The following is a 113257-nucleotide window of genomic DNA, read 5'->3' on the forward strand; positions in this document are numbered from 1 at the left end:
TTGATTATGGCTATGCTATGGCGAGTCCAAATACCTTAACGATTTGGGAAGCACAATTTGGAGATTTTAGTAATGGCGCTCAAATTATGTTAGACCAATACATCTCTTCTGGAGAAGATAAGTGGAAGACTCAAAATGGACTGGTTATGTTATTACCTCATGGTTATGAAGGCCAAGGTGCGGAACATTCTTCTGGTCGTATGGAGCGCTACTTACAAATGTGTGCAAAGGACAATATGTTTGTTGCAGATTGTACTACACCTGCTAATATGTTTCATTTGTTACGTAAACAAATGAAGGCTAACTATAGAAAACCATTAATTGTTTTTACACCAAAGAGTTTATTGCGTCACCCTAAAGTGGTCTCAACAGTAGATGAATTTGTTAATGGAAGTTTCCAAATGCTAATTGATGACGCTACTGCAAAAGCAGAACAAGTAAAAACATTGGTGTTTGTAACAGGTAAATTTTATTACGATTTATTAGAAGAGCAAGAGCAATTAGGAAGAAACGATGTTGCTTTGGTACGAATAGAACAATTATTCCCGTTACCTGTAAAAGAGATTAGAGCAATATTATCTAAATATACCAATGCAAAAGATATTGTATGGGCTCAAGAAGAACCACGTAATATGGGAGCTTATAGTCATATATTAATGCATTTAGAAGAAGCAAAACAATTTAGAGCTGCGAGTAGAAGACCTTATGGCGCACCAGCAGCAGGTAGTTCTACGCGTTCTAAAATAAGACATAAAGAAGTTATAGATTACGTTTTTGATAAAACCAAAAACAACCAGAGATAATAAATAAACAACTCAAATTAGAGCTTAATAAAACAACAAAGCATGATTTTAGAAATGAAAGTGCCTTCACCAGGCGAATCGATTACTGAGGTAGAAATTGCAGAATGGTTAGTAGAAGATGGTGATTATGTAGAAAAAGACCAAGCTATTGCAGAAGTAGATAGTGATAAAGCAACTTTAGAATTGCCAGCGGAAGCTAGTGGAATTATTACTTTAGCCGATAGTGATGGTAATAGATACGAAGAAGGAGATGCTGTTGTAGTAGGTGCAGTAGTGTGTTTAATTGATACAAGTGCAGCAAAACCAGAAGGAGGTGAAGCAGCAGCAACAGACACCAAAAAAGAGGAGGCTCCTAAAAAAGAAGCACCTAAAACTGAGGTTACAACATCAAAGACGTATGCCACTGGTACGGCGAGTCCGGCTGCAAAGAAGGTATTGGCCGAGAAAGGCATAGATGCTAGCGCTGTTTCTGGAACAGGGAAAGATGGTAGAATCACTAAGGACGATGCCGTAAATGCTGTACCTTCAATGGGAACGCCTACAGGCGGTAATAGAGGAACTTCACGAACTAAAATGTCTATGCTACGTCGTAAAGTAGCTGAGCGTTTAGTTGAAGCAAAAAATACAACAGCAATGTTAACCACATTTAATGAGGTTAATATGACACCTATATTTAATTTGCGTAAAGTCTATAAAGAAGATTTTAAAGCAAAACACGGTGTTAGTCTTGGCTTTATGAGTTTTTTCTCTTTAGCAGTAGTAAGAGCATTAAAAATGTATCCTGCAGTAAATTCTATGATAGATGGTAAGGAGATGCTAACCTATGATTTTGTAGATATTAGTATCGCTGTTTCTGGACCTAAAGGATTAATGGTGCCAGTGATACGCAATGCAGAAAATTTATCATTTAGAGGAATTGAGTCTGAAGTAAAAAGATTAGCCTTAAGAGCTAGAGATGGTCAAATTACAGTAGATGAAATGACAGGAGGAACATTTACCATAACAAATGGTGGTGTTTTTGGAAGTATGTTGTCTACACCAATCATTAATCCTCCACAAAGTGGAATTTTAGGAATGCATAATATTATTCAACGTCCTATCGCTGTAGATGGCAATGTAGAAATTCACCCGATGATGTATGTTGCACTTTCTTATGACCATAGAATAATTGATGGTAAAGAATCTGTTGGTTTCTTAGTGGCTGTTAAAGAAGCATTAGAAAACCCTGAAGAATTATTAATGGATAATAATGTAAAGAAAGCCTTAGAATTGTAATTTTATTTACAATTAGTAATAGATAAAAAAAGCGTAGCTTAATAAAAGCTGCGCTTTTTTTGTTCCTAACTAACAAGAACTAACTAAAATTAACTAAAGAAATTAACAGCAACATTGGCTGATATAACGATTATAGAACTAATAATTAATAGTAGAATAAATAATTTATCCCGTTTAGATGTTTCATTTTTCATTATTTCCATAGTCTTCTAAATTTATAAAATCTCTAAAAATTTAATTGCTAAACCGTCTTAAAGATTTGTATCTGAGGTATTTATTAATAGCTGATGTAAAGTTGCACATATTTATGATGCAATACCATACGTAGAACTACGTAAATTTTGAAATTTTTAAAAGTAAAAGCCTCGAACATAAGTTCGAGGCTTTGGTAATCCCCTAAGAACTAACTAATAGCTCGTTATTAACCCTTAATTAATAACAATGATTATAATTGTTGCCAATCGTATCACTGTCGTAAAGGTCATAAATAATATAATACAATGCTATACGTAGAACTACGTATATTTAGAGATGTTCCATGTTTTCTTTTGCAAATAAATACAAACTTGCTGATTTTGAGTCTAGTGAAAGTTTGCTTCTTATATGACTTTTATGTTTTTCTACGGTTCTTGATGAAATAAATAGTTCTTTTGCGATTTCTGTGGCAGTTTTATGTTCTCCTACAAGTTTAAGGATCTTCGTTTCTGCTTCCGTTAATGTTTTTATTTTGGCAGGTACTACACTAAACTCTATGTAGGTTAATAATTCTGGACTAAAATATGCTTTATTATTTATGACAGAAGAAATACAATTTTCAATCTCCTCTAAAGCAAACTCCTTTAAAACATAACCGTAAATGTGTAGTGCTTTTGCTTCATTGTAAATTTTTTCATCCTTTTCAAGCGTCATTAAAATGATTTTTGTGCTGAGGTTGTTTTCTCTACATTGTTTAGCGATTTGTAGACCAGTAAAAAATGGCATTTTAATATCTAAAATTGCAATATCAGGAGCGTGTGCTTTTATTAATGCTAAAGCTTCTTTGCCGTTTTTTGCACTCGCTATGACATTAAACTCTTTTTCAACTAAAAAATCATGAAGACCTTTAAGAACTAGAGGATGATCGTCTGCAATGATGATGGTTGGGTTCATTTTGCTAAGAATTCTAAGACTAATGGAGTATTAAATATAGCAATAATATTTTATTATAACTTCAAATAGAGTTGTTTTTTCTCATAGTCAATGATGGCCTTTCCTTTTTTTAATATGTCCGCACCAATAATACCATCTACTGGTTCTGCATTATGGTTAATTAACCCAGTGTTTACATGAGATAGATTAAATAAGATCAAAGCAACACGGTTTTTCTTCCATTTTCCGACTTGAATCGTATTCGATGTAGAGATTTGAGTAAACATGTCTGAAGCACCTGCGCCAACCGCTTTTATATCAGACGCCTTAACTTTGAGGTTAAAGCGCTCAATGGCTTCAAAACCGACACAGCTATTAGACGCTCCAGTGTCTAAAATAAACTGCCCTTTAATTCCATTTATAGAAACCTTAATTTCAAAATGATTGGTTTTCGTAAATTTTAGTTTAATCTTAGAATACCCCTTTTTTAATAAGAAGTCTTTTAGCGAATCCATGTTTTAATTTTTGTAAATATAATATCTATTTCGAAGAATGTATGTTTAATTTGGTATGACTATTTTTGCAAAATGATAATTACTGATACACATACACATTTATATAGTGATGCTTTTGATGATGATCGCTCGGCAATGGTAAAAAGAGCAATAGACTTGGGTGTAACTCGTTTTTTTGTGCCTGCTATAGATTCAAGTTATACCAATGCAATGTTTCAGCTTCAAAAAGATTTTCCTGAACATATGTTTTTAATGATGGGTTTGCATCCTACATCTGTAAAAGAAAACTATAAAGAAGAGCTTTTACACGTAGAGGAGCAATTGAAAAATAAGACGTTCTATGCTGTAGGTGAAATTGGTATTGATTTATACTGGGATACATCTACGTTAGGGATTCAGGTAGAGGCGTTTAAGCATCAAATTAAATTAGCAAAACAGTATAAATTACCAATAGTCATTCACTGTAGAGAAGCCTTTAATGAAATATTTGAAGTGTTAGAACAGGAGCAATCAGATGATCTCTTTGGAATTTTTCATTGTTTTACAGGAAATTTAGAACAAGCAAAAAAGGCTATATCTTATAATATGAAATTAGGTATAGGAGGTGTTGTCACTTTTAAGAATGGTAAAATAGATCAGTTTATTAATCAAATTGATTTAAAACATATAGTGTTAGAAACAGATGCACCATATCTAGCACCTAAGCCGTATAGAGGTAAGAGAAATGAAAGCTCTTATATTTATAAAGTGTTAGAAAAATTATCTGAACTTTACCAGATACCAAAAGAAGATATCGCTAAAATTACGACGGAAAACTCACAAGCTATATTTAGTGTTTAAATGAAAAACCAACCCAACATATTATTAGTTTATACAGGAGGTACAATAGGCATGGTAAAAGATGTGGCCTCAGGAGCTTTAAAGGCTTTTGATTTTACCAGTCTTTTAGATAAAATCCCAGAATTAAGGTTATTAGATTGCGCCATAGAAACGCTATCATTTTTAGAACCTATAGATTCATCTAACATGAGTCCAAAATACTGGGCAGATATCGCAAATATCATAGCCGATAATTACACTAAATTTGATGGTTTCGTTGTTTTACATGGTAGCGATACAATGAGTTATACTGCATCTGCACTCAGTTTTATGTTAGAGAACTTAGCAAAACCAGTGATACTGACGGGTTCTCAATTACCAATAGGTGATTTAAGAACAGACGCTAAAGAAAATTTAATCACATCAATACAGATGGCGTCATTACATAATGATGGCTTGCCAATAATAAGAGAAGTTTGCTTGTATTTTGAATATAAATTATACCGTGGAAACAGAACGACAAAATTAAATGCAGAACATTTTGAAGCATTTGAATCTTTGAACTATCCTTATTTAGCAGAATCTGGTGTGCATCTCAAAGTAAATCACGAGTATTTATGGAAACCAAAACCTAAAAGCAAGTTAGTGCTGAGAACATCAATGGATGCTGATATAGGTGTGTTAAAATTATTTCCCGGAATTTCTAGACCAATATGCGAAGCCATATTGACTAGTAAATTAATAAAAGGACTAATTATAGAAACTTACGGTTCAGGTAATGCAACCACAGAATCTTGGTTTATAGATTTATTAAAGAACGCGATTCAAAGAGGTCTATATATTGTAAATGTAACCCAATGTGTACGCGGAAGTGTTAATATGGGACAATATGAAACAAGTTCACAATTAAAGACCATAGGTGTAATATCAGGAAAGGACATTACAACCGAAGCCGCAATTGCAAAAATGATGTACCTATTAGGTGTAAAAATAGCGCCTAAGGATTTTCAATTTTATTTTGAAACCTCCCTAAGAGGAGAAATCTCTTAAAAATAACAATATATATTTTAGGGTTTGAAGTTTTTTTTGTTATTTGGCACTATGTAATTTAAAATTAAATTTACAGAGAGGTGGCCGAGTGGTCGAAGGCGCACGCCTGGAAAGTGTGTATACTCCAAAAGGGTATCGAGGGTTCGAATCCCTTCCTCTCTGCTGATATTTTATGCTATAGTTACATATTTTTTTTTATCTTTAACACTTTAACTAATAAAATTAAGATTCAGAACAATGAAAAGATTATTTTCTATCCTTGCCATTACATGTTTAATGGCCATCGGAACTGTTAACGCTAATGCCACAACAGCATTTACAAGCGCAACAGCAACTGTAACTAGTATAACTCAAGATGATGCTGCGGCAGAAGACTTGACGTTTCATCAAAATTTAAAAAAGCGTTTTATTGAAGGTGGTCCTGGGTTTATGGGGATCGTATTGCTTTGTTTAATTCTAGGATTAGCGATAGCTATCGAGAGAATTATCTTTTTAAATCTGTCTACTACGAATACAAAAAAATTAACTCAAAATGTTGAAGATGCACTAAATTCTGGTGGTATAGAAGCAGCAAAAGAAGTTTGTAGAAATACAAAAGGACCTGTTGCATCAATATTCTATCAAGGTTTAGATAGAGCAGACGAAGATATCGATGCCGCTGAAAAAGCAGTAGTAGCATACGGTGGAGTTCAAATGGGACAATTAGAGAAGAATGTATCTTGGATTTCATTATTTATTGCCTTAGCACCAATGCTTGGTTTCATGGGTACGGTAATTGGTATGATTCAAGCCTTTGATAAAATTGAAGCTGCTGGTGATATGCAACCTTCATTAGTTGCAGGTGGTATTAAAGTAGCACTTTTAACAACAGTATTTGGTCTTATTGTAGCGATTATACTTCAGATTTTTTATAATTATATCATTGCTAAAATTGATAGTATTGTAAACGATATGGAAGACGCGTCTATCACATTGATGGATTTATTAGTAAGACACAAAAAATAAAAATTAATTATGCACAAAATATTTAAAATAGTAGCTGCTGTTTTAAGTTTAATCGGGATTATTTCTTTGGTTAGAATTATTTCAGCAGGTGATGAAGCCATTAAAACAGGTGGAGAGGATGGACTCTTTGAACCTATGGCTTGGATAGGTTATATTACGTTAGGAATTACTGTCGCATTTGTATTAATTTTTGTTTTAAAGAATTTATTTACAAATACATCAGGTCTAAAAAACACGTTAATTGGTGTTGGTGCTTTTGTTGCCGTTTTAGTAATTTCTTATGCGGTATCAGGTAGTGATTTGCCAATAGAATATAAAAATGGTGATACTATTGCAACACCAGGTGAATCTACAATGGTTGGAGCTGGCTTAGTTGCGTTCTATATATTATTAGCAGTTGCTGCAATAACAATGATTTTCTCAGGAGTTAAAAAAGTAATTAGTAAATAATATAATATGGCAAAAAGAGCAGCACCCGAAGTGAATGCAGGATCAATGGCTGACATTGCCTTCTTATTACTTATATTCTTCTTAGTTACAACGACTATTGAGAAAGACAAAGGTTTATTAAGAAGTTTGCCACCTATTGATGACTCTGTAGTAGAACCACCAATTATTAAACAAAAGAATTTGTTTACTGTACAAATAGGTCGTGATGGTCGATTATTAGTCGAAGACAATATAATGGAAATGAAGGACCTAAGACAAGCAGCGATTGATTTCTTAGATAATGGTGGAGGAACTAATGCCGCAGGAGAATCATGTACATATTGTAAAGGAAAGCGATTAAGCGATTCGTCTGATCATCCTGACAAGGCAATTATCTCTATGAAACATGATAGAGAAACGCCTTACGAGCAATACATGGACGTACAAAATGAATTAGTTGCGGCTTATAATATCTTAAGAGAGCGTGAAGCAGAAAGACTATACAGAAAGTATTATCCTAATGTAGATAAAGTCTTTACTGCAATGTTAGAAGAGAAGGAGAAGAATCAATTTAGTAAGGATGAAGTGCTTAATGAGCGTATAGACGCCGTTAAAAAACTAATCCCTATGAAATTGTCTGAAGCAGAACCAGATAAAAATTAAAAGAAACAAATATGTCTAAATTTAGAAATAAAGAAAAAGGTGATTTGCCTGCGATTTCAACGGCTTCACTTCCAGATATTGTATTTATGTTGCTTTTCTTTTTTATGGTTGCAACTGTAATGCGTGATAGTTCTTTAATGATTGAAAACAATTTGCCTAGTGCAGATCAGGTTGAAAAATTAAAAAAGGACAGAACTGTATTTATTTATGGTGGAAAACCAAGCGAGCAGTATAAGCAGTTTGAAACAGAACCTAGAATTCAGTTTAACGATGCATTTATAGGCGTATCTGATGTAGGGCCTTCAGTAAGACAAGCAATATATGAGTTAAACGAAGATTTGCAAAGTAAGGTAGTTATTGGTCTAAAAGTAGACAAAGATACCAATGCAGGTTTAGTATCTGATATTAAGCAAGAATTACGTAAGGAAAATGCATTAAAAGTAATGTATATTGCAAATACAAAAACAGAGAATTAATTAGATTCTTAATTTTATATTTTAAAAAAACGTCCTGAAGAATCAGGACGTTTTTTTGTTTAATTAAAATGAAAGATTTTGTAGCTTTATCAACATGAAGGATTATTCATTTTTATTTCTTTTATTAATTAGTACTTTAGGTTTTTCTCAAAATAAAAACGCCGTTGGTTTTGAAAATGATGACAACTATAGAGAAGATCAATTCTATGCATCCATTACTTATAATTTGATAAATGAAAAACCGTCTGGTGTAAAACAAAGTGGTTTTTCATCTGGTTTTCACTTAGGGTTCATTAGAGATATGCCTATTAACAAGATGCGAAATAAGGCCATTGGGATAGGTTTAGGTGTTTCATCAAACTCATACAATCAAAAGAACTTATTAATAAATGAAGACAATAATTTGGTTGACTTTAGTATTATTGATGAAGATGATTTTAATGTATCTAAAAATAAGTTTACGACCTATTTAATAGAATTGCCAATAGAATTTAGATGGCGTACTTCTAATAGTGAAGACTATAATTTCTGGAGGATTTATCCTGGTTTTAAGGTAGGGTATTTGGTGTATAACTCTACAAAGTTTTTAAGCGATGTTACCAATGTTAAAATAAAAAACTTAGATTATTTTAATACGATTCAATACGGTCTAACCTTGAGTGCTGGCTATAGCACTTGGAATTTTCATATGTATTACGGTTTGAATTCTATTTTTAGCTCGGAAGCTCAGTTAAATGACGAGCATGTTAATATGAAGTCGTTTAAAATTGGGATTATGTTTTATATCTTATAACCAATAATTAAGTAAAACTAATTGTGGAGTAAAGCCAATTAAAAGCCCTAAAATTAACTCTTGATTGGTGTGTGCTTTAAGATGTAAACGAGATGTAGCAATAGCTCCTAATATAACCATCATAAGCGCAATTGTTCCATTAATGTTTATATGGTAATACACACCTACGTTTATGGCGAACATAAAAAATCCGGCTGCTGCAATCATATGAATACTTGCCTTTATTTTTAATACCGCCATAAAAAAGCAGATTAAGGTAGAGCAAAAAATACCTAAAAAGAAATAGAATAATTCTATAATTTCACTAGGAGGTAATACTCTGATTAAGATTAAGACTATAATGATACAATTAATAAATAAAGGTATAAGTCTTTCTTTTGTGCTTTTAAGATAAATAGAATTGACTTTATTTATTGTTTTTAATAGAAAGAATAAAAGTATCGGTAATATGATTGTAAGAATGATTATCGAAAAAATCTTCGCATCTTTTACGGGTTCTGGTATGTATCTTCGCGTTTTAGAAAAGTAAAATAACACACCTAATAATGGCATTATTAAGGGATGAAACACAAAAGAGATACTCTTTAAGATAAAATTTTTCATCTAATGGCCTAAAGTTCTTTTCTTAAACGTGCAACAGGAATGTCGAGTTGCTCTCTGTATTTTGCTACAGTACGTCTCGCAATAGGATACCCTTTTTCCTTTAATATTTTAGATAAAGCTTCATCTGTTAATGGTTTCTTTTTACTTTCTTCATCTATAACGGTTTCAAGAATTTTTTTAATTTCTCGTGTAGACACTTCCTCGCCTTGATCATTGGTCATGGACTCAGAGAAGAATTCCTTTATGAGCTTTGTTCCATATGGTGTATCTACATACTTACTGTTGGCAACACGAGATATAGTAGAAACATCCATTTCAATTTCGTCTGCAATATCTTTTAAGATCATAGGACGTAAGTTACGCTCATCACCTGTAAGAAAGTATTCTTTTTGATAATGCATTATTGAGCTCATAGTAATGAATAACGTTTGTTGACGTTGTCTTACCGCTTCAATAAACCATTTAGCAGCATCTAATTTTTGCTTAATGAACATGACTGCATCTTTTTGAGATTTAGACTTTTGTTTCGTCTCTTTATATCCTTTAAGCATATTGTTATACTCTCTAGACACATGTAATTCAGGTGCATTTCTACCATTTAAGGTAAGCTCTAATTCTCCATTAACAATCTTTATAGCAAAATCTGGGACAATGTGTTGTACAATTTTGTTATTGCCAGCATACGATCCGCCAGGTTTAGGATTGAGGTGTTCTATTTGTTCTATGGCATCTTTAAGTTGCTCCTCGTCGATATTAAATTTTTGCAATAATTTTTTATAATGCTTCTTAGTGAATTGCTCAAAAGCTTTATCAATAATTGCTATGGCCATGTCTACATCTGGATGCTGCTCTTTTCTATGTAATTGAATACTTAAACATTCTTGGAGATTACGAGCACCAACACCTGCAGGATCTAATTGATGTACAATTTTTAAAACCTGTTCTACTTCTTCTTCTGTTGTATAGACGTTTTGAGTAAAGGCTAAATCATCCGTAATATCAGATAATGAACGTCTTATATAACCACTTTCATCTACACTTCCTACAAGAAAGTAGGCTATTTCTTGTTCTTGCTCGGAAAGCCTAAAGGTGTTTAATTGGTTGATTAAATGTTGCGTAAATGAGGTGCCTGCTGCATACGGAACCGATTTTTCTTCATCATCTACACTGTAATTATTAGATTGGGTTCTGTATTCTGGGATTTCATCATCACTGAGATATTCATCAATATTGATATCCTCAGCTTCAATAGTTTCATTATCGTTGTAATCGTCTTCTGAATTGTTAAATTCATCGAGTTGATCTTCTGCGTTGTCTGATTCTTTACCTGTATCTAAAGCAGGGTTTTCTTCTAACTCTTGCTTTAAACGTTGTTCAAATGCTTGCGTAGGCAATTGTATCAACTTCATGAGTTGAATCTGCTGTGGAGATAGCTTCTGCGAAAGCTTGAATGATAAAAATTGCTTTAGAGCCATAAAAAAAATTCTGTTGCTTATAAATGTAATAAAAAAAACCTGATGGGTTTCTATAACCTATCAGGTAAATTTTAACAATTAAAATTCTGCGTTTTGAGGTGTTCTAGGGTAAGGAATAACATCTCTAATATTTCCCATTCCGGTGGCGAACATAACTAAACGTTCAAAACCTAATCCAAAGCCAGAGTGTACTGCAGTGCCGTATTTACGTAAGTCTAAATACCACCACAGTTCTTTCTCGTCTATATCTAAAGCTTTCATTTTTTCTTTTAATACATCTAAGCGCTCTTCTCTTTGAGATCCACCAACCATTTCACCAATGCCTGGAAATAATATATCCATAGCTCGTACAGTTTCTCTTCCCTCAGCATCTGGCTCGTTTAAACGCATGTAAAACGCTTTAATGTTTGCAGGATAATCAAATAAAATTACAGGACACTTAAAATGTTTTTCTACAAGGAAACGCTCGTGTTCTGATTGTAAATCTGCTCCCCATTCTTCAATAATATAATTGAATTTCTTCTTCTTGTTTGGCTTACAGTTTCTAAGAATGTCTATAGCTTCTGTATAGCTAACACGTTTAAAATTATTGTCTACAACAAACTTAATTTTTTCAATTAAGCTCATGTCGCTACGTTGTGCTTGTGGTAATTTTTCTTCTTCTTTTTGTAAGCGATTATCTAAGAATTCTAAATCTTCTTTATTGTTTTCTAATACATAACTTAAAACAGATTTCATAAAGTCTTCAGCTAAGTCCATATTACCTGCTAAATCCATAAAAGCCACTTCTGGTTCAATCATCCAGAATTCTGCTAAGTGACGAGTCGTATTTGAGTTTTCTGCCCTAAATGTTGGTCCAAAGGTGTAAACTTTACCCAAAGACATCGCGTAAGTTTCCGCTTCAAGTTGACCAGAAACGGTAAGATTAGTTTCTTTTCCGAAAAAATCTTCTTTATAATTTACAGTGCCATCTTCCTTAAGTGGAGGGTTTTTAGCATCTAAAGACGTTACTTTAAACATCTCTCCAGCACCTTCGGCATCACTACCAGTAATAATAGGTGTGTGCATATAATTAAACCCATTTTCATTAAAATATTTATGCACCGCAAACGATAATGACGAGCGCAAACGCATTACTGCACTAAACGTATTGGTTCTAGTACGTAAATGCGCATTTTCTCTTAAGAATTCAAAAGAGTGTTTTTTAGGTTGAATAGGATATGTTTCTGGGTCAGAGTCGCCTAAAACCTCTAAGGCTTTAACAGCAATTTCAACTGACTGTCCTTTACCTTGGCTTTCTACCAGTTCTCCAGTAACATGTATAGCTGCACCTGTTGTGACACGCTTTAATAAGGCTTCGTCAAAATTTTCAAAATCAACAACACATTGAATATTATTTATAGTTGAACCATCATTTAAGGCGATAAATCGGTTTGCTCTAAATGTTCTTACCCAACCTTTTATAGAAACATCTTGCAATGCACCTTCTTGGGATAATAATTCTGCTACAGTTTTTGAAGTCATTTTTTAATTATTTTGTAAGCTTTTAATTTAATTCGTTTTCGTTGGTTTCGTCTTCATCTTCCGAAGGAATAATATTTATTGATGGCTTTCTTAGCACTTCTTTATTTGCAATATTACGTTCCAAAGATAATAATAGTGACGGTAATAATAATAGATTAGAAAGCATGGCGAAAAGTAATGTGATAGACACTAAGGCGCCTAATGCCACTGTACCACCAAAACTTGATATTGTAAATACTGAAAACCCAAAGAATAATACAATGGATGTATAGATCATACTTACACCTGTTTCTCGTAAGGCAGCATAGACTGATTTTCTTATTTTCCAGTTATTGGCTTGTAATTCTTGTCTGTATTTTGCCAAAAAGTGAATGGTATCATCTACAGAAATTCCAAAGGCAATACTAAACACTAATATCGTAGAAGGCTTAATCGGTACGCCAACATAACCCATTAATCCTGCTGTAACTAGAAGTGGTAATAAATTGGGAATTAAAGAAACAATTATCATTCTAAATGAACGGAATAAGTAAGCCATAAATAAAGCGATTAACACTATGGCTAACGTCAGAGAAATGATTAAGTTTTTAACCAAATACTTTGTGCCCTTCTGAAAAACCAAAGCTTTTCCTGTCATTATTACGTTGTAACGCTCATTAGGAAATACTTTATTTATTTTAGTTTGTAAGTCTTCTTGGATGCGTTCCATTTTTGCCGTACCAATGTCTTTCATAAACGTTGTTATACGTGCATACTGGCCAGTGCTATCTACAAAATTACTCAGTAAGTCAACATCTGACGTTGAGTTTTTAGCATAAGAAAGTATAAAACTGTTTTCTTGACTTGTTGGTAGCTGATAATATTTGGGGTTACCGTTATAATAGGCTTGCTTACTATATTTTACCAAGCTTACTACAGAAATTGGGCGCGATAGTTCTGGCGTTTCATCTATCACTTCTTCCAATTCTTCCATACGTTTTAATGTAGATAATTTCATAACGCCTTTTTTGCGTTTAGTATCTATCATTATTTCTAAAGGCATAATACCATCAAACTCAGATTCAAAAAAACGAATATCTCTAAAGAATTCCGTGTCTTGTGGCATATCTTCAATGAGACTACCCGATATTTTTATTTGGTAAATTCCGATGATACTTCCAATTATTAGAATCAATCCTGTGGCATAAATGGTAATTTTTCTGTCTTTAACCATGCTTACCATCCAGTTTACAAAGGCGCTAATCCAACGTTTATTTAAGTGTTCAAGGTGACGAGCTTTAGGATAGGGTAAAAATGTATAGAGAATAGGTATAATAAGTAAACACAAAATGAATATGGCCACAATACTTAGTGATGCTACGATACCAAATTCTTTAAGTAATTTACTTTCGGTAAGAATAAAGGTAGCAAAACCAGAAGCTGTAGTAATATTTGTCATTAACGTGGCATTACCAACTTTGGTAATTACGCGCTGTAATGATTTTACTTTATTACCATGAGATTTTACTTCGTGTTGGTATTTATTTATTAAAAAGATACAGTTAGGAATACCAATAACTATGATTAGAGGAGGTATTAATGCCGTAAGAACAGTGATTTCATATCCCAATAGTCCTAGGATTCCAAAGGTCCACATTACACCAAAGCACACTACAATTAATGAGATGAAAGTGGCTCTAAACGATCTAAAAAATAAGAAGAATATTAATGAGGTCACAAAGAGTGCGGCACCAATAAAAATTGGAATTTCATCTACAATGTTCTGTGCATTTAATGTTCTTATGTAAGGCATCCCAGAGACTCTAACATCGAGATCTGTTTGGTCTTCAAAAGTTTTAATTTTTGGAAGAAAATCTTTGAGGATAAAATCTTTTCTAGCCGATGTGTTAACAATATCCTTTTTTAAATAAATAGCCGTTCTTATCGTTTTGGATTCTGCATTGAACAAAAAATTATCGTAAAATGGATATTTCTTAAATAATTCGTCTTGAAGAATATCTATTTCATTAAAATTATGTATTGAATCTTTGATGAACGGTTCTAAATCAAATTGTTTTTTTTCGTTATTCTTTACAAGCTTTTGAAGGTCTTTAATAGATAGTACAGATTCTACTTCATCGTACTTTTTAAAGGAATCTGCTAGCTTATTCCAGGCGTTAAATTCTTTAACAGAAAACAGTGATGAATCCTTAACACCTAAAACAATAAGATTGCCTTCTTCACCAAAAACGTTTAAAAAGTCATTGTAAACAAGATTTACCTCGTGATCATCTGGTAAAAGGTTAGCTTCTGTGAATGTAAAACGCATGTGTTTCCATTGCATACTAAAAAACACAGTGGTAAGTATAATAGCTATGAGGATAAAGATTTTGTTACGTAGAATGAGCCTCGCAATAGCTTCCCAAAATCCCGTGGTTAAAAGTTTAAACATGCAGAAATTAAATAAGCGGTAAAGGTAGAAAAATCCTATAGAATTGTAACGGAATTAACAGGATTATAATTCAAATTATAACGAAATATTAAAGGTAAACTTAAAAGCTAGGTTATCTTCAAATTTTGGCAGGTGGTATCCGCCATAGCGATATGCAAAACTTAATCCGAAACCAAAAAATAATTTATTGATTTCGAATCCGGATTCAGAATAGACATTTTCTAGTGTATTAAATTCTATACCTTGATGTCTACTTTTACTAGTCATTTCTCCTATAGCAAATCTAGATATTAATACCAATTGAGGTTTAAAACGCTCGCTTATATTAAAAGGTTTTAAGGAGTGTTTGAGTTGTAAGGTCGAGAATTTATCGCTAAAAAATTCATTGAAATACATCGTTTCAAAACTGTTTAGGCCTGCAACCGAAAAACGTCTCATTACCGTTTCTTTATTTATATTATTAGGGTAGGCGTGATATAAATGTGTCAGTGGCGTATCACCACCTGCAATTCCGGCAACTAAGGTAACTTTACTAATGGCCTCGTTTTTATGGGTAAATTGTTGTACCGTTCTAAAATCGAGTTTTGCAAAATTGAAATCACTTCCAAACACGGATTTAAATCCTTGCGTTACCTGAAACGTAAATTTAGGATAGCCATCCTTGGTCTCTTTAACCATATCATTGTTGACAGAATAATGGCTAAAGGGACTCCACTGAAAACTTATTTTTGCAGTACTTAAATCGTAGGTTTTATAATTTTCTCCATCGAGCACATAAGTATAGTTATACGTTGGTGTTATTTTTGAAATTGCAAATTGGGTTTCAGACAACAGATGATTAGAAACTTTATGTTGCAGTGCTATTGATTTTGTAATGTGTCTATGAAATAAATCGATGTTTAATAAGCGTGGTTCAAAAAACGTAAAAAAGCGTTTGTCTGTAAGAAATTTTGAACTTCCGGTTTCTTGTAAATCATCAATATAGGAAAGATTTACCCATGTGTTAGAGGATTTATTAACTCTAAAACCTCCACCAACTTTATATTTTAATGCCTTATCTCTAAAACCATAAACAAGATAACCATCTATGCGATAGCGATCAGAAAAGCGATCGTTGGTTATACCACCTAAACCTGTTCTAAATCCTTCGTATTGATTAAATTTAATAAGATAGCGTAAATCTATATTGAAATAGTTAAATGGTAGAAAACCATTACCTATGTTTTTTATAAATTCTATTTTTTTGATAGAATCTCTCGCGACTTCTGTGGAGTCTTTATTTATTTGAGGAGATTGTTGGGCAAAACTACATAGCGTAAATGTTAAAATATAAACGAAGAGTAGATGCTTTAACATTAGTAATTTCTAGTTGAGTAAAAGTTAATCATTCCACATAAAAAAGTTGTATTTTTTATGTGGAAGTTTTGTGACTATATAGTCATAATTTCTTTTTCCTTCACATCTAAAATAGAATCTATTTTTTTGACGTAAGTATCCGTTAATTTTTGAATGTCAATTTCAGCATTTTTTTGTAAATCTTCAGAAGCATCAGAAGCCTTTACATCTTGGTTTGCATCTTTACGTGCGTTTCTAATGCCTATTTTAGCATCTTCGGCTTCGGCTTTAGCTTGTTTTGCTAAATCTTTTCTTCGTTCTTCCGTTAATGGTGGTACATTAATAATAATTGTATCGCCATTATTCATTGGGTTAAACCCAAGGTTAGCAATCATAATACCACGCTCTATTTCTTGAAGCATTGATTTTTCCCAAGGCTGTACTGTAATAGTTCTACCGTCTGGCGTATTTACATTTGCAACTTGACTTAATGGAGTTTGAGCACCATAATAATCTACCATAACGCTACCTAACATAGAAGGACTAGCTTTACCTGCTCTAATATTGGTAAGTTGCTTTTCTAAGTGTTTAATGGCAGAACCCATCGCTTCTTTAGCGGAGTCTATAATAAATATAATGTCTTCATTCATAATGTTGTAATTTTAATTTAAAATTATCAATTTTCAAGCCAAAATTTTTAGTTGACTTTAGTACCAATATTTTCTCCAGAAACCACTTTTAATAGATTTCCTTTTTTGTTCATATCGAATACAATGATAGGCAAGTTGTTTTCTTGACTTAAGGTAAACGCTGTCGTGTCCATTACTTTTAGTCCTTTGCTCAATACATCCTTAAATGAAATATTGTCAAATTTTACGGCATTGGTATCCTTTTCTGGATCTGCTGTATAAATTCCATCAACACGAGTCCCTTTTAATATAACATCGGCTTCGATTTCAATAGCACGTAAAACTGCGGCAGAATCTGTAGTAAAATATGGATTTCCTGTGCCACCTCCAAAAATGACAACACGGCCTTTTCTAAGATGACTCATGGCTTTTCTCCTTATAAAAGGTTCTGCTACCTCATTTATTTTAATAGCGGTTTGCAAACGTGTTTTTACCTCTGCATCTTCTAATGCATTTTGCAGAGCTAATCCATTAATTACTGTAGCCAACATGCCCATGTGATCTCCTTGTACACGGTCCATACCGTTCATAGCGCCTGCAACACCTCTAAAAATATTACCACCACCAATGACTATGGCAACTTCTATACCTAAGTCTGTAATTTCTTTAATGTCTTTTGCGTATTCTGATAAACGTTCTGGGTCAATACCATACTGACGATTTCCCATTAAGGCTTCACCAGATAATTTTAGAAGTATTCTTTTATATTTCATTGTATGATTTAAAAGTTGAGCAAAGCTACGTAATTATTAGCTTCTGTAAAAATGAAAAAATCGCAAAAAAAATGCTTCTCTAAAAGGAGAAGCATTTTTATAAAATTTATGTGTTAGATAGGATAAATTATCCTACAGTTGCACGTTTGAAACCTGTAACAGAAACGTCACCATAAGTTTTAACGTACTCAGCAACAGTTTGCTTTTCGTCTTTGATAAACTTTTGATCTAATAAACATTTTTCTTGATCTAAAGTGGTGTTATCAGAGATGAAACGTTCCATTTTACCTGGTAAAATTCTGTCCCAAATTTGTTCTGGTTTTCCTTCAGCTTTTAATTCTGCTTTTGCAGCTTCTTCAGCTTCAGCGATAACTTCAGGCGTTAATTGCGCCATAGAAATATAACTAGGTACATTTTTTAAGGTTTTACCTAAACGTCCTAATTCTATATTGTCCTTTTCAATAACTGCTATACGAGCTTCAGTTTCTGATGCGATAAATTCTGGTTCAAAATCTTTATAAGATAATGTTGTTGCACCCATTGAAGCTACTTGCATAGCGACATCTTTCACTAACGTTTCAACGTTATCTACTTTACTAGATAAACCAACTAGAGCTGCAATTTTATTAATGTGAACATACTGCCCTACGAAAGGTGCGTCTAATTTTTCAAAAGAAGTGATGTCTAATTTTTCACCAATTACACCAGTTTGTTCTATTAATTTTTCAGCAACTGTCATTCCTCCGAAATCGGCAGCTAAAAATGCTTCTTTAGTATCATAGTTTAATGCGATTTCAGCTAATTCGTTTGCTAAGGCTACGAAGTTTTCGTTTTTACCAACGAAATCAGTTTCACAACCTAATACGATAGCAACACCAGATGTGTTATCGGCATTTATTTTTGCGATTGCTGCACCTTCAGAAGATTCTCTGTCAGCTCTTTTTTCAGCAACTTTTTGTCCTTTTTTACGTAAGACTTCAATCGCTTTATCAAAATCACCACCAGCTTCAACTAAAGCTTTTTTACAATCCATCATACCAGCACCAGTTGCTTGTCTTAGCTTGTTTACTTCTGCTGCAGTAACTTTTACAGTGTTTTCCATAATTTTTAAATTTAAAAAGTCATTTAATTAATTTTCAAATTGAAAAGAACCAAATGACTTTTAATATTGTATAAATGTTATTTATTCTTCTTCTTGAGATGCTACAGGAGCTTTTTCAGCTTTTTTAGCTTCTCCTTTTTGAGCTTTTGCGTCTTTTTCTGCACGTTCAGCTTTTCTTTCGTTTAAGCCATCAGCGATTGCAGATGTTACGATAGATAAGATTTTATCTACTGATTTAGAAGCATCATCATTTGCAGGAATTAAATAATCTACTTCACGAGGGTCAGAGTTTGTATCTACCATCGCAAAAATTGGAATATTTAATTTCTGAGCTTCTTTAATTGCAATATGCTCACGTAAAATATCAACAACGAATATAGCACCTGGTAAACGTGTCATATCAGAAATTGAACCTAAGTTCTTTTCTAATTTTGCACGTAAACGATCTACTTGTAAACGTTCTTTTTTAGATAAAGAGTTGAATGTACCATCTTTCTTCATTCTATCAATAGCAGCCATTTTCTTTACGGCTTTTCTAATAGTAACAAAGTTAGTTAACATTCCACCTGGCCAACGCTCTGTAATATAAGGTTGGTTAACAGCACCTGCTTTTTCAGCAACGATGTCTTTAGCTTGTTTTTTAGTAGCAACAAATAAAATTTTCTTTCCTGATGCTGCTATTTTAGCTAATGCTTCAGAAGTTTCTTCAATTTTTGCTGCTGTTTTGTAAAGGTTGATAATATGGATACCGTTACGCTCCATATAAATGTAAGGAGCCATGTTTGGGTTCCACTTACGTGTAAGGTGACCGAAGTGTACACCTGCTTCAAGTAATTCTTTTACTTCTACTTTTGCCATTTTGTAATAGTTTACGTTCTGTTGAATAGCAATGCGCTATTATCGCTTATAGCTTTGCGCTATTAGCTTTAGCTCATTTAGATGCTAAACTAAATCCTGATGTTTCCATCATGGATAACAATAACTGGTTTAATTTTTTGCCGACATATTCGGCGATTTCAATAAAATAAAATAATTCAGAACCTGTATAAACAGATTCTGAATTAAGTGTTGTTTGGATATTAACGTTTCGAGAATTGGAATTTCTTACGCGCTTTCTTCTGTCCGAATTTCTTACGCTCTACCATTCTTGGGTCTCTCGTTAATAGACCTTCTGGCTTTAATACTAGTCTGTTTTCAGGATCTAGTTCGCACATAGCACGACTTAATCCTAAACGTATTGCTTCTGCCTGGCCGGTGATACCACCTCCATATACGTTAACAGTAATATCAAAGTTGCCATCATTGTTAGTCAAGGCTAAAGGTTGGTTTACTTTGTACTGCAATGTTGCTGTACTAAAATAATCCGCCATGTCTTTTTTGTTCACCGTGATTTTGCCACTTCCTTGGGCAACGTACACACGAGCAACAGCCGTCTTTCTACGGCCAATTTTGTGAATTACTTCCATTAGTTAATTTCGTTTAATTTCATTGTTTTTGGTTTTTGAGCTGCATGAGCGTGCTCTGTACCAGTAACAACAGTTAAATTTCTAAAAAGAGTTGCTCCTAATTTGTTTTTAGGTAACATTCCTTTTACTGACTTCTCTACTAATCTACTTGGGTCTTTCCCAAATAATTCAGTAGCCGTCAAACTTCTTTGTCCACCTGGATAACCTGTGTGACGGATATAACTTTTTTCCGTCCATTTGTTACCAGTTAAGTTGATTTTTTCAGCATTAATAACAATTACGTTATCACCGCAATCAACGTGTGGCGTAAAATTAGGCTTGTGCTTACCTCTTAAAAGTATTGCTACTCTTGAAGCTAAGCGACCTAAAGTTTGTCCTTCAGCATCTACTAAAACCCACTCCTTGTTAACGGTAGCTTTGTTAGCTGAAACTGTTTTGTAGCTTAATGTATCCACACTAATTTGATTTATATTTACGCTTCACAGCGCAAAAAGATTAAACATTCCTCTTTAAAAAAGAGTTTGCAAATTTACGATAAACTCTGAGATTACCAAACCTTGTCTAAGGTTTTTTTGTGCTGAAAATCAGGGGATTTAAAAATGTGTAACTAAGATTAACTTTTTGTTGCTCTTAATAATCTATCATTTATAGATTTACCAAGTCCATAATCTGGAAATTTTTCGGCAATAATGAGGTCTAATTGAAAAGTATCTAATTGGTGCAAAGCATCATACAATTTAGAAGCTGCTTCTGTTAAACTTCCATTTTGAGATAATACAATTTGCGCTTTTATCTGCGCATTTTCAATTTCAGCATTAAAAGCTAAAATACCAATTCGTTTATTAGTATACGTATTAAGCGTGTCTTGGAGGTGATCTGTTAAAATTGTTTTGGTTTTTGGGGCATAATGTCGTGCAAGCATACCAGGAGCATTTGGTATGGTGTCCTGTTTGCTGTCTTCAGTAACCGTATTTTTAATTTCAATAGGACCTACAACAGCTTCAATGTCTTCAATAGCTGTAGAACCAAGTCGGTAAATAATAGGTTCGTCGTTCTCAAATCCTATTATGGTAGATTCTATTCCGCTAGTACATGCACCACCATCTAATACCATTTTAATAGCGTCTTTAAAATAAGATTCTACGTGTTGTGCTGTGGTTGGACTTATGCTACTAAACGGATTGGCGCTTGGTGCAGCCAAAGGAAAATCTAATTGTCTTAATAATTCTAAGGTTGTTGGGTGATTTGGTACACGAACAGCAACCGTATCTTTTCCACCTGTAATTAAATCTGGAATTATAGCTTTCTTTTTTAAAACTAAAGTTATTGGTCCTGGCCAAAAGGCTTCGGCTAATAAAGTTGCTTTTTTGGGAACGTAAGCTACAAGATTCGATAGTGTTTCTATAGACGGAATATGGACAATGAGCGGATTAAAAAATGGCCGTTTTTTAGTTTCAAAAATAGCTTTTATGGCTTTTTCGCTGTAGATATTTCCTGCTAATCCATAAACTGTTTCCGTTGGGATTGCCACAACATGGTCTTCTGTTAAGAGCTGTATAGCTTTTGATATGTCTTTTGAAATGATGCTCATAATTCAATTATGAGAACAAAATTACTTTAAATAATTCATTTTAGTAATTCGAAATTAACTATAAATCGTTTTTGATTTTTTTAGTGAAAATAGCTTGAGCTATTAGAATTATATATTGTTTTTTATAAAAGTAGTTATCTTTTCTTGTAAATCCTTGTTCATATTATTAATTGCATCATTGGAGTTAAACCCAACACCTTTAATGTTATCGTATGGAAATTTAATAACCTTCGAATTTTGGGTATTAATAATATAACCTTCAATATTTAAAGTAGATCTGTAGGTATCCATTCCTGAGTTTTTTTGAGGATCCAATCTAGAAATATCACATATAAAATAATAATCTGTATAGTTGTTGACATTATGAGTTTTTAAAAAAGCCATAGAAGGACTCATAAAATCATTAAAGTATTTAAGATTACCATTATTAAACAATGAAGGGAAATTTAAATTTACGCCTTTGGCTGAACTAGAAACTGCTCTTGAAGTTTTAAAATCAATAGTGCCGTTTGTTGTAATAAATAATGAAACATTTTTTTTAGAAGCGTTCTTTAAAGAAGATTCGGAAAACAATCCTGTTTTTTTTGTGCTTTCAGATGTAGTGGGTTTTGATTTTGCGTTAGTGTTAGGTTTTGTAATGTTTGGTGTAGAAATATTAGTTTGTTTTGTATTAGTTTTTTGCGTTAGAGTTTGGTTGTCTATAGCCTTAGTTTCTTTTCTAGGTATACTATCGTCCGTTGTTTTTTGAGAATTCTCTTCGGAATAAATGTAATTATTTGTTACAGATTGAAAAAAAGAATTACCTTTTATCATATATGATCCACCAACAAATACGCCGAGGATTATACCAATTAATTTTATAGTGCTTGTGGGAATTGCCTTTAACTGCATTACCCTAGTAATAAGTTTTCTTATCATTGTAATATTTTAATTAACTTAAGACATTCATTATTGTTTGGGTTTTTTAAGTAACCCATTTTTGCATTTTTTTTTGCCTCTAAATATTTGTCAGTATAGAGTTCTAACATGGCTAGATTATAATATGCACTCGATAGTGCTTTTTCACTCTTAACGACTTTCTTATTATTGAGTATAGCCTTTAGTTTTTCGTGAGCTAATTCAAATTCCTCAACCTGAACTAAAGCGGCTATATCTTTAAGATCATCATTAAATTTAGAGTTTTTCTGAAATTTTATTTTAAAATCAACCTCATGCGCAACAAACAAATTTTTAAACTTTACTATGAGCTTTTCAACACAACCTAAAAAAACCTCGTTTTCACTAATTGCTGGTGGTGTGTTATAATCTGGTTTGGTTTCAATTGCGTATTTTGCGTCAACCGTTTTTGAATAAACAATTTGTGTTGTCTTTATATCAATTAACTGAATACTAATTGATAAATTTTGAATGCCCTTTCTGTATCTTTTTGTTTTGCCATTTAAGGCTTTAAATGAATTAACTTCTCTCTTGTAGTCCGAGTTTACAATTCGTCCAATCATTATAATTCCTGAACTAAAAAACTTACCAAATGGTGTTGTGTAATTCTCTTCAACATGGCCTGAAGATTGTAGTTTATATTCCTGTAAAATTAAATTTGTTTTCTCTCTGTCTAATAATGTCACATTGGGAATTTTATGAATTTCTGCTGCGATTTTATTATATAGAATTGAGGTCTCATTATTTTGTCTGCTACGATCATTTAAAATTTCAGCAATTATTAAATTTTTATATGGGACTAAATTAAATTCTGGTGTGACTTTTCGAGTAATTGTTACTTTGTTCCAATCTGAATTAAAAAGATCGGAATCTTGAGCCTTTAGAGTATTAAGGTTGGATAATAAAATAAGAAGAATTAGAAAGCATATTTTTTTTAAATATGCGCCAATTCTTAGATTGATAGTAGACATATGTATTAAGTTTAGAAACTAAATTTAAGAAAAAAAATAATAGTAAAGTGCTAATAATCAAAATAATGAATATTTATATATGAGTGTTGATTTTTAATTTTTTGCTCAAAAAAACACAAGAAAAGTAACACTGATTTTACTAGTTTTGCATCTTTAAAATTAAGTACATGATTTCAGTAGATAATTTAGCCGTAGAATTTAGTGGGCAAACCCTTTTTAGTGATGTGTCTTTCACTATTAATGAAAACGATAAAATTGCCTTAATGGGTAAAAATGGTGCAGGAAAATCTACCATGATGAAAATTATTGCTGGTGTGCAAAATGCCACACGTGGCCATGTGCGTTCGCCAAAAGATACCGTCATTGCTTATTTGCCTCAGCACTTATTAACCGAAGATGATACCACAGTTTTTGAAGAAGCCTCTAAAGCCTTTGCACATGTATTTGAAATGCGCGACGAAATGGAAGCACTTAATAAGCAATTAGAAACCAGAACGGATTACGAATCTAATGACTACATGAAAATCATTGAACGTGTATCGGATTTAGGTGAAAAATACTATGCATTAGAAGATGTTAATTATGATGCTGAAGTCGAAAAAGCCTTAAAAGGGTTAGGATTTAAGCAAAACGATTTTAGAAGACCAACAAGTGAATTTTCTGGTGGTTGGCGCATGCGAATTGAATTGGCTAAAATTTTGCTTCAAAAACCAGATTTAATTCTGCTAGATGAGCCAACCAACCATATAGATATTGAATCTGTCATTTGGCTTGAAGACTTTTTAGTGAACAAAGCCAACGCTGTACTGGTTATTTCTCACGATAGAGCCTTTATTGATAATATTACCAATAGAACTATTGAAGTGACCATGGGTCGTATTTACGATTATAAAGCTAACTACTCGCATTACTTGCAATTGCGAGAAGATAGACGCACGCACCAAATAAAAGCGTACCAAGAGCAGCAGAAATTTATTGCCGATAATATGGCTTTTATAGAGCGTTTTAAAGGTACTTATTCTAAAACCAACCAAGTGTCTTCACGAGAGCGCATGCTCGAAAAATTAGAACGTATAGAAATAGATGAGGTAGATACCTCTGCTTTGCGATTACGTTTTCCGGCAACACAGCGTTCTGGTGATTATCCTGTAACGGTTAAGGAGGTTTCTAAATCGTATGATGAGCATGTGGTGTTTAAGGGCGCAAGTATGTCTATTGCACGAGGCGAGAAGGTCTGTTTTGTGGGTAGAAATGGCGAAGGAAAATCCACGATGATTAAAGCCATTTTAGGCGAAATTGAAGTAGAAGGCACTTGTACTTTAGGCCATAATGTGCAAGTGGGTTATTTTGCGCAGAACCAAGCCGCTTTGTTAGACGAAAGCTTAACGGTTTTTCAAACCGTAGATGAAGTTGCAAAAGGCGATGTACGTACTCAAATAAAAAATATTTTGGGTGGTTTTATGTTTAGAGGTGAGGATATTGATAAAAAAGTCAGTGTCTTATCTGGTGGCGAAAAAACCAGATTAGCGATGGTAAAACTCTTATTAGAACCTGTTAATTTATTAATCTTAGATGAGCCAACCAATCACTTAGATTTAAAGTCTAAAGATGTATTGAAAGAAGCACTACAAAATTTTGATGGCACTTTAATATTAGTCTCTCACGATAGAGATTTTCTACAAGGCCTTTCTAAAAAAGTATTTGAGTTTAAAGAAAAGCGTGTTATTGAGCATTTTGAAACCATCGATGATTTCTTAGCAAGAAATAGAGTGGAGAGTTTGAAAGGGTTGGATTTGTAGGGTTGTTTGATAGAGTTATTTGATGTTACTGCAAGACGATTAATTTCTGTTTAACACAAGTTGTGATTACGTTTTATTAGTGTTGTTTTTTATGCAAACTGTTGTAAATTAGTTAGTAATAATAAATATTCATATCTTTAAAAGACAGTTTCTTGGTCAGTATTGTCCCCTTGAGTATTAGTGAGAAACAAAATACTTTTTGTTTAGAAACTACCGAGCGTAGCTCTTAGAGGTATAAAAGCGAAAGTGATTTTTTAAATCTCCAATCATTGAAAAACAAAATAATTCCATACAACCCTAAACTAAAATTACGAGCCAGACAACTAAGAAAAAACAGCACCTTACCATAAGTTCTACTATGGCAAAACCTAAAGCAACGCGCTTATGGCGTTCAGTTTCATGGACAAGTACCGATGTTAGAATATATTGCAGATTTTTATTGCCATGAAATAGGGTTGGTCATAGAAATTGATGGAGACAGTCACGAATATAGCTTTTTGTACGATTTTAAGAGACAAAAAGAAATCGAAGCTTATGGTGTTACCTTCTTAAGGTTTTCCAATGAAGAGGTTAAGAAAAATATGTTTAGTGTACTGCTAATTATAGAAGAAAAGGTAAAGGCGTTAACTGAGTAAGTTTGAAAACACCCCTAAAGTCCCCTCAAGGGGACATTTGATAAAGGACAAAACAATACTTCAAGAGTTTTTAATTGTGCTCTACGTTTAAAAAGAAAATACTATAGAAAGGAATTCGTGTATTTGTAGGTTTAATGGATAGCACTAAAGAATATGAATAGTACTCATGATTTTTATTTTTTACAGATAACTTTATTAGTAAGTATTGTCTCATTGAGAGGACGTTTAATAAAGTAAAAGCGAGAATTTATTGAATCTTAATTATGTTTTGTGGTACTAAATATTATTTATTAAAGACAGGTTTGTCGGTTAGGATTGTCCCCTTGAGGGGACTTTAGGGGTGTAAAAAAAGGAATATTATTTCTCTATAAGCTCTTTAACTTCTAAAAATTGAGGTAAACTAACTGCAAATGGTAATGAAGAAGCTCTTCCTTTTTTATAATTATCTAAGTCTTTGAAATTCCACTTTAAATTTTTAAATTCAGTTGCATTAGATTTTTCTATACTAATAACTAAGTAATTTTTTTGCCTTGGATTTGGATAATTTAGTCGTGTCAGTGTCGCTTTATTGGTAACTCTATATTCCGGTTTTATAATACGGTATAGTTTTGTAGAAGATTGTTCTCCTTCCATATGAAGTAATAAGTATTTTGCATTAAGAGTTTCCTTGTTCAATTTTAATGCACCTCTATTGCTATCCATTCTAAAATTATAGAGTAATCTAGTATTAATCCAATTTAAATGTTCTTCAGATTTACAATAGCCAACCAAAACATAAGTGTCATATGGAATTAGTTTTTCATTATTAAAATACTCCGGAATCGGTTCTAAAACTTCATTAGGTTTATCGTTTTTATGAATAGTATAGCTTTTGTGTGCCATATTCTCACGTTGTGATGCTCTATTTACAAGATGGTCGATGACTTCATCAATAAAATTAGATAAGTCAGATATGTTTTCTGATTCATTTTCTGGATTCACGGAAAATGCACCTAGACCAGGAATTAATTCATGAAAACCTTTATACTTCTTATTTTTTGTTCCTGGATATAAAATATATGCACCTCCAGTTCTTCTAATAGCATCTTTGTAGGCGTGCATTTTTAGTACATCTGCATTTTTATAAATACCTTTTCGTTCCTGTTTTTTTATTTTATCAAGTTTTTTTCTTTGTTTATCAACACCTTCTTCGTTTAAGTCTGTTTTAGTATTATTAGAGTCTATCTTAAATTGATTCACTTTATATTTAGCATCAAAATGAATATGAAGTATTTGTTCTTCAATTTCTGCTTTTGTTTCGCTTAGCTCTTTTGGCCAGACAGATAGTGTATAATCTGGACGCATTGACGTTGTCCAACTGCCTGCTTTTGGAAAACTATCTTTATGGCCTGAGAATGTTCTGTTGAATGAAAACTTGAATGATAAATTTCTGTTTTTAATAAGTTTGTGACCTTTTAATGCTGTATGATGACCAGATTTTATTATTAAATTCAATCCGTTTTTAGAAGGTTTAAAAAGATGATTATAAGGTTCATCGTTATGGGTTAATTCGGTTAGATCAAATTTTGTTTTAAACAAATCATACAATACAAAAAACAACCAATACTCGTACAATGTAGCTATGTCTCTTTTTCCAGCTTCATAAACGTCTTCTGCAGCACCAGACCAAGTAAGTTTAGAAGCTAAATCAAACATTAGCCAAGATTTTAATAACTGTCTGTAGCCACCTTTTCTTTGTAGTGTAGGCGAGTTAAGTTTTAATGATGTTGGTCTTGATATGCTTTTAAAAAAGGAATGATTTAAAAAGGTTTCTAACTTTTTAATTAAATATTTGGCTTCTTTTTGGTCTTTAGAGCCGTCTAAAAATGCACTGCTACAATTTTCGCAAAATTGTAAGTATTCTTGTAAACTATGTTTTATAAACCGGTTTTCGGGATTATCTAAACTAGGTTCTTGTTTGTAGCTATTAATTTTAGAAGGAATACTTTCAAGTTTGCTTACCTTATGTAAATTATGATGCTTAGGTAATGGAATTCTATTAGAGCCTCTTAGTATTTCTTGAACGTTTTTATTAGTGATTTTTTTTAAACTTCTAATATCAACGCGTTCTTCTTTGTTAATCCAATTTGTTTTTGGAGCACTAAAAATTTTTAAAAGCGATTCTTCAAACTCATCTTTATTAATTACAGATTTTACAAAACTAAATTTCTGATAAATTGTTTTGTTACCTTTAGTAAAATCTGGTTCAAAATACTGATTAACTGGAGAATTAGATTGCATCAGTAATTCTGTGCATTTTTCTGTAATATCTTCAACCATAGAACGATAATTCTCCCTATAGCTTTTATCGTAATCGTCTGTTGCATCAAATTTTGTTGCTAAAACCTCTAAGTAGCATTTAATATCTCCATCTGGACCTTTAATATTAAGTTCTAGCGTACCAACAAAATTTCCTGGCGCAATAATTCCTCTATTTGCCGATGAATTTGCCGAAGGAATACACTCTTTTGTTTTGTATAATTGATACTTATTACTAGTAAACTCATATTCATAACGTCTAGATTCTAAAATTTGAAAAGGTGCTTCTCCAAATTCTTCAGCTTCCGCAGAATCAATTTCGAATATTTTGGCATCATTACCTATTGGAAATAATTTTAAATATAAATCCTTTTGAAACTCAATTGATATAGAATTTTTACTAATTTTCATTACCTATTAAGCTTCTGCATAACTCGTAAATCCATTTGCAATAACGTTATCGTACATACGTTCTATTTTTTCTAATGAAATAGGATAGATAATTTTTTCTTCAAATGTTCCTCGCTTATCAAAAACATGTAATTCTTTTTCTAAATTCGGCTTTTTATCGTAGCATAAAATAGCTAAAGCCGTTAAAACAGAAACTAATTTATTTCTACTACCATGTAATTTTGGTAATAGTTTTTGCATAATGGCAACATCTATTTTAAAATGCTCTTTATTAGGGTAAAGTTCACTAAAGTTTTTAGACATACCAAAACCAGGATTTATTTTATCTATCTGCCCAAATAAGGTTTGAATTTCAGAAGCAGTTCTGTATCCAAATTCTGCGCCTACTTTTTGTAATGAAACAAAGAATTTCTTTAATGTATTACTTAACTGCTCAGATGAATCACTGGTTTTATTAGTAGCTATTTTAACAAAATCTTCTCCATATCTTGCTCCAAGTGGTATACCATTCTCGTCATATAATTTTTTTAAATCTAAAGGTTTAGAACTTGCAAAGTAATCACTCATTTCCTGTTCACTCACTCTAAACTCTATAACATTAGCTCTATCTAAAACTTTTGGGCTAAACATATATGTGGTTTCATCTATGTTAACAGTACCAACTATAAATAGGTTTTTAGTCCAATTGTATTCCTTTTTTACTTCAATTCCATTTCCACCATCTAATGCATTTTCAGAGCTATGAAGTTTAAATTGGTCGTCACTTTCCATAACACTTAAAAAGTCTGCAAAATAACGTTCTACATGACTTAAGTTCATTTCATCTAGTATTAGAAAATGCGGTTTTACAGGATTGTTATTTGCTCTAATAATTAAATCTAAAGCACCATTTTCTGGTAAAATATATTTTGTAGGTTCTAATGCATTAACATAACCTAATAAAGGTTCTCTATTGGTCCAATCGGCTCCAACAGGTACAATACAATATTGTGTCTCATCTTCTGCAATCCATTGCGCAAACGCTTGCGTTAATTTTGTTTTTCCAGAACCAGATAAGCCACTAAGTAAAACAAAAGGTTTTGTTACTAATGAGGCAATTAAACGTGTGAGTAGTTTGTCTGAATAATAAAGTCCACTTTTTTCTACGTCATTTATAAATTTATTGAAATCAAAACTTGTTTTAGTTGGTAATTGCGATTTACTTTTCAGTTCTTTTTTCGACTTATGAAAGTTTAAATAAGTTTTTACTGAAGCCGAATACCATCCCTTTAATCCTAGAGATGATCTTTCCTTTTCGTAGTATTTACCATTTACATTTTTTTGCTCCTTTATTAAATCTTGATATAATTCATTTATTTTTTGAATATTATTAATTTCAAAAATATTATAATGAATAAGGCGTGAGAGGTTTTCTAATGTACTAAGGTACTGTTGTTTTGTGCTGTCCTCTATTTTTAGAGCATTTTTAGCCCAGGCTTTATATTGTTGTTTATAGTCCATTTTTTATCTTTAAAATTAATGCGCCTCCAACCAATTCAAACCAGTATCAACCTCAACATCTAGAGGAACTTCCATTTTAAAAGCATTTTCCATTTCGGTTTTAATTAATGTGGTTAATGCTTCTAATTCTGGTTTGTAGATATCAAACACCAATTCATCATGCACTTGTAAGAGCATTTTAGATTTATAATTTCCAGCTTCTAGCTTATTAAAAATATTAATCATGGCTATTTTAATAATATCTGCTGCGCTTCCTTGGATTGGTGCATTTACAGCATTTCGTTCTGCAGCGCCTCTAACTACTGCATTACGAGAGTTGATGTCTTTTAAATAACGACGACGACCCAAAATGGTAGAGACGTAACCATGATCTCTTGCAAAATCGACTTGCTCGCTTATATATTGTTTTAGTTTTGGATAGGTTTCGTAATAGGTGTCTATCAGTTCTTTGGCTTCGCCACGTGATAAATTGGTTTGGTTGCTGAGTCCAAAGGCAGACACACCATAAACAATTCCAAAGTTTATCGTTTTGGCATTGCTACGTTGTTCTCTTGTGACTGATTCTATTGGTACTCCAAAAACTTTGGCTGCTGTTGAAGCGTGTATATCTTCACCATTTTTAAAAGCCTCAATCATGGTTTCTTCCTTACTTAGAGCCGCAATAATACGCAGTTCTATTTGAGAATAATCGGCTGCGAGTAAGGTGTAATCTTCGTTTCTTGGTATAAACGCTTTTCGCACTTGGCGACCACGTTCTGTACGGATTGGAATATTTTGTAAGTTAGGATTATTACTACTTAAACGACCAGTTGCTGCTACAGTTTGCATATAATCAGTGTGCACTCGGCCAGTTGCTGCTTCAACCTGTAACGGTAAGGCATCTACATAGGTACTTTTTAGTTTGGCAAGACCACGATATTCTAAAATATTTCTAATAATCTCGTGTTCTTTGGCTAAAGCCGATAATATATCTTCACCTGTTTTATATTGTCCGGTTTTCGTCTTTTTAGGTTTGTCTACCAGTTTTAGTTTTTCAAACAAGATGATACCTAATTGTTTTGGCGACGCAATATTAAATTCTTCGCCTGCAACCTCATATATTTTGTCTACTAAGGTTTCAATATCTTTATTTAAATCGTCGGCTAAGGCATTTAAAAACGATACATCGAGATTAATACCTTCTAATTCCATTGCAGCAAGTACACGTACTAGAGGAATTTCGATATCATTAAATAATTTTTGAGTGTTGGCTTCGCCCAATTCTTTTTCAAAATGTTCCTTAAGTTGAAGCGTAATGTCTGCATCTTCAACCGCATATTCCGTTTGCTTTTCTAATGGCACCTCGCGCATTGAGAGTTGATTCTTGCCTTTTTTACCAATGAGTTCGGTAATAGAAATTGGTGTGTAGTTGAGGTAAGTTTCAGCCAAAATATCCATATTATGACGCATATCTGGATTTATGAGATAATGCGCTAACATGGTATCGAACAATTTGCCTTTAACCTTAATATTGTATTTCGCTAAGACTTTAATATCGTATTTTAAATTCTGACCAATTTTCTGAATGTGTTCAGCTTCAAAGAATGGTCTTAAGATTTCAATAAGGGCTTGTGCTTCGGTTTTATCTTCAGGAAATGGTACGTAAAACCCTTTACCAACTTCCCATGAAAATGCAATACCAACCAATTCTGCGGTTAAGGGATTGAGTCCTGTGGTTTCAGTATCAAAACAAACAGAGGTTTGATTCATTACGTTTTTTACAAACAATTTGGTGGCCATACCAGAGGCTACACTTTGGTAAAAGTGCGATGCGGTTGCTGCGGTTTTTCTCGAAGATGCTGAACTTGTTTCAGTATCTGTTTCATTAGAACCACCACCTCCAAACAATGAAAACTGACCTTCGCCAGCCGTTGAACTTGAAGACGAGCGCGACGCTGAATTGCTACTCGAGGTTGAACTTGAAGTCTGTTGACTGTCTGTAGTTGGAGCTGTGTTATTTTCAGCAGCAAAAGTTTTTGTAAAATTATCAATTAAACGTCTAAATTCTAATTCTTGAAAAATTTCAGTAACCTTTGGAATATCTGGTTCTGACATTTCAAAATCTTTAGCATCGAATTCTACAGGCACATCGAGCATTATCGTGGCTAGTTTTTTAGACAGTAAACCGAGTTCTTGGTTCGCTTCCACTTTCTCTTTCATTTTTCCTTTTAACTCATGCGAATTGGCAAAAAGGTTTTCCATAGAGCCATAAGCGGCTAAAAATTTCTTGGCTGTTTTTTCGCCAACGCCAGGTAAACCAGGAATGTTATCAGAAGCGTCTCCCATCATGCCTAAATAATCTATGACTTGCAAAGGGTCTGTAACTTCAAATTTTTTCTGAACTTCTGGTATTCCCCAAGTTTCATAACCACCTCCAAAAACAGGTCTGTACATAAAAATGTTTTCAGACACTAACTGCGCAAAATCCTTGTCTGGCGTAACCATAAAGGTTTTATAACCTTCTTTTTCGGCTTTTTTTGCCAAAGTACCAATAACATCATCTGCTTCGTAGCCTTCTTTAACCATAATTGGGATATGCATGGCTTTTAGAATTTCGTAAATGTACGGCACCGCAGTTTTAATACCTTCTGGTGTTTCATCTCTGTTGGCTTTGTAGTCTTCAAATAGTTCTACACGGTCTGCGCTTCCGCCTTTATCAAAACAAACGGCTAAATGGTCTGGTCGCTCACGTTTTATAACATCTAAAAGGGAATTCATAAAACCCATAATAGCTGAGGTATCTTCGCCTTTAGAGTTTATTCTTGGGTTTTTTATAAAAGCGTAATAGCCACGGAAAATAAGCGCGTAGGCATCTACTAGAAAGAGACGTTTTTGGTCTGACATATTGGAGTAAAGTTTTAATATAATGTTGCCTAGAGTGCAGTTGAAAAGGTTTCTTATAATGAAAAAATAGAGTTCTCGACTGCGCTCGAACGGACAGTCTGCAAATTACAAAACTTAAGACTTGAAATGAAAGAATGATTTATCAAATAATAAACAAAAAAAAGCCGAAACATAAGTTTCGGTCTTTTTAATAAAATATAGTTAATAGCGTCTTAATTCAATTTTAACAAAGCTTTACTGTTTTAAGTTTAATTTGAAGACTTTTTCTGTAAGCTTTAATACTAATAATTTCATTACTTTTTTTACGATTCAGTTTTAATACTTGCGCTTTTACTTCAGCAGAAATGCTAATAGTTTTAGCTTCTACCTTATCGGCTTTAACTGTTTCGGTAAGTTCAGTTTTTACATTTGTAACAACATCTTTTTGAGCAAAACCTGCTAAAGACATTGTTAAAAATAATATGATGACTAAACCTTTTTTCATAATTTGTTGAAGTTGCGTTTGTTTTAACTTCGGGTCAAAGAAACTGAACATTCCTATGCTGCTTAAAATTTTTGGATGAAACAGGTCGATAATTAGATAACAGGTAATAGCATGTAAAAATCATCGTTAAACGACACGTTATGGGTTGTTAGCCCTTTAAAAGTCGTAATTTTACAGACGAATGTTTAACTTTATAAGCCGAAATACACGGTGTTTTTATTAGCATCGATGAAATACACAGAAAAAGCCCTTAAGACCAATAAATGCTGATATAATATGAAGGAATATAGACATAATCCCTATTTTAATTTGTTTGCTAAACAACAACAGAATCAGTTTAATATTGGAAACAGAACCTACAAAGAAAGACTAAAGCTGTTAAATAGACTACAGCAAGCAATTACGGTTACGTTCAGGACACAAATTCAAGATGCTTTATATAAAGATTTGGGCAAAGCTGTCGTAGAAACGGAACTTACAGAAATCTTTGCCATTAATGGTGATATTAAATTTGCAAAGCGACATTTAAAGCAGTGGATGAAAAAACAAAAGGTAGATACACCTTTATCCATGTTGGGTTCTAGTGCTTATATTAAATATGAGCCCAAAGGTGTTTGTTTAATAATTTCGCCATGGAATTTCCCTTTTAATCTTACGTTTGGGCCATTAGTGTCTGCCATTGCTGCCGGAAATACTGCGATAATAAAACCTTCGGAAATGACACCGAATTCTTCAGCGTTAATGGCTAAAATAGTGGTAGACGTTTTTACTGAAGATGAGGTGGCTTTAGTAGAAGGCGAAGTTGAGGTTTCTACTGAATTATTAAAATTACCTTTTAATCATATCTTTTTTACAGGTTCACCACAAGTGGGTAAAATTGTAATGTCAGCAGCATCTAAACATTTGGCTTCAGTAACCTTAGAGTTGGGAGGGAAGTCGCCTACTATTGTAGATAAAACAGCAAATATTGATAAAGCGGCAAAGAAAATAATGTGGGCAAAGTTTTTGAACACAGGTCAAATATGTGTGTCTCCAGATTATGTGTTGATTGATAAAAGTGTGAAAGTAGAATTTATTGAGTCTTGTAAAAAATGGCTTAAAACGTACTATGAAGATAATCCAAAAGCATCAGATTCTTATGGAAGAATTGTCACAGATAAGCACTTTGAAAGATTAAACGCTTATCTCGAAAATGCAAAAACACTTGAAGCGAAATTTGAAGTTGGAGGCGAAACAGAAAACACTTCTAAATATATAGAACCTACTATCATTTCAGATTTAAAACCTGAAGCAAAATTGCTAAACGAGGAGATTTTTGGGCCTATTTTGCCTATTGTAACTTATGAGAGTTTAGATATGGCAATTGCATATATCAATTCAAAATCGAGACCGTTAGCACTTTACATTTATAGTAAAAGTAAAGTCAATATTAAGAAAATAATGAATAACACAAGAGCTGGTGGGACTTGTATTAATAATAATGTGTTGCATTATGCAAATCACAATTTACCGTTTGGAGGTATAAATAATAGCGGTATTGGTAAAAGTCATGGATTTTTTGGTTTTAAAGCATTCAGTAATGAACGATCGGTTTTAAAACAATACACGTTTGGTGTTACAGAATTGTTATTTCCGCCTTACACTAGTTTTAAAGAGAAGTTGGCTAGGATTACGGTTAAGTGGTTTTAGTAAAAGAAAAAAAGCCGCTCCCTACAGCGGCTTTTTCTATTATCTGACATAGCCATGGCGTAGTCAGGCTCAAAAACATAATAATTAGACTTTTATTTAATTATTATTTCAGTTATTTATTTTTTTGCCGCACTTACGGTCGTAGTTGTACTAGTATTACTCTTTTTCTCTAATGCTAAAAGTCTGGCTTCTAAATTTTCATACTTAGAAAGTTGAGCTTCTAGTTGTAATACTGTTTCTTTTAATGCATTATTTTTGTCATTAAGTTCTTGTATCGCTTTTATGGCTACAGGTACTACTTTATTATAATCTACAGACCAAAGTTGAGCGTTTTCGTCTTTTGGTTTATTTACTGCTTCTGGTAACACCTTAAATAATTCTTGTGCTATAAAACCAAGTGTTTTTGTGCCTGTTGCTTCTACAGAAAGCTTGCCATCTTTAAAACTAGAGTTATGTTGTATATAACGCTGAGGTTTTGTTTGGGTTAATAAATCTAGCGCATTATCAATAGATTTAAATTCTGATTTAATTCTGCGATCGCTATAGGTATCCCAAGCATAGGCAAGACCCGTACCCACATTATTAAAGGCATTATTTGGTAGGTGTACGGCATGATTTGGATTGTTTACATTTACACCTAAATTACCATTTACTTCAACGTCTCCATCTCCTTTTATTTCTAAGATATTTCCTGTGGTTGTGTGAAAAAAGTTAAAAGAGCTATCACTGATTGTATTGTCTGCTCTTCCAAAGAGTGTCCATTCATTTGTAGTTTCACTTGCATTTGCAAATTGAATTCTAGGTCCATCATTGGCACTTGTTTCAGTAAGTTGAATATGTGCAGGGTTTGTAGATCCACTATTATTTAAAATACTGATTCTACCATCTTCGTTATTTAATTCGCCGATACTTAGTCGATCAGAAATATAATTTTTTCCAATAAAATAACCTGCCCATCCATTGTTGGTATTAACATTATTGTAGGTACCGTAATGTGTTCCACCAGCAGATGAACTAATTTGATTATAAGTTCCATATTTATTGCCATTTCCTGTTGCTGCTGCCTGGAATTCATTTCTTGATCCATAATAATTACCGTTAGCAGATGATAAGAAATCCGTCCAAACACCCATCATACCAGATGTTCCAGGAGTTCCGTTTGAAAATCTATTCCGAACGCCTACAATATCATCAATACCAGAGTAGGCACGTTCAAATTCGTTATAGACGCCATATATATTTGATGCAGAAGCACCACGCATACCATTATAGACACCATATTGGTTACCAGTGGCACTATTATCTAGATTATTAAATGTACCAAACTGCCAAGCAGATGTTGCTCCACTTAAAAAATTTCGAACGCCATATTGATTGCCAGAGGTTGTAGATGTGATTCTATTAAAGAGTCCGTACTTTTGTCCTGTTCCAGTACCAATTACTTCTGTAAATATCCCATGACTTCTTCCTGTTCCATTACCTGTTTTAGAAACATATAATCCACTAGTTTCATTACTGTTGTTATCTGTTTTAAGAATGTTTACACCTCGAGTTGCTGCCGCAGAAGTATTTTCTATATCTAAACGATAATCAGCTGTTGTTTTACCAATAGCGACATTACCTTGTGTGTAAATGTCATCTGTAATAGCATTGGGTTTTGTTGTTGTGTTTTCTTCATACCAATCTATTTCATCAGTTTCTACTAAAGATGAAAGGTTCACAGTTTGTGCAGCGATTCCGTCGTTTTCAATTTCTAGAGAAAGTATGTTTGTAGCGTTATTGAAACTAAAAGTGTTTATGGTCTGGTCATCAGTATCTGTAAATGTTGTAGGAGTTTGCCAAGTTACAGTTCCTCCTCCATTTGTAGTCATTACCTGACCAAAGGTGCCATCTGAGAGTGGCATAATATATCTATTAGATGATGAAGCGCCTAATGAGGTACGTCCTATAAAAAAAGCAGCAAAACCAGACGTTTTTCTTACGTCTGCATACGAACCATAGTGAATACCTCCTGCTGTCTCTGCAATTTCTGTATAAACTCCATATTTATTGCTATGTCCCGTTCGAGAAGTAAATATGTTTTTAACGCCATATTGGATTCCATTGGTTAGCGTTGCACTAGGTGTAGTGGAACCAATTAAATTGTAAACTCCTGTTTTTTCACCTGCTGTAACGCCTATTATATTATTTCTAACTCCTGTTTTTTCTCCTGTGGTAAATGTTCCAGGAATTAGATTGCTCACTAAATTGTTTAAAACCCCTGTTTCAGAGACATAATCTGATGTGGTGCTAAAAGTATTTTCAAGTCCAATCATTCCAGCACCACTGCCTGTAAAATTACCTTTTATGTTTACTTTATCTCGATTTCCCGTAGCGCTATTATTTACTTCCAAGGCAGATGAAGTACCAGTTATATTATTATTTCCGCTGAGATTAATAGCAAGTCCAGAACCTCCATTAATATTTGATATTCCAGAAGATATGAGATTGTCTGTTTCTATTAAAAATTGACTTTGTAATCCATTAATCATTGTATTAGTAGAGCCAATAGAAACATTACCAAGATGATGAATTTCTTGAGAAAGTGTTGTAGCAGGAAATGTATTGCCTCCAGACACTCTTCCCCAATCAAAATCCCCTGACAAACTACCTAGATTAAGCGTTTGTGTAGCAACCCCATCATCTTGTAAGGAAATTTCTAAGGTTGTACCATTGAGGTTTAGTACATCTATTTGTTGGTTGTCAGTATCTGTAAATGATGCAGGTGTTTGCCAAGTTACAGTTCCTCCTCCGTCTGTGGTCATAACCTGGTTTGCAGTTCCATCTGTCAATGGCATATTATATTCATCATTAATGTTTATCAAACCACTTTTATATACAGTTAAGGCGTTGCTGCGATTTGCTGTGCTTGAACCATTACCTATGGTAAATATGCGGTCAGAATTATTAAACGTATTTACGGCAACAGGAGTATATTCTGAAGCATAAGAGCCTAATGTTGTTTCAGCATAGGAAGATGCAGTATTATCGTGTCCAAAAGCGGTAGAATATATTCCTAATGCATTTGTAGTTAGTCCAAAAGCAGTAGATTGGTTTCCAATAGCATTTGTACCTAAACCAAAAGCAGTAGATTGATTTCCATCAGCATTAGTATTACGTCCAAAAGCAGTAGATTCATTACCAATGGCATCACTACGATCTCCAAAGGCTAATGAGTTTTCTCCTATAGCATTTGTTGCTTCGCCAAAAGCTGTACTTCTTATACCTGATGCTTCTGTAGTTAATCCAAAGGCTGTTGATCCGTTACCTGATGCCTCGGAGGATTGTCCAAAAGATGTTGAACCTACACCAAATGCTGTATTGTTAGTGCCAAAAACAAGAGAGTAATCTCCCGAAGCTACTGAACCTAGTCCAAAAGCTGTGGAGTTTTCACCAGTAGCTTGCACAGATTCACCAATTGCTACACTATTTTCACCTCTAGCTAGAACACTTCTTCCCATTGCAACAGAGTAATTACCAATATTTCCATTATCCCAATAGCCTCCAAGAGTTGTACCTGCTCTAAATGCTGCCTTTCTTGGATTGAAAAATAGTCTTGTTCCCGCACCTGTAGCTGTAATTGTTTCACCAGAACCAAACGTACCGGTTATTAAAAGCCCATCTTCTCCATTTATAGTTAAAGCACCATCTGTTGCTGTGATGGTATTACCTGCTCCAGGACCACCTTCATCATAAGCTTGGTCTAAAGTATTTTTACCACCTGAGGCTATTTTTATCCAACTCGTTGTTGTTTGATCCCAATAATAAAAGCCTTTACCATCGGCTCCTGTACCCGTGTAAAAAATAAGCATTCCATCTTGTGCGGCTGCTGGTGAAGACGGAAAAGTACTCATGCGAGGGATTAAAATACCATCATTGTTAGCAGGACTTGTGGTGCTCGTTGCTTCAATGTCGAGTGTAGCTTGCGGATTCGTATTGCCAATACCCACTTGGGCATTTACGTTAAAAATAATAATAGAAAATAATAAGCTGATACGTAGGTTTATAACGTTCATAATTACTATGTTTTGAGTTGTCTGCTTCAAATCAACTTAAGGCATATCATTTGTAGAGAAGTTGTTTTTTTAAAGCGTAATGACTGATTAGTAGCTGAGTAAAGCTAGCCCAAAACGGTTGTTTTAGTATTTTTTTTTAGTGAACGGTTTTTTTTCTTTAGTGAATACATTTTAACCGTGATTATTAACTTTTTAGTGCCTATTCGTTTACACAAACCTAAGTATGCTCATTTTTAAAGAGCGTAAGTGTTCTATTGCTTAAATTGGCCGTATAGATGAGGTTTCTACTGAATTATTAAAATTACCTTTTAATCATATCTTTTTTACAGGTTCACCACAAGTGGGTAAAATTGTAATGTCAGCAGCATCTAAACATTTGGCTTCTGTAACCTTAGAGTTGGGAGGGAAGTCGCCTACTATTGTAGATAAAACAGCAAATATTGATAAAACGGCAAAGAAAATAATTTGGGCAAAATTCTTGAATTGTGGTCAAATTTGTGTCTCTCCAGACTATGTGTTGATTGATAAAAGTGTGAAAGTAGAATTTATTGAGTCTTGTAAAAAATGGCTTAAAACGTACTATGAAGATAATCCGAAAGCATCAGATTCTTATGGAAGAATTGTCACAGATAAGCACTTTGAAAGATTAACCGCTTATCTCGAAAATGCAAAAACACTTGAAGCGAAATTTGAAGTTGGAGGCGAAACAGAAAACACTACTAAATATATAGAGCCTACTATCATTTCAGATTTAAAACCTGAAGCAAAATTGCTAAACGAGGAGGTTTTTGTGCCTACTTTACCTATTGTAACTTATGAGAGTTTAGATATGGCAATTGCATATATCAATTCAAAATCGAGACCCTTAGCACTTTACATTTATAGTAAAAGTAAAGTCAATATTAAGAAAATAATGAATAACACAAGAGCTGGTGGGACTTGTATTAATAATAGTGTGTTGCATTATGCAAATCACAATTTACCGTTTGGAGGTATAAATAATAGTGGTATTGGTAAAAGTCATGGATTTTTTGGTTTTAAAGCATTCAGTAATGAACGATCGGTTTTAAAACAACACACGTTTGGTGTTACAGAATTGTTGTTTCCGCCTTACACTAGTTTTAAAGAGAAGTTAGCTAGGATTACGGTTAAGTGGTTTTAGTAAAAGAAAAAAAGCCGCTCCCTACAGCGGCTTTTTCCTCAAAACATAATCGTTTGATTTCAAACAATTATTAAAATTTTATACAATAGACGACTGAAGTATTAATGGGTCTAGTCTCTAATGATCCTGCTGTGGTAGAATCAAAAACAGGTATATCTGTTATATGAGTATGATCACTTGCAGAATTCGTATTTAGCGAAGGTATAGTGACTGTATGATTGTGATTACCAGTTGTATTCGTAGATAAAGAAGGTATGTTAACCTGGTGGTAATGATTCCCTGAGGTTGAGGTGTTGAAAGAACCTGGTCCACTGTCTCCATAATTATCGACTATAAAATCACTATGAGTTCCAAAACTATTAGTTGCAATGCTTTCTTGTTCTCCTCTAACAGAATGGTTGTGACTTCCTGCTGTATTTGTAGACGTTGACCTAGGGTTTGTGTTATGTGAATGACTGCCTCCATTGTTGGTTGAGGTATTAGTGCTGTAGGTACTGTGAGAGTGACTGCCATCAGAGCTTGAGGTAGTGCTTGGAGCATCTATTTGATGTAGATGACTTTTTATTTCTCCATCTTGCGTTGTGCCAACATTATCACCTGTAGTACCGTCACCTCGATCTTGTCTTGATGCTGCATCAGGATCGTTGCCAGAACCATTATCTAAGCCTCTTAAGAATTTACCTCTATAGTCGGGTAAATTGAAAGTTGTACTGCCATCTCCTGCTCCATACGTGGTGCCCAAAACAGTAAATAATTCAGAATATGTAGTTCTACTAATGGCACTGCCATCACAAACTAAATAGCTTGCAGGAGGAGTGGCCATTGGAAAAGCAAATATAGCTCCAGTTGGTATCGCATCTTTAGTTTGCTTTAACATTCTGTCCCAGGTACTAAGCGATGCATCGTAAAAATAAAAACCTTTAACATCATCGGTTTGATAAACAATTAATCCATCAGCAATGGGTGCACTAATAGAAAGGCGTTCTAAAGCAGTCATTCTAGGAATTAATACGCCTTTTTCTGAAGATTGGATTTCTAAAATGGATGAATTATCTGGACTTGTTGTGCCTATACCCACTTGCGCATTTACTGTAAAAATAATAAAGGAAAACAACAAGCTGATACGTAGGTTTATAACGTTCATAACTAATATGTTTTGAGATGTCTGCTTCAAGCCAACTTAAGCCAAATATTTTGTAGAGAAGTTGTGTTTAAAGCGTAATGACTGATTAATAGCTGAGTAAAACTAGTTTAAAACCATTGTTTTAGTAATTGTTTTTTAGTGAATGGTTTTTTTTCTTTAGTGAATACATTATAACCGTGTATATAAGCTTTTTAGTGAATAAAATATAAGGATACTTTGTACACCAGTTGAAATGCACTCATTTTTATATAGAGTATAAGATCTTTGAGATAGGTAAGGTGTTAATAAATTTTACTGAAAAATGATTCTAAAATAGATATTAAAAGAACAAATATTATATTCAACACTTTTGGTTTTTAGCTCTTATTTACACGTGTTTCCTATTGATTTTCCTCTTGCGATTACACGTATTAATTTACCTTGGACATTATTAATTATGAATTCTTTGGTGTTTTTTGAGTAGTCATTTTCAAAAATATAAGTTTTGTGTTTCTCTGAAGTTCTTTTTGGCACATGGACTCAAATGTAAGTTTTAGTTTTGGCTTTACCTTTTGTTTTTTTAATCTAATATTTACAGATCAGATGAAAGTGAATCAAATAGACGCCAAGTTCTTAAAACAACGATGCTTTATACTTTATTATTGATACCTAGGTGTTGCACAGCCTATGCCATTCCAGTTTTTAAGTCCTACAGGTATGGCTTCTTCAATCTGAAGACGTGGTAAAAATATTTCTGCATCCATTGTAGTAGTATTGCCTTGAAGATTAAGGCCTAGCATGCCTCGCAATTGATTTGCACCCGAGTTGGCGGCACTTACAGAGGCGTCAACGGCTTCTCTACTGAGTTCCTTACGATTTCCATAAATTTTTGCCCAACGTTCAGCTACCGAAATTTGCAGTAGAGCAGTGCTATTTCCTGTTGAGCTTGCATCTATACGTTCGGCTTCGTCCACAATATCATCTACAATCATTTCGTCATTTATCTCTTTGTAATCGTACTTTGAGTTTCCTGTGAAGAGGTTATTACTTAGCACAATATTTGCACCTTTATTGTAAATGCCACCAAAGTGTCCAAAACCAAAAACATTATTGGTTATAGTGGCAGTTAATTCTTTATCTAAAGCCAAAGCGTTTCCTCCATATGAGGCAACAGGATCGTGTTTCCAATTAAATAAAGACGTGTTATTACTAATGACGAATTGCGGAACTAATTTAGGGTCATTGCCAACATATCCTGTGCGCGCATGGATACCATAACCTGTGTTATTTATTGATAAATTATTGCGAATGTAACCTTTTCCTCCTTTTTTTACGCGTACGGAAATGGCGCCTTCTGTTGGTGCTGTGTTCATAACGACACAGTTTTGCACACCAACATTCATATAGTGACTTGCCACAACAACAATACCACCAGATTCTGGTGATGGATTTTGTTGGCTCTTTGGGCTTGCTTTTCTGCGTATGGCTAAGTCCTTATCATGATGATAACGATTTCTAGGTCCATTGTCTACAATAATGCCATCGACCACAATTAGTCCACCTTCTGCCAATTGTCCGTTTTTAGAGCGTTGTTGGTCTGTACGAATATAAAGACGAGGCGTTGTTAGTTTTTTGTAATCGTTAGTGCCTGTAAAAATCGTTTTATGGTCTGTCCAAGGCGCACGTTTTGTAAACGTAACATCATAACCGCCATAAATTTGAACAGGAACATTTATTTCGTCTGACCCACGTTTACCTTTGCTCATATAAACGCCTTCTGCAATATGAATAATATCGTTTGGTTTTAATAAGTAGATAATATTACCTAAGTCTTTTGCAGGTTGTTCTTTTGTGCCAAGTTTACCTGAACCTGTGGACTTACTCACGTACCAATCTCGTCCTTTTTTTGTGAAATCTACAGCATCTTGTGCATTTAATGATACCATAAACAGAAACGCGATTGCATAAATACATACTTTCATTTTAGTTGAATTTTAGGACAGATTACAATCTATAAATGGTAGATAGTATATCTGTAATTAATAGCTGTGTAAAGCTATTTTTATAACTATATATGGAAGCGTTTTTTTAGTGAGTTCGCATTTTTATTTAGTGAACACTGTTAAGTCTTATTTATAAGATTTCACTTTACTTACCACTAAACTTTTTTGAGAAGCACTTACAGGAATACTGTCGTTATTAAGTGTAATTGTGTTTTTTTCGATACTTATAATGTGGTTTAAATTTACCACGTAAGAACGGTGTGCTTTTATAAAGTTGTCGCCTTTTAGTTGCTCTGAAATGTGCTTTAAAGTATGCGGTACTAAATATGTTTTTGTTTTTGTAATGATATAGCAGTAATTGTCAAAGGCTTTTAAGTAGCTAATAGAATTTTGATTTATACGATGTAATCGGCCTTCGTGTTTAATAATAATAAAATGTTGCTTTGACTCACTGTAATTATGCCAAGCGAGTTCAATATTTGTTCTTAGACTTGTTTCTGTAAATGGTTTAACAATATAGCCTAATGGATTTACCTGCTTTACGCGGTCAATAGTATTGGGATCCGTTTGGGAAGAAAGAAACATATAAGGTAAGTTCTTTTTATCTAATTCTGTAGCGAGATCCACACCATCCTTTTCACCATGGAGTTGAATATCAATGAGTATTAAATCGGGTTTTAGCAATTCTATGTCGCGCAGCGCAGTAGTAAAATCTTCAGCATCTCCAATAGCATAAAAACCTTGTTTACGTAAAGCTACCTCAATTGTAGATGCAATTAATGGTTCGTCTTCAACAATATATATGTTAAGGGATTTCAAATTATAATTATTTTAAAAATTTAAATTAGAGATTCGATATGCTAATATTCCTTTTTTTTAGTGAGTATGATATTTTTTTTAGTGAATGTTTCTTTTTGTTAAAGTAAGTTGTATTTCGTTATTTTTAATGTGGCTATAGTGCCTTTCTGTATTTCGGACTGATAATTTAAGGATGCTTTTAGCTTTTTTGATAAGGCTTTCATCAATGTAATTCCAAATGATGTATTTTTTATTTCACCTTCAAATCCTTTGCCATTATCAATTACGTTGAGGATTAGGTTCTCAGCATCTTTATAGAACTTTATAATTATTTTACTTTCTTCAGTGACTTCATCAAAGGCATGTTTAAGCGTATTGACAATTAGTTCGTTTAAAATTAGTCCTATCGGTGTTGTAGTTTCAATGTCTAAAACCAAAGGTTCAATGTCAAGTTCGTAAGAAATAGGTTGAGATTTGAACTGATGACTTTCAAAAATATCAGTGACCAAATCATTAAAATAATCTTTGGTGTTTATTCCAATCAATTCGTCTTTGTTGTATAATCTTTGATGTATTAAAACCATAGAGCGGACTCTGTTTTCGGCTTCTTTTATAGCAATTTTGGCTTCTTTATCTTCTACGTTTTCAGATTGTAAATACAATAAACTAGACACAATCTGAAAACTGTTTTTTACACGATGATGTGTTTCTTTTAATAATATATTTTTTTCGTCTACCGATGCTTCCAACAATTTTTTCTGTTTAGAAAGTTTATTGCTCTGCTTTTTATTTTTGTAAAAGAAGAAACTCAAAACTAAAACCAACAATAAGCCTAATGCAGCCAAGTAAGAATATAGCTTGCTTTGTTTTTCTTTGGCTTGAAGTGCTACAGCATTGAGTTCTTCTGTTTTATTAAACTCGTACTGCATTTCTTGCTGTGTTTGTTTCTTAATGTTATTAGCATTAAAAATAGAATCATTAGCCTTTGTGTATAGTTCGTAGTTTTCTAATGCTAAATTGTATTTTCCAGTTGCTTTATAAGCTTTAGCAAGGCATTCACATGCTTCGGAGGTTAATTCTATATTTCCGATTTTTAAGGCAATGTCCTTGGCTTCATTACAATTCTTAATGGCTAAGTCGTAATTTTCTGTTTCAATAAAAAGGTTGCCAAGATAATTTTTTGCAATCGTCAAATTTTCAGAAATAGCAGCCTTTTCATAGTAGTTATGCGCTTCATACAGGTTGGTTAAAGCTTCGTCGTAATTTTTTAATTTAGAATGAGCGTTGCCTATATTCAATGACGAATTCATTAAAGAGCGTATAGGAGCTTTCCCTTTTTCTTTAAATATCTTTCCTTCTTCAAAATGATCTAAGGCCTTTTGGTTATCCCCTTGATTTAATAGCATTTCCCCTTTATTTGAGATAATAATGCCTGCATTTACATAAGATTTTAAAGCAATTGCCCCTTGGTAAGCGTTATCATAATAAATCGAAGCTTTATCAAATTCCTTCATTTGATTGTAAAAATTTGCTAATAAATTATTGAGTACACAGCTTTCACCGTTAAACTTTCGTCGTTGGGATTCATCTAGGTTTAAGGTGTCAATCTTATCTAATGCTTTTTTTGAATTTAATGCAGTAGCAAGTGCTAAAGGAATGTTGCCTTGTTTTTTGTAAATACCGCTTTTAGTCATTAAACTCGTAGCACGTAAAAAAGGCATGGTTGCATCGTTAATATGCGTAATGGATTTGTCTAAATAATAATCTGAAGAATCTAATTGACTGTTGTAATAAAAGTAATTTCCTAATGAGTAATATGAGTTTGCAAATTGTTTATTGTCATTGTTAGCTTTAGAAATCTCAATGGCCTTATCAATTAAAACACGTGTATCTTTAGAGTATCGAAGCTTACCTGCATTACTGGTAAGCACTCTTATTTTTTCAAAATCATCATCATAAGTATCAACAATGTTAACTAAGGAGTCAATTATTTTTTGTTTGTCAGTGGAATATTGAGCATATACTAAGGTAGAAAAGCATAACAGGAAAAAAAGGGAATAGAACTTCAAAATATTAAGCGTATTTTTTGGTTTGGTATCTACAATATACCTATTTTCTTTTGTTCAATGAAATGTTGTTCTTATTCAGAGGTATTATAAATTTGAATTTATCGTAACCACGATCGAATTCTGGCAGAAATATTTAGAGTAACCTTTAACACTTTCATAAGATATGTAGAAGTACATATCCTTAAATTTGCAGTCTTAAATAACTTAGATGATGCGTTGGATAATTTTTGCCGTAATATTTATAATTTTAACGATATATGGTTTTCAGGCCATTAAAACGGTCACAAAGCATACTTGGGTTTATTATGTTTTCTTTACGTTAGCCTTTATTATAGTCGGTAATTTTATTTATCAATTTGTTCTAGGAAATGAAGGTAGAGTGTTAACACCTTACAAGAGTTATGCGTTTGGTTTTTTACTCACCTTTATGGCGTTTAATTTAGTGTTAACGCTGATATTATTTGGGGAAGATCTCATAAGAGGAGTCGTTGGACTTTATCAAAAATTGGCCACCAAGAATTCTACATTTTATATGCCATCTCGAAGAAAATTTGTGAGTCAGATAGCATTGGGATTAGCTGCAATTCCGTTTACGTCTTTGCTTTATGGCATGTATAAAGGGAAATATAACTTTAGAGTGCTTAATTATACGTTGCATTTTGAAGATTTACCAGAGGCTTTTGATGGTTATAGAATAACTCAAATTAGCGATATTCATTCTGGTAGCTTTGAAAATAAGGAGAAGATTGAATATGCCATTGACCTCATAAATGATCAAAAATCAGATCTTATTTTATTTACAGGAGATATGGTTAATAACAAAGCCTCTGAGATGTTACCTTGGAAAGATACCTTTGGAAGGTTGAAAGCTAAAGATGGTAAGTATTCTGTTTTAGGAAACCATGATTATGGTGATTATGTAGATTGGAATACGGCACAAGAAAAACAACAGAATCTCGAGCAATTAAAAACCATTCAAAAAGATATTGGATTCAATTTGTTATTAAATGAAAGTAGGTACCTCGAACGCAATGGGCAGCGATTGGCTTTAATTGGTGTAGAGAATTGGGGAACAGGAGGATTTAAGCAAGCAGGCGATTTAAAAAAAGCTTCAAAATTAATTGATAAAGACGACTTTAAAATATTAATGACGCACGATCCTAGTCATTGGGAAGCCGAAGTACTTAAAGATCCTAAACATTACCATTTAACATTAAGTGGTCATACCCATGGAATGCAATTTGGAATTGAAATACCAGGTTGGATAAAATGGAGTCCTGCCAAATGGAGATATAAGCAATGGGCAGGAATATATACAGAACTTGGTCAGCATATCAACGTAAATAGAGGTTTTGGTTATTTAGGATATCCAGGTCGTGTTGGGATTTGGCCAGAAATTACAGTGATTGAGCTCAAAAAAGGATCTAAAAGTGCATAATTGTAAAGAATTGCTTATTTTTATGATAGAAGTACCTTGCTTATATATTGAGCATATTCAATTTTAAGGTAGAAGTACATATTTATTTGACTAAAACTATAGCGTATGTCAAAATTTGGAGAATTAATAGATGTTGAAATTCCTGTTCTTTTGGATTTTTATACCGAAGGAAACGAAGAGTCTATTGCCATGCATTCGATACTTCGAGATGTTGCGGCAACTTTGGGTGATAAAGCTAAAGTTATTAAGATTGATGTGGATAAGAATATGGAGCTTGCCGAAGCTTTAAGAGTAAAAGGATTACCAACTTTAATTATTTATAAAGATGGCGAAATGAAGTGGCGACATAGCGGTGTAGAAAACACCAATAGACTCATTGAGATAATTCAGGAATTTGTATAAGTAAATCTCTATTTTGTTGTAAGCCTTTAAAACTAAACCCTTTTTTGCTATAATTATCCAATACTTTTGGTAGCGCATATTTTAGATTAGGAAATGCTTTTACGCTATCATGAAAAACAACAATACTGCCTTCTTTAGCTGTTGTTATAACATTTTTTAAACAAGATGCTTTAGAAACGGTTACGTCCCAATCATAAGACAAGACATCCCATAATATAATGGTATAGCCTAAAGACTGAATTTGCTTGCTCTGTTTCGCTTTAAACTTGCCGTATGGTGGTCGGAATAATTTTAAATGAGACGCGTAATCAGCAGATGTGGCAGCACGTATTAACGCTTGAGTTTTTTTTATATCTTCTACGTATTCATCAGTGTTACACCTCCAGCCTTTGAGGTGGTTAAACGTATGATTGCCTACGGAATGTCCACCATTTAGGATGCGATTAAAAATATCTGGATGTTTTTCTATATTATTTCCAATACAAAAGAATGTGGCTTTTGCATTATATGTTTTTAAAGTTTTAAGTACCCAATCCGTGATCTCTGGAGTGGGTCCATCATCAAACGTTAAATACAGTTCTTTCTTTTTAGTATTAATATTCCAAATAAAATTTGGAAACCATGTTTTTACAAAGTCGGGTGTTTTCGCCGGAATAATTTGCATGACCTATTAATTACTAGGAGCAATTTTGTCTATAGTATCTTTTATGGCGTTTTGAATATCTACATCATTTGGGATTTCTTCTGGTTCTCCATTACCATATAAATCCATTAAATCATCAAATAAGCTTAAATAACTATTAAACGTTTTAGTTTCTTGCATAGCAAATTCTTGGTCGTTGTAAATAACTAATATATCTATAAGCGATCTATAACGTTGTATATCTAAATAGATATCTTCACCTACCACTTGATCTTGGTCTTCTAGCGATAAACTGCTATAGTAGGCTAAATTTTCTTGGTATTTTTTAGCTACGTCTTTATATAAAGAACGACCTTTCTCTTTGTTTCCTACTTCATAATAAGCACTGACATATGGTTCTAATAACGAATAAAAACCAAATTTGTCTACAGGCATTTTTTCCATTGCTATATCTGCAATTTCTTCAGCCTTTTCTAATTGGTCTTCATTGATAAGTTGTTCAATTAAACGGGCTAAATTTCCTCTATAAGTAATACCATTTCTTCGGGTTTCAATATCATAATACATATCTTCTCCACTTCCTCCCCATTGCCAATTCTTAACCATATCATACATTAAGTCGGGATCAACTCGTCCCATATCATAAGGATTTGCTTGGTCTACAGGTGTTTTTATAGGTACCAATTTGTAGCACATTCCGTCTAATTGTAAGTAATCTTTTAACCAAACATAATCTTCGGCCCCAAAAGCACCTCCAGTAAAATAAATTGGGCGTTCCCAATTATTGTTAGCAAGAATATCTAACATTAATAGACGGTTTTTGTATAAATAGCCACCACTAATTCTCGTAAATAAATAGTCTTCTATTTTATCGGCATCTTTTGGTTTTACGATCCCATTTTTTAGTACCATTTCTTTGTTTACTGGTATACTTATATTTCGGGATGGATAGTAATTAGAACTAAGCAAGTGTTTAGGATAACGACTTGGGTCATCTTGCTGTGCTTCAACCACAAATTTAACTTTTGTATTCGGTTTTTCACTAGACACAAAATCCATAAATTGTTTAATGTCTAAAGTATCTCTAGCAATACGTTCATTAATTTCTTTATAAGCTACAACATCACGAGTGCCGCCTCTATATTGTTTGTGCGTAAGTTGTGAAGGTATAGGATCACTATCATAAGCCTTGCGCTTCATTTGATCGATGTACCAGTCTGTTTGAAATAAGCTTGTGTTTATAACGCGGACATCTCGTCTTACACCTTCTATTTCTTGTAGATACCAAAGCGGAAATGTGTCATTGTCACCAATTGTAAAGAGAATAGCATTTGGTGCGCAAGATTCTAAATATTTCCTTGCCATAGAATTTGTCGTGTACTTCCCTGAGCGATCGTGATCATCCCAATTGTTGGCTGCTAATATACCAGGTACCAAAACGATGCATGCTAAAGTAATGATTGGCACAAGCCATTTAGTTTTAAAACTCGATTTTAGTAAATCATAAATGGCATATACACCAAACCCAATCCAGATGGCAAAGACATAAAAAGAACCGACTACAGAATAATCTCTTTCACGTGGTTCAAAAGGGCGTATGTTAGTGTAAAATTGAATCGCTAGTCCTGTGAGTAGGAAGAAAACAAGTAAAACCCAAAAACGTTTTAAATCCGAATTCATTAAGAAGAAAAATCCAATAAGCCCTAAGATTAGTGGTAAGAAATAATAGGTGTTTCTAGATTTGTTTTCTAAAACATCAGTTGGAAGATTATCTTGAGACATTCCAATATGCCAAGAGTCTATCGCATTAATTCCTGAAATCCAATTTCCATTTTTATGAGTATATCTACCTTGAATATCATCTTGTCTTCCTGTAAAATTCCACATAAAATATCGCCAATACATGTAGCCAAATTGGTATTGAAACATGTACATGGTGTTGTCAAAAAACGATGGTTTTTCTATTTCTAAATATTGTTGTCCGTAACGGCTTAAAAATTGATTGTAGTCTTCATAATCAATTTCGTGGTTGGCAACACGCATTTTAAAATCATTAACAAGTTGGTCAATTTGTTGTTTTTCTCTAAGCGCATATTGTGAGGATTGTTCTTCAGATAAACCTGCATTCATCGCTTCATTATAAGCACGAGATTGTAAGGTAGGATCTGCTTTGAATTCTATTAAACCCGTAAACATCATATAGTTTTCTGCATGTTCAGAACTCCACATTCTAGGTAAAATAGAGGCATGTTCATGGTTGTAGTTTTGTTTACTTTTTTCCCAGTCATTGATAATAACATATTCCCCTTTTTCTTCGTCTTTTTCAAAATTCTTCTTATCGTCTACAAAAGGTTCGTCTTTATCAGCACCAGAATATGCTTCAGTAAATTGAGGGCCATAAAAAAGATGTGTTTCTGGGTATTGCTCTAAGTTATAATAGGCTAAAAGTTCTCTGGCATCTGATGGGTTGTTTTCATTAATAACGACTTGTGCATTTGCACGTATTGGTAACATCATCCAAGATGAAAAACCAATAAAGATAAACATTAAGCTCAGCACTAAAGTGTTGACGTGTTTGTAGTCTTTTTTTCGTGTATAGTTTAAGCCAAAGTAAAATAAACCTATGACCATTAATCCTGTGATAATAGTACCAGAATTAAAAGGTAAACCAATAGAATTCACAAAGAATACCTCTAGGTAACCAAAAAGTTTAAGTGTGGATGGCAATAATAATTTAAAAATAAACAGTAAAATAGCAGCAGAGGCTATGTTAGCAATAATGAAATTTTTAACAGTGATGGTTTTGTAGTTCTTAAAGTAATAAAGGAGTCCAATGGCAGGTATGGTCAGTAAGCCCATAAAGTGCACACCAAAAGACAGACCAATTACAAAGGCAATAAGAATTAACCAGCGATTGCCTCTTGGTTGATTCATTTCTTGTTCCCAACGTAAGCCTAAATAAAATAATACGGCCATTATTAAAGTAGCCATGGCATAAACTTCGGTTTCAACAGCATTAAACCAAAAGGAATCTGTAAACGTAAAAGCTAAACTACCAACTAAAGCACTACCTAATATGGCATAGGCCTTACTTGGACTATCTTCTTTTTGGTAGTTCACCAGTTTTACCAATAGTAAACTAATGGTCCAAAACATAAAGAGTATAGTAAACGCACTTGCCACACCACTCATCATATTCATTATCATACCAATTTGAGACGGCTCTAAAGCAAACATGGAGAAAAATGCACCAAACATTTGAAACAAAGGTGCTCCAGGAGGATGACCTACTTGCAGTTTTGATGAGGTTAATATGTATTCTCCAGCATCCCAAAAACTTACTGTCGGTTCAATTGTTAGTCCGTAAACAATAACGGCTACTGTAAAAACAAACCACCCTAAGATGTTGTTCCACTTTTTAAAGTTAAAATCTGTCATGAAAACCTTACTAATTAATGCAGGCGAATTTACTAATTATTACCCAAAACCCTACAGTTTTAAGTTAACGTTAAGTATTTTAAATAATTTTTCGATTTTTTTTTGTTGAAATAAAACTTTGTATTAAATTTGCAGCCTCAATTAAGAGATTGGCCTATGGTGTAACTGGCTAACACATCGGTTTTTGGTACCGAAGAGTCTAGGTTCGAAACCTAGTAGGCCAACCAAAATTTAAATCCTAATCATTTTTATGATTAGGATTTTTTTATTTTGAATAAAGTTATACCCTAGATTTTAAATGTAATAACAGGGCGTTTTGCATGGTTTACTAAGTCTTCACTAATACTACCATTAAAGAAATGAGCAATGCCTTGTCTTCCATGTGTACTTATACCAATTAAGTCGGCATTAATATCTTTTGAGAAATTTAAAATACCATGTTCTACAGTCGTGTCGTTGTGTATCGTAATGGTGTAATTGTCAAATTCTTGTCCAGAAATAAAATCTTTGATTCTAGAATTGGCCTCATAGGTTGTCATAAAATTGCTCGAGGTAATTACTAAAAGTAAATGAATTTTTGAGCCAAATGCTTTTGCAAATTTTACGGCTTGTTTATAGGTTTCTTTGTTGTCGTTCTTAAAGTCAGAAGCAAATACAAAATCCGAAACTTCAAAGCTTTGATGCTCATTTTTAATAACTAAAACAGGAACGTCAGATGTTCTTACTACTTTTTCAGCGTTAGAGCCAACAAACATCTCCATAAGACCTGATGCGCCATGAGAGCCCATTACAATCAGATCAATGTCAAACTCTTTACAAGATTCTTTAATTTCATTAAAGGTAACATCCGCTTTAACAGTTTCATGTACTTTGATGCCTTTGAGATAATCTTCAGCCATTAAGTTTTCAAACCTCTTCTGAGCTAATTTCATGAAAAATAACGTTTCAGGAATATCGCTTTGAGAACTCCCTTGGTCGTTTTGTTGCAAAGGAATTTCCATCATGTGCAATAAATAAATCTCGGCATTATGTGCTTTAGCAAGCATTGCTGCTACCTTTAGTGCATTGCCTGCTTGCTCTGAAAAATCCGTTGGAACTAATATTTTATTCATATATAATTGATTTATGTTTAGTCCCAATAAATTTAAGAAAATAATTCCATATTACGAAGCTTGGTTAATTTAATATAAATGTCGTATATTTGCACAGTTATTTACTAAAAATGAATAAGCGAGAGGACGAAAAGTCCTCTCTTTTTATATCAAAAAATGTTTAAAAAAATAGTAGAAGACTTATTGCAAACTGCCCTTGATGAAAGACAAGATTTATTTTTAATAGATTTTAGTGTTTCTAATGATAATGCTATAAAAATTATTATCGATGGTGATAATGGAGTTTTAGTAGAGGATTGCATGTTTATAAGCAGAGCAATAGAACATAACATTGATAGAGAGGAACACGATTTCTCTTTAGAGGTTTTATCTTCTGGCGCAGCGACACCTTTAGTTTTACCAAGACAATATACAAAGCATGTTGGTAGACATTTAGAAATTAAAACGTTAGATAGTCATAATTTTGAGGGTGAGCTTACAGCAGTAAACGAGCAAGAGGTGGTTTTAAGTTGGAAAGCAAGAGAGCCTAAACCAGTAGGTAAAGGAAAAGTAACAGTAACCAAAACAGCAACTGTTGCCTTTAAAAATATTAAAGAAGCAAAAGTTAAAATAAAATTTTAATTCATATCAATTATGGAAAATGTAGCGTTAATTGAGTCATTTTCAGAATTTAAAGACGACAAATTAATAGATAGAGTTACGCTGATGGCAATTCTTGAAGATGTGTTACGTAATGCATTAAAAAAGAAGTATGGTGATGATGATAACTTTGATATCATTATAAATCCAGATAAAGGTGATTTAGAAATTTGGAGAAACCGAATCGTTGTTGCCGATGGTGAAGTGGAAGAGCCAAATCAAGAAATAGAATTGTCAGAAGCACAGAAAATAGAGCCCGATTTTGAAGTTGGTGAAGACGTTGCTGAAGAAGTGAAATTGATAGACCTTGGAAGACGTTCTATCTTAGCATTAAGACAAAACTTAATATCTAAGATTCACGAGCACGATAATACAAATATTTACAAGCACTTTAAAGAACTAGAAGGCGAGATTTATACGGCAGAGGTTCACCATATTCGTCATAGAGCAATTATTTTATTAGATGATGATGGTAACGAAATTATTCTGCCAAAAGACAAACAAATTCCTTCAGATTTCTTTAGAAAAGGTGAAAATGTAAGAGGAATTATTGAAAGTGTAGAGCTAAAAGGAAGTAAGCCTGCAATTATCATGTCTAGAACATCTCCAATATTTCTTGAGAAGTTATTTGAACAAGAAATACCAGAAGTATTTGATGGTTTAATTACAGTTAAAAAAGTAGTTCGTATTCCTGGAGAAAAAGCAAAAGTAGCAGTAGATTCTTATGATGATAGAATTGATCCTGTAGGAGCATGTGTAGGTATGAAGGGTTCAAGAATTCACGGTATTGTACGTGAATTAGGAAATGAAAATATAGATGTAATAAATTACACTAATAATATTCAACTTTTTGTGACAAGAGCATTAAGTCCAGCAAGAGTAACTTCGTTAAAATTAGATGAAGAAAACATGCGTGCTGAAGTGTTGTTAAAACCAGAAGAGGTTTCTAAAGCTATTGGTAGAGGAGGTCATAACATTCGTTTGGCTGGCCAATTAACAGGTTACGAAATTGATGTGTTTAGAGAAGGTGCAGAAGAAGATGTAGAATTAAAGGAATTCTCAGATGAGATAGAAGGTTGGGTAATTTCAGAATTTAGTAAAGCTGGTTTAGATACAGCTAAGAGTATTTTAGAACAAGACGTTAACGATTTAGTGAAACGTACAGATTTAGAAGAAGAAACGATTTTAGACGTTATCAGAATTCTAAAAGAAGAATTTGAAGATTAAATATCGGTTAAATTTTAAATGAATTTAAAAATTCATTTTGAAGTTGAATTGGTATAACATATATTTAAGTATTTTACAGGCAGTTTATGGCTCAAATGACAAGATTAAATAAAGTATTAAGGGAATTAAATATCTCTATAGATCGTGCTGTGGATTTTTTAGAATCCAAAGGTATAGAGATAGAGAAAAGTCCTAATACTAAAATTTCGCAAGACGTATATGATACGCTTTCTGATGAATTTCAGACAGATGCATCAAAACGTGAAAAAGCTCAAGAGGTTAGTGAAGCAAAACTTAAGGAAAAAGAAGAGCTTCGTGAACAAAGAGAACGCGAAATTGAGGAAAAGCAAAAACAAAAAGCCGAAAGAGAGTCTGTGGTTAAGGCTAAAGCCGAAATATCTGGCCCAAAGCAAGTTGGGAAAATAGACTTAGAAAATAAGGCTAAGGCTGAAAAAGAAGAGGAAGCAAAAGCACCTGAGGTAAAAGAAGAGCCTAAAGCCGAACAGCCAAAAGCAGAAGAAATACCTGTTAAGGAAGAGGTTAAAAAGGTAGAAAAAGCTAAAGAAGAGACACCAATAGAGAAGGTTATTAAGGCAGACAAAGCTAAGAAAACCGAATCTAAAGTAGTATCTAAAAAAGAAACAGAAGACACTGCACCTGCCGAGCCAGCAGAAGAAACAATTAAAACGCAGTACAAAAAACTATCAGGCCCTAATATCACTGGTAAAAAAATAGATTTATCACAATTTAACAAGCCTAAAAAGAAAAAAGAAGAGAAGCCAGCTGGTGATGCTAATAAGCGTAAAAGACGTAGAATTAGTAAAGGTGGTAATGATGCAGGAGGAAAACCTAAATTTGATAATAGACGAGGCGGAAAAGGCCGTGGTGGAAACGCTAGACCAAAAGTGGTAAAGGAAGAGCCTACAGAAGAAGATGTTAAAAAGCAAATTAGAGAAACCCTAGAGAAATTACAGGGTAAATCTAATAAAGGAAAAGGGGCTAAATACAGAAGAGATAAACGTGATCAGCACAGAGAACAATCTGAAATCGATCAAGAAATCGCTGCAGCAGAAAGTAAAACCATTAAAGTAACTGAGTTTGTTACCGTTAGTGAAATTGCAACGATGATGGAAGTTGGTGTCACGCAAGTTATTTCAGCATGTATGTCATTAGGTATGATGGTAACCATGAACCAAAGACTAGATGCCGAAACATTAACTATAGTTGCAGAAGAATTTGGTTATGATGTAGAGTTTATTACTGCAGGTATTGAAGAGTCTATTGAAGAAGTAGAAGATAAGCCAGAAGATTTAGAGCCAAGAGCACCAATTGTTACCGTAATGGGACACGTTGATCATGGTAAAACTTCATTATTAGATTACATACGTGAAGAAAATGTAATTGCTGGAGAATCAGGTGGTATTACACAGCACATTGGCGCCTATGGCGTAGAATTGTCAGATGGTCAAAAAATAGCATTCTTAGATACACCAGGTCACGAAGCGTTTACAGCGATGCGTGCTCGTGGTGCTCAAGTAACAGATATTGCAATTATTGTAGTTGCTGCCGATGATGCTATAATGCCGCAAACTAAAGAAGCAATTTCTCATGCGCAAGCAGCAGGAGTTCCTATTGTTTTTGCAATAAATAAAATAGATAAGCCAGATGCTAACCCAGAAAAGGTAAAAGAGCAATTGGCACAAATGAACCTTTTAGTAGAAGATTGGGGTGGAAAAATTCAATCACATGATATTTCTGCTAAAATGGGAACAGGAGTTAAGGAATTACTAGAGAAAGTATTGCTAGAAGCGGAGCTGTTAGAATTAAAAGCTAATCCAAATAAAGCGGCAAGCGGAACTGTAGTAGAGGCGTATTTAGATAAAGGAAGAGGGTATGTGTCAACCATATTGGTTCAGGCAGGTACGTTAAGAGTAGGTGATTATGTCTTAGCTGGTAAGAATAGTGGTAAGGTAAAAGCTATGCAAGATGAGCGTGGGCATGATGTTGATAAAGCAGGTCCAGCAACTCCAGTGTCTATCTTAGGATTAGATGGCGCACCGCAAGCAGGTGATAAATTTAATGTATTTGAAGACGAACGTGAAGCAAAACAAATTGCAACAAAACGTACACAATTACAACGTGAGCAATCTGTAAGAACACAACGTCATATTACATTAGATGAAATAGGACGACGAATCGCACTTGGTGACTTCCAAGAATTAAATATTATCTTAAAAGGTGATGTTGACGGTTCTGTTGAAGCCTTGACAGATTCATTCCAGAAGTTATCTACTGAAGAAATTCAAGTTAATATCATACACAAAGGTGTTGGTGCCATTACGGAAAGTGACGTTTTATTAGCCACAGCATCTGATGCCATAATTGTTGGATTTAATGTAAGACCAGTTGGTAATGCAAGAATGATTGCAGACAAAGAGGAAATTGATATCAGAACCTATTCTATTATTTACGCAGCAATAAATGATCTTAAGGATGCTATGGAAGGTATGTTATCTCCAGAAGTAAAAGAAGAAGTTACTGGTACTGCAGAAATTAGAGAAATATTTAAAGTATCTAAAGTAGGAAACATTGCAGGTTGTATGGTAACGAATGGTAAAATCTTTAGAAATTCAGGTATTAGAATTATTAGAGATGGTGTAGTAGTACATACAGGTTCACTAGAAGCTTTAAAACGATTTAAGGATGATGTGAGAGAAGTAACCAAAGGATACGATTGTGGTATGCAAATTAAAGGTTACAATGACATTGCTTTAAATGATGTTATAGAAGCCTTCCAAGAAGTAGAAGTGAAGAAAAAATTAAAGTAATTTAAACGATTATGACATAAAAAAAACCGACAAGAAATTGTCGGTTTTTTTATGTCATAATTTACCTAAATTTAATAGGTTTATTTGTCTAAACGTGGTTGAATGACGTTGGCATTCATATATTTTTTTCTGATTTTTGCCCAAGCTCTATCCGCTTCTAAACGCGTAGCAAAATTACCTACCCAAACCTTATAATTAGGTGTGTTCCATACGATTTCAACTTTCCATTCACTGTAGGAATTTAAAAAGTTAGATTTTTCGCGTTTTGCCTTATCAGGATCAGTGCTATTATAAACTTGAATAGTATATGTTTTAGACGTTTTTATATCCTTCTTATATTCTAATAATTTATCGATGTCACTATCTTGGCTAACTTTAACCTCGCCTTGTTGTGCACTTATAGAAAGCCCTAAAGACAGACACAAAATTATAAGGCCAACTGTTTTATTGTTAATTTTCATAAACTTGTATTTACTGCAAATGTAAAGTTTTCACTGAAATATTTGTTAAATATTTTAGACATTCTATTTGTATTTTATTGCGCTTCAGGTTATCAATAAATGGATAACGAAAATTCATACATCAAAATTTTTCATTTCCATTATTTAGAATTGGTATAAATTATATATTAACAGTTCTCTAAGATTTTCAAAATCGACTTTAAATGTTACTTTTGCGTGAGTTTTTATAAACATCTTTTTTCACATTTTTAATGAAAAAATCGTACCAAAGTTTAGAAGATAATCCAACTTATAATATGAAACAGGTGATTTACTGTGGTTTAACCTCAAAGATATATAGTCTTTGTATTGTACTTTTACTGACGTTTTCAACTTCACTTATCGCTCAAGAAGGTGATCCAGCCAATGGTAAATCGCTTTTTAATTCTAATTGTGCAGCATGTCACAAATTAGATAAGCCAATGACAGGTCCAGCGTTACGTAATGTAGAAGCTAGGTTAGCAGATGAGCAAGGTTTAGATAGAGAATGGCTGTCAGCTTGGATTAGAAATAGTTCTGCGCTTATCAAATCTGGTGATGCGTATGCTAACAAAATTTATAATGAGTATAATGGCGTTGCTATGACGGCATTTCCGCAATTAAGCGATCAAGATATTTCAGATATTTTAGCATATACTGCGGCACCTGCGCCAGCGCCTCCTGTGTCTGCACCAGGAGCAGAAGTTGCTACTGCAGATCAAGGTGGTGTATCAAACAATTTAATTCTTGGAGCGTTAGCATTGTTGTTTGGATTATTAGCTATGGCTTTAGTCTTAGTTAAGCGTACATTAAATCGCTTTGCTGAAGCTAAAGGGATTGAAGTTGTTGCAGAAAACAAAAGAATGCCATTATGGAAGGCGTTTGCTCAAAACCAATTCTTGGTGTTGGTAACTGCAATATTCTTTTTGCTATCGAGTGGGTATTTTGTTTATGGTTATTTAATGCAAGTTGGTGTAGATCAAGGTTACGAGCCGGTTCAGCCAATTCATTATTCACATAGAATACACGCTGGTGATAATGGAATAGATTGTAAATATTGTCACTCGTCTGCCAGAGTTAGTAAAACATCAGGTATACCTTCTTTAAATGTATGTATGAATTGTCATAAGTCAATTTCAGAAGTGGCTCCAGAAACTTTAGCTGAAGGTGAGGCATATGGTGTTAATTACGATGCTGAAATTCAGAAATTATACGATGCAGTTGGATGGGATGGAACGAGTTATACAGGAGAATCTAAACCGGTAAAGTGGATTCGTATTCATAATTTGCCAGATTTCGCTTATTTTAATCACTCACAACATGTTGTGGTTGGTGGAATAGAGTGTCAAACGTGTCACGGTCCTGTTGAGGAGATGGAGATTATGTATCAAGATGCGCCATTAACTATGGGTTGGTGTATTAATTGTCACAGAGAAACTGATGTAAAAGTTAAGGATAATGCCTATTACACTAAAATTCACGAAGAACTATCTAAAAAATATGGTGTTGAGCAGTTGACTGCAGCACAAATGGGTGGTTTGGAATGTGGAAAGTGTCATTATTAATAAATTAGGAATAAATTTAAAGACATACGATACGCTCAATTTATATAAGTTTTAATTTAGCGAATCGGAGTTCAAAACAATCATAAATAAACACTATGTCATCAAACAAGAAATACTGGAAAAGTGTTGAAGAGCTAAACGAAAATAGCTCTATTGTTGAGGCGCTACAACAAAATGAGTTTGTGGAAGAGATTCCAACAGATGAGTTTTTAGGAGATAAAGAGTCTTTGGAGTCTTCGTCTACATCGCGTCGTGATTTCTTAAAATATGTTGGTTTTAGTACTGCTGCAGCTTCTTTAGCTGCTTGTGAAGGGCCAGTTATAAAGTCTATTCCGTATATAGTACAACCAACGGAAATTATTCCAGGCGTTGCTAATTATTATGCAACAACCATAGCAAATGGTTTTGATTTTACTAGTGTTTTAGTAAAAACGAGAGAAGGTCGTCCAATTAAAATTGAAAATAACACAGATGCAGCAACCAATGGTATGGCTAATGCACGTGTTAATGCATCGGTTTTAGGGTTGTACGATAACCTAAGAGTAAAGGCACCTATGAAAGGTGAGTCTACGATTTCTTGGGCGACGTTTATGTCAGAAACTTCTGCAACATTGAAAGGGTTAAATGGTAAGGCAATAGTATTGTTAACGCAGTCTATGCCAAGTCCTTCAACAAATAAATTAATTGCTGAGTTTAAGGCAAAATATACTAATGTAAAGCATGTCGCTTATGATGCTATATCAGAATCTGCAACATTAGACGCTTATCAAGCGAGATATGGAAAAAGAGGAATGGCTGATTATGATTTCTCTAAGGCAAGAACCATTGTTTCTATAGGAGCTGACTTTTTAGGTGACTGGCAAGGTGGAGGTTTTGAATCTGGTTATGCAACAAAACGTATTCCTGATCATGGTAAAATGTCAAGACATATTCAGTTTGAATCTAATATGTCATTAACGGGAGCCAATGCAGATAAGCGAATTCCGTTAACACCTAGTGAGCAAAAATTAGTTTTAGCTAAATTATATAGTGAAGTAACCGGAAATTCTGCAGTAGGTGTTAAGCTTTCTGAAGGATTAAATTCTGCTGTAAAAGCCGCAGCGAAAGAAATAAAATTAGCTGGTAGAAATGCTGTAGTTGTTACAGGTATACAGGATGTTAATGCGCAAACAACGGTGTTAGAGATAAATGCTTACTTAAGAAGTGTTGCGTTTAAACCTGGTACAACTATAAATACACGTCAAGGTAGTGATAAGGCGGTGACGAAGTTAATTGCTGATATGAAAGCTGGAAATGTTGGTGCTATTATTATGAATGGTGTTAATCCAGTTTATACATTGCCTAATGCTACGGAGTTTAAGGATGGTTTGGCAAAAACTAAATTGTCGGTAGCGTTCTCAATGAAACAAGATGAAACATCATCATTGTGTCAGTATATTGCTGCTGCACCTCATAACTTAGAATCTTGGGGTGATTTTGAATTAAAGACAGGGCATTATTCAATGATGCAACCAACCATAAGACCTTTGTTCAATACGAAACAGTTTCAAGAAGTTTTAATGAGTTGGACTGATGTTAGTGGGTCTTACAGAGATTATTTAAAATCAGTTTGGACAAAAAGCATTTTAAATGGAGCGTCTTTTAACAAGGCAGTTCAAGATGGTGTTTTTGTAACGCATTTAAATGGTAGTGGTTCAAATGGAACAGCGTCTGTAGAAACGACAACGTCTACTAAGCTAAAGGATAAAAAGGATAGAACGTTCTTAGGTGGTGTGATACACGATGTCGCTGTAGGTGTTGGTATTAAGGATGAAGATAAAGATGAATATGTTACTACTACAACGTCTAAAACAGTTAGTAATGCGAGTGGTACAGATGTAAGTTCTGTGTTAGCTGTAGGTGCTGCTGTTAAAGCCTTGGCAAATACCAAAGTATCTGGCGGTTTAGAATTGTCACTTTATACTAAAACTGGTATGGGTGATGGTCAACAAGCTAATAATCCTTGGTTGCAGGAGTTTCCTGATCCAATTACAAGAACCACATGGGATAATTATTTAACAATTTCTCAAGCGGATGCAGATAATCTAAAATTAAAAAATTGGAATGTTGCTAACGGTGGTTTAAATGGAAGTTATGCTAAAGTTTCGGTGAATGGAGCAGAAGCAGTGACAGTTCCAGTATTAATACAACCAGGACAAGCAAAAGGTTCTGTTGGAATGTCTTTTGGTTTTGGAAGAACGTCTAAGGCATTAAAAGAAGAAATGAAAACTGGTGTTAATGCTTACCCATTATACCAAAATTTTAATACAATACAATCTGTTACTATTGAAAAGGCTGCAGGAGAACATGAGTTTGCTTGTGTGCAGTTGCATAATACATTAATGGGTCGTGGTGATATTATCAAAGAAACAACTTTAGAAGTATTTAATACTAAAGATAAGAAATATTGGAATGCAGTTCCGGAAGTTTCGCTGAATCATATTGCAACACCTGTAACATCTCCTGATGTTGATTTATGGGATGAGTTTGATCGTTCAGTAGGTCATCACTTTAACTTATCAATTGACTTAAACGCTTGTACAGGTTGTGGAGCATGTGTAATTGCTTGTCATGCAGAAAACAATGTTCCAGTAGTAGGAAAATCAGAAATGAGACGTAGTAGAGATATGCATTGGTTGCGTATTGATAGATATTATTCTCATCAAGATACTTTTGAAGCGGATGATGCTAAGAAAGATGGATTTAATGGTTTATTTGGTGATACAGGATCTTTAGGTGGATTCGGTGAGATGGAAAGTCCTGCGGATAATCCACAAGTAGCTTTTCAACCAGTAATGTGTCAGCATTGTAACCATGCACCATGTGAAACAGTTTGTCCAGTAGCGGCAACAGCTCATGGTCGTCAAGGTCAAAACCATATGGCTTATAACCGTTGTGTAGGTACAAGATATTGTGCCAATAACTGTCCTTATAAGGTACGTCGTTTTAATTGGTTCTTATATAATAAGAATGACGAGTTTGACTATTTCATGAATGATGATTTAGGACGTATGGTATTAAATCCAGATGTTACAGTTCGTTCTCGAGGAGTTATGGAAAAATGTTCAATGTGTATTCAAAAAACACAAAAGACCATTTTAGATGCGAAACGAGATGGACGTCTAGTTAAAGATGGAGAATTCCAAACAGCTTGTTCAGCAGCATGTGGAAATGGCGCTATGATTTTTGGAGATGTCAATGATAAAGACAGTAAAATTGCAGCATTAAAAGAAGATGATCGTATGTATCACTTGTTAGAACACGTAGGCACAAAACCTAATGTGATCTATCAAACAAAAGTGAGAAATACATCAAAAGCATAATAAAATAAAAAGTGAGTAAGTTGAGAGTTGTATGTAAGCAACCTTCAATGTTCAAACAAATCAACATTTAAACAATAAAGAATGGCGTCTCATTACGAAGCACCTATTAGAAGACCTTTAGTAACTGGAGAAAAATCGTATCACGATGTTACAATTGATGTAGCAAGACCAGTAGAAGGCAAAGCCAACAGAGCATGGTGGATTGTTTTCAGTATTGCTTTGGTAGCATTCCTTTGGGGAATAGGTTGTATTATTTATACAGTATCTACTGGTATTGGAGTTTGGGGTCTTAATAAGACCGTAAACTGGGCTTGGGATATTACTAACTTCGTTTGGTGGGTTGGTATTGGTCATGCAGGTACATTGATTTCTGCAGTATTATTATTATTCCGTCAAAAATGGAGAATGGCGATTAACCGTTCAGCGGAAGCCATGACAATATTTTCGGTTGTCCAAGCAGGTTTATTCCCAATTATTCACATGGGTCGTCCATGGTTAGCGTATTGGGTATTACCAATTCCGAATCAATTTGGTTCCTTATGGGTAAACTTTAACTCACCATTACTTTGGGACGTATTCGCAATTTCTACGTATTTGTCTGTGTCATTAGTATTCTGGTGGACAGGTTTATTACCAGATTTTGCAATGTTAAGAGATAGAGCTGTAAGACCATTCCAAAAGAAAATTTACGCCTTAGTAAGTTTCGGTTGGTCTGGTAGAGCAAAAGATTGGCAGCGTTTTGAAGAAGTATCTTTAGTACTTGCTGGTTTAGCTACACCATTAGTACTTTCAGTACACACTATTGTATCTTTTGATTTCGCAACTTCGGTGATTCCAGGTTGGCATACTACGATTTTCCCACCTTACTTCGTGGCAGGAGCTATTTTCTCTGGATTTGCTATGGTAAATACTTTGCTTATCATTATGAGAAAAGTATGTAACCTAGAAGATTATATTACTGTACAGCACATTGAATTAATGAATATTGTAATTATGCTTACAGGATCTATTGTTGGTGTGGCATATATTACGGAGCTATTTATAGCATGGTATTCTGGTGTAGAATATGAACAATATGCTTTTTTAAATAGAGCAACAGGACCTTATGCATGGGCATATTGGGCTATGATGTCTTGTAACGTATTCTCTCCACAATTTATGTGGTTTAAGAGACTAAGAACAAGTATAATGTTCTCTTTCTTTATATCTATTGTGGTAAATATAGGTATGTGGTTTGAGCGTTTTGTAATTATCGTAACATCTTTACATAGAGATTATTTACCATCATCTTGGTCAATGTTCTCTCCAACATTTGTGGATATCGGAATATTTATCGGAACTATTGGTTTCTTCTTTGTATTGTTTTTATTGTACTCGCGTACATTCCCAGTTATTGCACAGGCAGAGGTGAAAACAATATTGAAATCTTCTGGAGAACGTTACAAAAACATAAGAGAGCGTGGTGATAGTTTAGTAGGAACAGGTTCAGATGCAAGAACATCGAATCCAGTAGCTTTTAAATCTACAGCGGCAATTACAACTGAAGAACCAGTAGCATTACCTAGTAGTAATGATGAAAAGCTCAATAGTTTATTTGAAGGTATCGGGAAATTTGATGCGGCTACACAGACTGCAGATGATTTAAAAACTATAAACGGAATTGGTCCTAAGATGGAAGAGGTTCTAAATAGTATTGGTATTTATACTTTCCTTCAGGTAAGTAAAATGACGAAAAAAGAATATGATTTGCTAGATTCAATTACAGGTTCGTTCCCAGGAAGAGCAGAACGTGACGATTGGTCTGGTCAAGCTAAAAATTTATTAAACAACTAATATAGTCTATGGAAGCTTCGAAAGTAATTCATGCTATTTATACCGATGATGATGTATTAATGTCAGCCGTTAAAAAGGTGAAGGCAGAAAAACATCACATTGAAGAAATATATACTCCTTTTCCGGTTCATGGACTAGATAAGGCGATGGGATTAGCACCTACACGTTTGGCGATTACAGCATTTTTATATGGTTGTGTTGGTATAACGGTTGCTGTTACAATGATGAATTTTATAATGATTGAAGACTGGCCACAAGATATAGGTGGAAAACCAAGTTTTAGTTATTTAGAAAATATGCCTGCATTTGTACCAATTATGTTTGAGCTTACTGTATTTTTTGCAGCACACTTAATGGTCATTACCTTTTATTTAAGAAGTAGAATGTGGCCATTTAAAAAAGCAGAGAATCCAGATCCTAGAACTACAGATGACCATTTTTTAATGGAAATTGCAGTACATGATAATGAAGAATCATTGACTAACTTGTTGAAAGAGACAGGAGCAGTTGAGATAAATATTGTTGACAACGATGAAGATGCACATTAATATGAAGACATCCTTAAAATTTAGCGCAGTATTAGTCCTTTTGGTAGGTCTTGTATCTTGCCAAAAGACTTCTAGTCGAAATTATCAATACATGCCAAATATGTATGAGTCTGTGGGTTATGAAACCTATCAAGAATCGGATGCATTTGGTAATGGAGTAGAGGCGCAATTACCTGCAGAAGGTTCAATTCCAAGAGGCGATTTTATGCCTTTTGAAATAGAAAACACTAACGAAGGTTTTGCATTTGCTAAGGCGAATCTTAAAAACCCATTAGATTCACTTCAAGTTGACTATGCAGAAGGGAAGGTGTTATACGAAATTTACTGTGGTATTTGTCATGGAAATAAAGGTGATGGTAAAGGGAAATTGGTGCAACGTGAAAAAATATTAGGTGTTCCTAGTTATGCAGATGTCGGTAGAGCAATAACTACAGGAAGTATTTATCATACTTTATATTATGGTAAAAATACTATGGGTTCTTACGCGAATCAATTAAACGAACAAGAACGTTGGCAAGTAGTAGCTTATGTTGAAAAGCTAAAAGCTGATTTAGAAAAATAAGATTTAGATAAAGATTATATAAATGGAATATAAAATTTCAAATCGATTAAGAATAGGTGCTATTGTTTTAATAGTCTTAGGATTATTTGGCGTAAGTTATGGTTTTATGGATGCACATAGTGTAACTGAAGAAAACATAACTGAATTTTTAGCTAATGAAGACCATCATGGTGCTTCTCATGCTGAAGAAGGACATTCTGATGCGCATGCTGAGGCAAAAGCACATATGGAAGACGGTCATGGTGCTGCCGATGCACATGGTGCTGAACATGTAAATGAAGATCATGGCATGAGTCATGAAGAGCACGTGTTACATCAAATACATAATAGACCTTGGTCGGCTTTATATGTAGCCGCATTCTTTTTCTTTATGATTGCATTAGGTGTATTAGCATTTTACGCTATACAATATGCGGCTCAAGCAGGCTGGTCTCCAGTTTTGTTTAGGGTAATGGAAGGTATCACATCATATGTTTTACCAGGAGGTATTGTTGTTATTTTAATAGCTTTTTTCGCTGGCGATCATATATTTATTTGGATGAATCCAGAGGTTACGGATCCTAATAGTGTACATTATGATGCTCTAATTGATGGTAAATCGGGTTGGTTAAATAAAACGTGGTTTATTGTAAGAGCTGTATTGTTCTTGGCAGGATGGTCAGTTTACCGTTATTTTTCAAGAAAATTTTCTGTGGCTCAAGACCAAGCAGAAAGTAATGATAAACGTTATTTTAAAAAGAACTTCAGAATTTCTGCGGCATTCTTAGTATTCTATATTTATACAGAGTCAATGATGTCTTGGGATTGGATAATGAGTGTCGATCCACACTGGTTCAGTACTTTGTTTGGTTGGTATGTTTTCGCAAGTATGTTTGTAAGTGGTATTACGGTAATTGCGTTAATTACAATATACTTAAAGTCTAAAGGTCTCTTAGAATTTGTAAATGATAGTCATATACATGATTTAGCAAAATTCATGTTCGGTATTAGTGTATTCTGGACGTATTTATGGTTTTCACAATTTATGCTAATTTGGTATTCTAATATCCCAGAAGAAGTGACTTATTTTATTACAAGAATTGAAGATTATAATTTACCATTTTTTGGTATGTTAGTTCTTAATTTTATTTTCCCGTTATTATTATTAATGAATAGTGATTATAAGCGTATTCCTTGGTTTGTAGTGATGGCTGGAGTTGTAATATTATGTGGACACTACATAGATATTTTCAATATGATTATGCCTGCAACTGTAGGTGATAGATGGTTTATTGGAATTCCAGAAATTGGATCAATTTTATTATTTGGAGGACTATTCCTTTTGGTTGTATTTACAGCACTTGGGAAGTATCCATTATTAGCAAAAGGAAATCCTTTTATTAAGGAAAGTGAACATTTCCATTATTAATTTTAAATTAGAACAGAAACGATAATGACTGCTTTATTAACGATTATAATTGTACTCTTTGTTGCTGTTGCCTTATGGCAAATGGTAAAGATTTTTGATTTGGCTCAAGTTGGCACCACGAATGCTCAAGTTGCTAATGACCATGATAATAAAATCAATGGCTATTTAATGATAGGATTTTTAATCTTTATCTATGTAATAACAATTCTTAGTTTTTGGTATTTAGGAGATTTACCATTGATGTCTAACGCAGCATCTGTACATGGTGTAGAGGTAGATAACCTTATGATAATCTCAATGGTTGTAATATTTATTGTACAAATTTTAACGCAATTTATATTACATTACTTCGCTTATAAGTATCGAGGAGAAAAAGGTAAAAAAGCCTTGTTCTATGCAGATAACTCAACCTTAGAATTTATATGGACTATTATACCTGTGATTGTTTTGGCAGGTTTAATTATCTATGGATTATTTACTTGGAATGATATCATGACTATTGATGAGGATGAAGATCCTATGGTTATTGAATTATATGCACAACAATTTAGCTGGAAAGCGCGCTACAGTGGCGGAGATAATGTATTAGGTAAAGCTAATGTAAGATTAATTGATATTGATCGTGCTAACGTTTTAGGTGTTGATGAAGACGATCCTAATGCAAAAGATGATATCATAGTAACAGAATTACACTTGCCTGTAGATAAGCCAGTGGTTTTTAAGATGCGTTCTCAAGATGTTTTACACTCTGCTTATATGCCTCATTTTAGAGCTCAGATGAATTGTGTACCTGGAATGGTAACTCAATTTGCGTTTACACCTACAATTACAACTGAAGATATGAGACAAAGTCCTGATATGGTTGAAAAGGTGAAAAACATTAATGCCTTAAGATTAGATCGAAAAGCTGAAATTGAAGAAGCAGGTCAAGATTTAGTTTACGAGTTTGACTACCTTTTATTATGTAATAAAATATGTGGTAAGTCACACTATAATATGCAAATGAAGATTATTGTTGAAACACAAGAAGAATTTGATGCATGGTTGAAAGAACAGAAAACCTTTCCAAATTCATTAAATTAATACAATTTTTTTAAGAAAAGATAATTAGAGATTATGTCAGCAACTATAGATACACACGGTCACGAAGAAGATCACGACGTACATCATCATAAAGAAACATTTATAACTAAATATATATTTAGCATTGATCATAAAATGATTGCTAAGCAGTATTTAATTACTGGTACTATAATGGGTGTTATAGGTGTACTTATGTCTATAATGTTCCGTATGCAAATTGCATGGCCAGAAGAGCCTAATCTACTTTTTGAAGCAGTATTAGGAAAATGGGCACCAGGAGGTGTAATGGATGCAGATATTTATTTAGCATTAGTGACCATACACGGAACAATAATGGTATTCTTTGTATTAACGGCTGGTTTAAGTGGTACGTTTAGTAACTTATTAATTCCGTTACAAATTGGAGCTAGAGATATGGCCTCAGGATTCCTTAATATGGTATCTTATTGGTTATTCTTTTTATCGAGTGTTATCATGGTTATTTCATTGTTTGTTGAAGCTGGTCCAGCTGCAGCAGGATGGACAATTTACCCGCCATTATCTGCATTGCCAATGGCATCAGGTGGTTCAGGATTAGGAATGACACTATGGTTAGTTTCAATGGCAATTTTCATAGCATCCTCTTTATTAGGTTCATTAAATTATATCGTAACGGTTGTTAATTTAAGAACAAAAGGTATGTCAATGACAAGATTACCATTAACAATTTGGGCATTCTTTGTAACAGCAGTAATTGGTGTAATTTCGTTTCCAGTATTATTATCCGCAGCTTTATTATTAATAATGGATAGAAGTTTTGGAACGTCATTCTTCTTATCAGATATTTTTATTCAAGGTGAAGTACTTCACTATCAAGGTGGATCGCCAGTATTATTTGAGCACTTATTTTGGTTCTTAGGTCACCCAGAAGTATATATTGTCATATTACCTGCAATGGGATTAGTGTCCGAAATTATGGCATCTAATTCACGTAAGCCAATTTTTGGTTATAGAGCGATGATTGCTTCAATCTTAGCAATTGCATTCTTGTCTACGATTGTTTGGGGTCACCATATGTTTATTTCAGGTATGAATCCTTTCTTAGGATCTGTATTTACATTTACAACATTATTGATTGCAATACCTTCTGCTGTAAAAGCTTTTAACTGGATAACAACCATATGGAAAGGTAATCTGCAAATGAATCCGGCTATGTTATTTTCTATTGGTTTTGTATCTACATTTATTACAGGTGGATTAACTGGTATAATATTAGGAGATTCAGCATTAGATATTAACGTACATGACACCTATTTTGTAATTGCGCACTTCCACTTAGTAATGGGTATATCTGCACTTTATGGAATGTTTGCAGGTATCTATCATTGGTATCCTAAGATGTTTGGACGTATGTTAAATAAAAATTTAGGGTATTTACATTTCTGGATTACTGCGATTTGTGCTTATGGTGTTTTCTTCCCAATGCACTTTATAGGAATGGCAGGTTTACCAAGACGTTATTATACAAACTCTAACTTCCCATTATTTGATGATTTAGCCAATGCAAATGTGATCATTACAATTTTTGCGATCATTGGAGGTGTGGCTCAGTTAGTATATTTATACAATTTCTTTGCTAGTATGTTCTTTGGTAAAAAAGCAGAGCAAAACCCTTGGAAGTCTACAACTTTAGAATGGACTACACCAGTAGAACATATTCATGGGAACTGGCCAGGAGCTATTCCTCATGTTTACCGTTGGTCATATGATTATAGTAAGCCAGGACATGATGTAGATTTTGTACCTCAAAATGTGCCTTTAAAAGATGGTGAAGAGGAGTTACAACATTAATTTTCTCTAATAAGAGTTTCACAATATCAAAGCCTTTCTGTTTTCAGAAAGGCTTTTTCGTTATATTTGTTTTAACTATGTTGTCAGTCTGAATGCGTTTCAGATGCTTTATAATAATTAAATAAGATTTCAACTTTCGAGGGAACTAAAGATGAACGAAAACCTAAACCCAAATAACGATAACTATACGCCTGAAGAATTAGATGTCGAAAAAAAATTAAGACCGTTATCTTTTGAAGATTTTACTGGTCAAGATCAGGTTTTAGAAAATTTATTGGTTTTTGTTCAAGCTGCAAACCTTAGAGGAGAAGCCTTAGATCACACATTGTTTCATGGACCTCCAGGTTTGGGTAAAACCACTTTAGCGCATATTTTATCTAATGAGCTTAATGTTGGTATAAAAGTAACCTCTGGTCCTGTTTTGGATAAGCCTGGTGACTTAGCAGGTCTTTTAACGAATTTAGACGATCGTGATGTCTTGTTTATAGATGAAATACATCGTCTAAGTCCTATAGTAGAAGAATATCTCTACTCTGCAATGGAAGATTATAAGATTGATATAATGATAGAGTCTGGCCCTAATGCTAGAACCGTTCAAATCAATTTAAATCCATTTACCCTAGTTGGTGCGACTACAAGATCTGGTTTGCTTACGGCGCCAATGCGCGCACGTTTTGGTATTAGTAGTCGTTTACAGTATTACAAAACGGAACTATTAACTACGATTGTTCAGCGTAGTGCTTCAATTTTAAATATGCCAATTACCATGGAAGCGGCTATAGAAATCGCTGGTAGAAGTAGAGGAACGCCTCGTATAGCGAATGCGTTATTAAGACGTGTTAGAGATTTTGCACAAATAAAAGGTAATGGTAAAATAGATATTGAGATAGCCAAGTTTGCATTGAAGGCGCTAAATGTAGATGCTTATGGTTTAGATGAAATGGATAACAAAATTTTAACTACCATTATTGATAAATTTAAAGGTGGTCCAGTAGGCATTAGTACTATTGCTACAGCGGTTGGTGAAAGTACAGAAACCATTGAAGAGGTCTATGAACCGTTTTTAATTCAACAAGGCTTTATAATGAGAACACCTCGTGGACGTGAAGTAACAGAACAAGCGTACAAACATTTAGGAAAAATTAAAGGACCAACGCAAGGAGGTTTGTTTTAAAATTAAACCTCAATTTGAATAAAGAACAAAATATACCATCGGTTTCATTACGTAAATTCTTAAAGCATTCTTTAGAAATCTTAAAGAATCCTTTACCGTTTCATCATCAAAACTTTGTAGAACAAGGTGATGTGTTTCGATTAAAAATAGGATTTAGCAGTAGTGTTATCTTTATTCGTGATGCGTCTTTAGCAGAATATGTCCTTCAAAAAAACCAGAAGAATTATACAAAATCAAAAATCCAAACAGAAGATTTAGTCAAGTATGTTGGTAAAGGATTACTAACCTCTGAAGGTGATCATTGGAAAAAACAACGAAAACTCATTCAACCTGCTTTTCATAAAAAACAATTATCAAATTTATTAGATAATATAAAAGAAGCCATTCAAACGGAATATAAAAGAATTACACCTGATACTGTAATTGATATTTTTCCTATTCTCAATGATTTGGCCTTTCAAACGGTTGTAAAGTCTTTATTTAGTATTGCTGTAAATCAACAAGATATTTCAGATCTTCAAAACATAACTGAGCAAACGCAAAACATGTTGGTTAAAGAATTGCGTCAACCGTACTTAGGTTGGTGGTTTAGTTTAAGTGGAGAAATTAAAAAGCATACAGATCTTACTAATAAATCTAGGGCTATTTTAAAACGTATTGTAAATGAGAGACGTGTATCTCAAACAAAAGAGCACGACTTGTTGGATATGCTTTTAGAGGCCAAGTACGACGATGGATCTCCTATGGCAGAACAACAACTAATAGACGAAATTTTAATCTTGTTTGCAGCAGGCCATGAAACTACGTCGAACGCACTCACTTTTGCAACACAATTATTGGCATTGCATCCTGAGTGGCAAGACAAAATTTATAACGAACGTAAAACAATAGAAGATGAATCTGATGACTTAATGGATGTAGTGACCAAGTCGAAAATTTGTCAGCAAGTTATTGAAGAGGCTATGCGATTGTATCCGCCAGCTTACTTTATAGACCGTGTAAACAAAGCACCAGATGCATTTAATGATATGGAATTTGAAGCAGGATCTAATTTGTTATTTTCGGTGTACGAGATGCATCGTAACCCAAAACTATGGGAACAGCCAGATGCATTTTTACCAGAACGATTTAGCGAAGGAAGCCGAAAGTTTTCATCACAATATTTTCCGTTTGGTGCAGGACCACGGAAATGCATCGGAAACAATTTTGCCATGTTTGAGATGGTTATTGCCATTTCAGAATTAGTGTATAACTATAAAATTATTCCAGATTTTGAAACCATAGAAATAACCCCTTTAATAACATTAAAACCAAAAAACGCTTTTTTAAAATTTGAAGCGCGTGTGTAATGCATAATAATACCACCAAATACACTGCATTAATTAAATCCGAAGCCAAGCGTCTCGGATTTTTGTCTTGTGGTATCAGCAAAGCTGGTTTTTTAGAAGAAGAAGCGCCAAGGTTAGAACGATGGTTACATAAAAATAACAATGGCGAAATGCGCTACATGGAAAACCACTTTGATAAGCGTTTAGATCCAACTCTGCTGGTAGAAGGTTCTAAAAGTGTGGTGTCTTTATTATTAAACTATTATCCTTCAGAGCTTCAAACAGAGGATTCTTATAAGTTATCTAAATACGCCTATGGCAACGATTATCATCATGTCATAAAACATAAACTTAAATCCCTGTTGTATTTTATTCAAGATGAAATAGGAGAGGTTGGCGGTCGCGCATTTGTAGATTCTGCACCTGTTTTAGATAAAGCTTGGGCTGCTAAATCTGGTTTGGGTTGGATTGGTAAACACTCTAATCTATTAACACAACAAGTCGGTTCGTTTTATTTTATTGCCGAATTAATAATTGATTTAGAACTAGACTATGATACACCAGTTACGGATCATTGCGGAACCTGTACGGCCTGTATTGATGCTTGCCCAACGGAAGCCATTACAGAACCTTATGTGGTAGATGGTAGTAAATGCATTTCATACTTTACTATAGAACTAAAAGAAAATATTCCAACAGAATTTAAAGGTCAATTTAACGATTGGATGTTTGGCTGTGATATTTGCCAAGACGTTTGCCCTTGGAATAGATTTTCTAAATCGCATAACGAACCTTTATTTAATCCACATCCTGAGTTATTAGATATGACTAAAAAAGATTGGGAGGAAATCACAGAAGATACGTTTAAAAAAGTATTTCAGAAATCTGCAGTGAAACGCACTAAGTTTTCTGGTTTAGAAAGGAATATTAAGTTTTTAAAATAATTTCTATCGAAAGCTAAACCCAAAAGATAATTTTAATGCAAGGTTATCATTAGAATTATTTAAATGATGATAACCGTAACGATAAAAAGCACCAAACCCTAGTCCTAAATAACCTATATTTAAATAAGGGATTTTTAAGATATTTTGAAGTTCTAAACCTGTTTCTAAAAACAACTCTTCCTTTGTTGAGAAATCTATGAACTGATGATCAGAAGCTGCTTTTAAGCTACCAATCCCAATATTGTTGTGCAATAATACATCTGGTTGAAAATAGCCCTTGTTGTTAAATAATCTACCAAAATTATGTGTTGTAAATAAATGTGCATATCTATCTGACAAGAATTCATAAGGCTTTACAGTTTGAAAATAATTCTCAACGATAAATGGTAGTTTTTTATCAAAAGTGCCTTCTCCTGTAAACAATAAACCAAATGGAAGAGTGCTATCTATATAACCCAAATCTAATTTATAAGTGGTTTCGCCAATGCCTTTAATTATAAAACTATCATCAAGTGTAAATTTTACTTTGTTATAATTAAAATCTCCATCTAAGGCGCCATTTAACCCTCTTGAATACATTAAATTTAAAATTGGTGCATTACTTGGTAGACGAGTTATAATGCCAAAATTATTGATTAATTTTTCATTGACATGGTAACTAATACCAATATTAACTTCAGTGTTATTGTAGTTAGTAATTGATATATTATTCTGGTTAAAAGTATAATCATAGAGCGGTTTAATTTCTGCTGTATTGAAGCCAATAAACCAGTTAATGTTTCTTAACAATTTCATGTCAGTTCTAAAACTAATGCTTTCTACAGCATCCATTTCACGAGCAATCCAATTGCGAGGATTAAATGGGTTTTCAATTTCATTACCAGAGAACGTACCAACTTCTCTAATTGTATTTTTATAGTCTAAAGCTATAGAAATATCTTTTTTTCCTGGGACATCAAATGCAACAGATCCACCATATTTCCATTCTTTATCTTTAATTCCGTAGCCAGCAAAGGCACCGAAAGAAATATTTTCAAGAATATTATCGTTGGTATAGACACCCAATCCTAGTCTTGTGTCTTCATGTTTATTAGCTCTAAAAATGTTGAGTAAATCAATATCTATATACTTTAAGGGGAAGCGTCCTTTTTGTAACTTTTGAGGTAAAGCCAACACCTTGTCTAAATTTACTTTGTCTCCAATGCTATCAATAAATACATAGGTTTTTAATTCCTTTTTATCTAATATTCCTTTTCTATATTCATCCCAATATTTAGAATTCTTATTACCAACATTTTTAGATAATGTAAGAGAAACTAAAGGGAAATCTTTTTTAGATAATGGCGCATTTGGTTTAATTTCTGACAAGTAACTTTTACCTATGTATTTAAAACTACCAAACCCTTCGCCAATAACAATTTCAAAATTTAGTTGTTCTGGGAACCAATAATTCCCGTCGATATAACTATACTTTTGTTGTAGTTTAAACTCAACTTTACCGGAATTTACGGTTCTAGCATCTACACTTTCTAAAGCATACTTGTTGGAGTTGATATAGAGTAAACCCTCTAATCCATCGAAATTTCGATTGGCTTTAGGTTCAAAAGAAATTACAAAAATGGTATCTTTATTTTTTATAAATTCTTCCTTTAGACGAAACTTATATTTTTTGGTGCTTCCTTTAGAAATAGGATTGAGATAATTTATTTCAAACAAATTAAGATGTTCTTTATAAAAAGAAAAGGGTTGTAAGCTGTTCGCTAATAAAGCAAAATTAGGGTTTTTAAAACCAGATGTTCTGGTCGCAATAATGCTGTCTTCGGTAAATCTTGGATTTAAATATTTGTGCTTGGCTATTGTTTCAGTAATAAATAGATAAGAATCTTTAAATGCAGATTGTATCGTCTTTAATGTATCACTTTGTGGCTTGGTGCCATCCATGTCAGCATAAATTTTGTCGTAAGATGTATATGTGAACAAACTTAAATTTTCAGGATTATTTAGCGCTTTATTCGCAACCGCATTTTTAATAATTCTATGAGCAGGATTTTCGTTATCTATAAATACTTCGTCTAATTGACTAACTTTTGAAGTCAGTTCTATCAATTCAGAAGTTAATTGCTCCACAATAACAACTTTGGTCTCATAACCAACATAACTTACCGTTATCGTTTTAAGATGGGAAGGAATGTAAAAAATGCCATCAATATCTGAAGATGTTCCTTTAAAATCCGTTTTACTAAAAAGAATGTTAGCAAAAGGAATGACTTCTTGTGTAACACTATCAATAAGTTTAAATTTCTTTAAAGTTTGAGCGCTTGTTGTTATGCTCACAAAAAAGACGAATAAAATTAATAACTTTTGCATTTATTGAATTTGGAATAGGCCTAGAAAATTAAACAATTTTTATAAGTTTTGACCATTACAGGCGACTTTCATTTACTTATATTTGTAGCTTAATTCTTTTTGATTATGAGCAAACAAAGCAAACGCATAGAAGCTTTAGTATACCATGCTAAACCAACTCCTGGAAAGATAAAAGTAGTACCTACAAAAAAGTATGCATCACAGCGCGATTTATCCTTAGCCTATTCACCAGGTGTAGCAGAACCTTGTTTAGAAATTGAAAAAGACGTTAACAATGTTTATAAATATACCGCTAAAGGAAATTTAGTTGCTGTGATTTCTAATGGAACTGCTGTTTTAGGATTAGGAAACATTGGACCTGAAGCCTCTAAACCCGTAATGGAAGGAAAAGGTTTGCTCTTTAAAATCTTTGCAGATATTGATGTGTTTGATATTGAAGTAGACACAGAAGATGTTGATGCGTTTATAGAAACGGTAAAAAATATTGCACCAACTTTCGGAGGCATTAATCTTGAGGATATTAAAGCACCTGAAGCGTTTGAAATAGAACGTCGATTAAAGGAAGAATTAGACATTCCTGTAATGCACGATGATCAGCATGGAACAGCCATTATTTCGGCAGCAGCCTTAATAAATGCATTAGAGATTGCCGAAAAGAAAATTGAAGATGTAAAGATAGTAGTGAGTGGTGCTGGTGCCGCAGCTATTTCATGTACAAGATTGTACCAAGCTTGTGGTGCGCGTCGTGAGAATATTGTAATGCTAGATAGTAAAGGTGTAATTAGAGATGACAGAGACCATCTTACATCTCAAAAAGCGGAGTTTGCGACACATCGTAAAATAGATACCTTAAGTGAGGCGATGGAAAATGCTGATGTGTTTATTGGTTTATCGCAACCAGATATTGTAACACCAGAGATGTTAATTTCTATGTCTGCTAATCCAGTAGTATTTGCAATGGCAAATCCTGTACCTGAGATCAATTACCAGTTAGCCATAGATACTAGAGAAGATATTATTATGGCAACCGGTCGTAGTGATCATCCTAACCAAGTGAATAATGTGCTTGGCTTTCCATTTATTTTTAGAGGAGCACTCGATGTAAGAGCTACAAAAATAAACGAAGAAATGAAGATGGCAGCTGTAAAAGCGTTATCTAAATTGGCTAAAGAAGCAGTGCCAGAACAAGTGAATATTGCGTATGCAGAAACACGCTTAACGTTTGGTAAAGATTATATAATTCCAAAACCGTTTGATCCACGCTTAATAGCCGAAGTTCCACCAGCAGTAGCAAAAGCAGCTATGGAAAGTGGTGTAGCACAAGAGCCTATTGAAGATTGGGATCGTTATAAAAATGCTTTGTTAGAGCGATTAGGTTCTGATAATAAATTGGTAAGAATGCTTTTAAGTAGGGCAAAAACTAACCCAAAAAGAGTCGTTTTTGCAGAAGCAGATCAATTAGATGTGCTTAAGGCTGCTCAAATTTCTCATGACGAAGGTGTGGCATTTCCAATTCTATTAGGTCGAAAAGATACGATTCTAGAATTAATGAAGGAGATTGAATTTGACGCTGATGTAGAAATAATAGACCCTAAATCTGATGAAGAATTAGAACGAAAAAATAGATATGCAAAGGCTTATTGGGTAAAACGAAAAAGGCAAGGCGTAACGCTTTATTCTGCAGAAAAGAAAATGCGAGAGCGTAATTATTACGCTGCCATGATGGTAAATGAAGGCGATGCAGATGCTGTTATCACAGGATATTCTCGTAATTATCCTTCCGTAGTAAAACCAATGTTGGAGTTAATTGGTATGGCAGAAGGCGTATCTAGAGTAGCAACGACAAACGTTATGATGACCCAACGTGGACCAATGTTTTTAAGTGATACCTCTATAAATATTGATCCTAATGCTAAAGATTTAGCTAAAATAGCTAGAATGACATCTAGAGTAGCTAAAATGTTCGGAATAGAACCTGTAACAGCAATGATATCTTATTCTAACTTTGGGTCTTCAGAAAATCCTAGAGCAGAAAAAGTAAAAGAAGCCGTAACTTATTTACACAAAGCCTATCCTGAAATGATTGTGGATGGAGAACTACAAACCGATTTTGCACTAAATCCAAAATTATTGCAAGATATTTTCCCTTTTTCAAAGTTAGCAGGTCGTAAAGTGAATACCCTTGTGTTTCCAAATTTAGATTCTGCAAATATTACCTATAAACTATTGAAAGAGTTGAATAAAGCAGAATCCATTGGGCCAATAATGATGGGTATGGCAAAACCAGTACATATTTTGCAGTTGGGAGCCAGTGTAGATGAAATTGTAAACATGACTGCAATTTCTGTAATTGATGCACAAGAACGAGAGAGAAAGCAACAGATGCCGTAATTGTCTTAGTGTTTATCTTATCATGTAAATGCAAATAATTTTATTACATTTGGTTTTTTAACTTTTCGTTATAAATGATCACACATATAGAGGGCAAACTTGTAGAAAAAAATCCAACAGATGTTGTAATAGACTGTAACGGTGTTGGATATTTTATCAATATATCTTTTCATACATTTTCTCAAATACCAGATAAAGAACATTTAAGGCTGTATACACATCTCCAAGTCAGGGAAGATGCACATAGTCTCTATGGCTTTTCCTCAAAAACGGAACGTGAAATTTTTAAATTATTAATTTCTGTGAGTGGTATAGGTGCCAATACAGCACGTACTATGTTATCTTCGTTAACTCCAGATCAGGTTAAAGATGGTATTGCTAGTGGTGATGTATCTTTAATTCAAAGTGTAAAGGGTATTGGATTAAAAACTGCCCAACGTGTTATCATAGATTTAAAGGATAAAGTGTTAAAAGTTTATGGAATAGATGAACTTTCTTTACAAACAAACAATACAGACAAAGATGAAGCGTTATCAGCTTTAGAAGTTTTAGGATTTAATAAAAAGCAGTCCGAAAAAGTTGTCGATAAAATTTTACAAGCCCAACCAGATGCCCTTGTAGAGCAAATTATAAAAGAAGCTCTAAAAAACTTATAATGCAATTAAACAGAATTAATAGTAATCATTCAATTCCCTATAGGATTTATTGTGTTTTAGCATTTGTTATGCTAATGAGCCATTCATTGGTTGCTCAAGATACGGAACAAGATAGTACAGTAACGACGTTTTCTTTTGGTAAATTGAATATGCCAAATCCAGGAAGCATTGTTTCTAAATATGAATATGACCCTATTTTAGACCGTTATATATATACAGAGAAAATAGGATCTTTTAATATAAATTATCCGTTAATATTAACGCCAGAAGAATATCAGAAACTTGTTTTAGAAGAAAAATTAAAGGCGTATTATAAAAAAATGGCAGATGCCAAAGCCGGACAAAAAGAAGGTTCTGAAGAGGATCAGAAAAATTTATTGCCCGAATTTTATGTCAATTCTGGCTTGTTCGAATCAATTTTTGGAGGTAATACAATCAACGTAATTCCTCAAGGTTCTGTAGAAGTAGATTTGGGAGTACTCTTCTCAAAACAAGACAATCCATCATTTTCACCTCGAAATAGAACTAATTTTACGTTTGACTTTGATCAGAGGATAAGTCTAAGTTTATTGGGTAAAGTAGGAACTAGACTTCAGGTTACTGCCAATTATGATACAGAAGCGACTTTCGATTTTCAACAAGTTGTAAAACTAGAATATACGCCAACTGAAGATGATATTATAAGAAAAATTGAAGTTGGAAATGTAAACATGCCATTAAACAGTTCACTAATAACAGGTGCGCAAAGTTTATTTGGTGTAAAAACAGAATTACAATTCGGAAAAACAAGAGTAACTGCTGTATTTTCAGAACAACAATCACAAGCTAAATCTGTTACAGCTGAAGGTGGAGGAACAGTAGAAGAATTTGAGTTTTTTGCACGAGATTATGATGAAAACAGACACTTCTTTCTTGCGCAGTATTTTCAAGAAAATTATGATAAAGCATTATTACAATATCCTTTTATAGATAATCAAGGGCTTCAAATTACACGAGTAGAACTTTGGGTTACTAATCGAAATAATCAAACCGACAATGTAAGAAATATTGTTGCTTTTCAAGATTTGGGAGAGTCGTCTGCAGACCATATTGGTTTAGACCCAATTCCGGCTGGTTTTGTGAATTTTCCAGGTGCCAAACCAAATAATAAAAATAATGATTTTGATCCTACAAGTATAGGTGTTGGTGGCTCACTATTAACAGAAGCTGTTAGAAATATTACCTCAGTAGAAAACGGCATTAATGTGGCTGTTAATGAAGGGTTTGATTACGGAAAATTAGAATCTGCAAGAAAATTAACAGAAGGTCAAGAATATGTTTTAAATGCAGACTTAGGATATGTGTCGTTAAATCAGCGTTTACTTAATGATGAAGTTTTGGCAGTAGCATTCCAATATACAATAGGCGGCGAAGTTTTTCAAGTTGGTGAATTTGCTAATGATGGTGTAGAAGCAACAACCGTAGATGATTCATCAGGAAGTCAAGTTGTAAATAATCAAAGTTTAGTCTTAAAAATGTTGAAAAGTGCAGTCACTGCTGTAGATCAACCTATTTGGGATTTAATGATGAAAAACATTTATGATACAGGCGCTTTTCAACTAAGTCAAGAAGATTTTAAATTAAATATATTTTATACTGAAGCCTCTGCACTTAACTATATAAATCCGGTTGAAGGCACTGTATTTCCTCCATTTGATAATAATACGCCTTACACAGGTGACGATTCTGAAATAAACCAAACGCCATTAATAAGGCTTTTTCATTTAGACCGACTTAACTATAATAATGACCCTCAAGAACAAGGAGATGGTTTCTTTGATTACGTAGAAGGACAAACGGTTTTATCTCAAAACGGAAAGATAATATTTACAAAAACAGAGCCTTTTGGACGATATCTCTTTGATGTGTTAGATGATGACGGTAACCCAAATAATAACGAGACAGATTACGAAGATGTAACAGATACGCAAAGTGGTTATAATGATAATCAAAAAAAATACGTTTACGATATTCTTTATAAGTCTACCAAAACGGCTGCACTAGATGAAGCTGAGAAGAATAAATTTCAAATTAAAGGACGTTATACAAGTAGTGGTGGAGATTCTGGTATTCCCATAGGTGCTTTTAATGTACCTAGAGGTTCGGTGACTGTTACGGCAGGAGGACGTGTTTTGGTTGAAGGAGTTGACTATACAGTAAATTATCAATTAGGACGAGTAGAAATTTTAGATGAAGCGTTAAAAGCTTCTAATACGCCAATCAATGTGTCTGTTGAAAATAATGCTGTTTTTGGCCAACAAACAAAACGTTTCACAGGTATAAATATAGAGCATCAATTTGACGAAAATTTTGTGTTAGGTGCAACCTTATTAAACTTAAATGAACGCCCAATTACGCAAAAGGCCAACTATAATTCAGAGCCAATTAATAACACCATTTTTGGGTTTAATGGAAATTATTCTACAGAAGTTCCGTTTTTAACCAGATTAGCTAATAAGTTACCCAATATAGATACAGATGTACCTAGTAATCTATCTGTAAGAGGTGAATTTGCATACTTATTGCCAGGCGCACCAAATGGTACAGATTTTAATGGAGAAGCAACGGCTTATATTGATGATTTTGAAGGTACACAAGGCTCAATTGATTTATTAAGCCCATTATCTTGGTCATTATCTAGTAGGCCTGTAGGTTTAGGAAGATCGTATCCTGGCTTTGATAGTGAAGATAAACAAGGTATTCAAAATGGATATGACAGAGCACATTTAAACTGGTATACTATAGATCCTATTTTCTTTAGTAATCAACGTCCTGATGGTATGACAGATGATGATGTGTCTGATGTGTATACAAGACGTGTATTTATAGATGAAATTTTTCCTTTACAAGATATTGTTCAAGGGCAAACCTCTGTAATTAACACGCTAGATTTAGCGTACTATCCTACAGAAAGAGGACCTTATAATTTTGATGAAGATGCCTCAGATAATGTATTAGATACACCAAGTGATAGTTGGGCAGGAATCACTAGGCAAATTACATCAACAGATTTTGAACAGGCCAATGTAGAGTATATTGAATTTTGGATACAAGATCCATTTTTAGATAATACAACCAGTACAGGAGGTAAGTTGTTTATTAATCTTGGAAATATTTCGGAAGATGTATTAAAAGATGGTAAAAAACAATATGAAAATGGTTTGCCAGAAGATGGTGATGTTTCCGGCTTAATTTTGCAAAATCCAATAACAGAAGAAAACCCTTTTGTAGTACCTCAAAACCAATCATTGATTTACACTTTTGCAACGACAGGAACAGAAAGAACAAACCAAGATGTTGGATTTGATGGCTATGATGATGTAGAAGAGGGCGAAATGTTAGCCACTATTTATGGTCAAAATAATTTTGGTGAAGATCCTGCTAATGATAATTATTCGTATTATTTAAATGAAGAAGGTGACATTTTTGAGCGTTATAAAAAATATAATGGTTTACAAGGAAATACGCCAGATACGTTTACGGATACCAATAGAGGCTCTACAACGCAACCAGATGTAGAAGATATAAACAGAGATAACACAATGAATACCATTGATAGTTATTTTGAGTACGAAATTGAATTAACACCAGCCAGTTTAGCAGATCCTAATAATCCCTTTATCAATGATATCAAAACACCTGCGCCAAATGGCTCAATTACGTTACCAAATGGTGATGTAAGATCAGATGTAAAGTGGTATCAGTTTAGAATTCCTATTAACGAAGAAACACGACGTATTGGAGGAATTACAGATATTAGATCTGTGCGTTTTGCACGTTTGTATCTTACCGATTTTTCAGAGAAAACCGTACTGCGTTTCGCTACTTTAGATTTAGTTAGAAGTGATTGGAGGCGTTACACCTTGGATTTAGATAATGACGATACTAACAACAGTACAGATCCAGAGTTTAACGTTGGTATTGTAGGTATACAAGAAAATAATGGTAATTACGAAACGCCTCCAGGTGTTGTAAGAGAGGAGTTAAATAACAATAATACTATAATAAGACAAAACGAACAATCTCTTGTATTACAAGCGTGTGAGTTAGAGCCTACAGATTCAAAAGGTGTGTATAAAAATATTAGTATAGATATGCGTCAGTATGAACGCTTACGTATGTTTTTGCACGCAGAGGCGCAAGAAGGTCAGGTTTTAGAAGCAGGAGAAATGACTGCTTTTATTAGAATGGGTAATGATTTAACGGAGAACTTTTATCAAGTTGAAGTGCCTTTACTTCCATCAGATTTAGCAGATGGTACAGGAGCCGAGCAAATTTGGCCAGATGAGAATGAAATTAATATTTCGCTTGAAGCTTTTCAGCAAATAAAATCAAAAGGTATTTTTGACCAAACACTATCTAATGAAGATCCAACTTTTTATGATGTTATCGATGGTGTAGTAAGCGAGCAATCGGTAGATGAATTCTCGGCCTTAGCTATAGGTGAGCAAAGAATAGCTATAAAAGGAAATCCTAACTTTGGTGATATTAGAGTTTTAATGGTTGGTGTTAAAAACAGCAATACAGAAGCTACCATGGAAAATGTTTGTGGTGAGGTATGGTTTAATGAATTAAGAATGTCTGGCTTAGAAAATGAAGGCGGATGGGCAGCAGTGGTAAGCATGGATACCAACCTTGCAGATTTTGCAGACGTCAGTGCAACTGGAAAAAGAAGTACCATTGGGTTTGGAGGTATAGAACAAGGACCAAATGAGCGCAGCTTAGAAGATGTACAGCAATACGATGTTGTAACAAATGTGCAATTAGGACAGTTATTGCCTGAAAAATGGGGTGTTCAAATACCGTTTAATTACGCACAAAGTGAGGAATTAGTAACACCTAAATTTGATCAATATTACAATGATCTTACCTTAGAATCTCGTATAGATGCTGCAGAAACTAGTGCAGAAGAAGATCTCATTAGAGAGCAATCAGAAGATTATACAAAACGTAAGAGTATTAATTTTATAGGTGTAAGAAAACAAAAAACAGGAGAAGGTGACAAGCACTTTTATGATGTAGAAAACCTTACTTTTAATTACTCTTATAATAAAGTAGAGCATCGTGATTTTGAAATAGAAAATTCTTTAGATCAAACAGTAAGAGCTGGTGCAAATTATAACTATGCCTTTGAGCCATTAAAGGTGGAACCATTTAAAAAGAATGATTCGCTCTTTAACGGAAAGTATTGGAAAATATTAAAGGATTTTAATCTTAATTTATTGCCATCGAGCTTCTCCGTAAATACAGATATAAATAGACAGTTTAGTAAACAAAAATTTAGAGAAGTAGAATTAGGAGGCAACAATATTGGTATTGAAGAATTGTTTAGACGAAATTATACCTTCGATTTTCAGTATGCCATTAACTACAATCTAACAGATGCTTTAAGTTTAAATTTTTCTGCTTCAAACACTAATATTGTTAGAAATTATTTTATCGATGATCGTATTAGTGGTTTACAAGATCCGGAATTAAATGTTTGGGATGGTTTTTTCGATTTTGGAGATCCAAATTACCAAACACAACAACTTCAGATTAATTATGAACTGCCGTTACATAAAATTCCTATTTTAAGTTTTTTAAGAGCTACTTATTCTTATAATGGTGCATTTCAATGGCAAAAAGGATCTGATCTAAACGAAGGCCTAGAGGTTGAAGATCCAGACAATCCAGGTGTGTATAATACGTATAATTTAGGGCATTCCATAGAGAACTCAAATACCCATAGTATTAACTCTACGCTCAACATGGAGACCTTATATAAAAGTATTGGGTTAGTAAGAAAAGGAAAGAAAAGAAGTAATAAAGGACGCACAAGGATAACAAGTACAAGAAGCCGATCTGTAACACCTAATCAATCCGAAGACGTAGCAGAGAAGACTAAAGATCCTAACAAACTAAGTGTGGGAGAAAAGGCTTATAATACAGTTGTAGATGTAGTGACCATGGTGAAACGAGTACAGTTAGGTTATACAGAAAATAATGGAACCTTTCTTCCTGGATATTTACAAACACCTGGTTTTGTTGGGACGTTAAAGCCAACTGTTGGCTATACCTTTGGTAGTCAAAGAGATGTTAGAGATTTGGCAGCAAGAAATGGTTGGTTAACCGTATTTCCAGATTTTAACCAACAATATACAGAGGTAAAAAACACATCGTTGGTGTATTCTGCCAATTTAGAACCAATGCGAGATTTAAAAATAGATCTTACAGGAAATAGAACATTTGCAGAAAATTTTTCAGAGAATTTTATCGTTGAAGATTATCTCGATGCCAATGGAAATATCGTAGATGTAGAAAACGGTGAATTAGGTGATGGTATTAATGATTATAGATCATTGACACCAAATACGTTTGGGAACTTTAATATTTCAACGGCATTAATAAAAACAGCTTTTAACACTAGTGACGAAAATCAATCACAAACGTTTAATGATTTTAGAGCCAACAGATTAGTTATTGCGAATCGTTTAGCAAAAGAGTTTTATGGAGATACACCATACGCTACAGATGCAGAAGGTTATCCAGAAGGGTTTGGTAAAAATAGTCAGCGCGTGTTGTTACCTGCATTTTTATCAGCGTATCAAGGAACCAATCCAGATAAAGTAAGTACAAATGCTTTTAGAGATATTCCAATACCAAACTGGACATTAAAATATACAGGCTTAATGAAAATTCCATGGTTTAAAAAGACCTTTAGACGATTTTCAATTCAGCATGGATACAGATCGAGCTACACGATAAATCAATTTAGAACTAATTTAGATTTAGATACAGATGATCTCGTGCCAGGTTTGGCATATGGTGATCAGTTAGATGATGTTAAGGATGCTGCAGGTAATTATAAAAATGAAACGCTCTATAGTAATATTAATTTAGAAGAGCAGTTTAGTCCGTTAGTTCGTTTAGATTTTGAGATGAAAAATTCAATTAAAGTCTTAGCAGAAGTAAAAACCGATAGGGTGTTGTCATTAAGTTTTGATAATAATTTATTGACAGAAATTCAAGGTAAAGAATATACACTTGGTTTAGGATATCGTATTAAAGATTTAAGAATTCGATCGCAGCTTGCAGGTCCAAAACAGATTGTAGTTAGTGATTTAAATATGCGTGCAGATATCTCAGTTAGAGATAATAAAACGATAATAAGGTATTTAGATTTAGAAAATAATCAAGTCACTGCAGGTCAGACGATTTGGGGTTTAAAGTATACGGCAGATTATGCTTTTAGTAAAAACTTAACCGCTATTTTCTACTTTGATTATACATTTTCGGATTTTGCCATATCAACATCCTTTCCGCAAACCTCATTAAGATCAGGTATAACGTTACGTTATAATTTTGGAAATTAAGTTTGAATTGAAACTATTAAAAAATTACATTTGTTACAATAATTATATAATAGAGTAAAATGAATATACCATCAGAATTAAAGTATACTAAAGATCACGAATGGGTAAAGATTGAAGGTGATGTGGCAACCATTGGAATAACTGATTTTGCACAAGGCGAATTAGGTGATATCGTATATGTAGAAGTAGATACCTTAGATGAAACTTTAGACATAGAAGAAGTATTTGGTACTGTTGAAGCTGTAAAAACGGTTTCAGATTTATTTTTGCCATTAACAGGAGAGGTTATAGAATTTAATGAAGGTTTAGAGGATGAACCAGAAAAAGTAAATTCAGACCCTTATGGTGATGGTTGGATGATAAAATTAAAATTTACAGATGCTTCACAAGTAGAAGGTTTGTTGTCTGCAGAAGACTATAAAGCACTCATTAGTGGTTAAAAACATACTTTTAATAGTGTCAGTTAGTTATACATTGGCACTAATAATTGCAAGTTTAATTACGCTAAATGGAGTACCAAGTTTAGGGTATTCCTTTGATGATAAAATATATCATTTAGTCGCTTATGCAGGTTTAGCTTTTTTATGGGCTAATTATTGTCAGCCGTACAAAACAAAATGGACACCAATTATGGTTTTCTTTGGTGCTGCATTCCTAGGCTTTATCTTAGAATTATTACAATATCTGGTAAATCCTAATAGATCATATGATACATTTGATCTTATTGCAAACAGTTTTGGCGCAATTATTGGTACATTAATTGCAAAACATATTAACGTTTATAAATTAAAATAATCTAAAGCTTTGCTTTTTTTACATTTATTTAGTTAAATTAGCGATGTTATAATAAACTAAGACACTATGGAACCTAAAAAGAATCCGAAATCAGACGTTAGCCGAAACAGCTCGCTGTACTTTGCTGTTGGTCTTGCCTTAATGTTAGGTATTACGTATATGGCAATTAATTATAAAACTTATGATCAAAGTGATATTGTCGCAGACTCACTTAATTTAGATGATGAATTAGAAGAAGAAGTGCCAATTACTGAGCAAATAGTTACACCTCCACCACCTCCACCACCACCACCAGCAGCTCCAGAAATTATTGAAGTTGTTGAAGATGAAGTAGAAGTTGAAGAGACTGTCATAGAATCTACAGAAACAGAAATGGAGACAGAAATTGTTGAAATTGAAGAAGTGGAAGTTGTAGAAGTAGAAGAAGATTTAGAGGTACCTTTCAATGTCATTGAGAATGTAGCGGTTTTTCCTGGTTGTGAAAAGAAAAAAGGAAATGCAGCGAAAAAAGAATGTATGAACGAAAAGGTAAATAAATTCATTGGGAAAAAGTTTAATACAGACTTAGCTAGTGATTTAGGATTGCCACCTGGTAAAAAAAGAATCTTTGTTCAGTTTAAAGTGAATAAATCAGGTAACATAACAAACATTGTAGCTCGTGGTCCGCACCCAGGATTAGAAAAAGAAGCAAAACGTGTTATTGGTCAATTACCTAAAATGAAACCAGGTAAACAAAGAGGAAAAGCGGTAGTAATGCCATTCTCTATTCCAATTGTATTCCAAGTACAAGATTAAGAAGTAGATACTTTTTTATAAAATTAAAAATCCCGTTCAAAATTAATTGGACGGGATTTTCTTTTTGGTACACTTATTGTGACTTTGACATAATATTAACATTTAAATAATAGTATTATGAAAAATTCTAACGAAGACTTCAGTATTGCTGGTCAGAGCGCTACTAAAGCAAAGAAATCACAAAAGCATGATGCAAATTTACAAAAAAACTCAACCCTTTATTTTCAAATTGGGTTGATACTTTGTTTATTGGGTACATATGCACTTTTTGAAATGCAATTTCAAGAAACAAAATTCAATTTAGTAGAGGAGACGGCAACGGTAGATCCGATTACCATTGATCATGTACCGCCTTTTGTTGTTGAGGTGGTAAAACCAAAAGTTGTAAAAGCGGCACCTACAACAGAATTAAAAGACGTCTTTAAAGTTGTAAAAGATGATGTGCCTATTGAAGAAAAAATTATTAAAACTCCAGATGATCCAATAACAACAAATGATCCCATTAACGTTGATGATATAACGGTAATTGATGAGCCAAGTGAATTAGAATCAGTTCCTTTTATACTTATTGAAAAAGTACCTGTTTATCCAGGTTGTGAAAAGTATAAAACAAATGATGATCGTAAAAAGTGTATGTCTGAAAGAATTACGAAACTAATTAATAGAAAGTTTAATACAGGTCTAGGTTCGCAGTATGGCCTTTCTGGTAAACAACGTATTTATACGCAATTTACTATTGATAAAAACGGAAACATTGCTGATGTAAAAATTAAAGCACCTCACCCAGTTTTAGAAAACGAAGCCAAACGTGTAATACATAAAATTCCACATATGGAGCCAGGCTTACAGCGTAAAGTTCCAGTTGGTGTCATTTACAACTTGCCAATTGTATTTGAAGTAAGAGACTAAAAGTGTGTTGACTTATACACAAGAACCGTTATTGTAAAATAACGGTTTTTTTTATGCGTTATTTAGGTTTAAGGTTACTAAAAAAATTAAGTATCTTTCGGCCATTAAAAATTAGTCTTTTATGAAGCGCTTTGTGCTATTTGTTTTTCTTTTTCTGTATAACTTGGGTTATGCCCAAACCATATCTACATACGAAAAACCTCCAGTATTCAAAGACTGCGATACAATGGCGGTAGAGCAATTAAAATCGTGCTTCAATTTTACTCTAAATTCTTTTATCTACGAGAATTTTAAAGTGCCTCAAATTGTAAAGGACCAATCGTATAATGGAGATGTTCAGATCTTGTTTGAAGTCACTAATACAGGGAAATTCAAAATAATTTATGCAGATGCGATTTATGATGAATTAAAAACAGAAAGCAAACGTGTGTTTGATTTGTTACCAGAGATAGCACCAGCGACTTATAATGGCAATCCAACATTTACGCAGTATAGTCTTAGTATAGCAATTCCTTTAACGCAGCCAGTAAAGGAAGATAGTCCATCTCATTTAGTGTTAAATGACACCCAAAAAGACAGTCTAAACGCCACTTTATCTGATGAATTAGATAAGTTAGAAAGTGAACTTAAACCTTATGAAGATTTAGAATATGCAAGCCAATTAAATATTCCGTTTACACATTCTTATTATGCGCGTTTTGATGCAGAAATGAATGCCATAGGTACAAATAGCCATACAGGAGCAAAACCTTTTATTTATAGCGACGTTGCTAGATATTATGATATAAAGGCGGAGCATAAATCGTTAGAAAAGGATACAGACACATGGTTGGGTAGAAAGACCTTTAATGAGCATTTAGTTGAAATACAAGGTAAAGACTATTGGTTTACAGTCGATCCAATTTTAGATCTTCAATTAGGTAAAGATACAAGTTCAGATATAGGCTCTACTTGGAATAATACGCGAGGTATTTTTCTGCAAGCAGGAATAGGAAAACGGTTTAATTTTACCACATCAGTTTACGAAAGTCAAGGTAGATTTGCAGATTATTTTAATGCTTATGCAGAAAGTTTAAGGGCATTTGGTCCGGATCCTGCGATAATTCCTGGTCGCGGAATCGCTAAAGGATTTAAGGAAAATGCTTACGATTATCCGGTTGCTGAGGCTTATTTATCGTACACACCTGCAGATTTTTTAAATGTACAGTTTGGTCATGGAAAGAATTTTATAGGTGATGGTTACCGTTCTTTATTGCAAAGTGATGTTGCTAGTCCTTATCCATTTTTAAAATTAAACACCACCTTTTGGAAAATAAAGTATACTAGCACATGGATGTGGTTAAAAGACGTAAGACCAGAAGTTGTAGTAGACAAAGCGTTTTTAACTAAATATATGGCAAATCATTATTTAAGTTGGAACGTCAATAAACGCTTAAACATTGGGTTGTTTGAGTCTGTTATTTGGGAAGATTCTAATGGAAGGGGCTTTGATGTTAATTACTTAAATCCAATTATATTTTTTAGAGCAATAGAGTTTCAAACTGGGCAAGGTGCAGGAAATGCCATATTAGGATTGAGTTCAAAGTACAAATGGAACAATAAAGTGAATTTGTATGGTCAATTTATTTTAGATGAATTTTCATTGAGTGATGTAACAGGCGGAAATAAGAGTTGGAAGAACAAGTTTGGATTTCAAGTAGGTGCAAAATATTTTAATGCCTTTAAAGTCGATAATTTATTGCTTCAAGCAGAATACAATCAAGTAAGACCATATACGTATTCTCATAATACACAGACCTTAAATTATGCACATTTCAATCAACCGATGGCTCATCTTTGGGGAGCAAACTTTAGGGAATTTGTTTTAATTGGTCGTTATAATTATAAACGTTGGTTTGGTGATGCCAAAATGATCATTGGTCAGCGTGGTTTGGATTATAATACTGATGACGATTCGTTTTCTTATGGAGGTGATATTTATAGAAACTATAATGACCGTCAGGCAGATACTGGTATTATAATAGGTCAAGGTAATAAAACCAATAGTTTTATGGCAGAATTACAAGCAGGCTATGTATTAAATCCTACCACAAATCTTAAAATCTTTACCAATATATTGTATCGGGATTATAATCCAGATGCGGTAAATGCAACAACCGTTCGCAATGGTACTTTATGGTTTAATCTTGGTATACGTACTGATTTATTTAATTGGTATAACGATTTTTAGATTTAGAAACTTATTTGTTTTCTTGTTTTTTTACAGAACTCTGTTGCGTTTTTACCTTTTTTATAGAAAGAACTCTGTTATAGTCCATATCCTGTGAAAAAAACAGGTTGTCTTTAGTATTATGTTGTTATCTTTTGATAATTTAATTAATACTGTGCTTAATAAGTGTTGTAGTGCATTAGGTTGTCTAATTTGTTTCAGTTTAAGGTTTTGTTACTAACGCCATAAGGTGTTTCAATTGCAATCGTATACGTTGTTGCTTTTGGTAAAAGCTATAGGTCATAAAATATAGGATGATAATCAAAATGGTTTTAGACCTAAAGATGAGTGCAAGATTGCGCAATTTTAAAAATAAGAATTTACATTGTTTACAAGTATTTTTCAAACTATCTTTGCACTCGCTTATAAAAGAATAAAATAATTAAATTTGAGTAGCACAAAAACATCGGTATCAATAGCTTCTGTTGTCACAGATTTTAAGGAAATCACTAAGATGGGATTGTCCTTAAGTGTTGTGTTTTCCTCACTTGCTGGTTATTTTCTTGGTGCAGAAACAATTCGTCTCACAACACTTCTTTTATTGGCTTTTGGTGGTTATTTTATGGTTGGTGCTTCAAATGCATACAATCAAATTATTGAGCGTGATTTAGATGCGCTAATGGAAAGAACCAAAAATAGACCGATTCCGGCAGGTCGCATGTCTGTGAATAAGGCTTTAATTATTGCAACGTCTTTTACCATTTTAGGTTTAATTACACTGTACATTATTAACCCTAAAACGGCTATGTATGGTGCAATTTCAATATTTTTATATACTAGTGTTTACACACCGTTAAAAACTAAAACGTCACTTTCTGTTTTTGTTGGTGCTTTGCCAGGTGCCATTCCTTTTATGTTAGGATGGGTCGCAGCAAGAGGTAGTTTTGGTATTGAGCCAGGTACGTTGTTCGCTATTCAGTTTTTTTGGCAATTCCCACATTTTTGGTCCATTGGATGGTTTTTGCACGAGGATTATAAAAAAGGCGGTTTTCATATGTTGCCTACCGGAAAGCCAGATAAGGGTACTGCAGTGCAAATTATAATGTACAGTGTGTGGACTATTTTGGCGTCTATTATTCCTGTTTTTGGATTTACAGGGGATTTAAAATTGTCTATAGTTGGAGCTGTCATTGTCTTTATTCTTGGTCTTGTTATGTTATTATATGCGTTAAAGCTATTTAGGTTAAGGACTGCAGAAGCTGCTAAGCAGCTCATGTTATCGAGCGTTTTTTATATTACATTATTACAAATAATATATGTTGCAGATAAATTTTTGAGATAAGATGGATTTAACACAAGGAACACAACAAGAAAAAACGGCAAGGTCAAAAAAAATGATGCTATGGTTTGGTATTGGCTCATTGATTATGTCGTTTGCTGGTTTAGTCAGTGCATTTATTGTAAGTAGTAAGCAACGATTAAATGAAGATTGGTTAGCAGATTATCAATTACCTACGGCATTTACGGTTAGTTTGGTGCTCATTTTACTCAGTAGTTTAACTTTTATTTTGGCTAAAAAAGCGTTAATTGCAAATAAGATACAATTAGTAACGATTTGGTTATTAGTTACATTAGGCTTAGGGATAGCATTTGTGTATATCCAATTTGCAGGCTTTAGTGAGATTATTGCTTCGGGTTATCATTTTGCAGGACCAACGAGTAATATTACCATGTCATACATTTATATCATAGCAGTATTGCATATAGGGCACGTTATTGCTGGTCTAATATGTCTTATTGTTGTAATTTATAATCATTTTAAACAAAAGTATAATGCCAACAATATGTTGGGTTTTGAACTAGCGGCAAATTTCTGGCATTTCGTAGATGTGCTTTGGCTTGTGCTCTTTTTGTTTTTATATTTTTTTAGATATATAATTTGATTATTTTTGTCCAATCTTAAAATTTAAATAAATTCTATGGATTCTACAGTAGCTACTGGTACAGAAGAAAAAACTTGGGGAGGCGGCAATCAGCCACTCAAAGCAAGTTACGGAAAAATGATGATGTGGTTCTTCATTGTATCTGATGCATTAACATTTTCAGGTTTCTTGGCCGCTTATGGTTTTTCAAGATTTAAGTTTATCAATGAATGGCCTATTGCGGATGAGGTATTTACTCACGTTCCGTTTTTACATGGACAAGAATTGCCAATGATCTATGTGGCGTTTATGACCTTTATTCTTATTATGTCGTCGGTGACAATGGTACTGGCTGTAGATGCTGGTCATCATATGAATAAGGCTAAAGTAACGATATACATGTTTCTTACCATTATTGGTGGAGCCATTTTTGTAGGCTCACAAGCATGGGAATGGGCAACATTTATTCAAGGTGATTATGGAGCAGTACAAACTAAAGGTGGAAACATCTTGCAGTTTGGGGAATATGTAACCGTAGATGGCGTAGAAAAATTTAAGCGTGTTTCAATAGATGATATTGCAATAGCACAAGCAAGTGTGCGTGCAGCACACGAACGTAAAAATGGTTTGTGGTTTGTGGATGAGTCTACTTTACCGCCTTACACCGTCAGTGAGATTTATGCAGGTTTAGCGGCTAACGAAAATATTTTAGTGAGAAATCAACTGCTCACTGAAGATGGACATAAGACGGTATTATCTAGAGAAGAATCATTAAAGCAAATAAAAGAAAACGGTAAGCTTGTTGTAAAAGGAGCTAACCTTCATGTTAATGAATATGGTACAACGCTTTTTGCTGATTTCTTTTTCTTTATTACAGGTTTTCACGGATTTCACGTACTTTCTGGAGTCGTTATTAATATCATTATTTTCTTTAATGTTATTCTTGGTACTTATGAGCGAAGAGGAAGTTATGAAATGGTTGAGAAAGTGGGATTATACTGGCACTTTGTCGATTTAGTTTGGGTATTTGTATTTACATTCTTCTATTTAGTATAAAAAGAAATTAAAGATAGTTATGGCACACGAGCATAAATTAGAAATATTTAGAGGTTTAGTTAAATTTAAATCTAACACAAGTAAAATTTGGGGTGTTTTAATATTCCTTACCATAGTAACAGCGGTAGAAGTTGTTTTAGGGATATACAAACCAGAATTTTTAATGAGTACATGGATGGATCCAATTGAAGGGAGTGGATTTTTCTCAACATTGGGTAATATTCTTTTATCTCCAATTGTATACATGAAACCATTAAACTTAATTTTCATTCTATTAACAATTGTAAAAGCCTATTATATCACTTGGGATTTTATGCATATGAGAGATGAAACTGGAAGTTTTAGAAAAATGGTGGTTTGGACTGCTGTTTTCTTAATCTGTTATTTGATTTTTATCTTATTACAAGAAGGAGGATACGTTTTTAATGTTTATAACGGCGAAGACGCTCTAATCAAGAAAGATTTTTAATAGATTATTCTTAACAATATAACATGGATTTAAGTATAGAGCCATGTGTTAAATACAATTTAAAGGTGGTTTTTCTAAACCACCTTTTTTATTTTTGCAAATTCTAATTAACGGCATTAATTAATACGTTTTTTTTTCATTAATGATGAAAGCTAATAACACAAAACGATATATCGTACTCGGTATCTTATTCTTTTTACCTGTGGCCTTTTTGCTCATGTTATATCCTGCAAAGCACAATTATGAGCCGTTAAATATTGTGAAAGACAAAGTCTCAGATATTAAAAATTTCACATCAGATGGCTTAGATACTCTTCAATTAAAAGATAATATTACGGTCCTTGGGTTTTTAGGAAAAACACCTTTAAATAGCACCATTGCGGCTTTAAATCTTAAAGAGTTAGTTTATGATAAATTTAAAGGTTTTAAGAATTTTCAAATCGTAATAGTTGTGCCAGACGGAACCCAAGATGACGTGGCGTTACTAAAAAAAGAGATTAATACGTACGAAAACCTAAAGTTTTGGCATTATGCGTTTGGTACTGAAGGTGAAATAAGAATGCTATTTAACACCTTAAAATCTAAAGATCAATTAGATGAAAATCTATCGAGTAATAGCGTTTACATTATAGATAAAGACCTAGCTCAAAGAGGAAGAATTGATGGACGCTCTGAAAGAGAAGTTGAAGACAACAAACCTAAGTTTAGTGTGTTTTCATACAATACAATAGAGGTTTCAGAAATTAAAAATATGATGAATGATGATGTAAGGATTTTATTTACCGAATATCGTCAGAAAAGACAAGGGAAATTTGAGGCGTCTAATACACGAAGAGAAAACGATATAAAACAAAGTAATGAGTAAAAACACAAATTATTCGTACGTAGGTATTGCCTTTATCATTTTATTATTTGGGATTATTTTTGTTCCTAAAATAATTGATAGAGTCAGTGAGAACGATATCACAAGAGATGAAAGCAGAAGTAAAAATGTGTCTAACACTGCCATTTCAGAACAAAACAAAAGTGATTTAAAATATATAGAAATTAACGGAGAACGCAAAAAAGTACCAGCATTTAGTTTTACAAATCAAGAAGGCAAAACAATCACTAATGCTGATTATTTAGGAAAGGTTTACGTGGTAGAATTTTTCTTTACAACATGTCCAACCATTTGTCCTATAATGAATAGAAACTTGGTGGAGGTTCAGAATCAATTTAAAGGTTTAGAGCATTTTGGTGTCGCATCTTTTAGTATTACGCCAGAAATAGATACTCCAGAAGTGCTCAATGCTTACGCAGAAAAATATGGCATCACAAACCCTAATTGGCATTTAATGACAGGAAATGAATCTGAGATATACGAACTTGCTAATAAAGGATTTAATCTATATACGGCAAAAGATGATAGCGTAGAAGGTGGCTTTGAACACTCTGGAAATTTTGCACTAATTGATAAAGAAGGTTATATTAGGTCTAGACAAGATAACTTTGGGAATCCAATGATATTTTACAACGGTTTAGTACCAGAAGCAGTGGGTGTAGATGAGGATGGAATACCTCAAGAAATTACAATTTTAAAAGAAGATATTTCCAAATTATTAAATGAGTAATATGAGTACAGTAGATTTAGAAAAAGAAAAAAAATATAACAAATGGATTATTGCGTTGTCCGTAATTATCCCAATAGCAGTAGCCGCTTTATTTGGTATTAACTTACGTGAACTAGGTTTTGATGTTAAGCCATTAATGTTTTTACCTCCAATTTACGCGGTAATAAACGGATTAACTGCAGTTGTACTCATTTTTGCAATTGTTGCAATTAAAAAGAAAAATAGAGCGTTGCATGAAAATTTAATGAAATTTGCAATTGCGCTTTCTGTACTATTTTTATTGCTATATATAGCGTATCACATGACTAGTGATTCAACAAAATTTGGTGGAGAAGGTGTCGTAAAGTATATCTATTATTTTATATTAATTACGCACATTACGTTATCTGTAGTGGTAATTCCATTTGTATTAATAACCTATGTTAGAGCAATTACCAATAATATTGAGCGTCATAAAAAAATAGCAAAAATCACATTTCCATTGTGGTTATATGTTGCTGTTACAGGAGTAATAGTTTATATAATGATTTCGCCCTATTACGCATAGTTCCCTTAAAAAGGGTTGTTAGAGATCGTGAACACCAATTAATGATGTCATACAATGAAAAATAAATATATCTATTTCGCTTTTTTACTATTGTATTTTCTAAATACCAATGCACAATGTGCAATGTGTAGAGCAGTATTGGAAAGTGGTGAAGATCAATCTGCGGCCGAAGGAATTAATGATGGTATTATGTTTTTAATGGCTGTGCCTTATATTTTGGTGGCCACACTTGGCTATATTGTTTACAGAACATTTAATAAATCAGAAAAGTCTAAAGAAATAGACTAAATACTGTAACAATTCTTCGTTTTATAAGTCTTAATTAGAAATGGTATAAATTAAGGCCTTAACAATTTGTTGGCAAAAAACCACTTGAGTTTTTCTTAAAATTGCAATAGATCAAGTATTTATTTGCGAATAACTAACTAGCCAAACTATGATTGAGATTAAAGATCTTCACAAATCTTATCACATGGGTAATAATTCTCTGCATGTGTTAAAAGGAATTAATTTTGATGTTAAAGAAGGGGAGTTAGTGTCTATTATGGGGTCTTCAGGCTCAGGTAAATCAACATTACTTAATATTCTCGGAATGTTAGACGAGGCAGATGAAGGTCAGTATATATTGGATAATGTGCCTATTAAAAATCTAAACGAAAAAATTGCTGCTAAATATAGAAATGATTTTTTAGGATTCATTTTTCAATCATTTAATTTAATCAACTATAAAAGTGCTTTAGATAATGTCTCTATGCCGCTATATTATAAAGGCGTTAAACGAAAAGAACGTACCGAAAAGGCGATGCATTATTTAGAAAAAGTTGGTTTGGCACAATGGTCTCACCATTTGCCAAGTGAACTCTCTGGTGGGCAAAAACAGCGTGTGGCTATAGCTAGAGCATTAGCCAGCGATCCAAAAGTTTTGTTAGCAGATGAGCCAACAGGAGCTTTAGATACCAAGACCTCTTATGAGGTAATGGAGCTTATCCAAGGTATTAATGATGAAGGAAAAACGATCCTTGTGGTTACCCATGAAGACGATATTGCTCATATGACTAAACGTATAGTTAATCTTAAAGATGGGTTAATTATAGATGATAGTATGGTAAATCAAGTAAGAGCTTCTGCGCATGTTTGATATAGAGCGTTGGCAAGAGATATTTGAAACCTTAAGTAAAAACAAGTTACGAACGTTTTTAACAGGTCTTTCTGTAGCCTCAGGTATATTTATACTTGTAATACTACTTGGCTTTAGTGAAGGTATTGCTAATGGTGTAAAATCTCAATTTGAGCAAGATGCTACAAATAGAGTTTCGGTATGGACAGGAGTTACTACAAAAGGCTATAAAGGCTTAAATCCTGGGCGATATATACAACTCAAAAATTCTAGTTTTGATGCTATTAAGTATCAGTACAACGATTATTTAGAGTACAGTACTAAAGACTATTCTATTTGGGGAGGCACAGTTAATTATAAAAATGAAACCGGTAACTATCGTGTGCGAGGGACATTACCAGATAATCAATTTATTGAAAACGCAGATATAGGTTCGGGTCGTTTTATTAGTCAATCAGATATACAATTGAGTAAAAAGGTTGCTGTAATTGGCAATAAAATGAAAAAAGATTTATTTAAAAATGAAGATCCTATAAACAAGAATATACAAGTCTTTGGCATGAATTTTAAAGTTGTAGGTGTCTATTTTGATCCAGGTGGAGATAGAGAAGAGAGTCAAGTCTATATTCCGGTTACTACAGCGCAAAAGGTGTTTAATGGTGGTGAAAACATCAGAAATATGGCATTTACGGTGAAAATGGCAGATGATTTTGATGAAGCCGTTGCTATGTCTAATGCTGTTGCCTTAGGCATTGAGCAAAAAATAAAAGAAATTCATACTGTTGCTCCAGATGATGTAAGTGCCGTTAGAGTGCGTAATACATTAGAACAAGCAGAGAAAATTTACTCATTAGTAGCCACAATAAAAGCTGTATTTTGGTTTGTAGGTATAGGGACAATTATTGCAGGTATAGTTGGCGTTGGTAACATCATGCTAATTATCGTTAAGGAGCGCACTAAGGAAATTGGTATTAGAAAAGCTTTAGGTGCATTGCCAACGTCTATCATTGGTATGATTTTACAAGAGGCCGTATTTGTAACGATGTTTTCAGGTTTATTTGGTCTTATCTTAGGATTAGGCTTATTAGAGTTAGTAGGCCCACACATAGAAAGTGATTTCATAAAATATCCGCAAGTAGATTTTAATATTGCAATAACTACGGTGTTTTTGTTAGTGCTTGCAGGTGCCTTAGCTGGTTTTATTCCTGCTTATAGAGCCGCTATGATTAAACCTATAGACGCATTAAGAGACGAATAATATGTTTAGTAGAGACCGTTGGGACGAAATATTAGAAGCTTTAAACGCCAATAAATTTAGGACGTTTTTAACCGCCTTTGGTGTGTTTTGGGGCATAACCATTTTGGTGTTATTATTGGCGTTAACTAATGGCCTAAAAAATGGAGTAACTGCAGATTTTGGCAATTTTGCGACCAACTCTATGTTTATGTGGACACAAGGGACTTCAAAACCCTATAAAGGCATGCCTAAGGGCCGATATTTTAACTATAAAATAGGCGATGTTGCAGCCATAAAATCAGAATTTCCAGAAATCAAATATGTATCACCTAGAAACCAATTAGGTGGTTATAATGGAGCAAACAATGTTACAAGAGGAACCAAAACAGGTGCATTTGAAATTTATGGAGATTATCCAGAATATATAAAACAGCAGCCAATGGATATTATTCAAGGCCGTTTTATTAGCTATTCAGATATTAATGCAAAACGAAAAGTTTGTGTCATTGGTACAGGTGTAGAAGCTGGATTATACGATAAAGGTGAAGAGGTTCTAGGAACGTATATAAAAGTTAATGGTGTTAATTTTTTAGTCGTGGGTACTTTTAAAATGAGTAATAGCCAAGGCGATAGTGAGCAAGATGCAAGTACAATTTATATGCCCTTTACCACCTTCGGTCAAGCATTTAATCGAGGCGAAAGTGTTGGTTGGATGGCTATTACAGCTGTAGATGGTATTAGTATTACAACCTTAAAAGATAGGATATTTAGTCTCATGAAATCAAGACATAAAGTAGATCCTACGGACGAGAGAGCTATAGGTCATTTTGATTTGTCAGAGCAATTTGAACGTGTAAATGGTTTATTTACGATATTATCGTTTGTCGGTTATTTTGTTGGAGCCTTGGTTTTAATGTCGGGAATTATAGGGATAAGTAATATAATGCTGATTGTCGTAAAAGAAAGAACAAAAGAAATCGGAATAAGACGTGCTTTAGGTGCTAGCCCTTGGACTATAAAATCACAAATTTTACAAGAAAGTTTAATTCTAACAATACTTTCTGGTATGGTAGGTATATCCTTTGCTGCATTAGTCATCTGGGTAATGAATTCCATTTTAGATAATGCTGGCCCTGTAGATAATTTTGCGAATCCTAGTGTTAGTATGCAAGTTGTATTTACCGCCTTAATAATTTTAGTGGTATCGGGTGTTTTAGCCGGTTTAATACCTGCAAATAGTGCAACAAAGATGAAACCAGTAGATGCCTTAAGAATAGAATAAATTTATATCAATCATAATCATGAAAAGAACAAAAACTGTCATTTTATTAGTGCTCATCGTAGTCGTTTTTGGCGCTGCATTATTTTATTTGTGGCAAAAAAATCAAGAAAATCCAATTTCGTATACGTCTGAATCGCCAACGGAAGAAACGATCATTGTTAAGACCGTAGCCACAGGAAGTATTGTGCCAAAAGAAGAAATATTAATTAAGCCAAATATTTCTGGTGTCATAGAAGAGGTGTTCATAGAAGCAGGTGAATATGTAAAACAGGGCGATTTAATTGCTCAGATTAAAGTTATTCCTAATGCTTCAAGTTTAACCAGTGCTAAAAATAATATTGCTACCAATCAAACAGCCTTACAAACTGCACAAATAAACCTACAAACACAACAATCAAATTATGATAGACAAAAGGCATTGTTTGAGAAAGGCGTAATTTCTGCAAATGATTTTGAAGGGGTAAAAAATGCCTATTTACAAACAAAACAAAGTGTAGAACAAGCAAAAATTAATGTGAATTCTGCCAATCAAAATTATGATATTATTAAAACTGGTACAACTTCTGGGTTAGGGAATACGGCTCAAACTCAGGTAAGAGCTACTGTTTCTGGGATGGTTTTAGATGTGCCAGTAAAAGCAGGTAACCAGGTTATTGAAGCTAATAATTTTAATGAAGGGACATCAATTGCTTCACTCGCAGATGTACAACAAATGATTTTTGAAGGTAAAGTAGACGAAAGTGAAGTTGGTAAAATAAAAGAAGGTTTACCATTAGAAATTACGGTAGGCGCCATTGAAAATAAAAAGTTCGATGCGATATTAGATTATATTGCACCAAAAGGTGTTGCAGAAAATGGAGCGATTCAGTTTGAAATAAAAGGCTCGCTTAAAAAAACGGATTCAACATTTATTAGGGCTGGTTTAAGTGCAAATGCTTCCATTATTTTAGAAAAAGCAGATAAAGTCTTAGCGATAAAAGAAGCCTTAGTTCAGTATGATAAGGAGACGCAAAATCCATATGTTGAAATTGAAGTCGGCGACCAAAAGTTTGAGAGAAAAGATGTAGAGTTAGGTGTGAGTGATGGCATTTTTGTAGAAGTTAAAAGTGGTATATCTAAAGACGATAAAATAAAAGTTTGGAATCAAGTACAAGGTATACCAAAATATGCTCAAGAATAATTTAAAAATTTTGTAACACTTTTCGTTTTATAAAGACATATAAGCATCATGAAAAAATCAATCGTAGTAATTTTAATACTTTTTGGCGTTTTTGCACAAGCACAAAATAAAAAATGGACGCTCAAAGAATGTGTAGAGTACGCTTTAGAAAATAATATTTCTGTTAAGCAAAGCGAATTAGATGTATTGGTAACTGACATTGAAAAGTTAAACGCTGTCGGAAACTTTTTGCCAAGTATTAATGTTAGTGGTAGTGTGTCTAAAAATACAGGGTTAAGTTTTGATCCTACTACGGGAGATTCATCAACCACTACCTTTCTATCTTCATCTGGTAACATCAACTTAGGATATAACTTATTTGATGGGTTACAGAATATAAGGCAAGTACAACGTGCAAAAATATCAAAATTAGCGGCTCAATATAGTTTAGATAAAATGAAAGACGATATCTCTCTTTTTGTTGCCAATGGATATATTACCGTAATATTAAATAAAGCCAATTTAGAAGTATTAAAATCTCAAAATGCTGTAACACAAGAGCAGATTGAACGCACCAATCAGTTGGTAGATGCAGGTTCATTACCTCGAGGAGATTTATTAGAAATACAAGCCACAGATGCTACCGAAAAGCAGAATATTGTGAATGCAGAAAATACAATTCAGATTTCCTTAATAAACTTAGCTCAGTTATTATTAATTAAAGATTACGAAAATTTTGATATCGAAGATGAAGGCTATGATATTGTAGATGAAGGTATTTCTAACAAATCAGCTTCTGAAATTATAGAAAATGCAAAAGCGAATAGATCCGAAATTAAAATAGCAGAACAAACTGTGGCCTTAGCAGAAAAGGATATTCAAATAGCTAAAGGATCGTATTGGCCAACCTTAAGAGCCTTTTTGGGATATGACACAAGATATACAGATGCCAGTGAGGTATCTTTTGCTAAGCAAATTTATTTAAATGATGGTATAGGATATGGCTTAAGTCTTAATATACCAATATTAAATGGTTTTGCAGTAAAAGGTAATGTGCAGCGAAGTAAAATTAATTTGAAGCGTGCAGAATATCAATTAGAACAAGAAGAGTTAAATTTAGAATCAACAGTCTATCAGGCTTATGTAGATGCAAAAGGTGCTTTAAAATCCTTTGAAGCGGCAAATAAGTCTTTAGAGTCGCAAGCACTAGCCTATGAGTATGCTAAAGAACGCTATGATGTAGGTCTTACAAATGCCTTTGATTTTAGTCAGTCAAAACAACGGTTTGATAATGCCAAAATTCAATTAAATAGGGCGAAATATGATTATATTTTTAAACTGAAGGTGCTCGAACTCTATTTCGGAATTCCGGCAACTGAATTAAAGTTTTAATTATGAGTAAAAACGTAAAAATAATATTAGCAGTAATAGTAGTTATTCTTTTGACCTTACTAGCTGGATCTAAAATGGGTTGGTTTGGTAAAAAAGGTGATTTTAAGGAAGTCACTGAGAAGAAAGTTACAATTAGAGATATTGTACAAACAGTCTCTGCCACAGGAAAAATACAACCAGAAGTTGAGGTTAAAATTTCATCTGAAGTTTCTGGTGAAATATTACAGCTTCCCTTTAAAGAAGGTCAAGAAGTAAAGAAGGGCGACTTATTAGTAAAAATAAATCCAGATTTAATTCAGTCTGCTGTAAATAGGTCTCAAGCGTCCTATCAAAATGTAAGAGCAGGTTTAGAGCAAGCCGAAGCGAACTTAAAACAATCTAAAGCAGATTACGATAGAAATAAAACATTATTTGATAAAGGTGTAATTTCAAAAGCAGATTGGGATCGTTCTATAGCAACATACGAAACTGCTGTGGCTGGTAAAAACTCGGCCTATTATAACGTGCAAAGTGCAGCAGCTACTGTAAATGAAGCCAAAGATAATTTAAACAGAACTACAATTTATGCACCAATGAGTGGAACAATTTCACAATTAAATGTAGAATTAGGTGAACGCGTTGTAGGAACACAACAAATGGCAGGTACCGAGATTTTACGTGTGGCTAACTTAAACAATATGGAAGTTGAAGTAGATGTTAATGAAAATGATATTGTAAAGGTAAATATTGGCGATTCTGCACTTGTTGAAGTGGATGCATACTTAAAAAAGGAGTTTAAAGGAATTGTTACAGAAATAGCAAACTCCGCAGACGGAAATTTATCTGCCGATCAAGTCACTAATTTTAAAGTGAAAGTTAGAATTATTGAAGAATCTTATAAAGAATTAACAGAAGGCAAACCTGAAACATATTCGCCATTTAGACCAGGAATGACTGCAACGGTAGATATCATTACAAAAAAGAAAATAGACGCTATTTCTGTTCCTATTAGTGCAATTGTAATAAAATCTGATACCAGTTCAACTAAAAAGTCTTTTGATAAAATAGCTACAGTAGATTCAGAGGATACAGTCAAAGAAGAAGAAAAATTTGAGTGTGTATTTGTAAATGAAAACGGTAAAGCAAAATTAAAAGTGATAACAACAGGGATTCAAGATGATACTAATATTGAGATAATTTCAGGGTTAAGTAAAGATGATAAAATCATTACTGGACCATACAACATGGTGTCAAAGAATTTAAGTCCTGGAGATTTATTAGAGATTACTAATAAAAAGTCTCAAGAATCTTCTGAGAAAAGTAATGAAGATTAAATATCGATTACTATAATCTATTCGTAGTTTTGTATCCATCAAAACAAATAATTAACAAAACACATGGCATTAGTGCTAAATATAGAGACAGCAACCACAAATTGTTCTGTTTCTCTTTCTAAGGATGGCGATACTTTAGTTTTAAAAGAAGATAATAGTCCAGGCTATTCTCATGCCGAAACTTTACATGTTTTTATAGATGCTGTTTTTAAAACAGCACAACTAAACCCTTCAGATATAGATGCCATTTCTGTGAGTAAAGGTCCAGGATCTTACACAGGTTTAAGAATCGGAGTGTCTTCTGCCAAAGGTTTATGCTTTGCATTAAATAAACCATTAATTTCAATTTCTACATTAGCAAGTTTAGCACATCAAGTCAAGGTAGATAATGGTTTAATAATACCTATGCTAGATGCAAGGCGAATGGAAGTGTATTCCGCGATTTATAATCATAAGTTTGAAATGATTAGAGAAATTAAAGCGGAGATTTTGGATCAAGACAGTTATGCTGAAGTACTAGAAAACCATACAATATACTTTATTGGCAACGGCGTAGAGAAGACCAAAACATTAATCAGTCATCCTAATGCGGTTTTTATAGAGGGTAAATTGCCTTCAGCAAATGAAATGTCCATACTTGCAGAAAAAAAGTATCAAAAAAGCGACACCGAAGATGTCGCTTATTTTGAACCTTATTATTTAAAGGATTTTGTAGCTTTAAAAAAGAAGCAATAATTAACCTTCTTTTTGTATTTCTACAGCATGTGGATAAGGTATTTCTATTCCAGCTGCGTCTAATGCAATTTTTACATTTTCGTGTGTTTCAAAATAAACATCCCAATAATCTGCCACGTTAGCCCATGGTCTTACGGCAAAATTAATAGAACTATCCGCTAATTCAGATACATTTACTGAAGGTGCAGGATCTTGTAATACTTTTGGGTTAGACGTTAAAACTTTTAATAAAACCTCTTTAGTTTGTTTAATATCTGAATCATAACCGACTCCAAATGTTAAATCAACTCTAAGTTTTCCTTCAGAAGAATAGTTAACGATGTTACCATTAGATAACGCGCCATTTGGTATAATAACTTCTTTGTTTGTAGGTGTTAAAAGTTTAGTAGTAAAAATCTCAATTTCTTTAACAACTCCTAATTCACCTTGTGCTTCAATTAAATCTCCGATTTTAATGGGCTTAAATATCATTAATAATACACCACCAGCAAAATTACCTAGTGAACCTTGTAAGGCTAAACCAATAGCTAAACCAGCCGCAGCTATGATGGCAGCAAAAGATGTTGTTTCTACACCTACAGTACCAAGTACAACTATGATTAAAACAACTTTTAAAATCCAGCTAATTAAATTGGTTAAAAATTTCTTTAAGCTTTCATCGTAATCTCCTTTGTTAAGTGCTTTTTTAACGCCTTTAAGAAGAATTTTAATTACCCAGCTTCCTATGATCCATATTGCTATAGCACCTATTACTTTAGGTCCATATTCAATAACAAATTTGATGCCTTCGTCAATCCATTTTTGTGTGTCCATGTTGGTTTTAATTAATTATAGTTAATAAAAAAACTCGGAAAATAGTAGTCCGAGCTATATTTTGAGAGCTAATAACATATGTTATTTAACCTCGAAAGTTAATTTTAAGTTGACTCTAAATTCAGTTACAGTATCCTCTTTAACAATAGCACTTTGATCATGTACATACACGGATTTAATATTCTTAACTGTTTTAGAAGCTTCTTTTACTGCTTTTTTAGTTGCATCTTCCCAACTTTTATCAGAGTTAGATAAGACTTCAATTACTTTTAATACTGCCATTGTTTATAAATTTAATAGTTTCTAAAGTTAAGACACTAAAACTTATAATATGTCACTTAATTGTTAAGAATAATTAAGCATTAATAGCATTAACAGTGATTTCATTGTCATTAAGCATCTCTTTTAGCATGGTTTCAATACCATTTTTTAGAGTAAACGTAGAAGATGGACAGCCACTACATGCACCTTGCAATAAAACTTCTACTTTTTTCGTAGTATCATCGTAAGATTTAAATTCAATATTACCACCATCGCTTTCTACTGCGGGTTTAATATATTCTTCAAGAATGTTTACAATATTTTTAGAAACATCATCTAAAGCTTCAAATTTTTGTTCTACCGCTTCTTCAGTTTTGTTCAGTTGTTGTGGTGCATTATCGTTTAAGATGGTTTTTCCTTCTTCGACGTATGATTTCAAAAACTCTCTAAGTTGCATTGTAATCTCTTCCCATTCAATAATGTCAAACTTAGTAATTGATATAAAGTTTTTCTCCATAAATACATTTTTTACGAACGGAAACTGAAAAAGCGCTGTAGCTAATGGAGAAGGTTTGGCATCTTCTATAGACGTAAATTCAAATAAACTAGGGACTAAAACCTTATTGCAAACAAATTTTAATACACTTGGATTAGGCGTGCTCTCAGCGTATACTGTTACAGCTGCCTTTGGTTTAACGGCCTCTTCAGTAACCACAACACCATCATTAGATAAGTAGTCTTCTATTTGCGTGGCAACTTCGTCTTGCACATCTGCCCATTCCACAATATTATAGCGTTCAATAGCAATAAAATTTGAAGCGATATATACTTTTTTTACAAACGGTAAATAGAAAAGTTGTTGTGCTAATGGCGAATGCTTAGCGTCATCTATATTGTTGAATTCGAAACTGTTGTGATTGGTTAAAAATCGGTCTGCTTGAAACTTTAAGATTGTGTCGTTTGAAGTCGGTATAATAGATATTTTAGTCTGTGACATCTTTTATTTGCAAAAATAAAAAATATTAAGATGAAACGTTCATCCCTGAGATGATGTTTTATAACTATTAACTAAATACAATTCATATAATTTTATTAAATTCCCAGCTTAATAAAAATGTTGAAAAGATTACTGTTGATTTATCTAATGGTTTATTTTCCATTTTATTTGCCTAGCTAGCTATGAAAAAAATCCTTATCCCTCTCATTTTTTTAATATCAGCGTATTGTAGTGCGCAAGACTTATCAATGCAAAATGGCACTTTTAATAGGTGTGCGCCAGATAAATTTTATGATTCTGGTGGTGAATTTGGTAACTATGGCGATAGTGAAAATTTAGTAACTACAATTTGTCCGCAAAATGCAGACGAGTTTATTATTTTAAATTTTACTTTGTTTACAACCCAACTTGGTGCAGAACCAGATGTAATGCATATTTATGATGGTGATGATGTAACAGCGCCATTACTTGGAAGTTTTCAGGGGACTAATAGTCCAGGAAATATATCAGCATCTACAGATAATACGTCAGGGTGTTTAACTATAGAGTTTATTTCTAACGCTAGTGGAAATATTAATGGCTGGGAGGCCGATATTCTTTGTGCAACACCTTGCCAAGACATTACGGCTTCAATAGATAGTACAGTACCGGCAGCAAATAACTCTGGAGTTATTGGGATTTTGCCAGGCGAAACTGTTGATTTTTCTGGTAGTGCAATTTTTTCTTTAGATGGTTCAGGAGCCACTTACTCATGGGATTTTGGAGATTCAAATACAGCAACGGGTGAAAATGTTTCTAATCTCTTTATGTCACCAGGAACCTACACAGTAACACTTACTGTGTCTGATACTAATCCACAAGGTTGTAGCGATACGACTTCAATGTTAGTTTTTGTTTTGGGACCAAATGTTGTTGTTGATCAAGATACTTTTACAATAGAAGAATTAGTAGAGGATATTTTAATTGATAGCCCTTGTGCTGCTGTATCAAATATTATATCATCAACAGGAACAACTTATAGCAACACGGAGCCTAATGGTATTGGTTATTTTTATAGTAACGGCGTAGATTTTCCATTTGAAGATGGAATTTTACTTACAAGTGGTGATGCTGGAGAGGCAGGAGGACCAAATACGTTTTTAGGAGATGGGTCTGGAGCATGGCCAGGTGATGCTGATTTAGATGCTGCTGTTGGTATTAACTCTAATAATGCATCATTTATACAATTTGATTTCGTTCCTACAGCAGATAGCATTAGTTTTGATTTTCTGATGGCATCTGAAGAATATGACATGGGGAGTTTTGAATGTAATTACTCTGATGCCTTTGCTTTTTTACTAACGGATTCTAATGGTGTAACCACAAATTTAGCTGTTCTTCCCAATTCTAACACGCCTATTTTAGTTACTAATATTCATCCTGATAATGGAGCCTCTTGTGGCGGGATTAATGATCAGTATTTTGGTGCCTATACACCAGATAATGGGCCTCCAATTTCTTTTGATGGAAGGACTATTGTATTTACTGCACAAGCAACCGTTGTTCCAGATGAAAATTATACCATCAAATTAGTAATTGCTGATGATAGAGATAATAATTATGACTCAGGTGTATTTATAAAAGCGGGTAGTTTTAATTTAGGTGGTAATTTGGGTGATGATATTACTATTGAGGCTGATACTGCCGAATGTCTTGGTTCTGAAATAATTTTAGATTCTGGCTTAGATGCAGCCACGCATGTTTGGTATAAAGATGATGTTGTAATTGATGGGGAAACAACATCAATACTTACGGTAACTGAACCTGGGGTTTATTATGCAGATTTTGACTTTTCTGGAGTTTGTACTGGTTCATCTGATCCAATTTTAATTGAATTTAGAGAAAATGGAACAGCCAATCCGGCTTCTAATCTCGTTGTTTGTAGTGAGACAGGTACTGAACAATTTGATTTAACTGAAAACGATGATGATATAATTGGGGATCAAGATCCAACAGAGTTTATGGTTAATTATTTTTTAACCGAACAGGATGCTATTGATAATGTAGGTGCATTGACTTCCCCATATACTAATACATCGAATCCACAAACAATTTGGGCGCGTCTTTCAGATAGTACAGAAACGTGTTATGATTTAACTTCATTTACATTGTCCGCGGCATCACAACCCACCATCAATCCAGTCTCAGACCTAGAGTTATGTGATGATATAAGCAATGATGGATTTGAAGAATTTGATTTAAGTGCTCAGACACTGTTAATATTAGGAAGTCAATCGTCTACGGATTTTACGGTTAGTTATCATTTAAATTTTGATGATGCCGATTCAGGAGCAAATGCCTTACCATTATTATATACCAATACATCAAACCCACAGCCTATTTTTGTTCGCGTAGAAAGCGCAGGTGATTCAAGTTGTTATAATGCATCAGCGACAGCATTATTTGATTTGGTAGTACATCCTAGAGCGATTGCAACGATGCCAGAAGCTATGGAAGCTTGTGATGATGCAAGTAACGATGGTCAGGCACTGTTTGATTTAAGCAGTCAAGACGCGACAATATTGGGCAGTCAAAGTGCAGGGACATATAATGTGTCTTACCACACAAGTCAAGATGATGCAGATAATAATGTAGGAGCAGTAGCGACCAACTACACCTCAGGAGCACAAACGATTTATGCACGCGTAGAAGATCCGTCGTATCCAGATTGTTATGCTACCACAAGTTTTGATTTAATCATACATGCCTTACCAGAAGTTGTAGCCGTATCAGCCTTACAAGTATGTGATGATGATACCGATGAGTATGTCGGTTTTCCATTAAGTACAAAAGAGTCCGATTTATTAAATGGTCAAACAGGAGTTGCGGTATCTTTCCATGAGAGCCCAGCAGAAGCTAATGCAGGAAGTCCAGAGATTTTAGATGGCTATGTAAATACGACTATGGGTGGCCAAATAATATATGTACGCTTAGAGAATATAGATACAGGATGTTATAATATTGCGACTTTAGAATTAGAGGTTTTAGAAAACCCAATAGCTAACGCGACCACACCATTAGAAGTTTGTGATGACAATACAGATGGTATAGCTGTCTTTAACTTAAGCTTAAAAGACGCAGAAGTCATTGGGACACAAAGTGGAATGAGTGTAACGTATTATCTAAACTCTAGTGATGCGACATTAGGAACCAATCCATTACCAACCAATTACACTAATACCACAGCAGGTACGCAAGAGATCATCGCATTAATAAGTAATGATGTCACAGGATGTTCAGCGATGACAACCTTGCAATTAATAGTTAATCCAAAACCAACAACGGTAGCCGTTACAGCCTATGAATTGTGTGATTACACCAATCCAGGTGATGAGCAAGAGCAATTTGATTTAAACACTAAGACCGACGAGATATTAAATGGGCAAGTAAATGTTTCGGTTAGTTATTATGCAACAGCAGCAGATGCAGATGCCGGAAACGCCATTACAGGACTTTATAGCAATCAGAGTAATCCAGAGACTATTATAGCCGAGTTAACCAATACACTTACCAATTGTAGCTCACGAGTATCCTTTGATTTAGTTGTAAACCCTTTACCAATGTTAGTTGTACCAACGGCATTAGAAGTATGTGATGATGGCACACCAGATGGTATCACAGAGATGGATTTAAGTTTAAAGAATGCAGAGATTACAGGTAGTAATCCATCTTATACAGTAAGTTATTATGAAACCTCAGGCGAAGCGATTACAGGTAGTAATGCCTTACCAATACTTTATACCAATGATTTTAATGGTCAAGTCATACATGTACGGGTAGAAGATATCAATACAGGCTGTTATGCTACAACCACATTAGAGTTAATAGTACAGCAAGCACCTATCGCATTTGAACCACAACCTTTAAGATATTGTGATCCAGATAATGATGGTTTTGGGGTGTTTACATTGACAGATGCTGATAATGAGATCACAGGCGGTGCACCAGGTCTCCAAGTAACATATCACGAAACAGCGACCAACGCTGATTTTGGAGTAGATGCGATCGATACGAGTATAGATTATAACAATATAGTAATTGATGAGCAATTGCTATATGCAAGAGTAGAGAGTAACACCATAGCGACAGACTGTGCAACAATAGTAGAGTTGTTATTAGTTGTAGAGCCAACCCCACAATTGGTAGCACCCACACCATTAGAAGTGTGTGATGATATATCCGCAGACGGTTTTGCAACGTTTGATTTAACGAGTAAAAACGAAGAGCTTTTAAACGGACAAGATGCGACGCAGTATATAGTTAGTTATTATGCTTCAGAAGCTAATGCAGAAGCAGCAAGTAACGCAATAGCGAACCCAACATCTTATACCAATACAGACCCTTTTAGTCAAATATTATGGGTTAGGGTAGAAGATAATATGACTGTCGAGGGCTGTTATAAACTTACGTCATTAGAGCTAATAGTGAATCCATTACCTGTATTGGTCACACCATCACCACTAGAGTTGTGTGATGATAATAACCCAGGGAATCAACAAGAAGGTTTTACGTTAGAGTTGGCAAATGAGGAGATTTTGGCAGGTCAAACAGGTATTACATTGACGCATTACGAGACCCAATTAGATGCAGATAATGAGACAAACCCAATAGTAAGTCCTTACCTTAATACGGCTAATCCCCAAACTATCTTTGTGCGCGCAGAGAATGATATAACAGGGTGTTATAATACAGTAACAGTAACCTTACGAGTAAATCCAATACCATCACCACAACCGAGTCCAAACCCAATAGAAGTTTGTGATGATGATAATGATGGTTTTTCAGAATTTGATTTAGAGCAACGCACAGTAGAGATTACTAATAGCGAGCCTAATGTTGTGATAACCTACCATGAGACTCAGATAGATGCAGAGATGGGAGACAACGCACTAGCAAGTCCATACGTAAATATTGTAGCGGACACGCAATTTTTATATGTACGATCAGAGAACACCCTTACAGGCTGTTACAGTTTAACCAGTGATAGGCTTCAGCTTATAGTAAATGCGGCGCCAGAGGTGCCAATAACAATAGAGCCTTATGTAATTTGTGATACAGATAATGATGGTATTTCTCAATTTGATCTTACCACCAAAGATGACGAGGTTTTAAATGGACAGAATCCATCTGAGGTTTCATTGACTTACCATGTGAGTGCGGCCGATGCAGAAACGGGAGACGATCCAATAATCAATGTTGGAAATTATACCAACACAGCCAACCCACAGATAATCTATGTGCGTTT

General features: G+C 33.7%; 86 protein-coding genes and 2 tRNA genes (1 of these 88 cut by a window edge). 55 read left to right on the plus strand and 33 right to left on the minus strand.

Annotated elements, in window-relative coordinates; genetic code table 11:
• On the plus strand, positions 1-803 hold the 3' portion of the coding sequence (locus HNV08_RS02545; protein ID WP_173279533.1) for a 2-oxoglutarate dehydrogenase E1 component. The gene continues 1954 nt to the left of window position 1, outside the view; 803 of the gene's 2757 nt are visible here — the last part of the coding sequence; its start codon lies beyond the left edge, outside the window; its stop codon occupies positions 801-803.
• 42 nt (positions 804-845) lie between these two features.
• Complete coding sequence (odhB, locus tag HNV08_RS02550; protein ID WP_173279534.1) at positions 846-2078, plus strand: 2-oxoglutarate dehydrogenase complex dihydrolipoyllysine-residue succinyltransferase; 1233 nt, start codon at positions 846-848, stop codon at positions 2076-2078.
• 525 nt (positions 2079-2603) lie between these two features.
• On the opposite strand, the gene HNV08_RS02555 is transcribed toward odhB, so the two are convergent.
• Positions 2604-3227, minus strand: a complete 624-nt coding sequence (locus HNV08_RS02555) for a response regulator transcription factor (RefSeq protein ID WP_173279535.1) — start codon at positions 3225-3227, stop codon at positions 2604-2606.
• A 53-nt stretch (positions 3228-3280) separates the two neighbouring features.
• Positions 3281-3721, minus strand: coding sequence for a retropepsin-like aspartic protease family protein (locus HNV08_RS02560; protein ID WP_173279536.1), 441 nt, complete (start codon positions 3719-3721; stop codon positions 3281-3283).
• Between the two features lie 72 nt (positions 3722-3793).
• On the opposite strand from HNV08_RS02560, the gene HNV08_RS02565 reads away from it, so the two are divergent.
• The 8 genes from HNV08_RS02565 to HNV08_RS02600 all read left to right on the plus strand — a co-directional run bounded on the left by HNV08_RS02565 (position 3794) and on the right by HNV08_RS02600 (position 8956).
• Positions 3794-4561: a TatD family hydrolase gene (locus HNV08_RS02565; RefSeq protein WP_173279537.1), complete on the plus strand. Its 768-nt coding sequence runs from the start codon at positions 3794-3796 to the stop codon at positions 4559-4561.
• Positions 4562-5590: an asparaginase gene (locus HNV08_RS02570; RefSeq protein ID WP_173279538.1), complete on the plus strand. Its 1029-nt coding sequence runs from the start codon at positions 4562-4564 to the stop codon at positions 5588-5590.
• Positions 5591-5664: 74 nt separating this feature from the next.
• A tRNA-Ser gene (locus tag HNV08_RS02575) sits at positions 5665-5752 on the plus strand.
• Between the two features lie 75 nt (positions 5753-5827).
• The gene (locus HNV08_RS02580) at positions 5828-6595 is read left to right on the plus strand and encodes a MotA/TolQ/ExbB proton channel family protein (protein ID WP_173279539.1); all 768 of its coding nucleotides are present in this window, start codon (positions 5828-5830) and stop codon (positions 6593-6595) included.
• Positions 6596-6604: 9 nt separating this feature from the next.
• Entirely contained in the window at positions 6605-7045 is a 441-nt protein-coding gene (locus HNV08_RS02585; RefSeq protein ID WP_173279540.1) for a hypothetical protein, read from the plus strand.
• A gap of 6 nt (positions 7046-7051) precedes the next feature.
• Complete coding sequence (locus HNV08_RS02590) at positions 7052-7687, plus strand: ExbD/TolR family protein (protein WP_173279541.1); 636 nt, start codon at positions 7052-7054, stop codon at positions 7685-7687.
• An 11-nt stretch (positions 7688-7698) separates the two neighbouring features.
• Complete coding sequence (locus tag HNV08_RS02595; RefSeq protein ID WP_173279542.1) at positions 7699-8163, plus strand: ExbD/TolR family protein; 465 nt, start codon at positions 7699-7701, stop codon at positions 8161-8163.
• A 94-nt stretch (positions 8164-8257) separates the two neighbouring features.
• Positions 8258-8956 (plus strand): porin family protein, encoded by a 699-nt coding sequence (locus tag HNV08_RS02600; RefSeq protein WP_173279543.1) that lies wholly within the window; start codon positions 8258-8260, stop codon positions 8954-8956.
• Here HNV08_RS02600 and HNV08_RS16315 read toward each other — a convergent pair.
• The 14 genes from HNV08_RS16315 to HNV08_RS02670 all read right to left on the minus strand — a co-directional run bounded on the left by HNV08_RS16315 (position 8951) and on the right by HNV08_RS02670 (position 23792).
• Positions 8951-9196: a hypothetical protein gene (locus HNV08_RS16315; RefSeq protein ID WP_241697160.1), complete on the minus strand. Its 246-nt coding sequence runs from the start codon at positions 9194-9196 to the stop codon at positions 8951-8953. The two genes, HNV08_RS02600 and HNV08_RS16315, sit on opposite strands and share 6 nt — an antisense overlap.
• 371 nt (positions 9197-9567) lie before the next feature.
• Entirely contained in the window at positions 9568-11034 is a 1467-nt protein-coding gene (gene rpoN, locus HNV08_RS02610; protein WP_173279545.1) for an RNA polymerase factor sigma-54, read from the minus strand.
• A 78-nt stretch (positions 11035-11112) separates the two neighbouring features.
• Positions 11113-12558: an asparagine--tRNA ligase gene (gene asnS / locus HNV08_RS02615; protein ID WP_173279546.1), complete on the minus strand. Its 1446-nt coding sequence runs from the start codon at positions 12556-12558 to the stop codon at positions 11113-11115.
• 22 nt (positions 12559-12580) lie between these two features.
• Complete coding sequence (locus HNV08_RS02620; protein ID WP_173279547.1) at positions 12581-14989, minus strand: efflux RND transporter permease subunit; 2409 nt, start codon at positions 14987-14989, stop codon at positions 12581-12583.
• A 75-nt stretch (positions 14990-15064) separates the two neighbouring features.
• Positions 15065-16345, minus strand: a complete 1281-nt coding sequence (locus HNV08_RS02625; protein ID WP_173279548.1) for a DUF5686 family protein — start codon at positions 16343-16345, stop codon at positions 15065-15067.
• Positions 16346-16419: 74 nt separating this feature from the next.
• Positions 16420-16974, minus strand: coding sequence for a ribosome recycling factor (gene frr, locus HNV08_RS02630; RefSeq protein ID WP_173279549.1), 555 nt, complete (start codon positions 16972-16974; stop codon positions 16420-16422).
• Between the two features lie 47 nt (positions 16975-17021).
• Positions 17022-17726, minus strand: a complete 705-nt coding sequence (gene pyrH, locus HNV08_RS02635) for a UMP kinase (protein ID WP_173279550.1) — start codon at positions 17724-17726, stop codon at positions 17022-17024.
• Between the two features lie 127 nt (positions 17727-17853).
• Positions 17854-18828, minus strand: a complete 975-nt coding sequence (gene tsf / locus HNV08_RS02640) for a translation elongation factor Ts (protein ID WP_173279551.1) — start codon at positions 18826-18828, stop codon at positions 17854-17856.
• Between the two features lie 81 nt (positions 18829-18909).
• The gene (gene rpsB / locus HNV08_RS02645) at positions 18910-19686 is read right to left on the minus strand and encodes a 30S ribosomal protein S2 (RefSeq protein ID WP_173279552.1); all 777 of its coding nucleotides are present in this window, start codon (positions 19684-19686) and stop codon (positions 18910-18912) included.
• A gap of 221 nt (positions 19687-19907) precedes the next feature.
• Complete coding sequence (gene rpsI, locus HNV08_RS02650) at positions 19908-20294, minus strand: 30S ribosomal protein S9 (protein WP_157364360.1); 387 nt, start codon at positions 20292-20294, stop codon at positions 19908-19910.
• Positions 20294-20749 (minus strand): 50S ribosomal protein L13, encoded by a 456-nt coding sequence (gene rplM / locus HNV08_RS02655; RefSeq protein WP_173279553.1) that lies wholly within the window; start codon positions 20747-20749, stop codon positions 20294-20296. Before rplM ends, rpsI begins: the two co-directional genes overlap by 1 nt.
• Before the next feature lie 158 nt (positions 20750-20907).
• Entirely contained in the window at positions 20908-21885 is a 978-nt protein-coding gene (locus HNV08_RS02660) for an L-threonylcarbamoyladenylate synthase (RefSeq protein WP_173279554.1), read from the minus strand.
• A gap of 108 nt (positions 21886-21993) precedes the next feature.
• Complete coding sequence (locus tag HNV08_RS02665) at positions 21994-22803, minus strand: hypothetical protein (protein WP_173279555.1); 810 nt, start codon at positions 22801-22803, stop codon at positions 21994-21996.
• Positions 22800-23792 (minus strand): CsgG/HfaB family protein, encoded by a 993-nt coding sequence (locus HNV08_RS02670; RefSeq protein ID WP_173279556.1) that lies wholly within the window; start codon positions 23790-23792, stop codon positions 22800-22802. The genes HNV08_RS02665 and HNV08_RS02670 overlap by 4 nt, the downstream gene beginning before the upstream one ends.
• Positions 23793-23959: 167 nt before the next feature.
• Here HNV08_RS02670 and HNV08_RS02675 point away from each other — a divergent pair, with 167 nt between their 5' ends.
• Positions 23960-25591 carry an ABC-F family ATP-binding cassette domain-containing protein gene (locus tag HNV08_RS02675; protein ID WP_173279557.1) on the plus strand — a complete coding sequence of 544 codons (1632 nt, stop codon included), beginning with the start codon at positions 23960-23962 and terminating at the stop codon, positions 25589-25591.
• 413 nt (positions 25592-26004) lie between these two features.
• Positions 26005-26226: an endonuclease domain-containing protein gene (locus tag HNV08_RS16410; RefSeq protein WP_317170193.1), complete on the plus strand. Its 222-nt coding sequence runs from the start codon at positions 26005-26007 to the stop codon at positions 26224-26226.
• A gap of 357 nt (positions 26227-26583) precedes the next feature.
• Here the strand turns inward: HNV08_RS16410 and HNV08_RS02685 are convergent, their stop codons facing one another.
• The 4 genes from HNV08_RS02685 to HNV08_RS02700 all read right to left on the minus strand — a co-directional run bounded on the left by HNV08_RS02685 (position 26584) and on the right by HNV08_RS02700 (position 33802).
• Positions 26584-28935 (minus strand): DUF2357 domain-containing protein, encoded by a 2352-nt coding sequence (locus tag HNV08_RS02685; RefSeq protein WP_173279558.1) that lies wholly within the window; start codon positions 28933-28935, stop codon positions 26584-26586.
• Between the two features lie 6 nt (positions 28936-28941).
• Positions 28942-30435, minus strand: a complete 1494-nt coding sequence (locus HNV08_RS02690) for an McrB family protein (protein WP_173279559.1) — start codon at positions 30433-30435, stop codon at positions 28942-28944.
• A 15-nt stretch (positions 30436-30450) separates the two neighbouring features.
• Positions 30451-33318, minus strand: coding sequence for a DNA polymerase I (polA, locus tag HNV08_RS02695; protein ID WP_173279560.1), 2868 nt, complete (start codon positions 33316-33318; stop codon positions 30451-30453).
• A gap of 223 nt (positions 33319-33541) precedes the next feature.
• Positions 33542-33802, minus strand: coding sequence for a hypothetical protein (locus HNV08_RS02700; protein WP_173279561.1), 261 nt, complete (start codon positions 33800-33802; stop codon positions 33542-33544).
• A gap of 276 nt (positions 33803-34078) precedes the next feature.
• Between HNV08_RS02700 and HNV08_RS02705 the strand changes: the two genes are divergently transcribed.
• Positions 34079-35491, plus strand: a complete 1413-nt coding sequence (locus HNV08_RS02705) for an aldehyde dehydrogenase family protein (RefSeq protein ID WP_173279562.1) — start codon at positions 34079-34081, stop codon at positions 35489-35491.
• Positions 35492-35607: 116 nt separating this feature from the next.
• On the opposite strand, the gene HNV08_RS02710 is transcribed toward HNV08_RS02705, so the two are convergent.
• Positions 35608-39546 carry a tail fiber domain-containing protein gene (locus HNV08_RS02710; protein WP_173279563.1) on the minus strand — a complete coding sequence of 1313 codons (3939 nt, stop codon included), beginning with the start codon at positions 39544-39546 and terminating at the stop codon, positions 35608-35610.
• Between the two features lie 316 nt (positions 39547-39862).
• Here HNV08_RS02710 and HNV08_RS02715 point away from each other — a divergent pair, with 316 nt between their 5' ends.
• Positions 39863-40708, plus strand: coding sequence for an aldehyde dehydrogenase family protein (locus tag HNV08_RS02715; RefSeq protein ID WP_317170195.1), 846 nt, complete (start codon positions 39863-39865; stop codon positions 40706-40708).
• 70 nt (positions 40709-40778) lie between these two features.
• Here the strand turns inward: HNV08_RS02715 and HNV08_RS02720 are convergent, their stop codons facing one another.
• The 4 genes from HNV08_RS02720 to HNV08_RS02735 form a co-directional block, all read right to left on the minus strand.
• The gene (locus HNV08_RS02720) at positions 40779-41852 is read right to left on the minus strand and encodes a tail fiber protein (RefSeq protein WP_173279565.1); all 1074 of its coding nucleotides are present in this window, start codon (positions 41850-41852) and stop codon (positions 40779-40781) included.
• A 638-nt stretch (positions 41853-42490) separates the two neighbouring features.
• Positions 42491-43813, minus strand: a complete 1323-nt coding sequence (locus HNV08_RS02725; protein ID WP_173279566.1) for a hypothetical protein — start codon at positions 43811-43813, stop codon at positions 42491-42493.
• A gap of 147 nt (positions 43814-43960) precedes the next feature.
• Positions 43961-44653: a LytR/AlgR family response regulator transcription factor gene (locus HNV08_RS02730; RefSeq protein ID WP_173279567.1), complete on the minus strand. Its 693-nt coding sequence runs from the start codon at positions 44651-44653 to the stop codon at positions 43961-43963.
• A 98-nt stretch (positions 44654-44751) separates the two neighbouring features.
• Positions 44752-46701 (minus strand): histidine kinase dimerization/phosphoacceptor domain -containing protein, encoded by a 1950-nt coding sequence (locus tag HNV08_RS02735; RefSeq protein WP_173279568.1) that lies wholly within the window; start codon positions 46699-46701, stop codon positions 44752-44754.
• A gap of 208 nt (positions 46702-46909) precedes the next feature.
• Here HNV08_RS02735 and HNV08_RS02740 point away from each other — a divergent pair, with 208 nt between their 5' ends.
• Together HNV08_RS02740 and HNV08_RS02745 are read left to right on the plus strand one after the other, a co-directional pair.
• Positions 46910-48139: a metallophosphoesterase gene (locus HNV08_RS02740; RefSeq protein WP_173279569.1), complete on the plus strand. Its 1230-nt coding sequence runs from the start codon at positions 46910-46912 to the stop codon at positions 48137-48139.
• A gap of 105 nt (positions 48140-48244) precedes the next feature.
• Complete coding sequence (locus HNV08_RS02745) at positions 48245-48541, plus strand: thioredoxin family protein (protein WP_173279570.1); 297 nt, start codon at positions 48245-48247, stop codon at positions 48539-48541.
• Here HNV08_RS02745 and HNV08_RS02750 read toward each other — a convergent pair.
• Together HNV08_RS02750 and HNV08_RS02755 are read right to left on the minus strand one after the other, a co-directional pair.
• Positions 48513-49205, minus strand: a complete 693-nt coding sequence (locus HNV08_RS02750) for a polysaccharide deacetylase family protein (protein WP_173279571.1) — start codon at positions 49203-49205, stop codon at positions 48513-48515. The genes HNV08_RS02745 and HNV08_RS02750 overlap by 29 nt on opposite strands.
• Positions 49206-49211: 6 nt before the next feature.
• A complete protein-coding gene (locus HNV08_RS02755) occupies positions 49212-52622 on the minus strand; it encodes a glycosyltransferase family 117 protein (protein WP_173279572.1) in 3411 nt (1136 codons plus the stop codon).
• A 150-nt stretch (positions 52623-52772) separates the two neighbouring features.
• Here HNV08_RS02755 and HNV08_RS02760 point away from each other — a divergent pair.
• Positions 52773-52849 (plus strand) — tRNA-Gln (locus HNV08_RS02760).
• 60 nt (positions 52850-52909) lie between these two features.
• Here the strand turns inward: HNV08_RS02760 and HNV08_RS02765 are convergent.
• Positions 52910-53734 (minus strand): universal stress protein, encoded by an 825-nt coding sequence (locus tag HNV08_RS02765; protein ID WP_173279573.1) that lies wholly within the window; start codon positions 53732-53734, stop codon positions 52910-52912.
• A gap of 156 nt (positions 53735-53890) precedes the next feature.
• Between HNV08_RS02765 and rimP the strand changes: the two genes are divergently transcribed.
• The 3 genes from rimP to infB all read left to right on the plus strand — a co-directional run bounded on the left by rimP (position 53891) and on the right by infB (position 58428).
• Positions 53891-54355, plus strand: a complete 465-nt coding sequence (gene rimP / locus HNV08_RS02770; protein ID WP_173279574.1) for a ribosome assembly cofactor RimP — start codon at positions 53891-53893, stop codon at positions 54353-54355.
• A 12-nt stretch (positions 54356-54367) separates the two neighbouring features.
• Complete coding sequence (gene nusA / locus HNV08_RS02775; protein ID WP_173279575.1) at positions 54368-55600, plus strand: transcription termination factor NusA; 1233 nt, start codon at positions 54368-54370, stop codon at positions 55598-55600.
• Between the two features lie 86 nt (positions 55601-55686).
• On the plus strand, positions 55687-58428 hold the full coding sequence (gene infB, locus HNV08_RS02780) for a translation initiation factor IF-2 (protein ID WP_173279576.1): 2742 nt from the start codon (positions 55687-55689) through the stop codon (positions 58426-58428).
• An 80-nt stretch (positions 58429-58508) separates the two neighbouring features.
• Here the strand turns inward: infB and HNV08_RS02785 are convergent, their stop codons facing one another.
• A complete protein-coding gene (locus HNV08_RS02785; protein ID WP_173279577.1) occupies positions 58509-58889 on the minus strand; it encodes an SPOR domain-containing protein in 381 nt (126 codons plus the stop codon).
• A 296-nt stretch (positions 58890-59185) separates the two neighbouring features.
• Between HNV08_RS02785 and HNV08_RS02790 the strand changes: the two genes are divergently transcribed.
• From HNV08_RS02790 to queG, 11 genes are all read left to right on the plus strand, one after another.
• Entirely contained in the window at positions 59186-60472 is a 1287-nt protein-coding gene (locus HNV08_RS02790) for a c-type cytochrome (protein ID WP_173279645.1), read from the plus strand.
• 95 nt (positions 60473-60567) lie between these two features.
• Entirely contained in the window at positions 60568-63834 is a 3267-nt protein-coding gene (locus tag HNV08_RS02795) for a TAT-variant-translocated molybdopterin oxidoreductase (RefSeq protein WP_173279578.1), read from the plus strand.
• An 81-nt stretch (positions 63835-63915) separates the two neighbouring features.
• Positions 63916-65667: an NrfD/PsrC family molybdoenzyme membrane anchor subunit gene (nrfD, locus tag HNV08_RS02800; RefSeq protein WP_173279579.1), complete on the plus strand. Its 1752-nt coding sequence runs from the start codon at positions 63916-63918 to the stop codon at positions 65665-65667.
• Between the two features lie 8 nt (positions 65668-65675).
• Positions 65676-66215 carry a DUF3341 domain-containing protein gene (locus tag HNV08_RS02805; RefSeq protein ID WP_173279580.1) on the plus strand — a complete coding sequence of 180 codons (540 nt, stop codon included), beginning with the start codon at positions 65676-65678 and terminating at the stop codon, positions 66213-66215.
• Position 66216: 1 nt separating this feature from the next.
• Complete coding sequence (locus tag HNV08_RS02810; protein WP_173279581.1) at positions 66217-66777, plus strand: c-type cytochrome; 561 nt, start codon at positions 66217-66219, stop codon at positions 66775-66777.
• A gap of 22 nt (positions 66778-66799) precedes the next feature.
• Complete coding sequence (locus HNV08_RS02815) at positions 66800-68185, plus strand: quinol:cytochrome C oxidoreductase (protein ID WP_173279582.1); 1386 nt, start codon at positions 66800-66802, stop codon at positions 68183-68185.
• Between the two features lie 24 nt (positions 68186-68209).
• Positions 68210-69268 (plus strand): cytochrome c oxidase subunit II, encoded by a 1059-nt coding sequence (locus tag HNV08_RS02820; protein WP_173279583.1) that lies wholly within the window; start codon positions 68210-68212, stop codon positions 69266-69268.
• Positions 69269-69301: 33 nt separating this feature from the next.
• Positions 69302-71098: a cytochrome c oxidase subunit I gene (locus HNV08_RS02825; protein WP_173279584.1), complete on the plus strand. Its 1797-nt coding sequence runs from the start codon at positions 69302-69304 to the stop codon at positions 71096-71098.
• A 151-nt stretch (positions 71099-71249) separates the two neighbouring features.
• Positions 71250-72272: a Holliday junction branch migration DNA helicase RuvB gene (gene ruvB / locus HNV08_RS02830; protein ID WP_173279585.1), complete on the plus strand. Its 1023-nt coding sequence runs from the start codon at positions 71250-71252 to the stop codon at positions 72270-72272.
• A 14-nt stretch (positions 72273-72286) separates the two neighbouring features.
• Positions 72287-73621 (plus strand): cytochrome P450, encoded by a 1335-nt coding sequence (locus HNV08_RS02835; protein WP_173279586.1) that lies wholly within the window; start codon positions 72287-72289, stop codon positions 73619-73621.
• Entirely contained in the window at positions 73621-74544 is a 924-nt protein-coding gene (gene queG / locus HNV08_RS02840) for a tRNA epoxyqueuosine(34) reductase QueG (protein ID WP_173279587.1), read from the plus strand. The genes HNV08_RS02835 and queG overlap by 1 nt, the downstream gene beginning before the upstream one ends.
• 3 nt (positions 74545-74547) lie before the next feature.
• Here queG and HNV08_RS02845 read toward each other — a convergent pair whose 3' ends face one another.
• The gene (locus HNV08_RS02845; protein ID WP_173279588.1) at positions 74548-76911 is read right to left on the minus strand and encodes a DUF5686 family protein; all 2364 of its coding nucleotides are present in this window, start codon (positions 76909-76911) and stop codon (positions 74548-74550) included.
• Positions 76912-77016: 105 nt separating this feature from the next.
• Between HNV08_RS02845 and HNV08_RS02850 the strand changes: the two genes are divergently transcribed.
• From HNV08_RS02850 to tsaB, 23 genes are all read left to right on the plus strand, one after another.
• Entirely contained in the window at positions 77017-79302 is a 2286-nt protein-coding gene (locus HNV08_RS02850; RefSeq protein ID WP_173279589.1) for an NADP-dependent malic enzyme, read from the plus strand.
• A 74-nt stretch (positions 79303-79376) separates the two neighbouring features.
• On the plus strand, positions 79377-79958 hold the full coding sequence (ruvA, locus tag HNV08_RS02855; protein ID WP_173279590.1) for a Holliday junction branch migration protein RuvA: 582 nt from the start codon (positions 79377-79379) through the stop codon (positions 79956-79958).
• Positions 79958-87352: a T9SS outer membrane translocon Sov/SprA gene (gene sov, locus HNV08_RS02860; RefSeq protein ID WP_173279591.1), complete on the plus strand. Its 7395-nt coding sequence runs from the start codon at positions 79958-79960 to the stop codon at positions 87350-87352. The genes ruvA and sov overlap by 1 nt, the downstream gene beginning before the upstream one ends.
• 59 nt (positions 87353-87411) lie before the next feature.
• Positions 87412-87792, plus strand: a complete 381-nt coding sequence (gcvH, locus tag HNV08_RS02865) for a glycine cleavage system protein GcvH (RefSeq protein WP_173279592.1) — start codon at positions 87412-87414, stop codon at positions 87790-87792.
• Between the two features lie 34 nt (positions 87793-87826).
• Positions 87827-88147: a VanZ family protein gene (locus HNV08_RS02870; RefSeq protein WP_173279593.1), complete on the plus strand. Its 321-nt coding sequence runs from the start codon at positions 87827-87829 to the stop codon at positions 88145-88147.
• 66 nt (positions 88148-88213) lie between these two features.
• On the plus strand, positions 88214-88942 hold the full coding sequence (locus HNV08_RS02875; protein WP_173279594.1) for an energy transducer TonB: 729 nt from the start codon (positions 88214-88216) through the stop codon (positions 88940-88942).
• 117 nt (positions 88943-89059) lie between these two features.
• The gene (locus tag HNV08_RS02880; RefSeq protein ID WP_173279595.1) at positions 89060-89851 is read left to right on the plus strand and encodes an energy transducer TonB; all 792 of its coding nucleotides are present in this window, start codon (positions 89060-89062) and stop codon (positions 89849-89851) included.
• Positions 89852-89972: 121 nt separating this feature from the next.
• Positions 89973-92081 (plus strand): gliding motility protein RemB, encoded by a 2109-nt coding sequence (locus tag HNV08_RS02885; protein ID WP_173279596.1) that lies wholly within the window; start codon positions 89973-89975, stop codon positions 92079-92081.
• Between the two features lie 427 nt (positions 92082-92508).
• Positions 92509-93402 carry a heme o synthase gene (cyoE, locus tag HNV08_RS02890; RefSeq protein WP_173279597.1) on the plus strand — a complete coding sequence of 298 codons (894 nt, stop codon included), beginning with the start codon at positions 92509-92511 and terminating at the stop codon, positions 93400-93402.
• A 1-nt stretch (position 93403) separates the two neighbouring features.
• Positions 93404-94003 (plus strand): cytochrome c oxidase subunit 3, encoded by a 600-nt coding sequence (locus tag HNV08_RS02895; protein ID WP_173279598.1) that lies wholly within the window; start codon positions 93404-93406, stop codon positions 94001-94003.
• A 36-nt stretch (positions 94004-94039) separates the two neighbouring features.
• On the plus strand, positions 94040-95038 hold the full coding sequence (locus HNV08_RS02900; RefSeq protein ID WP_173279599.1) for a cytochrome c oxidase subunit 3: 999 nt from the start codon (positions 94040-94042) through the stop codon (positions 95036-95038).
• A 19-nt stretch (positions 95039-95057) separates the two neighbouring features.
• The gene (locus HNV08_RS02905) at positions 95058-95507 is read left to right on the plus strand and encodes a cytochrome C oxidase subunit IV family protein (RefSeq protein ID WP_173279600.1); all 450 of its coding nucleotides are present in this window, start codon (positions 95058-95060) and stop codon (positions 95505-95507) included.
• Between the two features lie 142 nt (positions 95508-95649).
• Complete coding sequence (locus HNV08_RS02910; protein ID WP_241697163.1) at positions 95650-96372, plus strand: hypothetical protein; 723 nt, start codon at positions 95650-95652, stop codon at positions 96370-96372.
• Positions 96365-97120: an SCO family protein gene (locus tag HNV08_RS02915; protein WP_173279601.1), complete on the plus strand. Its 756-nt coding sequence runs from the start codon at positions 96365-96367 to the stop codon at positions 97118-97120. Before HNV08_RS02910 ends, HNV08_RS02915 begins: the two co-directional genes overlap by 8 nt.
• Before the next feature lies 1 nt (position 97121).
• The gene (locus HNV08_RS02920; protein ID WP_173279602.1) at positions 97122-97667 is read left to right on the plus strand and encodes a DUF420 domain-containing protein; all 546 of its coding nucleotides are present in this window, start codon (positions 97122-97124) and stop codon (positions 97665-97667) included.
• Positions 97668-97721: 54 nt separating this feature from the next.
• Entirely contained in the window at positions 97722-97955 is a 234-nt protein-coding gene (locus HNV08_RS02925) for a hypothetical protein (RefSeq protein ID WP_173279603.1), read from the plus strand.
• A 148-nt stretch (positions 97956-98103) separates the two neighbouring features.
• The gene (locus tag HNV08_RS02930) at positions 98104-98805 is read left to right on the plus strand and encodes an ABC transporter ATP-binding protein (RefSeq protein WP_173279604.1); all 702 of its coding nucleotides are present in this window, start codon (positions 98104-98106) and stop codon (positions 98803-98805) included.
• Complete coding sequence (locus HNV08_RS02935; protein ID WP_173279605.1) at positions 98798-100042, plus strand: ABC transporter permease; 1245 nt, start codon at positions 98798-98800, stop codon at positions 100040-100042. Before HNV08_RS02930 ends, HNV08_RS02935 begins: the two co-directional genes overlap by 8 nt.
• Before the next feature lies 1 nt (position 100043).
• A complete protein-coding gene (locus tag HNV08_RS02940; RefSeq protein ID WP_173279606.1) occupies positions 100044-101303 on the plus strand; it encodes an ABC transporter permease in 1260 nt (419 codons plus the stop codon).
• A gap of 19 nt (positions 101304-101322) precedes the next feature.
• Entirely contained in the window at positions 101323-102483 is a 1161-nt protein-coding gene (locus HNV08_RS02945; protein ID WP_173279607.1) for an efflux RND transporter periplasmic adaptor subunit, read from the plus strand.
• A 48-nt stretch (positions 102484-102531) separates the two neighbouring features.
• A complete protein-coding gene (locus HNV08_RS02950) occupies positions 102532-103854 on the plus strand; it encodes a TolC family protein (RefSeq protein ID WP_173279608.1) in 1323 nt (440 codons plus the stop codon).
• A gap of 2 nt (positions 103855-103856) precedes the next feature.
• The gene (locus HNV08_RS02955; RefSeq protein WP_173279609.1) at positions 103857-105167 is read left to right on the plus strand and encodes an efflux RND transporter periplasmic adaptor subunit; all 1311 of its coding nucleotides are present in this window, start codon (positions 103857-103859) and stop codon (positions 105165-105167) included.
• A 63-nt stretch (positions 105168-105230) separates the two neighbouring features.
• Complete coding sequence (gene tsaB / locus HNV08_RS02960) at positions 105231-105902, plus strand: tRNA (adenosine(37)-N6)-threonylcarbamoyltransferase complex dimerization subunit type 1 TsaB (RefSeq protein WP_173279610.1); 672 nt, start codon at positions 105231-105233, stop codon at positions 105900-105902.
• On the opposite strand, the gene HNV08_RS02965 is transcribed toward tsaB, so the two are convergent.
• The 3 genes from HNV08_RS02965 to HNV08_RS02975 form a co-directional block, all read right to left on the minus strand.
• Positions 105903-106715, minus strand: coding sequence for a mechanosensitive ion channel family protein (locus HNV08_RS02965; RefSeq protein WP_173279611.1), 813 nt, complete (start codon positions 106713-106715; stop codon positions 105903-105905).
• A gap of 81 nt (positions 106716-106796) precedes the next feature.
• Positions 106797-106997 (minus strand): dodecin family protein, encoded by a 201-nt coding sequence (locus HNV08_RS02970; RefSeq protein ID WP_173279612.1) that lies wholly within the window; start codon positions 106995-106997, stop codon positions 106797-106799.
• Between the two features lie 73 nt (positions 106998-107070).
• Complete coding sequence (locus HNV08_RS02975) at positions 107071-107973, minus strand: NifU family protein (protein ID WP_173279613.1); 903 nt, start codon at positions 107971-107973, stop codon at positions 107071-107073.
• A 182-nt stretch (positions 107974-108155) separates the two neighbouring features.
• Between HNV08_RS02975 and HNV08_RS02980 the strand changes: the two genes are divergently transcribed.
• Positions 108156-113257, plus strand: a 5102-nt coding sequence (locus tag HNV08_RS02980; protein WP_241697164.1) for a choice-of-anchor L domain-containing protein, incomplete at its 3' end; no start/stop codon positions are given.

The sequence above is a fragment of the Winogradskyella eckloniae genome (assembly GCF_013249045.1).
Taxonomy (GTDB): Bacteria; Bacteroidota; Bacteroidia; order Flavobacteriales; family Flavobacteriaceae; genus Winogradskyella; species Winogradskyella eckloniae.

Bases quoted from the DNA above. Each gene is read 5' to 3' on its own strand.
- odhB (WP_173279534.1), top strand. From the start codon at position 846: ATGATTTTAGAAATGAAAGTGCCTTCACCAGGCGAATCGATTACTGAG.
- HNV08_RS02555 (WP_173279535.1), bottom strand. From the start codon at position 3,227: ATGAACCCAACCATCATCATTGCAGACGATCATCCTCTAGTTCTTAAA.
- HNV08_RS02560 (WP_173279536.1), bottom strand. From the start codon at position 3,721: ATGGATTCGCTAAAAGACTTCTTATTAAAAAAGGGGTATTCTAAGATT.
- HNV08_RS02565 (WP_173279537.1), top strand. From the start codon at position 3,794: ATGATAATTACTGATACACATACACATTTATATAGTGATGCTTTTGAT.
- HNV08_RS02570 (WP_173279538.1), top strand. From the start codon at position 4,562: ATGAAAAACCAACCCAACATATTATTAGTTTATACAGGAGGTACAATA.
- HNV08_RS02580 (WP_173279539.1), top strand. From the start codon at position 5,828: ATGAAAAGATTATTTTCTATCCTTGCCATTACATGTTTAATGGCCATC.
- HNV08_RS02585 (WP_173279540.1), top strand. From the start codon at position 6,605: ATGCACAAAATATTTAAAATAGTAGCTGCTGTTTTAAGTTTAATCGGG.
- HNV08_RS02590 (WP_173279541.1), top strand. From the start codon at position 7,052: ATGGCAAAAAGAGCAGCACCCGAAGTGAATGCAGGATCAATGGCTGAC.
- HNV08_RS02595 (WP_173279542.1), top strand. From the start codon at position 7,699: ATGTCTAAATTTAGAAATAAAGAAAAAGGTGATTTGCCTGCGATTTCA.
- HNV08_RS02600 (WP_173279543.1), top strand. From the start codon at position 8,258: ATGAAGGATTATTCATTTTTATTTCTTTTATTAATTAGTACTTTAGGT.
- HNV08_RS16315 (WP_241697160.1), bottom strand. From the start codon at position 9,196: ATGGCGGTATTAAAAATAAAGGCAAGTATTCATATGATTGCAGCAGCC.
- rpoN (WP_173279545.1), bottom strand. From the start codon at position 11,034: ATGGCTCTAAAGCAATTTTTATCATTCAAGCTTTCGCAGAAGCTATCT.
- asnS (WP_173279546.1), bottom strand. From the start codon at position 12,558: ATGACTTCAAAAACTGTAGCAGAATTATTATCCCAAGAAGGTGCATTG.
- HNV08_RS02620 (WP_173279547.1), bottom strand. From the start codon at position 14,989: ATGTTTAAACTTTTAACCACGGGATTTTGGGAAGCTATTGCGAGGCTC.
- HNV08_RS02625 (WP_173279548.1), bottom strand. From the start codon at position 16,345: ATGTTAAAGCATCTACTCTTCGTTTATATTTTAACATTTACGCTATGT.
- frr (WP_173279549.1), bottom strand. From the start codon at position 16,974: ATGAATGAAGACATTATATTTATTATAGACTCCGCTAAAGAAGCGATG.
- pyrH (WP_173279550.1), bottom strand. From the start codon at position 17,726: ATGAAATATAAAAGAATACTTCTAAAATTATCTGGTGAAGCCTTAATG.
- tsf (WP_173279551.1), bottom strand. From the start codon at position 18,828: ATGGAAAACACTGTAAAAGTTACTGCAGCAGAAGTAAACAAGCTAAGA.
- rpsB (WP_173279552.1), bottom strand. From the start codon at position 19,686: ATGGCAAAAGTAGAAGTAAAAGAATTACTTGAAGCAGGTGTACACTTC.
- rpsI (WP_157364360.1), bottom strand. From the start codon at position 20,294: ATGGAAGTAATTCACAAAATTGGCCGTAGAAAGACGGCTGTTGCTCGT.
- HNV08_RS02660 (WP_173279554.1), bottom strand. From the start codon at position 21,885: ATGAGCATCATTTCAAAAGACATATCAAAAGCTATACAGCTCTTAACA.
- HNV08_RS02665 (WP_173279555.1), bottom strand. From the start codon at position 22,803: ATGATAAGAAAACTTATTACTAGGGTAATGCAGTTAAAGGCAATTCCC.
- HNV08_RS02670 (WP_173279556.1), bottom strand. From the start codon at position 23,792: ATGTCTACTATCAATCTAAGAATTGGCGCATATTTAAAAAAAATATGC.
- HNV08_RS02675 (WP_173279557.1), top strand. From the start codon at position 23,960: ATGATTTCAGTAGATAATTTAGCCGTAGAATTTAGTGGGCAAACCCTT.
- HNV08_RS16410 (WP_317170193.1), top strand. From the start codon at position 26,005: ATGTTAGAATATATTGCAGATTTTTATTGCCATGAAATAGGGTTGGTC.
- HNV08_RS02685 (WP_173279558.1), bottom strand. From the start codon at position 28,935: ATGAAAATTAGTAAAAATTCTATATCAATTGAGTTTCAAAAGGATTTA.
- HNV08_RS02690 (WP_173279559.1), bottom strand. From the start codon at position 30,435: ATGGACTATAAACAACAATATAAAGCCTGGGCTAAAAATGCTCTAAAA.
- polA (WP_173279560.1), bottom strand. From the start codon at position 33,318: ATGTCAGACCAAAAACGTCTCTTTCTAGTAGATGCCTACGCGCTTATT.
- HNV08_RS02700 (WP_173279561.1), bottom strand. From the start codon at position 33,802: ATGAAAAAAGGTTTAGTCATCATATTATTTTTAACAATGTCTTTAGCA.
- HNV08_RS02705 (WP_173279562.1), top strand. From the start codon at position 34,079: ATGAAGGAATATAGACATAATCCCTATTTTAATTTGTTTGCTAAACAA.
- HNV08_RS02710 (WP_173279563.1), bottom strand. From the start codon at position 39,546: ATGAACGTTATAAACCTACGTATCAGCTTATTATTTTCTATTATTATT.
- HNV08_RS02720 (WP_173279565.1), bottom strand. From the start codon at position 41,852: ATGAACGTTATAAACCTACGTATCAGCTTGTTGTTTTCCTTTATTATT.
- HNV08_RS02725 (WP_173279566.1), bottom strand. From the start codon at position 43,813: ATGAAAGTATGTATTTATGCAATCGCGTTTCTGTTTATGGTATCATTA.
- HNV08_RS02740 (WP_173279569.1), top strand. From the start codon at position 46,910: ATGATGCGTTGGATAATTTTTGCCGTAATATTTATAATTTTAACGATA.
- HNV08_RS02745 (WP_173279570.1), top strand. From the start codon at position 48,245: ATGTCAAAATTTGGAGAATTAATAGATGTTGAAATTCCTGTTCTTTTG.
- HNV08_RS02750 (WP_173279571.1), bottom strand. From the start codon at position 49,205: ATGCAAATTATTCCGGCGAAAACACCCGACTTTGTAAAAACATGGTTT.
- HNV08_RS02755 (WP_173279572.1), bottom strand. From the start codon at position 52,622: ATGACAGATTTTAACTTTAAAAAGTGGAACAACATCTTAGGGTGGTTT.
- HNV08_RS02765 (WP_173279573.1), bottom strand. From the start codon at position 53,734: ATGAATAAAATATTAGTTCCAACGGATTTTTCAGAGCAAGCAGGCAAT.
- rimP (WP_173279574.1), top strand. From the start codon at position 53,891: ATGTTTAAAAAAATAGTAGAAGACTTATTGCAAACTGCCCTTGATGAA.
- nusA (WP_173279575.1), top strand. From the start codon at position 54,368: ATGGAAAATGTAGCGTTAATTGAGTCATTTTCAGAATTTAAAGACGAC.
- infB (WP_173279576.1), top strand. From the start codon at position 55,687: ATGGCTCAAATGACAAGATTAAATAAAGTATTAAGGGAATTAAATATC.
- HNV08_RS02785 (WP_173279577.1), bottom strand. From the start codon at position 58,889: ATGAAAATTAACAATAAAACAGTTGGCCTTATAATTTTGTGTCTGTCT.
- HNV08_RS02790 (WP_173279645.1), top strand. From the start codon at position 59,186: ATGAAACAGGTGATTTACTGTGGTTTAACCTCAAAGATATATAGTCTT.
- HNV08_RS02795 (WP_173279578.1), top strand. From the start codon at position 60,568: ATGTCATCAAACAAGAAATACTGGAAAAGTGTTGAAGAGCTAAACGAA.
- nrfD (WP_173279579.1), top strand. From the start codon at position 63,916: ATGGCGTCTCATTACGAAGCACCTATTAGAAGACCTTTAGTAACTGGA.
- HNV08_RS02805 (WP_173279580.1), top strand. From the start codon at position 65,676: ATGGAAGCTTCGAAAGTAATTCATGCTATTTATACCGATGATGATGTA.
- HNV08_RS02810 (WP_173279581.1), top strand. From the start codon at position 66,217: ATGAAGACATCCTTAAAATTTAGCGCAGTATTAGTCCTTTTGGTAGGT.
- HNV08_RS02815 (WP_173279582.1), top strand. From the start codon at position 66,800: ATGGAATATAAAATTTCAAATCGATTAAGAATAGGTGCTATTGTTTTA.
- HNV08_RS02820 (WP_173279583.1), top strand. From the start codon at position 68,210: ATGACTGCTTTATTAACGATTATAATTGTACTCTTTGTTGCTGTTGCC.
- HNV08_RS02825 (WP_173279584.1), top strand. From the start codon at position 69,302: ATGTCAGCAACTATAGATACACACGGTCACGAAGAAGATCACGACGTA.
- ruvB (WP_173279585.1), top strand. From the start codon at position 71,250: ATGAACGAAAACCTAAACCCAAATAACGATAACTATACGCCTGAAGAA.
- queG (WP_173279587.1), top strand. From the start codon at position 73,621: ATGCATAATAATACCACCAAATACACTGCATTAATTAAATCCGAAGCC.
- HNV08_RS02845 (WP_173279588.1), bottom strand. From the start codon at position 76,911: ATGCAAAAGTTATTAATTTTATTCGTCTTTTTTGTGAGCATAACAACA.
- HNV08_RS02850 (WP_173279589.1), top strand. From the start codon at position 77,017: ATGAGCAAACAAAGCAAACGCATAGAAGCTTTAGTATACCATGCTAAA.
- ruvA (WP_173279590.1), top strand. From the start codon at position 79,377: ATGATCACACATATAGAGGGCAAACTTGTAGAAAAAAATCCAACAGAT.
- sov (WP_173279591.1), top strand. From the start codon at position 79,958: ATGCAATTAAACAGAATTAATAGTAATCATTCAATTCCCTATAGGATT.
- gcvH (WP_173279592.1), top strand. From the start codon at position 87,412: ATGAATATACCATCAGAATTAAAGTATACTAAAGATCACGAATGGGTA.
- HNV08_RS02875 (WP_173279594.1), top strand. From the start codon at position 88,214: ATGGAACCTAAAAAGAATCCGAAATCAGACGTTAGCCGAAACAGCTCG.
- HNV08_RS02880 (WP_173279595.1), top strand. From the start codon at position 89,060: ATGAAAAATTCTAACGAAGACTTCAGTATTGCTGGTCAGAGCGCTACT.
- HNV08_RS02885 (WP_173279596.1), top strand. From the start codon at position 89,973: ATGAAGCGCTTTGTGCTATTTGTTTTTCTTTTTCTGTATAACTTGGGT.
- HNV08_RS02895 (WP_173279598.1), top strand. From the start codon at position 93,404: ATGGATTTAACACAAGGAACACAACAAGAAAAAACGGCAAGGTCAAAA.
- HNV08_RS02900 (WP_173279599.1), top strand. From the start codon at position 94,040: ATGGATTCTACAGTAGCTACTGGTACAGAAGAAAAAACTTGGGGAGGC.
- HNV08_RS02905 (WP_173279600.1), top strand. From the start codon at position 95,058: ATGGCACACGAGCATAAATTAGAAATATTTAGAGGTTTAGTTAAATTT.
- HNV08_RS02910 (WP_241697163.1), top strand. From the start codon at position 95,650: ATGATGAAAGCTAATAACACAAAACGATATATCGTACTCGGTATCTTA.
- HNV08_RS02915 (WP_173279601.1), top strand. From the start codon at position 96,365: ATGAGTAAAAACACAAATTATTCGTACGTAGGTATTGCCTTTATCATT.
- HNV08_RS02920 (WP_173279602.1), top strand. From the start codon at position 97,122: ATGAGTACAGTAGATTTAGAAAAAGAAAAAAAATATAACAAATGGATT.
- HNV08_RS02925 (WP_173279603.1), top strand. From the start codon at position 97,722: ATGAAAAATAAATATATCTATTTCGCTTTTTTACTATTGTATTTTCTA.
- HNV08_RS02930 (WP_173279604.1), top strand. From the start codon at position 98,104: ATGATTGAGATTAAAGATCTTCACAAATCTTATCACATGGGTAATAAT.
- HNV08_RS02935 (WP_173279605.1), top strand. From the start codon at position 98,798: ATGTTTGATATAGAGCGTTGGCAAGAGATATTTGAAACCTTAAGTAAA.
- HNV08_RS02940 (WP_173279606.1), top strand. From the start codon at position 100,044: ATGTTTAGTAGAGACCGTTGGGACGAAATATTAGAAGCTTTAAACGCC.
- HNV08_RS02945 (WP_173279607.1), top strand. From the start codon at position 101,323: ATGAAAAGAACAAAAACTGTCATTTTATTAGTGCTCATCGTAGTCGTT.
- HNV08_RS02950 (WP_173279608.1), top strand. From the start codon at position 102,532: ATGAAAAAATCAATCGTAGTAATTTTAATACTTTTTGGCGTTTTTGCA.
- HNV08_RS02955 (WP_173279609.1), top strand. From the start codon at position 103,857: ATGAGTAAAAACGTAAAAATAATATTAGCAGTAATAGTAGTTATTCTT.
- tsaB (WP_173279610.1), top strand. From the start codon at position 105,231: ATGGCATTAGTGCTAAATATAGAGACAGCAACCACAAATTGTTCTGTT.
- HNV08_RS02965 (WP_173279611.1), bottom strand. From the start codon at position 106,715: ATGGACACACAAAAATGGATTGACGAAGGCATCAAATTTGTTATTGAA.
- HNV08_RS02970 (WP_173279612.1), bottom strand. From the start codon at position 106,997: ATGGCAGTATTAAAAGTAATTGAAGTCTTATCTAACTCTGATAAAAGT.
- HNV08_RS02975 (WP_173279613.1), bottom strand. From the start codon at position 107,973: ATGTCACAGACTAAAATATCTATTATACCGACTTCAAACGACACAATC.